The sequence below is a fragment of the Streptomyces sp. NPDC007983 genome, assembly GCF_042958345.1.
Lineage (GTDB): Bacteria > Actinomycetota > Actinomycetes > Streptomycetales > Streptomycetaceae > Streptomyces.
In genome coordinates this window covers 115343-228379 of sequence record NZ_JBIBJI010000011.1, presented here as the reverse complement: position 1 = coordinate 228379, position 113037 = coordinate 115343, and the positions used below count along the sequence as shown (strand labels likewise).

Here is a 113037-nt window from a genome sequence, read left to right as displayed (position 1 = left end):
CTCGTCGTGGGGGGCCTGGTCCTGGTGGCGCGGGCGCTGCGGGGCGCGGCGCGGGCCGCGGCGCTCGGCTGTGCGACGGCCGTCGGCTTCGCGTGCACGGCGGCCCTCATCAAGGAGTTCACCGGGCGCTTCGGCGGGGGAGCGGCCGCGGTGTTCACCGGCTGGCCGCTGTACGCGGTGTGCCTCGTGGGGCTGCTCAGCTTCCTGCTGCTCCAGGTCACCCTGCGCGCGGGCACCCTGGCCGCCTCCCAGCCCGCCCTGACCCTCGGGGACGCGCTGGTGAGCATCGCGCTGGGCTGGGTGCTGTTCGGCGAACGCGTCGAACTGGGCCTGCGCCTGCTGCCCGAGGCGGTCGGCATCGCCTTGATGGCGGCCGGGATCGTCGGCCTCGCCCGATCGCCCGCCCTGGCCGAGGGCTGGGACGCGGACACCACCGGCGCGGCGGCGTGGCCGACCGTACGCCGGGTCCCGGGCGGCGGGAGCCCGCCATGACCGCCGGACGGCGCACCGGTGTGCCGGCCCGGAACGCGGCGTTGCTGGCCGCGGCCGCGCACCTGGTCCCGGCCGGCACCTGGCTGCCGTGGCCCCGGCGCGTCCTCTTTCCCGCCCTGGCCGGGCGGGGCCGGTCCGACCACATCGCCCTCACCTTCGACGACGGCCCCGACCCGCACTCCACCCCGCGCTTCCTGGACGCCCTGGACGAGCTCGCGGTGACCGCAACGTTCTTCGTGCTGGGCGAGAGCGTGGCGCGCTATCCCCGCACGACCCGCGAGATCGCGCTCCGCGGCCATGAACTCGCCGTCCACGGCTGGACCCACGACCGCCCCTGGCTGCCGAGGCCGGTCCGGGACGTCTCCGAGGTCAGCCGCGCCGCCCGGGCGGTACGGATGACGACCGGCGCCGTACCGCTGTGGTACCGGCCCCCGTACGGCGTCCTGACCGGTGGCCGCTGGCTCGCGGCCGTACGCGCGGGGCTGCGGCCCGTCCTGTGGTCGGCCTGGGGGCGCGACTGGTCCCCGAACGCCACCCCGGCCTCGGTGCTGGCCACCCTCCGGGGCGGCCTCCGGGGCGGCGCCACGGTCCTGCTGCACGACTCCGACCGGGCGAGCGCCCCCGGCTGCTGGCGCGTCACCCTGGCGGCCCTGCCGCACCTGATCACCGCGTGCCGCGCCGCGGGGCTCGAGGTGGGCCCGCTGGCCGCCCACGGAGTGGCCCAACTCCCGGCAGCGCCGAAGTGAACCCGGGAAATACGAAGCATTAATTCCGCACCTTGAACCTAGTGAATTCCTGCTTTCTCATCGGCCCGCACAACCTCGTGCGCATTTTGTCCGTCAAACCGATCGCAGCGCCGCACACACCGACCCCGCCAGACCAATTTCCCCGGACAAGTAATTGACGTGATGCAGAAACTCGATATCGGCAGGCCCCTCCGGGAACAGGCCGCATTACCGCGACCCACCACTGTGCGGCGCCCGCGCATGCGTACCCGGGCCGCCGCCCTCGCCTCCCTCCTCACCCTGGCGGCGCTCTGCCTCGGGGACGCCGTGGCCGGGGGCTATCCGTTCGGACCGCGCACCCGTGCCGTCAACGACCTGGGCAATCAGTTCATCCCGTTCCACGCCCAGCTGCGCGACCTGCTGTACGGCCGCGGCGACGGCGGGCTGTTCCTCAACTGGCACTCCGGCTTCGGCGCCTCTCTCCTGCCCGACCTCGGCACCTACGTCAGCAGCCCGTTCGCGCTGCTCGTCGCCGTCTTCCCGCGCGACGAGATCGACCTGGCGGTGTACGTCATCACCCTGCTGAAGACGGCCACGGCGGGCGCGGTGATGGCCGTGCTGCTGCTGCGGCTCCAGCCGGGGCGCTGGTGGGCCGCGGGGGCGCTGGGGGCGTCGTACGCGCTGTGCGGCTGGTCCGTGGCGGAGGCCTCGTACAACCCGATGTGGCTGGACGGGCTCATCGCGCTGCCCCTGCTGTGCCTGGCCGGCGAACAGGTGCTGGCCGGGCGGCGGTTCGTCACGGCCACGCTGGTCGTCGCCGTCGTCTGGATCGCCAACTTCTACACCGCGTACATGGCCACCCTCGGCGCCGCGCTGATCCTGCTCACCCGGGCCCTGATCAGCCGCATACCGCTGGGGATCCGCCCCCTGGCCCGGCTGACGGCGGTCTGCGGGCTCGGTGTGGGGCTCGCCGCGCCGCTCGTCTGCGTCGTCTACTTCGGCACCCGGCACGCCTATCCGGGCCGGGAGGCGCAGTTCACGCCCAAGCCCTGGACGGACGTCTTCGCCCGGATGCTGCCCGGCACGTACGACTTCAGCAGCCCGGCCCTGTACGTCGACACCGTGGCGCTGCTGCTCGCCCTGACGCTGCCGTTCAACCCGGCGGTGCCCCGGCGGCTGCGCGCGGGCTGGACCCTGCTGGTGGCGGCGATGGCGCTGTCCATGCGGTGGGCGCCCACCCAGCTGGCTTGGCACGCCTTCGCCGTGCCCAACGGCAGCCAGTACCGGCAGGGTTTCGTGCTGTGCGGGCTGCTGGTGATCGCCGCCTGGCTCTCCTGCGCGCACGGCGTGCCGACCCCGCGGGCCCTGCTGCCCGCGGGCGGGCTGCTGGCGCTGATCGCGGTGTCGGCGCGCTCCGGCGCGCAGATCCACTGGTGGACGTATCCGCTGCTGCTCGCCGGGGTCGCCGCCGTGGCGGCCGCCGTGGCGCTGCACGGCCTCGCCGCCCGGCTCGGCCGACCGCTTCCGGCCGTGCTCGCCGTCGTCGTGCTCATCGGCGCACAAGTGGGCCAGTCCGCGGCCACCATGGCCGTCGCCGACCGGCTCCGGCTGCGCCACTTCGACGACTACGCGCCCTGGGGCGAGCGCCAGGAGCGCCAGCGGAAGGTGATCGCCGACGCGGACGGCTGGCCCCGCTACCGCACCGAACCGGGCCGCGAGCAGACCGTCAACAACGACCCGCTGATGGTCGGCGGGCAGGGTGCGGGGTACTACAGCAGCCTCACCTCCGATGTGCTCAGCCGCACGCTCACCGCCCTCGGCGGCGGCACCACCTCACGCGGCCGCGCGGTGCAGAGCCTGGACAACCCGGTCACCGACGCGATCTTCTCGGTCGGCGCGCGGGTGCGCTCCTCGGCCGACCCGCACCAGGACACGTACGCCGCCCGGCCCACCACGGTCACCGTCGACCGGGAGAAGGCGCCGCCCCTGGTCACCGTCCGGCCCGCCGCCGGGACCGCGCCTGGTTACGGCGCCTCGCCCTTCCGCAACCAGGAACTCCTGCTCGGTGCCCGGGTGTACACGCTGCCACGCGGCATCGCGGTGCGCGGTACGGACGGCAGGCCCGCCGGGCGCAGCCCCGCCCACGGCTACCGGCTGCCCGCCTCCCCGCGCGCGGCCCGGCTCACCGCCACCTGCCCGGGCGGCAGCGAGGTCTTCCTGTGGGCCCCGCACTACTGGGGCAACGCCCTGATGCGCGGCCCCCGGCGGCCCCCGTCCGGGTTCCGCGGCGACTGGCCGGTCACCAAGCTCGCGGCCATGCAGCCGCTGGGCCCGGCCCCGCGCTCCGGCCGGGTGGAGGTGTCGCTGACCGCCCGCAAGAACAGCGTGATCCCGCGCGACGCCATCGGCTGCCTGGACACCGCGAGGCTGCGCGCCGCCGTCGACCGGCTGACGGCCCGCGGCGCCACCGGCGTACGGGTCTCCGGCAGCTCCCTGAGCGCCGAACTGCCGCCCGGCTCCCGGGGCCTGGCCGTGATCGCCGCCCCGCGCATCGCGGGCTGGCGGTGCGCGGCGGGCGACGGCCCGGACCGGCCCGCCGCCACCTACCTCGGACTCGTCGCTGTGCCCCTCGACGGCGGCGCCACCTCGGTCAGCTGCACCTTCCGCCCGCCCGGGCTGCGGGTCGGAGGCGCCGTGGGAGCCGCCGCGCTGCTCGCCCTGACCACCGTCGCCACGCTTCGGGCGCTGCGCGCCCGCCGTCGCGGGGAGGCCCGCCATGTCCACCACTGACGCCCGCACTTCCACCGACGCACGCACCTTCATCCCGGGGGAATCCATGCTCATTTCCATCGTCGTTCCCTGCTACAACGAAGAAGCCGTCATCGCTCGTTTTCATGACCACGTCGTAAAAGAGGCGGCGTTACTGGGTCATGAATGCGAATTCGTCTATGTGGACGACGGAAGTGCCGACCGCACCCTTTTCCTGCTGAAAGAGCTGGCCACCACCGACCCCCGGGTCCGCTACGTCTCCTTCAGCCGCAACTTCGGCAAGGAGGCGGCCATGCTCGCCGGACTGCGCTACGCCTCGGGGGACGCCGTCGTGATCATGGACGCGGATCTCCAGCATCCGCCGGAACTCATCGGCCGCATGGTGGAACTCCACGCCCAGGGACATGACCAGGTGATCGCCAAGCGCACCCGGGACGGCGACCGGGTCACCCGCGTCCTCACCGCCCGCGCCTACTACCGCCTCATCAACCGCCTGGTCGACGTGGAACTCGTCGACGGCGTGGGCGACTTCCGGCTGCTGTCCCGGCGCGCGGCGGACGCCGTCCTGAGCCTCGCCGAGTACAACCGCTTCTCCAAGGGGCTCTTCGCCTGGGTGGGCTTCCCGAGCGTCACCTTCGAGTACGAGAACGCCGTACGCGAGGAGGGCCGCAGCAAGTGGACCTTCGGCAAGCTCCTGAACTACGGGGCCGATGGGCTGATCTCCTTCAACAACAAGCCGCTGCGGGCCGCCGTCTACCTCGGGCTGCTGCTGCTCGCGGTGGCCTCGCTGTACGCCGCGTGGATCGTGGGGAGCGCGGTGGTCAACGGGGTCGACACCCCCGGCTATGTCACCCTCATCGTGATCATCACGGCGCTGGCCGGGGTGCAGATGGTGATGGTCGGCGTCATCGGCGAGTACATCGGCCGCATCTACTACGAGGTCAAGCGGCGCCCGCACTTCCTGGTGCAGTCCACCAACGCGGTCCCGGCGGACCGGCTGGAGGAGCTGGTCCGGTGAGACACGGCCCCCTCGTCGGGCAGGTGGCCCGCTTCGGCCTGGTGGGCGTGGCCAACACCGGTACGTACTACGTCCTGTACCTGGGCCTGCTGGGCCCGCTGCCCTATCTGGCCGCCCACATCGCCGCGTTCGCCCTCAGCACGGTCGGCTCGTTCTTCCTCACCTGCCGGTTCACCTACCGGGTGCGGCCGACGTGGCGCGCCTTCTTCCTCTTCCCGCTGTCCACGGCCGCCAACTTCGTGATCACGACGGGCGGGATGTACGTCCTCGTCGACCTCGCGCACCTGGGGGACCGCACGGCCCCGCTGATCGCTGCGGCGGCGGCCGTACCAGTCACCTTCGCCGTCTCGCGGACGATCATGCTGAGGCCGCGCACTCCCTGACCGGCCCCACGGGGTCACCAGGGGGCTGTGCCGGTCACAGCCCGGTGCGCAGCCTGATCAGCGTGCCGTCCGCGTCCGTCTGCATCTGGACGACATCGCACAGCATACGGACGCCCCACAGCCCGAACCCGGTGTCCGACCCCTCCGGCGGGGTGAAGCCCCAGAGGGCGTCCGGGTACCAGTGGCCGGGTCCGGCGATCTCGCAGACCAGATCGCCGTCCTGGGCCCACACCCGCAGCTCCGCCGGGGCACTGCCATGGTGCAGGGCGGTGCTCGCCACCTCGGTGACGGCGGTGACCATGTTGCGCAGGGCCTCCTGGCCCATGCCGTGCCGTCCGGCCCGCTCGGCGATGAAGACACGTACGGCCTCGAGGTCGGCCGTGTTCACCGGCAGCCGGTCGGCCACCGCCGGAACGGGCGGCAGCGCCCGGCGGTCGCAGGTGGCGCTGAACGGGCCGGGGGCCAGGTATTCCAGGCTCTGCTCCGGCCCCTGACCGTCGATGATCTCGGGGTGGGTCCGGCGCGCGTACGTCAGGATCTCGGGGTGCAGCACCCGGCGGTCGTAACAGCAGATGGCGCGGGCACCGGAGTGGGCGAACGCCGCGTTCACGATCGACTCGTAGCGCGCCCACTCCACGACCTCCAGCGGAGTGCGGCCCTGCCACACCGGCTCGGCTATCACCCGGACCCGGCGCGGCGACTCGGCCTTCACGAACGAGTCGTACGCGGCGATGGTCTTCACCGGGTGCTGGTACCAGCTGAGCGCGTCCTCGAACTGCACCGCCGGGGCGTCCTGGCCGAGGGCGTCCCGCAGCGCCGCGATGTTCGACTTGGCTGCCACCACGGCCACCGCGTCGTCGGCCTCCAGCCCCTCCCGCAGGAACGGCACGCAGATGTCGACCACTTCCCCCTCGTCGCGGTAGAGGAACCCACGGTGCTCCATGGACTCATGTTGGTCCGCGACGGAGCTGCTCGGGCTGGTCATGGGGGCCTCCCTCGGGCCGGGCGGGGCATCACGCGGGTGTCCGTCCCCGGTCCCGTGGATCCGGACGGCACAGCGCGCAGTCTGCCATCCCCGAAGGCCACCTCGCAGCCGGATCATCGGGCGGTGAGGAAATCCCCCGATGCCGTCCGTGGACGTGTTCCTGACGGTGAATTAGCATCGCTGAGCGTGACAGAGGTCAAGAGCATCACCGCAAATGGACTCGAATTCGGCTATCTCGAAGCGGGCCCGGTGGACGCCCCGCTGGCGCTCTGCCTGCATGGCTTCCCCGACACCGCACACTCCTGGCGCCACCTGCTGCCCGCTCTCGCGGACGCGGGCTACCACGCCGTCGCCCCCTTCATGCGGGGCTACGCACCCACCCGCATACCCGCAGACGGCGCCTACCAGGCGGGCGCGATAGCCTCCGACGCCAACGCCCTGCACGAGGCATTCGGCGCCGACGGCGACGCGGTGCTCATCGGCCACGACTGGGGCGCCATCGCCGCCTACGGCGCCACCGCCCACGCCCCCGAGCGCTGGCGGCGCGCGGTGACGATGTCCGTGCCCCCGCTGGGCGGCGTGCTGGCCGACTTCTTCAATTTCGACTACGGCCAGTTCAAGCGCTCCTTCTACATCTTCCTGTTCCAGACCCCGCTGGCCGAGGCGGGCGCCGCGGCCCATGACATGGCGCTCATCGACGGTCTGTGGCGCGACTGGTCGCCCGGCTACCACGACTCCGCGCAGGACATCGCCTACGTCAAGGAGAGCCTGAAGGACCCCGCCCACCTTGCCGCCGCGCTCGGCTACTACAAGGCGCTGTTCGACCCGACCCGCCAGGTGGCGGCGTACGCGGCGGAGCAGGAGGCGATCACCGCCACCGGTGAGCGGCCGATCCTCTTCCTCCACGGGACCGACGACGGCTGCATCGGCTCCGACGTGATCCACAGCGCCAAGGACCACCTCCCGGCGGGTTCCCGGATCGAAATCGTCGACGGCGCGGGCCACTTCCTGCACCTGGAGCAGCCCGAGCGGATCAACCGCGAGGTGCTGACCTGGCTCGCCGAATGACCCGCTTCCTCGCGCCCCGGTAGACCCGGCACATCCCGTACGTCCCGCACGCCCCGGCCGGTATAGCGCGGTCGCATACCGCTTTACCGCCGCTATACCGCCGGTAATCCGCCCTCCCCGATGCTGGACGCATCGCCAAGCCCCGCCGGTAGAGATGCGTCTGGAGAGGGCCAGTGAACGTCGACCAGCAGCAGCAACCGCACACCGAGGCCGAACCCCTCTACGCCTGGAGCACCTATCAGGTCTCCGGCGGGGTGGAGGGCTCCGGCCCGAGCGGTACCTGCCGGGCGGAACGGACCGCGCGCGCCTGCCTCGAAGCGGCGCTCCATGCCGCGGTGGTCCACTCCCACGCGTATTCCTGGGGCCAGCTCAGCCGGGTGTCCGCGGATGTCGACCTGCCGTTCCACCTCTGGTCGCGGGCCCCCGTCGCCTGGGCGGAACCCGGGCCCAGTGACACGGTCACCTGGCGTCCCGGCCCGGCACCGCATCCGCGGTGACGGTGACGGACACGGCAAGCGGCAGGGCGACGCAGGCTCAAGGGCAGGGGATTCTCGGATGAACAGCAGCGGGCCCGGCATCGGGCTCACCACGGTGGAGTGGCAGCCGGCCGACCACGGTCGCCACTCCGGCCGGCAGGCCAACCCGGCGCGGGTCTACAACTACCTCGTCGGCGGCAAGGACAACTACCTCGCCGACTACGAGCAGGCCCAGAGCTTTCTGCGGATCGCGCCGGAGATCCGGGACACCGCCCTGTCCAACCGGCGTTTTCTGCAGCGGGCGATGGCCGAGCTGGCCGACGCCGGGATCAGCCAGTTCCTGGACATCGGCTCGGGCCTGCCCACGACCCCGAACGTGCACGAGATCGCCCAGGCCGTGAATCCCCGGGCCCGCGTGGTCTACGTCGACAACGACCCCATCGTGGCCAGCCACGGACAGGCCCGGCTGGCGGTCCCCGGCACCACGATGATCGATGGCGATCTGCGCGAGCCCGAGAAGATCCTGGCCCATGACGAGGTGTGCCGGCTGCTCGACCCCGGGCAGCCGGTGGGGATCGTGCTCACCTTCATCCTCGACTACCTCGAGGACAAGGACGATCCGTACGGCGTCGTCGCCCGGCTCATGGAGTGGGCCGCCCCCGGCAGCTGTCTGATCCTGTCCCATGTCACCGGCGACTTCACCGACGAGACGCCCGAGGACCGGGACTGGGCCCCGCTCAGCGTCAGCCCGGTGACCGCGGCCCCGCGCGACTACGACGGAATCAAGGGCTTCTTCCGCGGGCTCGACCTGCTCGAACCGGGCCTGGTGCAGCTGGCCGCCTGGCGCCCGGGCATCGGCGCCGAGCACGACCCGAGCCGGGTGTGGGCCTACGGCGGGGTGGCCCGCAAGCCGTAACCACCGGGCGTACGCCCCCGGCCCCGCCTCAGTGCGGGCCGGGGCCGATCTGCAGCGTCATACAGGCGGGGAAGAGCCCGCTCCAGGTGTGCCCGCGCCAGCTCTCGTACATACCCGGCCGCTGCCACACCGGCAGCGCCTCGTCCAGGTGCGCCCGGCCCTCGGGGAACTTCCCCTGCTCCATGTACGTGATGCCGATCTCGTACATCGCGAAGCCCTGATGGTGGACGTCGCCGGTCCGCCGGGCCTTCTCCAGGCTCTCCTTGAAGTACGTCAGGGCGTCCTCGGGGCGGCCGAGACCGCGGTGGGCGCGGCCGAGGTTGCCCAGGCCGATCACCTCGGCCGCCAGGTCCCCGGTGTCCCGGGCCAGGGCGAGCTGACGCCGCTGCACCTCGATGGCCTCCTCGAACCGGCCCAGTTCGGTCAGCGCGTCCGCCAGGTTGCACAGCGACCGCTGCTCGCCCCGCTGATGGCCGATGGCGCGCCAGATCTCCAGCGCCGACCCCAGGGTGGTCCGCATCTCCTCGTAACTGTGCCGCAGCCAGTGCGCGCCCGCGAGGTGGTCAAGCGCCCACGCCAGACTCTCCAGGTCGCCCAGCCGCCGGGCGGCCCCGATCGCCAGCTCGTTGACCGTCTGCAGATCCTGGGCGTGCGCCCGTGGATACAGGAACCACTGCAGGGCCTGGGCCAGCTGGATCCCGAGCCGGGCGAGCGCGTCGGACTGGGTGACGGCGTGCGCGACGGCGGCCAGCAGATTGCCCGACTCGGCTTTCAGCCACGCCTCCGCCTCGTTGCGGTCCCGCAGCGGGACCACGGCGCCCTCGACCGGATGGCGGGGCCAGGGCCGGTGCGGGTCGAGCAGGGTGACCGCCCGCTGGGTGGTGGCCACGTAAGCCGACATCGCCCGCTCCAGCGCCGCTGCGGGCTCGGCCTCCGGCTCCTCCCGCTCGGCCCGCTCCGAGGCGAACAGCCGGAGCAGATCGTGCATGTGGTACCGGACGGAGTCCGGGCTCTCCAGCAGCTGCGCGTCGACCAGCCGCTCCAGCGCGTTCTCGGTGCGGTCGGCGGGATGGTCCAGCAGCGCGGCCGCCACCGGCAGGCTCACGTCCTGCCCGGGCACCGTGCTGAGCAGCCGGAAGGCCCGTACCGCGTCCGCGTCGTCGGAGCGCCCGCCGAGCCGGAACGCGTCGTAGCTCACCTCGAAGCTGGTGCGTACGGCCAGGTCACCGAAGCGCAGCTCGTCCAGCCGGCCGCGGGCGTCGGCCAGCTTGGACACCAGGGTGCGCAGCGGCCAGGCGGGGCGGGCGGCCAGCCGGGCGCCCGCGATCCGCAGCGCCAGCGGCAGACGGCCGCACAGCCGGGTGATGGCCTCGGCCTCCTCGCGCTCGGCCCGCACCCGCTCCACCCCGACGATCCGTTCCAGCAGCGCCACGGCCTGGTCGTGCGGGAGGACGTCCAGATGCAGATGGGTGGCGCCCTCCAGGGTGGTCAGCATCTCCCGGCTGGTGACCAGCGCGGCGCAGTCGGGCCCGGCGGGCAGCAGCGGACGGACCTGGTCCACGCAGGCGGCGTTGTCGAGGATGACCAGCATCCGCCGCCCCGCCACCAGCGAGCGGAACTGGGCCGACGCCTCGTCGGTGTCGCCCGGCACGCTCGACCCGTCCACGCCCAGGGCGCGCAGGAACCGCCCGAGCACCTCGGCCGGTTCGAGGGCCGAGAGCCCGGCGGTGGTGCCGTGCAGATCGACGTAGAGCTGGCCGTCCGGGAACCGGTCGGCGAGCTGATGCGCGGCGTGGATGGCCAGCGTGGACTTGCCCACGCCGCCGGTGCCGTCGATGGCCGCGATCACCACGGGGCGCCCGGCCCCGCCGCTGTCGCCGTCCCCTTCGCTCTCCGCACCCAGATCGCTTTGATCGCGTTGGTCCAGGAGGGCCCGGATCACCGCCACCTCGCCGTGGCGGCCGGTGAAAGCCTGGCTGGCGGGCGGCAGTTGGCGAGGGCCCCGGGCGGCCGCGCGCGGCGCCGGAGTGGCGGGCCGCTCCTCCTTGCGGGGGGCCGGCGGCGCCAGCAGGGAGGCGTCGGCGGTGAGGATCCGCTGCTGGAGCCGCTGCAGCGGCGGGATCGGCTCGACCCCGAGGTCCTCGGCCAGCAGCCGGTGCAGATCGCGGTAGGCGGCCAGGGCGTCGGCCTGCCGCCCGGAGCGGTAGAGGGCCAGCATCAACCGGCCGCGCAGCCGCTCGCGGTACGGATGCTCGGCGGTCAGCGCCTCCAGCTCGCCCAGGACATCGGCGTGCCGGCCACAGCGCAGATCGGCGTCGATACGGGCGTCCACGGCCTGCAGCCGGAGTTCGCCGAGCCGGGTGGTCTCCGCCTCCACGGACGGGGTCGCGGGCACGTCAGCGAACGGCGTGCCCCGCCACAGCACCAGCGCCTCGCGCAGCCGCTCGGCGGCGTCCTCGGGGTGCTCGGCCTCCCGGTCGAGACCGCGCCGCCCCTCCTCGACCAGCTGCTCGAACCGGTGCGCGTCGAAGTCGGCCGCCTCCACCGCCAGCCGGTAGCCGTGCGCCTTGTAGCCCTGCTTGTCGGTGATCAGGGCGCCGCCGGACGCGTCGCCCAGGCTCTGCCGCAGCCGGGAGACATACGTCTGCAGCAGCTTGGCCGCGCTCTGCGGCGCCTGGCCCTCGCCCCACAGCTCGTCCAGGAGCCGTTCGGCCGGGACGGTCCGGTTGGCGTGGCACAGCAGCACCGCGAGCAGCATCCGCCACTTCGCCGGGCCGAGGGACGTCCAGCCGTCCCCGTCCCACAGCTCGAGCGCCCCAAGGACCCGGTATCGCACCCGTAACCTCCGAGGCCCCCTGCCACAGCCCGGCCTCTGTCTCATCGGCCGTGAAGACCGTCAACTCGTTGCCCCGGTAACGGTATACCTCAGCTTTGGCCATGGCCGCGCCGATATCCCCGCATCCTGATCAGTCCCGAGCAGCGGGGCATCATTCCCGGTCGGCGGGGCACACGGGCCGTTGGGCCCCGCCGACCGGAACGGCCCGGACCGGACCGGGTCAGAACGGTCGGTCGCCCTCGATGGCCACGCGCTCGGCCACCCGCGGGTGCGGCGCGTAGTCGTTCACCGCGTAGTGCTGGGTGGCGCGGTTGTCCCAGAACGCCACGTCGCCGGGCTGCCACCGGAAGCGCACCTGGTACTCCGGGACCTGCGCCTGACGGCACAGATACGCCAGCAGCCGGTCGCTCTCCTCCCGGTCCATGCCGGTGATCCGGGTGGTGAAGGAGGTGTTCACGAAGAGCATCCGCCGCCCGGTCTCCGGGTGGGTGCGCACCACCGGGTGCTCGACGGGCGGGAACACGTCCTGGAACGGAGCCAGCCGCTCCGGGCCGTAGAAGCGGGAGAAGCCGGGGATGAAGTCGTGCACGGCCGTGGCGCGGTCGATACGGTCCCGCACCTCCCGGGGCAGGTTGTCGTACGCGGCGGCCATGTCCGCCCACATGGTGTCCCCGCCGACGGGCGGGACCTCGCGCAGCTGGAGCACGGCGCCGAGCGCGGGCCGCTCCCGGAACGTGACATCGGCGTGCCACACGTTCTCGAAGGTGGGGGTGGCGCCCTCGCTCTTGTCGAAGCGGGCCACGTCCTCGCTCGATCCGGCGGCGAGCAGGGGATTGGTCTCCAGCTCCCCCCAGTTGCGGGCGAGGTCGCGCTGCTGGGCGGAGGTGAGGTGCGCGCCGCGGAAGAAGAGCACCTTCCACTCCAGCAGTGCGCGGTTCAGCTCCTCGCGCAGCCCCGCGTCCAGCGGCCTGGAGAGGTCGGCCCCGCGGATCTCGGCCCCGATGGTGCGCCCCTGGGGCACCAGCTCGAAGCGCTCGTACGGGCGCTCCCGCCATCCCTCGGGCAGCCGGCGCAGCGTACGCGGCCCCTCGTACAGACCGCCCGGGGGAATGCGCGCGTCGCGCAGCACCGGCGGGTTCGGCGGGGTGTCGATGACGGTCATGGTGTTCTCCTCATGCGTGACGCGGCGGCAGGGCAAGGCCGCTGGGACGGATGGCAGAGATGCCCTCGCGCCGCGCACGGGGAGACCCGTCGGGATGCGGTGCGGATGTCGCGGACGTGCGCTCGGTGTCGTCCGTGGTGCCCGGTTGGGTCCGGTCGAGTCCGGGAGCGATCCGGAGGATCAGGTGGCGGACCAGGCGCGGGCCTGGCGGCACGGGACGGTTGTCGCGAGGGCCGGGGAAGGCCGGCTAGAGGCCCGAGCGCTCACAGCCGGTCCGATCCGGGGCGCGAAGGGGTCCCGTCGTGTCGAACCGGTTCCTGATCATGGCGTCAATTCTGGGATCCGCCGCTGACCGCTGTCAATGGCCCGTCTCACTCTCGGAGACGGCCCGGCAGATCGCGATCCCGCCGGGCGCCGACACCGTCTCCAGGCCGGACGACGCCCCCACGGTGTGACCCGGCCCCGCCTACGGGGGCGCGGCCGGGTCGCCCACCATGCGGCGGGCGCGCTCCATCAGGGCGGGGCAGGCGCGCGCGACCAGAGCGCGCCCGGCGGGCCCGCTCGGGCCGCCCGCCCGCCAGGCGAACACCAGCCGCCCGCGCATCGCCGGCCGGGTGATCCGTACCGTCCGCAGCCGGTCCGCCCGCGCCTCGGCGAACGAACCGGGCAGGATCGCCGCGCCCAGTCCGCGCTCGGCGAGCTGGGCGAGCACCTCCGGATCGCTCGCCTCGAAGGCGATGTGCGGCGCGAATCCGGCGGCCGCGCACGCCTCGTCGAGCCGGGTGCGCAGCCCCGTACCGGGCGGCAGGCTGATCAGGGGCCGCCCGCGCAGGGTGTCCAGCGAGATGGCGGAGTGGACGGCCAGCTCATGGTCGTGACCGACCGCAGCGACGATCGGCTGGTCGGTGAGCACCTGCATCTCGATCCCGGGCGGCGTCTCCCTGCCGACGCTGACGATCGCGGCGTCGAGCCGCCCCGTGCGCAAGCCCTCGAGGAGCTGGTCCGAGTTGGCCTCGGACAAGGTGATCTCCACCGCCGGATGCGCGTCGTGGAACTCCGCCAGCAGGTCCGGCAGGTCGGCGGTGTGCGAGGTCACCGTCCCCACTGCCACCTGCCCCCGGAGCAGCCCGGTCAGTTCGTCCACGGCCTGCCGCGCACCCTCCACCGCGGCGAGCGCCGCCCGCGCGTACGGCAGGACGGCCTCGCCCGCCTCGGTCAGCCGCACCGAGCGGCCCGAGCGGTCCAGCAGTTCCTGGCCCAGTTCCCGCTCCAGCCGCCGGATCTGGGCGCTCACCCCGGGCTGGGCCACATGCTCCCGCTCCGCGGCCCGGGTGAAGTTCCGCTCCTCGGCCACCGCGACGAAGTAGGCGAGCTGACGCAATTCCATAAGCGTTCATTCTAGCGGCCAGACTCACCATCTCTTGGACTTCTGGACCGGGCGGCCGGAGAGTGGAGGCAGGAAGACAGAGCACGGAAGACCGGACACAGGAGGATCCGACATGACCGGGACGACCCGCGAACGCGCCACCACCCCCGAGGACCTGACCCGGCTGTTCGTCGAGCGCGCCAACGCGAACGATGCCGAGGGCATGGCCGAGCTGTACGCACCCGACGCGGTACTCGCGTACCCGCCGGGATCCGTGACCGTCGGCCGGGAGGCCATCCGCGCGGTGTGCCAGGCCCTGCTCGACCACACGACCGAGCCCTTCCGGCCGGAGGAGCCGCTGCCCACCGTTCGCTACGGCGACCTCGCCCTGACCTCGACCCCGTCCTCCGACAACACCGGCGGCCGGGTGCAGGTGGTCCGCCGCGAGCCCGACGGCACCTGGCTGCGCGTCATCGACCGCCCCGAGGTCCGCCCCGCGGCCCGCCCCGCGTCATGAGCGTCCTCATCGCCGGTGCGGGCATCGGCGGGCTGACCGCCGCGCTCAGCCTGCACGCCGCGGGGATCGAGGCCACCGTCGTCGAGAGCGCCCGGGAGATCCGCCCGCTCGGCGTCGGCATCAACCTGCTGCCCCACGCCGTACGGGAGCTGACCGAACTCGGCCTCGGCGACGGCCTCGCCGGCCTCGGCGTGGCCACCGCCGAGAACGTGTATGCCGACCACCACGGCCGCCGGATCTTCAGCGAGCCGCGCGGTGTGGCCCAGGGCTACCGCTGGCCGCAGTACTCGATCCACCGCGGGGAGCTGCAACTGCTGCTCCTCGCGGCGGTCAGGGAGCGGCTGGGCCCCGGCGCGGTCCGCACCGGAGCCCGCGTGACGGGCTTCGCACACGGCCCCGGGGAGGCGGACGGCGTCCGCGCGCGGGTGCTCGACCGGGCCACCGGCACGGTCGCGGAACACCAGGCCGACGCGCTGATCGGCGCCGACGGGCTGCACTCGGCGGTGCGCGCCGAACTCCATCCGGACGAGGGGCCGCTGCTGTGGTCGGGCATCCGGATGTGGCGCGGCACGACAAAGGCCGCGCCGTTCCTCACCGGCCGCTCCATGGCCATCGTGCGCGACGGGGAGGCCGAGCTGGTCGCGTACCCGATCGGCCGCGACCGGATCAACTGGGTGTGCCAGGTGAGGGTGGCCGAACCGGGCCCGCTCACCGGGGACGCGGGCTGGAACCGCCCCGGGCGGGCGGCCGATGTGCTGCCGCACTACGCGCACTGGGCGCTCGGCTGGCTCGACGTACCCGCCCTGCTGGCCGGCAGCGGGGAGATCCTGGAGTACCCGATGGCCGACCGGGACCCGCTGCCGTCCTGGGGGAGCGGCCGCGTCACCCTGCTCGGCGACGCCGCGCATCCGATGTACCCGGTGGGTGCCAACGGCGCCTCCCAGGCCATCGTCGACGCCCGGGTCCTGGCGTACGAGCTCTCCGCGCCGGGCGGGGTACGGGCCGGGCTGGCCCGCTACGAGGCCGCCCGCCGCGACGCGACGGCGGCCGTCGTACGGGCGAACCGGGCCATGCACCGGGACGGCGGGCGCGGCCCGCGGGAACTGGCCCGGGTCACCGACACCTATCGTCGCGCCACCGGAAGCGAGGTGGAGTCGCTGAACACCCGCCCGTCCCTGACCCGCCCGTCCTTGATCCGCCACTGAGCGCCCACGGCCCTCGGGCGCGCAGCGCCGCCCGGCATGGCAGGGGCGTGCGATGGCGGGCGGGTGAACTCGCGCATAGCGTGGGGAAAGGCAGCGAATTCGCGGACGGTTCGGTGCGGCGTCGCGCGGAACCCCGGCGCGGGAGGTCCGGATGGGGTCCGTCTCCTTCCTGCTCATCGTAGTGATCATCACGGCGCTGGCCTTCGACTTCACCAATGGCTTCCACGACACGGCCAACTCCATGGCCACCTCCATCGCCACCGGGGCGCTGTCCCCGCGGATCGCCGTCACCGTCGCCGGAGTGCTGAACCTGGCCGGTGCGTTTCTGTCCACCGAAGTGGCCAAGACGATCTCCAACGGCATCGTGGACGATGCCCGGGTCTCGCTGGCGATGATCTTCGCGGGGCTGGTGGGGGCGATTCTGTGGAATCTCATCACCTGGTTCGTCGGGCTGCCCTCCAGCTCGTCGCACGCCCTCTTCGGCGGGCTGATCGGGGCGGTGTGGGTGGGCGCCGGGGGATCGGCGGTGCGGTTCGCCGAGATCCTGGAGAAGATCGTGATCCCGGCGGTCGCCTCCCCGCTGGTGGCCTGCGTGGTGGCCACGTTCGCCACGTATCTGGCCTACATGATCACCCGCCGCGTGGCGAGCGGGGCCGTCCGTAAGGGGTTCCGCGCGGGCCAGGTCGGCTCGGCCTCCCTGGTGGCCCTGGCCCACGGCACCAATGACGCGCAGAAGACGATGGGCGTCATCACCCTCTCCCTCATCTCCGCCGGGGTGCTCGGCCATGGCACCGGACCGCCGTGGTGGGTGGTGCTGACCGCGGGCCTGGCGATCTCCCTGGGGACGTACGCCGGGGGGTGGCGGATCATCCGGACCATGGGCCGCGGGCTGACCGACATCCAGACCCCGCAGGGGTTCGCGGCCGAGACGAGCGCCACCGCGGTCATCCTGGCCTCGTCCCACATGGGCTTCGCGCTGTCCACCACCCAGGTCTGCACCGGCAGCATCCTGGGCGCCGGTCTCGGCCGCAAGCTGGCCCAGGTGCGCTGGGGGATCGCCGGGCGGATCGCGGTGTCCTGGCTGCTCACCCTGCCCGCGGCGGCGGCCGTGGGAGGCGTCGCGGCCTGGGTCGCCGACCGGGGCGACGCGGGCGTGGCCCTGGTGGCGAGCGTCGCGGTGGTGGCCGCCGCGGGCTTCTACGCGCTCTCCCGCCGCCGACCGGTCACCTCCGGCAACGTCAACGAGCTGCCCGCCGCCGAGCGCCGGGAGGAGACCGTCCGCCCGGTGGCCTGACCCCGTAACCGGCCTGGCGTGAGGAGGTGGGCGCGATGGACGTGGAGTGGGGCATCCTCGGAGGGGTCTTCGGAGTCAGCCTGGGGATCACCATCGTGGTGGTCGTGATGTTCTCGCTGGGCATCGCCGCCTGGGCCCGCGCCGCGGGCGAGCCCCGCCTCGGCGGGTCCGCGCACCGGGGCCGCCGGGGCCGGGAGAAGCCGGCCTTGGCCGTCGCGGTGGTGTGCATCGCCGCCTGCCTGGCGGTCGCCGGGTACGGCATCGATCTGATCGTCCCCGGCTGACGGGACCGCCGCGGGCCTGGGACCATGGGAGTTCGCAAGAGCACCGCCGGGACCAGGGCGGTGCCCGTCCCCTGGGAGAACACACGGTGTCATCCGGAGCCGAGGCCCCCATATCCGATGCGGTCCGCCCCGATCTGCGGGCCGACTGCGGCAGCTGTTCCGGGCTGTGCTGCGTCGCCCTGCCCTTCGCGGCCTCGGCCGACTTCGCCGTCGACAAGGCGGCCGGGCAGCCCTGCCGCAACCTGGAGACCGACTTCCGCTGCGGCATCCACTCCCGGCTGCGCGAGAAGGGCTTCGCGGGCTGCACCGTCTTCGACTGCTTCGGCGCCGGTCAGAAGGTCTCCCGGAGCACCTTCGAGGGCCGCGACTGGCGGACGCACCCGGGCACCGCGTCCCGCATGTTCGCCGTCTTCCCCGTGATGCGGCAGCTCCACGAACTCCTCTGGTACCTCACCGAGGCCCTCACCCTCCCCCCGGCCCGCGCCCTCCACGACGAGCTGCGCCGGGCGCTCCGTACCACCGAGCGGCTGACCGAGGGCAGCGCGGAAGAACTCCTCGCGCTGGACGTGGCCGCCCACCGGGACGAGGTCAACGCCCTGCTGCTGCGGACGAGCGAACTGGCCCGGGCCGGGGTCCGGCCCAAGGGCCGGGGCAGGCGGAAGAACCACCGGGGAGCCGATCTCATCGGGGCCCGCCTCCGGGGCGCCGATCTGCGCGGCGCCGGCCTCCGCGGGGCTCTCCTCATCGCGGCCGACCTCACCGGCGCCGACCTGAGCGCCGCCGACCTCATCGGGGCCGACCTCCGCGACGCCGATCTGAGCGGTGCCGATCTGACCGGTGCCATCTTCCTCACCCAGGCCCAGCTGAACGCCGCCCGGGGCGACGCCGCCACCCGGCTGCCGTCCGCCCTCACGCGCCCCGCGCACTGGTAACCGTCCCCCGGCGCGGTGTGAAACCCTGGCTGCCATGTCCGAACCCGCCGACGCGCCCGTGATCCTCGGCGACGAGCCCGGATCGTTCGCCCGGAGTGTGCTGGCCGAGCGGCATCCGGCGCTCATCGAGAAGGTACGGGACGCCTTCCCGTACGGCCCCGAACAGCACCGGGCGCTCGACGCCCTGCGCCACGACCACGCCGAGGGCGTCATCGCCCCGCTCGACCCGGGCGCGCACGACCACGACCGATGGCAAGCCTGGGGGCGGGAGTACTTCGGCCGCTCGTGGTTCGAGGTGCCCTTCCTCTGGATCGAGAGCTACTTCTACCGCCGCCTCCTCGGGGCCGTCGGCTACTTCGCCCCCGGCCCCTGGCAGGGCATCGACCCGTTCCGGCCCTTCAAACAGGCCGAGCTGGACACCCCCGAGGCCGCCCGCGAGCTGACCGCTCTCGACCACCTCCTGGACCGGCCCGCCGACGAGGCCGGGGACGCGCTGCTGCACGGCTCGCTCTGGGGCAACCGCGCCGACCTCGGCTTCCGTATCTCCTCCGGCGGAGCCGCGTCGTCCGCGGGGGCACCGCTGGTGGCCGACGACTCGGACGTTCTGTGGCGGCTGCTGCCCGCCGGGGCCCCGGCCACGCTGTGCCTGGTCGCCGACAACGCGGGCCGCGAGCTCCTCCCCGACCTCGTCCTCATCGACCATCTGCTCCGCCACCGGCGCGCCGAGCGGGTCGTCCTGCAGGTGAAGCCGTATCCGTACTACGTCTCCGACGCCACCACCTCCGACGTCGTCGACTGTCTGCGCCGTCTGACGCGCGCCGAGGGCGCCGCGGGCGAGGCCGGAGGGCGGCTGTGGGCGGCCATGGCCGACGGGCGGCTCACCGTCCGGGCGCACGACTTCTTCTGCGCACCGCTGCCGTATGCCGACATGCCGGACGATCTGCGGCGGGAGTTCGCGGACGCCACCCTGACCGTGCTGAAGGGCGATCTGAACTACCGCCGCCTGGTCGGCGACCGGATGTGGTCCCCGACCACGCCCTTCGCCGACCGCACCGCGTACTTCCCCGGGCCGGTGGCCGCCCTGCGCACCCTGAAGTCGGACGTCATCACCGGCCTCGACACGGACACCGAGGCCGCGCTGGACGCGCGGGAGCGCCACTGGCGTACCAGTGGCACCCATGCGCTGATCCAGGTGCGGCCCTGACCCTTTCCGGCATTCAGCTGCGCCCGGACCCCCGGTACAGCTCCAGCTCGCCGTCCAGCTCCACGGCGAGCACGGTCGCGTGGTCGTCCAGGTCGGCGGCCGCGGGCGGGTCGATCCACAGCACACCCGGCACCTCGTGGAGGCCTCCGATGACCCGGTGGTCCAGCGGGGTGCCGGTGCCCAGCACCCGCACCCGGCGGACCGGGGTGCGCAGGCCCCGCACGCCGATGGGGCCGCGCGGGATGTCGAAGACGGTCAGATAGAGGGTGCGGCGGTCGGAGCCGAGGGTGCTGGGGCCGTAGTGGTGCCCGGCGGGCAGGCCGCGCACGGTGCCGTACACGGCCTCCGCGTGGCGGGCGATCCAGTCGCCCATGCCCTCCAGCCGCTCGACCTGCTCGGCCGGGATCGTGCCGTCCTCCCTCGGGCCGACCGACAGCAGCAGATTGCCACCGGCGCCGATGGTCTCGGTGAAGTAGCGGATCAGCTGTCCGGTCGACTTGTAGTTGTGGTCGTGGTGCTGGAAACCCCAGGAGTCGTTGAAAGTCAGGCACAGCTCCCAGGGCCCGGCTGGTGGCTCGATCGGCACGCCCTGTTCCGGTGTCGCGTAGTCGCCCTCGCTGAGCATGCGCGCGTTCAGTACGCAGTCCGGCACCTCCGCGCGGATCAGCGCGGCCAGCTCCCGGATCCGCCACTGCTCCTCGGTGCGCTCCCACTCCCCGTCGAACCAGAGCAGATCGGGGCGGAAGCGGGTGGTCAACTCGTGCACCTGGGCGTCGCGGTAGGCGAGGTAGCGGGCCCAGGCCGCCAGGTCCTCCTCTTCCTCGGGGACCTCGGCGTATGGATTGTCCTCCTGCTCCGGGGGCCTGCCCGTGTAGCGGGTGGTGGCGTAGTCGGGGTGGTTCCAGTCGTTGTGCGCGTAGTACAGCCCGACCTTCAGCCCCTCCGCGCGCAGCGCGTCCACGTACGGGGCGACCAGATCGCGCCCGGCCGGGGTGTGCGTTGCGACGTTCAGCTCGCCCTGGGCGGTGTCCCACAGGGCGACGCCGTCGTGGTGGCGGCTGGTGAGCACCGCGTAACGGGCCCCCGCGCGGGCGAACAGCCGCGCCCACGCGGTGGGGTCGTAAGCCGCGGCGGTGAACCGGCCGAGCTGCGCCATGTACTGGTCGTGCGGGACGTCGCCCTCGAAGAAGGACCACGACTCCTGCACACCGTCGACGGCGTAGATGCCCCAGTGGATGAAGATGCCGAACTTGGCGTCCGGGAACCATGGCTGCATGGTCATGCGGGTCGGCTCCTCGTGAACCGGAGGGTGAGGATCTGGAAGGGCCGCAAGGTCACGGTGACGCTGCCGTCCTCGTGCCCGGTGACCGGCTGGGCGTCGTCGACCGGCCGTTCCAGGAGGTCCACGACCGTGGCCCCGGTGTGCGCGAAGCCCGGACGGAGGGTGGTGCGGGTGCGGCCGCCGAGCGATTCGTAGAGCCGCACGACGACATCGCCGGAGCGGTCGTCCGCCACCTTGACCGCCTCGACGGCGGCGGCCGGGCCGTCCGTGGTGACCAGCGGGGCGGGCGCGGTCCGGGCCTCGGCCACCCGCAGCGGGAGGTTGAGCGCGTACCCCTCCGCGATCGCGTCCTGGACGGTGGCGCCCGGGAGCAGGGCGTAGGTGAAGCAGTGCCGGCCCTGGTCCGCCTCGGGGTCGGGGACGCGCGGGGCGCGCACCAGGCTGAGCCGCACCGTGGTCGTCGTGCCGCCGTCCTCGCGGGTGGTGCGGGACACGTCGTGCCCGTACGTCGCGTCGTTGATCACCGCGACCCCGTAGCCGGGCTCGCCCACATGCACCCACCGGTGGCCGTACACCTCGAACCGGGCCGCCTCCCAGCTGGTGTTGGTGTGCGTCGGGCGGTGGACGTGGCCGAACTGGATCTCGGCGGTGGAGCGGTCGGCGTGGACGTCCACGGGGAACGCCGCCTTGAGGAGCTTCTCGCTCTCGTGCCAGTCGATGTCGGTGTCGATGTCGATACGGCGGCTGCCCGCCCGGACCGTGATCGTCTGGACGATCCGCGAGCCCTTGCCGAAGGCGCGCTCGACGCGCAGCGCACCGAGCAGCGGGCCCTTTTCGGTGACGGTGACCGACTCGGCGTCGAGCAGGTCGGCGTAGCGCTGCTGGTAGTGCTTGTCGACGTCCCAGGCGTCCCAGCAGTTGGGGAGGTCGGTGTGGAGCCGCAGCAGATTGCCGGGGGCGCCCGGGGCGAAGACCTCGCGGTCCGCGGTGAGATCGCGCAAGGAGGCGAGGGTGCCGTTCTCGGCCAGTTCGAGACGGATGAGGCCGTTGTCGAGCACCCGGTCGCCGACGACCACGTGGCCGATCGCGCGCCCCTTCGGCTCACTCGCCGGGTCCGCGCCGGTGGCGAGCGGGGCGCTGCCGGACGCCGGGGCCTCGGCGTGGACGGCGACCCGGCCGTCGGACAGCGGCTGCCCGTCGGCGAGGCCCGCGGGCACGGCGATGACCTCGGCGCGCGGACGGGGGCTGGTGTTGTACACATGCGGCCGGGCGGGGTCTTCTCCGCCGCCCGGCGTGGCCAGCGCCTCCAGGGCCGAGGAGATGACCTCCGTCAGCTCCGCCGCGACCCGCGCGTACTCCGCCTCCGCCTCCCGGTGCACCCAGGCGATGGACGAGCCCGGCAGGATGTCGTGGAACTGGTGCAGCAGCACCGTCTTCCACAGATGGTCGAGACGCTCGTACGGATACGCGTAGCCGGGAGCGCGCAGCGCGGCCGCCGTCGCCCACAGCTCCGCCTCGCGCAGCAGATGCTCGCTGCGCCGGTTTCCCTGCTTGGTGCGGGCCTGGGAGGTGTACGTGGCGCGGTGCAGCTCCAGATACAGCTCCCCGGACCACACGGGGGCGTCCTGGTACTCGGTGCGCGCGGCGGCGAAGAAGTCGTCCGGGTGCTCGATGACGACCTTCGCCGAGCCCTCCAGATCGGCCAGCCGGCGCGCCCGCTCCAGCATCTCGCGGGTGGGGCCGCCGCCCCCGTCGCCGTGTCCGAAGGGGGCCAGCGAGCGCGTACCGCGCCCCTTGTCGGCGTAGTTGCGGACCGCGTGCGCCATCTCCTGGCCGGAGAACTCGGCGTTGTAGGTGTCCACCGGCGGGAAGTGGGTGAAGATCCGGGACCCGTCGAGCCCTTCCCACCAGAAGGTGTGGTGGGGCAGCTTGTTGGTCTGGTTCCAGGAGAGCTTCTGGGTCAGGAACCACTCGTTCCCGGCGAGCCGCGCCAGCTGCGGGAAGCAGGCGTTGTAGCCGAAGGAGTCCGGCAGCCACACCCCCTTGGTCTCGATGCCGAACTCGTCCAGGAAGAAGCGCTTGCCGTGCACGAGCTGGCGGGCCATGGCCTCGCCGCCGGGCAGGTTGCCGTCCGCCTCGACCCACATGCCGCCGACCGGCGCCCACTGCCCGGCCCGTACCGCCTGGTGGATCCGCTCCCAGACCTGCGGATAGCCCTCCTTGACCCACGCGTACTGCTGCGCCTGCGAGCAGGCGAAGATGAACTCGGGGTACTCGGCGGCCAGCGCCGTGACGTTGGAGAAGGTGCGCGAGGTCTTGCGCTTGGTCTCGCGGATCGGCCACAGCCACGCGGAGTCGATGTGGGCGTGGCCGACGGCCGACATGGTGTGGGCGGAGGCGTGCGCGGGGCGCTCCAGCACACCGCGCAGCGCGTCGCGTACGGCGCCGGCGGTGCCGGACACGTTCTCCAGGTCGAGCCGCCCCAGCGCCCGGTCGATGGCGTGCGCGATCTCGTGGCGGCGCGGCTGGTGCTCGTCCAGCTCCAGCATCAGTTCGCGCAGCACTGCGAGGTCCAGGGCGAGATGCCACACGTTCTCGTCCAGCACCGCGAGATCGGCGCGGGCGAAGGTGTACAGCGGGGCGCGGCCCGCGGTGAGCTTGTCGCCCAGCGGGGTCGGGGCGGCGAAGTCGTTCGCGAGGATGTCGGGGTTGGAGGCGGCCTCGATGAGATACGCGATCTGTTCGCCACCCTCGGCCGGATTCGCCACGGCCACGTACTGGTTCTGCGGGTTGACGGCCTTCAGCGGGCTGCCGTCCAGGGTGTGGACCAGCGCCTCGGCCTGGTTGCCCGGCCAGTCGCCGACGAAGCCCAGGTCGAAGACGGCCTCGACCCGCCGCCCCGCCCACGTCGCCGGCACCTCGCCCCGGACCCGGAACCAGGTGGTGCCCCACGGCGGCCCCCACGGGGTGCCGAGGGCGAACGGCTCGTACGGGGCGGCCGCGGCCTCCGCGAACGGCACCGGCTCGTCCGGCACCTGCCACGCCTCGATGGTGAGGGGCACGGACGCGGCGTGGACGGCCGGCTGTATGCGCTGGGTCAGGACGCGCTCGACGCGCTCCTCGATACGACGGCGTTCATCGTGCATGACGGGGGTTCCTACTTCCGGTTCAGATACGCGAGGCCGGGGTGCCCGCTGGCGTAGTCGTCGACGAGACGGCGGGCGACGGCCACCGAGTCCACGAGCGGATGGAGGGCGAACGCCTTGGCCGCGGTGGTGCGCGAACCGCTCTCGGCGGCGGCCATGACCTCGCGTTCGACGGCCTTGACGGAGCACACCAGCCCGGTGGCGTGATGGGGGAGGGGAGCGACGGAGACGGGGCGGGCGCCGCATCCGTCGACCAGGCAGGGCACCTCGATGACCGCGTCCGCGTCCAGGACGCCCAGGGTGGCGCCGTTGCGCACGTTGAGGATCAGCGTGGCGCGCTCGTCGCGGGCGATGGCGCGCATCAGGGCGAGCGCCACCTGCTCGTAGCCGCCGGACTCCGCGTCCTGGGTGTCGCGCTCACCGGCGCCCGCCGCCTCGCGGTTCTCGGCCATGTAGGTGGCCTCGCGCTCGGCGCGGGTGCGGTCCCAGGTGGCCAGCGGCGGGGCGGCGGGGTCGCGCATCGCCTCGTAGAACGCCGCCTGCTGGTCGCGGAGGAACGCGCCGCGGGTCTGCTCGGCCTCCTGGTAGGCGCGCACAGCCTCGCGGTTGAAGTAGTAGTAGTGCAGGTATTCGTTGGGGATCGCGCCGAGGGAGCGCAGCCACGCGTGGCCGAACAGCCTGCCCTCCTCGAACGAGTCGAGGGCGGTGTCGTCGGCGAGCAGCCGCGGCAGCTCGTCGCGCCCGTCGACGCGCAAGCCCCGCAGCCAGCCGAGGTGGTTGAGCCCGACGTAGTCGATCCACACCCGGTCCGGATCGGCGCCGAGGACGCGGGCGACGCGGCGGCCGAGACCCACCGGGGTGTCGCAGATGCCCATGACCCGGTCGCCGAGGTGGCGGGACATGGCCTCGGTGACGAGCCCCGCCGGGTTGGTGAAGTTGATGACCCAGGCGTCGGGCGCGAACCGGGCGACGCGCCGCGCGATGTCCACGGCGACGGGCACGGTGCGCAGCCCGTACGCGATGCCACCGGCGCCGACCGTCTCCTGACCGAGAACGCCCTGGTCGAGGGCGATCCGCTCATCGGTGGCCCGGCCCTCCAGACCGCCGACGCGGATCGCGGAGAACACGAACGCGGCCCCGCGCAGCGCCTCGTCCAGGTCGGTGGTGACGGTCACGGCCGGGGCGTCCGGTATGCCGTCGGCCTGCTCGCCGAGCACCCGGGCGACGGCCGCGAGCCGGGCGGGGTCCAGGTCGTGCAGGGTGACCTCGGTGACGCGGCCCTCCGCGTGATCGCCGAGCAGCGCCCCGTACACCAGCGGGACGCGGAATCCGCCGCCGCCGAGGATCGTGAGTTTCATATCCGCACCACTTCCACTCCGGCCTCCTCGAACGCGGCACAGGCCGGCAGGGTCGAGGGGACATTGGTCACGACGGCGTCGAGGTCGCCGGGGTCGCACACCTTGGCCATCCCGGTGCCGGGGAACTTGGCCGCGTCGGCGAGGAGCACCACCCGGTCACAGGCCGCGATCATGGCACGCTTGACCGGGACCTCGACGACCGTGGTGTCCATGACCTGGCCGCTGGGGCGGACGCCGCTGGTGCCCAGGAAGAGCCAGTCGGCGTGCAGCTGGCGCAGGTTGTCCTCGGTGAGGAAGCCGACCAGCGAGCGGTACTCGCGCCGGAGCACCCCGCCGAGCAGCACCAGCTCGATGGCGGTGTCGTCGGCCAGCTCCTCGTAGACCACCAGATTGCTGGTGATCACGGTCAGTCTGCGGCCGTGCAGCTGCCGGGCGAGGCGGTAGGCGGTGGTGCCGATGTCCAGCAGCACGGTCTGCCCGTCCTCGACCATGTCGGCGGCCCGCAGCGCTATGGCGTCCTTCTCCGCCACCCGTACCTCGGCGACCTCGGCGAAGGGCTGATCGCCGCTCTCCACGACCGCGCCGCCGTGCACGCGGGTGAGCAGCCCCTCCTCCTCCAGCTTCAGCAGATCGCGGCGGATTGTCGCGGCGCTCACGTTCAGCTGGGCGGACAGGTCCGCCACAGCGGCCGGTCCACCGGAACGCAGCGCTCGCAAGATCATCTGATGTCGTCGCTCAGCCAGCACGCCGTGCACAGTACTCGTCATTCTCAATCATTTCTATGCTTGCTTCTGCTCAACTATTGCTCTTTCTGATCGGGAGGCGCACGATCCTGTGCCACACCTTGCACACTTTTGAAGGGCGGTGGGAGCGGTGCACCTCTCCCGGAGAGGGCTGCTGCGCGCGGGACTGGCCACCACGGCGGTCGCGACGCTCGGTGGCACCACGGCGGGCTGCTCGGTACCGAGCGGTTCCACGGGCCGCGACATGACCCTCTGGTACTGGACCGGCGGGCTCAGCGACAAAGTCGTCGCCGACGCCAGGAGGCGCTTCACGGGCGTCTCGCTGAAGCCGGCCCAGATCGGCGGATACTTCAAGTCCAAGCTGCTGACCACGATGGCCGGCCGGTCGTACGTCCCCGACATCACCGGCCTCAAGGGCGAGGACATGGCCTCGTACCTCCCGAACGCCGGACAGTTCGTCGATCTGCGCACCCTCGGTGCGGACCGGCTCAAGAGCCAGTACCTGCCCTGGAAATGGGCGGAGGGCTGCACCCCCGACGGCCGCATGGTCGGCTTCCCCATCGACACCGGCCCGGTCGCCCACTACTACATGCCCGCCGTGTTCGACCGGGCCGGACTGCCCACGGACCCCGCCGACGTCGCCCGGGAGATGAACACCTGGGACGCCTACTTCGCGGCGGGCGAGCGACTGAAGCGGAAGGTCCACGGCGCGTATCTGCTCATCGACGCGCTCACCGTCTACCAGTACATGCTCGCGCAGAGCACCCTGCGCTACGTCGACAAGGAGCGGCGCTTCATCGGCGACCACGAGCATGTGCGCCGCGCCTGGGGCAAGTCGATCGAGGCGTACCGGCGCGGCCTGTGCTCGAAGTACCAGTCCGGTACGCCGGACTCCAACGCGGCGATCGAGAAGGGCCTGCTGCCCAGCCAGCTCGGGGCCTCCTGGGCGGCCGGGGACCTCAAGCTGAGCGTGCCGAAGACCAGTGGCAAGTGGCGGGTGGCGGCCATGCCCGGCGGCGCCGCCAACAACGGCGGATCGTTCCTCGCCATCACCAAGTACTGCCGGGAACCCGAGCAGGCCTATCAGATCATCACCTGGCTGCTGGACCCCGCCAACCAGGCCCGTGGCTTCACGGACGCCACCCTCTTCCCGTCCACCCCCGCCTCGTACCGGCGGAAGGCGATGCGCGCGCCGGACCCGTTCTTCGGGGGCCAGGTCACCATCGACGTCTTCGGCCCGGCGGCCGAGAAGGTCCCGGTCGCCTACCACAGCCCCTATGACTACGCCCTGGACCAGGTGGTCAACGACGAACTGCGCAACGTGAACATGCTCGACAAGAACCCCGCCCGGGCCTGGAAGGACGCCATGAGCAAATGCCGACGCATAGCGGAGCACATGGGGGTGCAGGTATGACCGCCGTGCCCGGGCTCGGTGCCCCGCCCGCCGCCCGGAGCGGCGCGAAGGCCGCTTCCGTGCCCCACAAACCCCGCTCCATCTTCGGATACTGGCGGCTCTACCTCGCGATCTCCCCGTTCTACCTGCTCTTCCTCGGCTTCGGCCTCATCCCGGTGGGGTACTCCCTGTACCTCTCGTTCCACCGCTGGGACGGCCTGGGACCGATGGAATACGCGGGGCTGTCGCAGTACCGCTATCTGCTCGGCGACGCCCAGTTCTGGCACGCCCTCACCAACACCCTGACCATCTGGGTCATGTCCACCCTGCCGATGCTCTTCATCGCGCTGGTGACCGCCGTGATGCTCAACTCCGCGGTGCGCTTCAAGCAGTTCTACCGCTTCGCCTACTTCCTGCCGAACGTCACCTCCGTCGTCGCCGTCGCGATCATCTTCTCCTCGGTGTTCTCCACCAACTTCGGCCTCGCCAACGCCGTGCTGCAGGGGCTCGGACTGGACCAGGTGGCCTGGCTGAACTCCGCCTGGGGCATCAAGGTCGCCATCGCCGTGCTGATGACCTGGCAGTGGACCGGCTACAACGCGCTGATCTTCCTGGCCGGGCTGCAGACCATCCCCGGCGAGCTGTACGAGGCCGCCCGCGTGGACGGCGCGGGACCGGTGCAGACCTTCTTCCGGATCACCGTGCCGATGATGCGCCCGATCATCCTCTTCACCCTCGTCGTCTCGACCGTCACCGGCCTGCAGAGCTTCACCGAACCCCAGGTGCTGCTCTCCAACACCAACAACACCTCGACCTTCGCGGGCGGCCCCGGCAACTCCGGCCAGACGATGGTCCTCTACTTCTTCCAGCAGAGCTTCGACAACAACGACTTCGGCTACGGCGCCGCGATCGCCTGGGGCATCTTCCTCGTCGTCGCGCTCTTCTCGATCATCAACTGGCGCTTGGTGCAGCGCAAGGACAACGCGTAGGGAGACCGTCATGCAGCGTATAAAAGGTGTGAGGGGCATGAAGGGCACACGCGCCCGAGGGCTGAGCCTCCATATCTCGCTCATCGCCGGGGTGCTGGTCTCGCTCTTCCCCTTCTACTGGACCATCGTGATGTCGACCCGCACGTCGACCGAGATCTTCCAGTTCCCGCCGAAGCTGCTGCCGGGCTCGCACTTCCTGGAGAACGTCCGCCATCTCTTCCAGAACATCGACTTCTTCGGCTCGATGGCCAACACCCTGATCGTCGCGGTCTCCGTGACCTTCCTGGTGCTCTTCTTCGACTCGCTCGCGGCCTTCGTCTTCGCCAAGTACGAATTCCCCGGCCGCCGGGTGCTGTTCGTCGTGATGATGGGCATCTTCATGGTGCCCGCCCAGCTCCAGGCCATCCCGCAGTTCGTCATCATGGCGAAGCTGGGCTGGATCGGCTCCCTCACCGCCCTGGTGGTACCGGCCGCGGCCAACGCCTTCGGCATCTTCTGGATGCGCCAGTACATGAAGGGCGCCATCCACGACGAGCTGATGGATTCCTCCCGGCTCGACGGCTGCGGCTTCCTGCGGCAGTACTGGCACGTGGCACTGCCCGTGGTCCGGCCGGGCCTCGCCTTCCTCGGCATCTTCACCTTCATGGGCCAGTGGAACGACTACGCCTGGCCGCTGATCGCACTGATCAACCCCGACCATGTGACGCTCCAGGTCGCGCTGTCCCAGCTCAACAGCGTCCACGGCACCACCGACTACGGCATGGTGATGGCCGGGGCGCTGCTCGCGCTGCTCCCGCTGCTCGTGGTGTTCTTCATCGGCGCCCGCCAGATCATGGCGGACCTCGGCAAGGGGGCCATCCGCTGATGGCCGCGCACCCGAAGATGTGGGCAGAGCTGCGGCCATGGGAGTCCCCCGAGCTGACGTCCTGGCGGCGGCTGCCGATGCACGCGGTCGACCGCGTGCCGGGCAGCCTCTCCCTGGACGGCCCGTGGCGCTTCCAGTTGCTGCCCGCGCCCACCACCGAGCCCACCGGCACCTGGACCCGGCTGGAGGTCCCCGGCCCCTGGACCACCCAGGACACCGGCGACGTCCCCTGGTACACCAACGCGCGGATGCCCTGGCCGCAGTACCCGCCGCACACCCCGGCCGACAATCCCGCCGGAGTGCACGAGCGGGAGTTCACCGTCCCGGCCGCGTGGGCGGGACGCCGCATCGTCCTGCAGGTCGGCGCCGCGGAGAGCGTGCTGCTCGCCGAGGTGGACGGCCGTCCGGTGGGGATCGCCAAGGACTCCCACCTCGCGAGCGAGTTCGATATCAGCCACGCGGTACGCCCCGGGGCGACGGGCACCGTACGGCTGACCGTGGTGAAGTGGTCCGACGCCTCGCACATCGAGGACCAGGACCAGTGGTGGCACGGCGGCATCACCCGGCCGGTCCTCCTCTACGCCACCGACCCGCTGCATCTGGCCGATGTGCGGATCACCGCCCCGGCGGACGGCCGGCTGCGGGTCGACGTCCAGGTGCGCTCGGCCGACGGCGCGCTGCCCGCCGGATGGCGGGTCTCGGCACACCTCGACGGGGTCGGGGAGCTGGCCGTGGACGAGGAGTACGCCGCTTGGTGCGCCGAGGAGGCCAGGGTCTCGGACTTCCTCGGCGAGGCGCGTCTGCGCGCGGCCGTACCCGGGGTCCGCACCTGGTCCGCGGAGACGCCCGAGCTGTACGGGCTCACCGTGACGCTGCACCGCCCCGACGGGACGACCGCCGACACCTCGCACCACCGTGTGGGGTTCCGCACCGTCGCGGTCGTGGGCCGGGATCTGCTGATCAACGGCGAGCGGGTGTTCATCCGCGGCGTCAACCGGCACGACTTTCACCCGCTCACCGGACGCACGGTCACGCCGGCGGAGATGCGCGCCGACCTGGAGACCATCAAGCGCTTCGGCTTCAACGCCGTCCGCACCTCGCACTACCCCAACGACCCCGCGCTCCTCGACCTCGCCGACGAGCTCGGCCTCTACCTCGTGGACGAGGCGAACATCGAGAGCCATGACCACGCCCATGAGATCGCGGACGATCCGCGCTACCTGGCCGCCTTCACCGACCGGGTCGCGCGCATGGCACTCCGGGACAAGAACCACCCGAGCGTCGTGATCTGGTCGCTGGGCAACGAGAGCGACTACGGCGCCAACCACGACGCCGCCGCCGGCTGGCTGCGCCGCTACGACCCGACCCGTCCGCTCCAGTACGAGGGCGCGGCCAAGACCGGCTGGACCTCGCGCGACGTCGCGAGCGACATCCTCTGTCCGATGTACGCCTCACTGGAGGAGATCACCGCGCACGCCACCTCCGGCGAGCAGACCAAACCGCTCATCCTGTGCGAGTACTCGCACGCCATGGGCAACAGCAACGGCACCCTCGCCGACCACTGGGCCGCCATCGAGACCACCCCCGGGCTCCAGGGCGGCTTCATCTGGGAATTCTGGGACCACGGACTGCTCCAGCACACCACCGGACCGGCCGCGGGCCGCCCGGCGGGACGGGGCGGCGAGGGCGCGTACGCCCACGGGGCGGCCGCCGAGGGCCACCGCTGGGCGTACGGCGGCGACTTCGGCGACACCCCGAACGACGGCGTGTTCTGCGCGGACGGAGTGGTCTTCCCCGACCGCACCCCGAAACCCGCGCTGTACGAACACCGTGAACTCGCCGCGCCCGTGCGGCTGTCGCGCGAACCGGACGGCTCGGTGCGCCTCACCAACGCCCAGCACTTCCGCGACCTGTCCTGGCTGACGGCCGAGTGGCGGCTGTCCCCGGAGGACGCGGGCACCCGTACCGCCCCGGCCACCCTGCCCGCCGCGCTCCCGCCGGGGGAGTCGGCCCGCGTCGCCCTTCCGGCCGAGCTGGTGGACCGGCTGCCGGCGGACGGCGGCGAGGCATGGCTCACGCTGCGGGTCACCACCCGCGGCGACGAACCCTGGGCGCCGCGCGGCACCGAGGTGTGCACCCCGCAGATCCGGCTCCGTGAGCGGCCCGCGCCCCCGGCCGCGACCGCCCCCGGCCCGGCCGTCCGGGCCGCCACGGTCGATGCCCAGGGACTGTTGCGCCATCCGCTGCTGACCTCCCCGCCCGTGCTCAGCCTGTGGCGCGCGCCCACCGACAACGACGTGCTGGGCGGCGCGGCCGCCCACTGGCGCGCGCTGGGCCTGGACCGGCTGACCCGGGAACCGCGCTCGGTCGACCGCGACGGCGCCCGGACCCTGGTGCGCAGCGCGTATCCGACCGCCGCGGGCACCGTCGAACACCTGCAGGTCTTCAGCCCGCTGCCCGACGGCGGCCTGCTGGTGGAGGAGACGGCCGGCCTTCCCGAGGGCCTGACCGACGCGGCGCGCGTGGGCACGGTCTTCGAGACGGTGTGCGGCCTCGACCACATGGAGTGGTACGGCCAGGGCCCCTGGGAGACGTATCCGGACCGGTGCGCGGGCGGGCCGGTCGGGCACCACAGCGTCCGGGTCGACCGGCTGTTCACCCCGTACCTCCGGCCACAGGAGAGCGGCGGGCGGCACGGGGTGCGCGGCTTCTCGCTGCTGTCGGCCGACGCGGGCGGCGGGCTGGCGGTACGGCTGGACCTGCCGCGGCAGGTGTCGGTCACCCGCTACCGGGCGGCCGATCTGACCGCCGCCACCCACCACGACGAGCTGGTGCCCCGGCCGCGGTGCGTGGTGCACCTGGACGCCGCGCACCGCGGTCTGGGCACGGCGTCCTGCGGGCCGGACACCCTGCCCCGCTACCGGCTGGGGGCGGGGACGTACCGCTGGGCCTGGACCCTCCACCGGCGGTGACGCCGGTGGAGGTCAGGACTTGACGCTTCCGGCGGTGAGTCCGCCCACGATGAACCGCTGGAGCATCGCGAAGACGCACACCACCGGCACGCTGACGATCGTGGCGGCCGCCATCAAGGGGCCCCAGGCGGTGCCGGTCTGGCCGACGAACGTGTTCAGCAGCACCGTGACCGGCTGCACCTCGGGGTCGCTGTTCACGGTGATGCCGAACACGAACTCGCCCCAGCCGAGCAGGAAGGAGAAGGCGCCCACCGCGATCAGCCCCGGCCGCATCACCGGCAGCACGATCCGCCACAGCACCCCCGGCAGTCCGCAGCCGTCCACCAGCGCCGCCTCCTCGATCTCGGCGGGCATGGCGCGCACCAGCGGCCGCAGCACGATCACCGCGAAGGGCAGGGTGAGGGTGGTGTCCGCGATCACCAGACCCAGCAGCGTGTTGTTCAGCCCGGCGTCCCGGAGCACGATGAACAGCGGGGCGGCCAGCACGATGCTCGGCAGCAGCTGCGCCACCAGCAGCGACAGCACCATCGCCGCCGAACCGCGCATCCGGATGCGCGCCACGGCGTAGGTGAGCGGCACCGCGAGCACCAGGGTCAGCGCCACCACGCCCAGCGAGATGGCCACGCTGTTGAGCAGCGCCTGCCCGAGCATCGGCTTGTCCAGCGCCCGGGCATAGCTCTCACCGCTCGGCGGGGAGGGGAACCACTGCGGTGGCGAGCTGAGCACCTCGTCGGGACGCTTCAGCGAGGTGGCGATCATCCAGTACAGCGGCAGCAGGAAGAAGGCGGTGATGACGCCCGCGACCAGGGTGAGCAGCCAGGGGTGGCGGGGGCGGGTCATGCGGCGGCTCCTTCCTTGCGCAGCCGGCGTACGTACGCCACGGCCACCAGCAGCGGCACCAGCAGCAACAGGGTGCCCGCCGCGGCGCCCCGGCCGAGCTGGAAGAGCTTGAACGCCGACTGGTAGACGTAGAGGGGGAGGACGGTCGTGGAGTCGACGGGGCCGCCGCCGGTCAGCACGAAGACCAGGTCGAAGACCTTGAAGGTGTACACCAGGCCGAGCAGCAGCACCGCGGCCGCCACCGGCCGCATCAGCGGCAGGGTGAGGTGGCGCAGGCGCTGCCAGGGCCCCGCGCCGTCGATGGCCGCCGCCTCGTAGAGGGCTGGGTCGATGGACTGGAGCCCGACCAGGAGCAGCAGCATGTTGAAGGGCACGCCCACCCACACGTTGGCGGCGATGACACCGGGCAGCGCGGTGTGCGGATCGGTCAGCCAGTTGTGCGCCAGCGCGTCCAGCCCGATCGTGTTCAGCAGTTCGTTGTACGCGCCCGAGTCGGCGTCCAGCATCCAGCGGAACAGGGTGCCGCTGACGATGGGCGGCAGCAGCCACGCCACCAGCATCAGCCCCCGGAACAGCCCGGCCAGCGGGAACCGCCGTACGAACAGCAGCGCCAGCGCGAAGCCGATGGTGAACTGGAAGACCAGCGAACCGGCCGTGAACAGCAGGGAGATCCGGGCGGCGTGCCAGAAGGCGCCCTCGGAGACCACCGCGTCGTAATTGCCGGCGCCGTTGAACTCCCAGTCACCGGTGACCAGATCACCGATCTCGACCTGGTGGACCGAGGTCCAGAGATTGTAGAGAAGCGGGAACAGCATGGTCGCGCCGAGGAAGAGCAGCGCGGGCGCCGACATGCCGTATCCGGCCCGGGTGCGGCGCGTGGCGAGGGAGCCGCCGCGCCGCCGTCCACCGCCCGCCGCCGGGCCGGTGAACACCACCGGCTCCCGGACCTTCACCTGTGTGCCGGGTGTGCTGTGCGTGGTCATCGCGGCCCCGCTACTTCGACAGCTTCGGCGTGATGGCGTCCGCCGCCTTCTTCGCGGCGGCCCCGGGGGAGGAGCTGCCGGTCAGGGTGGCCTGCAACGCCTCGGCCATGGCCTGGGACATCTGCGGGTAGTGCTCCCCGTACGAACGCGGCCGGGCGTTGCCGAACTCCCGCACGAACACCTTCAGGGTGGGGTCGGTGGCCCAGTCGCCGCTGTCCGCCATGTCGCTGCGCGCGGGCAGCAGCCCCACCGACCCCAGATAGGCCGCCAGGGGCTTCTTCCGCTGGCTGTACTCGATGGCCCGCCACGCCTGGTCGGCCTTGCCGCTGGTCTTGAGGATCACCCAGTTCTCCCCGCCCAGGCAGCTCGCGGGCTCCTTGTCCACCGGGATGGGCACCACGCCCCACTTCACCTTGGACTGCTGCTTGAGGCCGGGCAGTTGCCACGGCCCGTTGATCTGCATGGCCGCGCGGCCGGAGGTGAACTGGGTGTTGACGTCCTGCTGGGTCCAGCCCACGCACTGCCTGGACAGCGCGCCCGCCTTCACCAGATCCCCCAGATAGCCGAGCGCGGAGGCGCCGCCGGTGGCGAAGGTGTCCAGATCGCCGCCCGCCGACCACAGGAAGGGCAGGAACTGGAAGACCCCCTCCTCGGTCTTGATCGCGCTCATCGCCAGCCCGAAGGTGCTGCCCCGGGTCAGCTTGCGCGCCGCCGCCGACAGCTCGTCCCAGGTCTTCGGCGGTGTGACGCCCGCCTTCTCCAGCAGCTCGGTGTTGTAGTAGAGGGCCAGGCAGTTGGCGTTGTTGGGGACCGAGTAGGTCTTGCCGTCGACGACCCCGCTGCTCCACGGGCCCTTGTAGTACGCGTCGGCCTGCCCCCACTCCTTCACCCGGTCGGTGAGGTCGGTGAGCAGCCCTTGCGGGGCGAGGGAGTTCATCGAGGTGTTGTCGATGATCGCCAGGTCCGGCAGATCGCCGGAGGCGGCCCCCTTGATGATCGCGGGCTCCAGCTCGGCGTACGGAAAGGTCCGCCGGGTGATCTTCAGCCCGGGGACGCTCTTCTCGATGCCGGCGATCAGGGCCTTGATGCCCGGCTGGCGGGCGTCCTCGACGAGGTAGTCCCACCAGACGAGGTTCTTGGCCGAAGATCCGCCGCCCCCGCCGCCGCAGGCGGTGAGGGGGCCGGCCAGCCCCGCGGCGAGCAGCCCGGAGCCCGATATCCGCAGGAAGGAGCGGCGGCCGAGAGGACTTCTCTCCGCGGTAGCCGGGGGCCTGTTGGCGCGGTTGGCCATGTGCGTCTCCGAGGGGTGAGTCGGTCAGTTGCGGTGCGGTGCCGGTCCCGTGCTGGCGCGCGGGGTGAGCGGAGGGGCGAGCAGGTGCTGCCGGGGTGCAGCGGCCGGGGCGTCCAGCCGCTCCAGCAGCAGATCGACGGCGAGCCGGCCCATCAGGTCGGAGGGCACGTCGGCGCCGGTCATCATCGGGGTGACGGCCTCCGCCCAGCGGGCCGCCGCCACTCCGGTCACCGAGAAGTCGCCGGGTACGGAACGGCCCGCGAGGCCGAGCCCCCGGTACAGGCCCACCAGCGCCGCCTCGTTGAGCGTCACGATCGCGGTGGTGCGCGGGTCCCGGTCGAGGAGCCGCGCCACCACGGCCTGGCCGGAGGCGGCGTCGTCCCCGCAGTGGTGGACCTCGCCGGTGAGCCCGAGTTCACGGGCGGCCCGAAGAAAGCCGGTCCGCCCCCGGTGCGCGGGCACGTATCCGGCGTCGAACAGCTCCCGGGGCCGCCCCACCAGCGCGATATGGCGATGGCCGAGCCGCCCCAGATGGCGCACGCAGGCGGCGGTCAGCTCCGCGAAGTCCAGATCGACCCAGGACAGCTGGTCCGTGTGCTCGGTGTGCCCCATGGACACGAACGGGAAGCCCGAGCGGACCAGCCGCTCCACCCGCGAGTCCGGCGACCGGATCTCCATCAGCAGCGCGCCGTCGACCCGCCGTTCCCCGACCAGCCGGCGGAAGGAATCGTCGCCGTCGCCGTCGCTGCGCGAGAGCAGGATGTCGTGGTCGTGCGCGGCGGCGGCGTCGACGACGCTGTTGATGAAGTCCAGCTGCATATCGGTGTAGCGGCGGCTGACGGTCGGAAAGACCAGCCCGAGGGTGCGGGTGCGGCCATGGGCCAGCGCGCGGGCGCTGGCGTTCGGCTGGAAGCCCCGGTCCTCGATGACCTGCTGGATGCGCTGCCGGGTGCGGTCGGAGATCGGCCGCTTGCCGCTGAGCGCGTAACTGACCGTGCTGCGCGACACCCCGGCGAGACGGGCGATCTCGCCGATGTTGACGGGCGGGGGCTGCTGGTCGAACCGGTTCGACACCACTGACGCATACCTCTCGGGAGATCCACGCGTTCGAAATATCGAAGGAATGCCGGAGACCCGAACCGGCTTGCCTGAACGTAGGAGTGGCCCACACCACATGTCAACGGTCGGGAACGCAGAAGTTGATGGCACCATCGATCTCGCCCACCGCGCGCCCGGGCCGGTGGTGCCCCGGAAGTGAGGATTCGCCATGTCAGCCCCGCGTCAGCTCGACGACCTGCCGTACGCGAGCCATCTGCGCCCGTTCGACGGCACTTTGACCGCGGAGGGGGACTACGACACCGTCCACTTCGACGGCGGGGAGTTCGAGGGGGCCGAGGCCGGTCAGGCCCGCTTCCTCGAATCCGCGTTCTCCGCGGTGACCTTCACCGGCGGCCGCTATCGCGGGGCCCGCTTCAACGATGTCTGGCTGGACGGAGTGCGCTGGGTCGGCTCCGACCTGGCGGACGGCGACTGGCTGGACGGTGAGCTGATCGGCTGCGTACTCGCCGGACTGGAGATGTTCGGCACGGTGATGCACCGCGTGACCTTCCACCGCTGCAAGTTCGAATCGGTCAATCTGCGCGGCACCGAGCTGCGGGAGGTCACCTTCGCGGACTGCCTCCTGCGGGACACCGACCTCGGCGGAGCGAAGCTGACGGACGTCTCCTTCCCCGGATCGACGCTGGACGGTGTGCGCTGCGGCGACGCGCGCATGACCCGGGTCGATCTGCGCGACGCCGCCGGGCTGGGCATCACCGAAGGGATCGACGCGCTGCGCGGGGCCGCCATCACCGGCAGTCAACTCCTCGAATTGGCACCGCGCTTCGCCCAGGCCCTCGGCGTCACGGTGCAAGAGAGCGGTACCGCCCTGACGCCCGGCACCGCCAAGCGGCGACGCCGGGGCGCGTGATGGCGGGCGCGACTGAGGAGGCCGCCGCGAAACCGGCCCCGTTATGGGCCAACCGCGACTTCACCGTCTTCTGGTGCGGGCAGACCCTGTCCGAGCTGGGCAACGCCTTCGCCCTGGTGGCCCTGCCGCTGCTGGTGCTGAACGCCACCGGGTCCATCGCCCGGATGGGGCTGCTGACGGCCGTCGCGGGCGCCGCGTCGATCGTCACCGGCCTGTTCGCGGGCATCCTCGTCGACCGGCTGCCCCGGCGGCAGCTGATGATCGTGTGCGATGTGGTCCGGGTGGCGCTCTTCGCCCTCATCCCCGTCAGCTGGGCCGTGGCCGGGCCGCAGGTCTGGCTGCTCTACGTGGTGATGGCGGCCGCCGCGGTCTTCGACATGGTCTTCAAGGTCACGTACGTCGCCGCCGTACCCAATCTGGTGGACCCCGAGCGGATCATCGAGGCCAACGGGCGGCTGCAGACGACGAACGCGATCGCCTTCATCGTGGGGCCGATGCTGGCGGGCGGGCTGTCCGGGCTGCTCGGGCCGACCGCGGCCATCGCGGTCGACGCGGCGGGCTTCGCCGCCTCGGCCCTCGCGCTCTCGCTGATCCGATTCCGGGCGGCGGCGCCACGACAGGCCACACCGTCCGCCGCGGCCACCGGGTGGCGAGGAGCGAAGCGGGAGTTCCTGGCCGGGTTCGTCTTCCTGTGGCGGTCGCCGGTGCTGCGCTGGCTCACCGTGCTGCTCACCGGCGTCTCGCTGCTCAGCCTGGGCATGACCGACGTCTTCATCTACCAGATACGGGAGGGGCTGGACGCGGGCGACCGGACGGTCGGCGTCGTGATGGGCGTGGCGGGCGCCGGGACCGTGCTGGCCGCGGTGCTCATCCCGGTGCTGCGGCGGACCTGGGGCTTCGGCGTGTGCTGGCTGGGCTCGTACACGCTGTGCGGGCTGGCCCTGGCGATGCTCTCCCGGTCCACCACCGTTCGGGCTACGGCGGTGACGGTGCTGTGCTACCAGTTCGGCATGGCACTCGCGGGAATCTCCTCGATGTCCCTGCGCCAGGCGGTGACCCCGGACCATCTGCTCGGCCGGGTCACCTCCGCCTTCTGGACGCTGCACAACTCGCTCGCCCCGCTCGGCGCCGCCGCACTCACCGCGCTGGTGGCGCGGTTCGGGGTGCGCGCGCCGCTGCTCGGCTCAGCCGCCCTGTTTCTGCTCATCGTGGCGGTCGGGGCGTGCACCCCGATCCGGCAGCGCGCCCCCGGGGCGGCCGCCGGATGACGGCCGCCCCCGGGCGGTCCTCGCTCAGCTCCCCACCCGCCAGGGCTCGCGCGGCAGCGGGCTTCCGGTCTCCAGCAGGGACTTGAGGTTGGACAGCACCGCCGCCCAGCCACCGGCCGCCTGCCGGCGCTCGGCCTCGTCGGCCAGGTTCTCGTGGGTCACGGTGAGCCGGACGATCTCCTCGTGCGGCTCGATCTCGAAGGTGACCCGGGACGGGCCGCTCGCCGGCTCCGCGTCGGGGGCCGCCCAGGTGGTCACCAGGCGCTCGGGCGGCACGCTCTCCACCACGGTGCCCACGACATCGGCGATGCCGCTGCCGTCCGTGCGCCGGTGCTCCCAGGGTGATCCGGGCTGCCAGTCGGACACATTGCTGTGGCCCCAGTACGCGGCCGTGAGGTCGGCGTCGGTCAGCGCGTGCCAGACCTTCTCCGGGGTGCTCTCGATGTAGATGACGTAGCTGTACGTCGGCCTCTCGGCCATGGCGTCCTCCGCTTGTCGTTTCACCGCGCCGAGCGCTCTCAGCCGGGGGCGCTCGAACTTGTCGATCCACCGCTCCTGCACCTCTTGAAGGGGGACAGGGTTGAGGTAATGCAGTTTTTCCCGCCCCCGGCGCACGACGCTGACCAGGTTGGCGGCCTCCAGGACCCCCAGGTGCTGCGTCGCCGACTGCCGCGTCATCGCCAGGCGCTCGCACAGCTCCCCGAGCGTCTGACCGCCCCGCTCATGCAGGCGGTCCAGCAGAAACCGGCGGGTCTGGTCGGCCAGCGCCTTGAAGACCTTGTCCATCTCCGAACTCACGCTTCACGTTATGCAGGCAAACACCTGCATGTCAATGCCCGCCGAACCCGGTCGCGGGGTTCGCGGGGTTTGCGTTGCTCAGCGCCTGGCGAGCGCGCCCCGGACGAACGCCGCCTGCCCCGCGTGCTGCAGGTCGTCCTCGATGACGCTGATCAGCCGCACCCCGAGGGTCACCGGTGGGGTCCACGCCTCGTCCACGACCTGGTCGAGATCGGCGTTGCGCAGCCCGCGTACGTACTCGTCCGTCCGCTCGTGCACGGCGTCGTGGTAGCCGATGAGCAGATCGGCCGGTGCCAGGACCTTGGCCACGTCCCGGCCCCGGTGGCCGTAGCCGGTGGCCGCAGGGGGGAACGGCAGCCCGAACCGCTCGTACCAGCCGTCGGTGGTCCAGGCCTGTTCGGTGCCGGCGACCTCGGAGACGTGGTCGTCCTGGACGCGGGTCAGATGCCACACCAGCCAGGCGATGGAATTCGCGCCGTCGTCGAGACGCACGGCCAGTTCGTCGGTGGTGAGCCCGCCGGCCGCCTCGTGCACGGCCTCCCGCACCCGGCCGAAGGCGTCCGCCAGCAGATCTGCGCTCTTCATGCGCGGCTCCCTCGCTCGTCGTCCCCGCCCGCTCATGGTGGCATCCGCACACCGCCCCGGCGGGGACGCGACCCGGCGGCGGCGCCCGGGAACCCGGCGGTCGTCACCTGGATGGACCGCCTTCTATGCTCGGGTGTGTGACGACAACAGGGAACCCGGTACTCGCCGACATACTCGACCGCCAGGCCGCCCGGACCGAAGGGGAACAACTGCTCAACGCCATCGTCGACTTCGGGGTGCTCGTGCCCGTGGACGCGAACGGCTCGGTGATGTTCGTCGGCATGGAGGGGAGCGGCCCGAGCCTGCCCGGATACACCAGCGAACAGTGCTGCCGGGAGCGGCTTCCGCAGGCCGCCGGGGCGGTGCACTGCGATGTGGCGCGGCTGCTGGACATCGAGCGGCAGACCAAGGTGGCGACCCTGTCGGTGTTCTCTCCCGGGGGCTATGCCGGGATCCCGATGTCCCTGCTGCACCAGGTCCTCCAGCAGCGCGGCCAGCGGCTCCCGGAGGACCGTACGCTCACCCTCGGCCGGTCCACCCATCCGCGCGCGGTGGCCCTGCGGGACGCGCTGCGCGACCGGCTGCTGGACTTCCCCGAGGTGCACGCGGTGTGGATCGCGCACGCCCGGTGGAACGAGAGCGGTATGGAGCAGCTGATGCTGCACATGGCCGTCGGTTCGCAGGCGCCCGAGGGCACCGCGGACCGGCTGATGAAGGCGCTGCTCGAGAACCAGCCCGCGATCGGTGACGAGGAACCGGCCATCGCCCTGCGGGTGCTGGACCCGGTGGCGGAGGCGGACGAGATCAGCCGGCTCGACACCCTGGGGCTCGACACGGTGCGCGTCGACCCCGCCACCCGGCGGACCGAGGTCATCTCCCAGGAGTACGACCAGCGGCCGGAGTGACCCGGGCGGTCACACCGGCGGTCGCGCGGGCGGTTCCCCGGGAGGTCACACCGGCGGGACGAGGGTGAAGTAGCGGTCGGTCATCGCCGGGTCGCCCCGCACCTCGTCCAGCCGGTCGGCGGGGAGCCGCTGCCAGAGGAAGAGCATCAGGTCCGAGGCGGTCCCGGTCAGTTCGAGATCGCACGGCCCGCCACTCGCGCCGGAGTCCCCGTCGAGCCGTACCTCGTCGCCCTCGAAGGACACCGCCCAGACGCCCGGCCCGTCCGTCTGCCGCAGCCGGAACCGCTCGCCCGCGCCGGGTGGTGCCTCCTTCCAGGCGCGCCGGGCCGGGGCCATGACCTCGAACGTCTGGGCGATGGCGTCCGCCGCGAGTGCGGTCTCGACGGGCCCGGGCGCCCCGAGCGCGCTCTCGGCGTCCCAGCGGTGCAGCGCCGCCTCGATGGTCTGCATCCGCCACCAGAATCCGGCGGTCCGCTCGTGGGACCAGGTCCACACCCGCTGCTCCGGATCGCCGTCGCGGAGATGCGCCTCCAGCGTCCGGGCCCCGTCGGCGAACCAGTCGACGAGGCCCGGTGGCACCGGTCCGATGTGCGGTCCGCCCTCCGGCGACGGCCAGCCCGAGCGGTCCTCGGGGAGGGCGAAGACGGCCACGTCCGTGACGTCCGGCGGCTCCGTCAGCCCGCCCTCGACGATCCGGTTGACGAAGCGGTGCACCCCGCCCAGATGCAGCACCAGATCGGCCATCGACCAGTCGGGGCACGACGGCACCAGCGGCGCCGGGCCCCCGTCGGCGGCCCGGCGGGCGGCGGCCTCGAAGGTCACGATCTCGCGGTGGAAGGCGGTGGCGAGGTCCATGTGATCACTGTGCCATCGGCGGCCGGTCCCGGACACCGGTGGAAACGAGCCGTTCGGCGCGCGGCAGGCGCGGGTGCCCTCAGCCCCGCCCGGCCAGGAAGGGCAGCACCACGGCGGCCACTTCGTCCGGCACCTCCTCCGCGAGGTCGTGTCCGGCGTCGAGGACATGACCGGTCACATCGTGGGCCATCAGCCGCATCCGGGCCTCGTTCCGGTCGCCGATGAACGCCGAACCGCCGAGCGCCAGCACCGGGATGTCCAGCTTCTTCCGCGCCGCCTCCCGGTTCTGCTCGGCGTCGACGAGCATGGCGCGGTAGATGGAGAGCATCGCGCGGATGCCGCCGGGCAGGGAGTAGCAGCGCACGTATTCCTCGATGGCGTCGGGGGTGGCGGTGTCGGGGTGGCTGCGCTCGTTCTTGATCATGTAGGTGATCAGTTCGCGCTCGTGCCCGGCGATCAGCATCTCGGGTACGTCCGGCTGGAAATAGAAGCCCAGATGCCATAGGTGCATCCCCGTCGAGACGTTCTCCTCGGTGAGCGCGGTGTGGTCCTCGAAGCCGAAGCCGGGGAACAGCGCCTCGGCGAACACCAGCGCGTTGACCTGATCCCGGTGCCGGGCGGCGAGCTGGTAGCCGATCACCGCTCCCCAGTCCTCGCCCATCACGCTGTAGGACGCGTGCCCGAGGTGTGCCATGAGCGCCGCGATGTCGTCGGCCATCGTCGCGGAGTCGTAGCCGCCCGCGGGACGGGCGGAGTCGCCCAGGCCCCGCAGGTCGGGGACGACGACGGTGTGCCGCGGCGTCAGCTTCGGCACGAGGTGGCGCCAGTGGTAGCCCGTCTTGGGCACGCCGTGCAGCAGCACCAGCGCCGGACCGGACCCGCCCGTCCGATAGTGCAGGCTCGTTCCGTTGACGGTGGCACGGTTCGTGCGGACGGAGTCTCCGTCATGGTCGAAAATCATCGCTGAAACACCTTTCCTGGCCGGGAGCGGCCCTCGCTCATGACGACAGTCCACCTCCGGCGCCAGGGCGTTATCCACGGCCATATCTCATGACCGGCCCGCCGATATCTCCTCGATATGATCGCCCGGTGGAAGCACGACACATGCGGTACGCCCTGGCCCTGGCCGACCACCAGCACTTCGGGCGGGCGGCCGCCTCCCTCGGGATCGCCCAGCCCCCGCTGTCCCAGCAGATCGCCGCGCTGGAACGGGAACTGGGCGCGCGGCTCTTCGACCGTACGGCGCGCGGGGTGTTCCCGACGGCCGCGGGCGAGGCGTTCCTGGCCAGGGCGCGCCGGGCGCTGGCCGAGATGTCGGCCGCCGCGTCCGACGCGGGCCGGGCCGCCCGGGGCGAGACCGGCCGTCTGCGGCTCGGCTTCATCGGCTCGGCGCTGCTGGAGCTGCTGCCGTCCCTGCTCGGCCGGTTCATCCGCGAACGCCCCGAGGTGCGATTGGGCCTGCACGAGATGTCGACCTGCCAGTCGGCGGCGGCCCTGCTCGACGGTGAGCTGGACATCGCCATCGGGCGTGGCGCGCCCCGGGGCGCCGGTGCGGAGGACCTGGTGTCGGTCACGGTCGGCCGGGACCGTCTGGTCGCGGTCGTCGGATCCGGCCATCCCCTCGCCGGGCAGCCGAAGGTGGGCGTCGAGCAGTTGAGGGGGCAGCATCTGATCGTGGCACCCCAGGACGAGGAGCCGGTGGTCGCCGGATGGCTCGACGCGCTGCTGGGCGACGGAGCCGGGGCCGCCGCGCCGGGCGGCGGGGTCACCGAAGCCCGCGATGTGCACACCATCATCGGGCTGGCCTCGTGCGGGGTCGGGGTGGGGCTCGGCCCGGCGTGCCTGCGGGTGGCGGCGCGGCCCGGCACCTGGGTGTGCGAGGTGAGTCCGCGCGTGGAACTGCCGGATCTGGTGATGTCCTTCCGCGCCCAGGACCGCTCTCCGGTCCTGGCGGCCTTCCTGGACACGGCCCGGGAGCTGTGCCCCGGGGTGAACGAGCGGCTGGAGCGCCTCGACCGCCGTTGAACGGCCGAGACGCTCCGGCTCCGACGGAACGCCGGTCTCAGTCGCGCACGGTCAGCCAGTCCACCGCGGCCACCTTCCGCGCACCCGACGCGACGAGGTACACATCATGGGTGCCCGTCACCGCGCGCGCCGGCCGCACCGATTGCTCCCGCCACTGGTCCGCGCCGCCCGTGTCCCGCACCGGCAGCGTCGCCACCACGCGGCCCTCGGGGCCGTCCAGCCGCAGTCGCAGCACACAGCCGCCGCCGCAGCCCGCCGACGCCATCCGCACCGTCAGCCGGTCGGGGGCGTCCGCGCCGAACGAGACCTGACGGAAGCCGATCAGACCGCCGGAGCCCAGCACACCGGTGGCCGCGTCACCGCGCTCGCCACCGCGCACCACCTGAGCCCGTTCGGCCTGCAGCGTAGCGGCGGCGTCCGGCCCGTCCGCGTACAGCCGGATCTCGTTCACCGCCCACGGCACATCACCGGCCGCGGTCAGCTCGATCCGCACATAGCGGGCCGTGCGCTGCGCGAAGACCGCGTCCTGGGTGAAGGAGCGGCCCGCGACGCGGGCGACGGGGGAGCCCCAGTCGTGGCCGTCGCGGCTGACGGACACCGTGAAGCCGTGGGGGTGGCCCGTGGCGTCCAGTCCGGCGTCGATCGCCAGCCGGGAGAAGGTCTTCGCCGCGCCCAGGTCGAGGGTCAGCGACTGCCCGGCGGCCTGGGCGGTGTCCGCCTTCCACTGGGTGGTCTGCACCCCGTCGACGGCGGTGGAGGCGTCACCGCCGCCGGAGAACGTGGCCTTCCAGCCGTCGTTGCGCACCCGCGACTCACACCCCGGCAGATCGCATCCGGCCGACCAGATGGGCGCCCCGTACTCGTACGCGCCCTGATCGGGACCGGCGCCCCGCACCCCGGTGGTCACCCCGTCCACCGTCTCGCCCGCGTCGATGGCCGGGGACCCGGCGCGGGGCCACAGCTCGCCGTTGCGGGTGTCGGTGTACCGCGGATCGGTCGGTGGCAGCAGGTTGTTGCGGACGACGGGGGCCGGATCGCCCGGTCCGGAGATCTCCATCGGGGCGAGTGCCACGACGTTGCTGACGTACGTGCCGGTGGCGTCCGTTGCGCCGCTCAGCCGCACGGCGGTGGAAACCCCCGCCCCGTACGTCGAGTTGTGGTCGCGGTTGCCGAGGCTGACCCCGCTGTGGCCGTTGAAGAAGGTGGCACGGGCGCCGGTGTTGTAGGCCACGTTGTGGTGCAGCAGGAACTGGCTGGAGGAGTTGTCGATGTAGTAGCCGACCTGGCCGTCGGCGTCATGGACGGTGTTGTGGTCGACGCTCGTACCGGTCGCGTCCAGGTTGCAGCAGACGTAGAAGGGGCTGCCGTCGCGCGAGGTGCGCATGGCCTCGGACAGGTCGTTGTAGGCGATGCGGTTGTCGTGGAACGGCACGCCGTTCAGCTGCCAGGCGGTGTCGATGCTCGCCCGGCCGGTGCGCCGGACGGTGTTGCGGGTGACGGTCTGCCCGCTGCCGTTGATCTCGATGCCGGGGGTGTAGCTGCCCATCCAGCCCACGTCGTGGATGTAGTTGTTGGTGACGGTGTTGCCACTGCCGCGCAGCAGCACCCCGGTCCCCGCGGAGTAGCCGATGTCGCTGTCCCGCAGCGTGTTGCCGGTGCCGAGGATCTGGACGCCGGAGTCGAGCACCCGGGAGGCGACGATGTGGCCCTCGCCCGGCGGGATGGCCAGCTCGTCGTCGCGCGGCATGGGCAGGGTCGAGAACTCGGAGATGTAGCGGGCCCGCAACCCCTCGACCAGCACACCGGTGCTCTTCGCCCCGGTGCGCAGCGAGGTGCCCCACACGCCGAGCCCGCGGACGGTGACATGGGAGCTTTCGGAGAGGTCCAGGCCCCATTTCTCGTATTTCGCGGTCACCGTGTGGCCCGCCATACCGCCCTTGGGCGGCACCAGATACAGCCGTTTCTCGCCCGTGTCGTAATACCACTCACCGGGCTGGTCGAGGGTGGCTTTCGCGCCCACCAGGTAATAGTTGCGGTAGTTCTGGTCGCCCATGCACAGCGGGGTGCAGCGGTAATTGCCGCCCTTGAAATCGAGGGCACCGTCCGAGGTGGCGGTCACGGTGCCGGTCTGCTGGCTCCACGGGTTGGACCCGGCCCACAGATGGATGGTGGCGCCGGTGAAGTCGCCGCCCGGCAGGTCGGGGTCGTCGATGTGCTGGTCGGTGGAGGTGCGCTCGGCGACCGCCCAGGACGGATTGAGCGGATCGGGGCCGGAGTTGGGCCAGCGGCCCTCCATGGCGCGGCCGCCGTCGAGGAACAGCGCGTTCTCGTCGCGGGCGAGCGGAAGGCCGACATCGGCGGCCACCAGACCGCCGCCCGCGTCCTTCCAGCCGGTCACGGTCCGCGTCCCGTCGACGGTGACCGGTCCGTCCCCGTACGCCGCGAGGGTGATCGGGGCGCCCGCGCGGCCCGAGGGCGGGGCGACCCGCTCGCGGTAGTCGCCGCGGTGGATCAGGCAGGTGTCCCCGGGCCGGACGAGGTCGGTGCAGCGGCCGATGGTGCGCAGGGGATGGCGCTCGCTGCCGCTGCCCCGGTCGGAGCCCCAGGTGGCGACGAGGTACGTACGCCCCTGCTGCCCCTGCCCTCCCTGCGCCGTCGCGGTGCCCGGCAGCGCCGCGGTGAGGACGGCCATGGCCGCGACGGCGGCCATGGAAATGCGCCTGAGCGTGGATCTCATCTACCGCCTCCAGAGTTCAGGGTCGACCGAAACCTAGGAGAAACATCGGATGAGGTCAACGGAAAGAGGCGAATTCTAGGCAGGTGGCGCGGAAATCCCCCATGACAGATCCGATGTCTCTTGCCGTCTCTTGCTGCCTCTTTCGGTAAATCGATTTATTGACAAAGAGGCATTCACTCGCCGAATATGGCCCGGATATCTACTGACATCACAGACATCACTCGAAACGGCGGGCGCTGATCTCCGCCGCGGTGTCGGCCACCAGCCGCCCCCAGCGGTCCACCTCGTTCGGGTCGTAGCGGGAGTCGGGCATGGAGATGGCGACGGTGGCCACCGGGGCTCCGCTCACCGCGACGATCGGCGCGGCGATGGCGCAGACGTCGGGCAGGTACTGATTGCGGTTGACGGCGTAGCCGTCCCGCCGGACCCGCTCCAGTTCCTCGCGCAGCTCGTGCGGATCGGTGATGGTGGCATCCCCGTAGCGGGCCAGGCCGTCCGCGATGACCTCGTCGACCTCGTCGGCGGGGAGAAGGGCGAGGACCGCGTGGCCGGTGGCCGTGGCGTGCATCGGCGAGGTGTCGCCGACCTGATGGTAGGTGCGCACCGCCTGGGTGCAGTCGACCCGGTCGACCATGACCATGCAGCGCAGCCCGTCCGGGACGGACAGATGGATGGTCTCGTCGACCGCGTCGCGCAGCCGGCACATCGGTTCGCGCGCCGCGGCGAACAGGCTCGACCCCTGGTGCGCCGCCGGGCGGACCGCGAGCACCCGGGCGCCGACCTCCCAGCGCGTGGTGTCGCCCCGGCTGGCGCGCAGCCAGCCCGCCTCGTTGAGCGTCACCAGTGTGCGCTGCACGGTCGACTTGGGTAGTCCGAAGATCTTCGTCAGCTCGCCGACGGTCACCGGCTGGTGCTGGGCGACCGCTTCGAGGATCCGAAGGCTGCGGATCACGCTCTTCATTTCCATCGGGTTTCCCCCACCGGGTTCTGGATTTTTCCGCTGCGCGAGCCCTTGACCGGTCCCTGGAGCGCTGCGACATTGATGCTGCAATCTAGCACGGCATGCCACATTGTGGAACAGGCCGTCTGGGAAACCTCTTCTCCCACCCCAGGAGGCATCCGTGGCAACGAGGAAGCGGGTAGCGGTCGTCGGCACCGGAACCATGGGCAGTCAGGCCATGTGGCGGCTGGCCTCCCGGGGCGCGGAGGTGACCGGCTTCGACCGGTACGCCCCCGGCCACGACCGGAGCGCGGCGGGCGGCGAGACCCGGATCTTCCGCAGCGCCCACTTCGAGGACTCCCGCTACGTACCGCTGCTGCGCCACGCCGACGCCCTGTGGCAGGAACTGCAGCGGGAGACCGGCCGCGAGCTGCGCCGGCTCACCGGATGTCTGCTCATGGGCCCGACCGACCACCAGCAGATGAGCACGGTCCTGGAATCCATCGCGGAACACGGCCTCGACCACGAGGTGCTGGACGCGGACGCGCTGGCCGAGCGCTTCCCCCAGTTCCGCGTCGAGGACGGCGACGCCGCCGTACTGGACCGCAACGCGGGCCTGCTGCGCCCCGAGCTGACCGTGCACACCGCGGCCGCCCGCGCCGAGCGGCTGGGCGCCCGGCTGCACCGCTACACACCGGTGCGGGAAGTGGCCCCCGCGCGCAGCGGAGTGGCCGTGACCACCGACCAGGGCACCGAGCGCTTCGACGCCGCCGTGGTCACCGTCGGCCCCTGGGTCAACGAACTGCTGCCGGACCTGGAGTGGGAGGTGGACATCCGGCGGCTGATCAACGCCTGGTTCCTGCCCACCGCCCACGACCGGCACGGCGCCGAGGCGCCCGGCTTCATCCGCACCGCGCCCACCCACTGCTACGGGCTGCCCTCACCCGACGGCATCTCGGTCAAGCTCGGCCTGTCCCGCGCCCTGCACCGCGCCGTGCCCGACCCGCAGCGGCTGGACCGCACCGTGGCACCCGAGGAACTGGCCGTCCACCGCCGTGACCCGCGCCCGGGACGGCTCCTTCCTGGTGGAGACGTTGCACGGCACCGTCCGCGCGAAGCAGGTGATGGCCGCCACCGACGCGTACACCGACCGGTCGCTGCCGTGGTTCCGCAAGCGGCTGGTGTCCGTCGGCAGCTTCGTCATCGTCACCGAGCCGCTGGGCGAGGAACTGGCCCGGGAGGTCATCCCGAAGGCCCGGCTGGTGGTCGACTCCAAGAACATCGGCCACTACATCCGGCTCACCCCCGACAACCGCCTCGCCTTCGGCGGCCGCGCCCGCTTCGCCCCCTCCGACCCGGCCTCGGACCGCCGCAGCGGCGCGGTGCTCCAGCGCGAAATGGCCGAGATATTCCCGCAGCTGAGCCGGGTGGGCATCGACTATGTGTGGGGCGGGAGCGTCGGGTTCTCCTACGACCGCATCCCGCACGCGGGCCAGGCCGGGGGCGTGTACTACTCCATGGGCTACTGCGGCCACGGCGTCCAGATGGCCACGTACATGGGGCGCGCCATGGCCGAGGTGATGGACGGCCACCCGGAGGCCAACCCGCTGCGCGGCATCGGCTTCCCAAAGATCCCGGTGCCCTTCTACAACGGGACGGCCTGGTTTCTGCCCTTCGCCGGGGCGTACTACAAGGCCAAGGACCGGCTCATGTGATCCCCGGACCTCCCGGAACCCCGGACACCCCTGGCCCCCGGCCCCCGGACATCCCTGGCCCCCCGGGCACCCCGCCGCGCCGCGCGCCCGGCGGGGTCAGCCGTCTTCGGGGAGGTACGGACCGGCGAGGGCGACTTCGGCCCGCTCCAGCGCGCGGGCCAGCTCATCGCCCGGCGGCCGCTCGCTGACCAGCACGTCGATGCGGCTGAGCGGGCAGATCAGGGCCAGCGCCCGGCGCTCGAACTTCGCCGAGTCCGCCAGCACCACGACCCGGGATGCGGACTCCATCATCTCCTGGATCATCTGGGCCTCCGGGATGTTGGACACCGAAAGCCCCGAGGCGCTGACCCCGCCCACCGCGATGAGGGCGGTGTCCGCGCTCACCCCGGCGGTGTCGGGGAAGCGGATCGGGCCGATGGTCACCAGCGCGGTGGTCCGGCAGCCGCCGCCGAGGACGAACAGATCGCGCAGCGCCTGAACCGGGACCATGCCCGGGACCCGCAGATTGTTGGTGACGATCGTCAGCCCGCGGTGGCCGCCGAGCGCGGCGACCGCCGAGAGCACCGTGGTGCCGCCGTTGACGAGCAGCGTCTCGTCGTCCCGCACCAGACGGGCGGCGGCGGCCCCGATGGCCTCCTTGGCCTCCCGGCGCTCGTTCATCCGGTCCGCCACCGGGCTGTCCGCCGTGGCCAGCTCGCCGCCCGGCACCGCCCCGCCGTGGGTGCGCGCCACCAGGCCGCGCGCCGCGAGATGGTCCAGGTCACGCCGCACGGTGTCCACCGAGACGGCGAACTCCTTCGCCAGCTCCCCGATGGTGGCCTGGCCACGCTGCTGGATGAAGGCGGTGAGGTCGGCCCGGCGGCGCGCGGGCAGGTTCGCCGCCCGGGTCCCCTCTGCTGACGTCATCGTGTGCTCCCCCTTCTCGGCACTGCGCAACACTGCAGATTCTCGCACCTTACCGCAAGAAGCTGCAGCACGACTCTTGACCGGTGGATGCTGCCGCCGTAGCTTGCAGCAAAGAGCCGCATAAACCAGCGCTTCTTTGTACGTCTTTCTGCGTACCTCTCTGCATAGCTTTTGCGTCGCGTCACTGGAGTCGCCGTGGAGCCGCACCCACCCAACCGTCCCGAGCCACCGTGGACCCGCCGCCGGGCACTTTCCACCGGCGCCCTCACCCTCGGCACCCTCGCCGCCGCGCCCCTGCTCACCGCGTGCGGGGGTGGTGACGAACCGGCGCGGCGGGTGGGCGGCGGTGGCGGCCGGCGCACCGAACTCACCTTCGCCTGCGCGGCGTTCACCGGTGGCGCGGCCGGCATGCAGTCGTTCGCCGACCGGTACAACGCCGCCCAGAGCCGCTTCCGGGTGACCGTCCGCAATCTGCCGCCGCCCAGCTCCAGCACCGAATGCCACCAGCAGCTCACCCAGCTGCTGGCCCGCAAGGACGGCACGGTCGACGTCTTCGCCCAGGACGTGGTGTGGATCGCCGAGCTGGCCGACGCGGGCTGGGTGCACCCCCTGGACCAGGACATCTCCGCCTCGCTGCGGCGCTCCTTCTTCCCCGGTGTGGTCGAGGCGTGCACCTATCAGGGCCGTCTCGTCGCCCTGCCCTGGTACGTGGACGCGGGCGGCCTCTACTACCGCACCGACCTCATGCGGGCGCTGGGCCGCAAGCCGCCGACCGGCTGGCACGAACTGGCCGACATCGCCGCCGAGATGCAGCACCGGCGGGTGCCCATGGGCTATCTGTGGCAGGCCAAGCAGGCCGAGATCCTGCTCTGCGACCTGGTCGAGTTCATCGCCTCCAACCGGGGCCACATCATCGACCCCTCGGGCGCGGTCCGCGTGGACAGCCCCGAGTGTGTCGAGGCGGTGCAGTTCATGCGTGACCTGGTGTACCGCTACAAGGTCAGCCCCTCCGAGGTGTTCTCGTGGGACGAGGAACCCAGCCGCCGCCCCTTCACCGCGGGCCGGGTCGGGATGATGCGGCACTGGAGCTATGTCTACGGCGTCTCCCAGAACCCGGACCAGTCCAAGGTCGTCGGCAAGGTCGACGTCGCCCCGCTGCCCAGTTTCCCCGGCGGCACGTCCTCCTCCTGCCTCGGCGGCTATCAGCTCGGCGTCGCGGCGGGATCCCGCAACAAGGAAGGTGCCATGGACTTCCTGCACTGGCTCGCCGGCACCGAGGCACAGCTCGCCTTCGCGCTCGACTTCGGCAACGCCCCCTCCCGCGTCTCGGTCTACGAGGAGAAGAAGCTCGCCAAGGGCCAGCCCGCGATGGTCAAGCTGAAGGAGGCGTTCGGCAACGGCGTGCCCCGCCCGGTCACCCCGCACTACTCCCGGGTCAGCCTCGCCCTCCAGTCCGCGGTCTCCCGCGCCCTGGTCTACGGCGACGTGCGCGGCACCCTCCGCTCCGCCCGGCGCGACCTGGAGGCGATCGTCTGATGGGCCACCTCGCCTTCTTCCACAGAACCCCCGGACACACCTCGCTGCGCGGCAAGCACCGCGCCCCCTCCCTGGAACAGCCGCAGCTCACGCCGGGCCCCGACGCCCCGCGCCGAAGCGCACCCGGGCGCGAGTCCTCGTCCGCGGGCCCGCGCCTGACGGGCATCGTGCTGCTCGCGCCCGCGCTCGCCGCCGTCCTCGCCGTCTCCCTCTACCCGGTGCTGCGCACCCTGTGGCTGTCCCTGCACGACGCCGGGTTCTCCAGCGGATCGCACTTCACCGGCACCGCCAATCTGTCCCGGCTGCTCGGCGACGACCTGTTCTGGAACGCCTGGTGGCGCACGGTGGCCTTCGCCTTCGGCACCACCCTGGTGGAGACCGCGCTCGGCATCGGCTTCGCCCTCGTGCTGCACCAGTCCTTCCGCGGCCGCGGCTGGGCCCGCGCCGCCGTCCTCATCCCATGGGCCATCCCCACCGTCGTCACCTCGCGGATGTTCGGCTGGATCTTCGACGGCCAGTCCGGGGTCGCCAACTACCTGCTGACCCGCCTCCATCTGACCGACGGCTACATCAACTTCCTCGGCGATCCGCACACCGCCCTGCCCACCATCGGGCTCGCCGACGTCTGGAAGACCACGCCGTTCATGGCGCTGCTGGTGCTCGCCGCGCTGCAGACCGTGCCGAAGGAACTGGGCGAGTCCGCGAAGATCGACGGCGCCTCGCCCTGGCGCGCCTTCCGCTCCCTCACCCTGCCGGTGATCGCGCCCGCCCTGCTGATCGCCGCCCTCATCCGGGTCCTCGACGCCTTCCGGGTCTTCGACCTGCCGTACGTCCTCACCGGCGGCGGACCGGCAGACTCCACCGAGACGCTGTCCACCTTCGGCTACAAGACCCTCTTCTCCGGCCTCGAACTGGGCTACGGCTCGATGATCGCCACCGCCGCCTTCCTCACCGAAGTGCTCATCGCCGCGGGCTTCGCGTATTACCTGAGCCGGCGCTACCGCGCCCTGGAGGGCTGAGCCATGACCGCCATCCCCGCGCCCGTCCCCGCCGCGCCCGCCGCCATCCGGGCCCGCCGCCGGGCCCTGACCCGCCGGACGCTGTTCCGGCTGGCCGTCGCCGCCGTCGTGCTCTGGTCCGTCGCACCGTTCCTGTGGCAGCTCAGCACCTCCTTCCAGCGGGACCGCGACCTGTCCTCGGTGACCCCGCACTGGCTGCCCGTCCCGGGCACCCTGGAGCACTACCGGGCCGTCTTCACCGACTACGAGTTCGGCAAGTACCTGGTCAACAGCGTCATCGTCACGGTCACCGCGACCGCGATCGGACTGCTGCTGGCGGCCCTGGCCACCTATGCGCTCGCCCGGCTGCCGGTACCCGGCAAGGGCGTGGTGCTCGCCGTCGTCCTCGGCCTGTCGATGTTCCCGCAGATCTCGATCGTCGTTCCGCTCTATCTGGTGCTCAACGCCCTCGGGCTGCTCGACACCTATACGGGGCTGTCCGGTTCGTACGTGGGACTCGCCCTGCCCCTGATGATCTTCGTGCTGTACGCGCACTTCCGCTCCCTGCCCACCCAGCTGGACGAGGCCGCGGCCATCGACGGCGCGGGACTGCTGCGCACCCTGCGCAGCGTCATCCTGCCGCTCGCGCTGCCCGGGATCGCTGCCGCCGGAATGCTCGGCTTCATCACCAATTGGAACGAGTTCATGCTCGCGCTGGCCTTCACCTCCTCGCCCGAGCACCAGACCGTGCCGGTCGGCATCGCGGGCTTCCAGTCCCAGTACTTCGTCCCCTGGGGCGACATGGCCGCCGCGTCCGTCGTGGTCACCCTGCCGCTGGTGCTGATCGTCATGGTGTTCCAGCGCCGCATCGTCGCGGGCATCACCTCCGGGGCGGTGAAGCAGTGACCTCCCGCACCGGCCTGTCCGTCCCGCGCGTCGTCGCCCGCGACGAGCTGTGGGCCGAGCGGTACCGCGCGCTGGCCGACCGGGTCCGCTCCCGGGCCCGGCAGGCCGCCCCCGTACTGGCCGGGTTCAGCGCCTGCGTCGACCACGTCCGCCGGATGGGCCCGGAGCGGATCGCCGCCCTCGCCGCCCAGGCCACCGCGCCCGGACCCGCCGGTGAGGTCGCCGCCGAGGTCATCGGCCGCATCCGCCACGGCCGCGGCGGCGAGATCGCCATGCCGTGGCCCGGCGGCAGCGACTGGGCGGCCACGCTGCTCGGCGCGCCCGACCGGGTGCAGCTCGGCGGCACCGGACCGCAGGCCGCCTGGGCGCTCGCCGTGCTCGGTGCGCCCAGCGTCGTCCCGCTGGCCGACCGCAGCGCCGAGCAGCTCGCGGTGCTCCATCCCGACGTGACGCTGTGCACGGCCGCGGGCACCGCCCCCGCCGGGCGGCTGACCGGCGCCGACGCGCCCACCGGTGGGGTGCCCAAACAGCCGCACAGCGTCCTGGAGTTCGCCGCGGGCACCCCAGCGCCCGGACTGCCCGGCGGGCTGCCCCGCTCCTCCCGGATCATCCTGCGGTTCATGGACGACGGGATCGAGCGCGACGAATGGTTCGCCGCCCGCTCCCGCGAACTGGCCCGCACCGCTGTGGCGGGGCTGCTGTCCGGCATGAACGGGCTGCCCGAGGACGGCACCGGGCCCGCCGACCGGGCCTGGCTCACCGAGGTCGCGCGCACCTGGCGGGACGCCGGACTGCCGCTGATCCATCTCGAACTCGCCGAGTTCACCAGCGTCCGCGCCCTGCGCGCGGGATGCGACGAGTACGCCCCGCTGGCCGACTCCGTCGGCATGAGCCTGTCCGAACTCGCCGTGCTCGCGGGCCCCTCGGCCCGCGCCACGCCCGTCGCCGCCGCGGCCCACTTCGCCACCGCGTACCACCTGGACCGGGTGTGTGTGCACGCGGACGGCTGGGTGCTCGCCGTCCACCGCGGCGACCCCACCGAACAGCGGACCGCGCTGATGACGGGCAGCCTGCTCGCCGCCGCGCGGGCCGCGCGCGGCGTCCCCGCCGCCGACCCGGAGCCGCCGCCGGCGGCCGGCTACACCGAGGACCGCCCGGCCGACGGGCCGGTGGGGGAGGGGCTGCGCGCGGACTGCGTCCCCGCGCCCCACCTCAGCCGCCCCGCGGCCACCATCGGCCTCGGTGACACGTTCGTGGGCGGGCTGCTGCTCGCCCGCTCGCTCCACGACAGGGCCGACCACAACGGCCCGTATCCGAAAGGACCCCGATGACCACGCCTGACCTGACCACCGACCCGGGCAAACTGCGCGGACTGACCCGTGTGACCAGCGAGGACGGCTTCTTCCTGATCTGCGCCCTCGACCATCTCTCGGACTTCGCCGAACTGCTCGCCCCGGACCCCTCCACGGTGGGCTTCGCTGACGTGGTCCGGGCGAAGGACGCCGTCATCCGCGCGGTCGCGCCCAGCGTGACCGCCGTGCTCCTCGACGCCCACTACGGCATCGGCCACCTCACCGCGAGCGGCGCCGTGCCGCGCGACGTCGGCCTGATGGCCAGCATCGAGGACGAGGACTACACCATCCCCGAGGGGCCGCGTCGCACCCGCCACCGCGAGGGCTGGTCCACCCGGCAGATCAAGCTGTCCGGCGCCGATGTGGCCAAACTGCTGTGGTGGTACCGCCCGGACGGCGACCCGGCCACCGCCGAACACCAGCGCCAGGTGGTACGCGACCTGGTGGCCGAGTGCGCGGAGCTGAGCCTGCCGCTGGTCGTCGAGCCCATCTGGTACCCGCTGCCCGGCGAGGACCCGTCGTCGGCGGAGTGGAAGGAGCGCCGGGTCGCGGGCATCATCCGGTCGGCCGTCGACGCCGACCGGCTCGGCGTCGACATGCTCAAGGTCGAGTTCCCCGGCTACGTCGACACCGAGCAGGGCCGCGAGGCGGCCGCCGCGGCGTGCAAGGAGCTGGACTCCTCGGTGCACGTCCCCTGGGTGATCCTTTCCGCGGGCGTCGGCTACGAGGACTTCCGTACCCAGGTGCGGATCTCCGCCCAGGCCGGGGCGTGCGGCTATCTGGCGGGCCGGTCCATCTGGCGCGACGCCGTCTCCACCCACGACCCGGCCGAGCGCGCCAAGGGCATCGAGCAGGCCCGGGGGCGGCTGGACGAGCTGAACGCGGTCATCCGCGAGCACGGCCGCCCGTTCCTGCCGGGCCGCTCCCTCGACCAGGCGCTGGACCGCCAGCCCGAGGGCTGGTTCCACGACTGGCATCCCGCCGTCTGACGACCCGTGGACCGGCGGGGAGCGGCGGGCGCCCCTGACCCGCCCGCCGCTCCCCGCCCCAGACTCCTCCGTACGGCCGTATCCGACCGGCAGAAGCCCGTATGACCGCCGAGCCCGCCGCCGCGCCCATCCCGCTGACACCGAATCAGCCGCGCTCCTTCTACCGCGACTCCGGCGCCATCGCCCGCTTCCGGCGCACCGCGCCGACCGGCGACGGCTATCGCCCCGAGGACTGGGTCGCCTCGACCACCTCCCGCTTCGCCCGGTCCCCGGCCGGGCTGACCACGCTGCCCGGCGGCGTCCGGCTGGCCGACGCCGTGGCCGCCGACCCGGCCGCCTGGCTGGGGCCGGAGCACACGGCGGCGTACGGGGCCGACACCGGGCTGCTGGTCAAGCTGCTGGACGCCGGGCAGCGGCTGCCCCTGCACACCCACCCCGACCGCGCGTTCGCCCGTGCCCACCTGGGCAGCGCGCACGGCAAGACCGAGGCGTGGTACGTCCTGGACCCGGGCGCCGAGGTCCGGCTCGGTTTCGTCCGCGACGTCACCGCCGGCGAGCTGGCCGGCTGGGTCGCGGCCGGTGACACGGGCGCCATGCTGGACGCCGTCCACCGGGTGCCGGTCGCCCCCGGCGACGCGCTGCTGTGCCCGGCGGGGATGCCGCACGCGATCGGCGCGGGGGTGCTGCTGGTGGAACTCCAGGAGCCCACCGACTTCTCGGTGCTGCTGGAGTGGGAGGGTTCGCGATCGACGGTGCCGCCGAGGGCCATCTCGGCCTCGGCTTCGGCCTGGCCCTCGGCGGAGTCGACCGCCGGGGCCTGTCCGCTGCCGCGCTGGACCGGCTGCGCGGACCGGGCGCGGCGGCCGGGACCGGGAGCGTGCTCCCGCCGGACGCCGACCCCTGCTTCCGCGCCGAGCTGTGCCGGGGCGAACCGGCGGCCACGCTGGACGCGGGCTTCTCGGTGCTGGTCTGCCTCACCGGCGCCGGGACGCTGACCTGCGGCTCCGGGCCCTCGCTCGACGTGGCGGAGGGGCAGACCGTGCTCCTTCCGTACGCGGCGGGGCCCGCCCGGCTGTCCGGCCCGGTGACCGCCCTGCGCTGCCGCCCGCCCGCGCCCGGGCACTGATCCCCGCAGCGGGGAATCCGGAAAACTCCTTAAATCATTTGCTTTATTTAATTCACGTGTTTTAACGTGGCTCCACAAGCTCAGTACGACCGAGTGAGGAGGCCACGATGGCCGGTGCCCAGGGCGGAACCGCGCACACCGATCGCGCCGCCGACACCCGCGAGGCCATCATGGCCGCGGCCGAGCGGCTCTACGCCGAACACGGGCTGGTCGCGGTGTCCAACCGGCAGATCAGCGAGGCGGCCGGACAGGGCAATGTCGCCGCGGTCGGCTACCACTTCGGCACCCGGGCGGATCTGGTGCGCGCCATCATGCGCAAGCACTCGGCGGCCATCGACGGCATCCGGCAGCGCATGCTGGACGAGACCCGCGGCAGCCGGGAGGTCCGGGACTGGGTCGCCTGCCTGGTCCGGCCCGCCCCCGAGCACCTGGCCACCCTGGGCGTGCCCTCCTGGCACGCCCGGTTCGCCGTCCAGGTGATGACCGACCCCGTCCTGCGCGCGATCGTCACCGACGAGGCCATGACCCGGCAGCCCCTGTGGGAGATCCTCCAGGGCCTGGGCGGCTGCCTCGGCTTCCTGTCCGCCGAGACCCGGGCCCAACGCGGCGACATGGCCCGCCAGTTGATCACCCACACCTGCGCCGAACGCGAGCGCGCCCTCGCCGACGGGACCAGTACGCGACAGCAGTCCTGGGAGGACACCGCCGCCGCGCTCACCGACGCCATCACCGGGCTGCTCCTCGCTCCCGTCACATCCTGAACCACCCCGCACCGCCCCGAGCGTGCTGGCTGCCGAGCCGCCCGCGGCGGCGCCCGCCGCCCACGCCTGACCGGCACCCCCGAAACGCCCACCGGAGGAAGACCATGACCACCGCACCCGTGTCCGACGACGCGTCGGCCGAGATCCCCCGGTTTCCCCAGCCGCGGGCCTCCGCCTGCCCCTTCGACCCGTCCCCGGAGCTGCGCGGCCTGGCCCAGTGGGGCCCGCTGACCCGGGTCCGGTCCTGGGGCGACAGCACCCCGTGGGTGGTGACCAGCCACGCCGAGCAGAAGGCGCTGCTCTCCGACCCCCGGCTCAGCGCGGACTTCTCCCACCCCGGCTTCCCGAGCCCCGTCGACCACTCGGGCGGCGAACACGGAGCCACCGACCTGAGCTTCGTCGGGATGGACGACCCGGAACACGCCCGGCTGCGCCGCATGGTCAGCGGCGCCTTCACCATCAAACGCGTCGAGGCGATGCGCCCGGTCGTACAGGGGATGGTGGACGACTTCATCACGCGCATGCTGGCCGGGCCGAAACCCGCCGACCTGGTCCAGGCCCTCGCGCTGCCGGTCCCGTCCCTGGTGATCTCCGAACTGCTCGGCGTCCCCTACGAGGACCACGAGTTCTTCCAGACCAACAGCAAGGTCCTCGTCTCCGCCGTGGCCACGCCCCAGGAGCGGCAGGCCGCGCACGGCAATCTCGACGCGTACCTGGACCAGCTCCTGGACGCCAAGCTCACCGAGCCCGGCGACGACCTGCTCTCCAGCCTCGGCAAGCGGATCGACGCCGGTGAGCTGACCCGCCGCCAAGCGGTCGCGATGGGCGTGCTGCTGCTCCTCGGCGGGCACGAGACCACCGCGAACATGATCACCCTGGGGACGCTGCTCCTGCTCGAACACCCCGAACAGCTCGCCCGGGTCCGCGACGCCGACGACCCGAAGGTGATCGTCGCCGCGGTGGAGGAACTGCTGCGCTACCTCAGCGTGGTCCACCTCGGGCGCCGCCGGACGGCCCTGGAGGACATCGAGATCGCCGGGCGCACCATCCGGGCCGGTGAGGGCGTGATCCTGCTCGGCGAACTGGCCAACCGGGACCCCTCCGTCTTCCCCGACCCGGACCGGCTGGACATCGCCCGCGACGCCCGGGGTCACCAGGCCTTCGGAGTGGGCACCCACCACTGCCTCGGCCAGCCGCTGGCCCGCATGGAACTCCAGGTGGTCTACCCGTCCCTGCTGCGCCGCATCCCCACGCTGCGCCTGGCGACCGAGCTGGAGAAGGTGCCCTTCAAGTACGACGCGGTGATCTACGGAGTCCACGCACTCCCCGTCACCTGGTAGCCCGGTCAGCCCGTGGCCGCCCGCAGCGGCGGCACGGCGGGCACCTCCGGCGCGGCGGCGATGTCCTCGGGCGTCATCATGAACTCCTCGGGGTAGGCGTCGCGCCGGGTGCGGCGGGCGGGTTCGCTGGTGCGCCACATGTAGAGGCACCGCCCGCACCGCAGCACCTCCCAGACCCCGGGGACGGGCGAGCTGAAGATGTGCTCGATCGTCTCGTGGGCGCAACGCGGGCACAGTGAAGGGGTGTCGGACATCTCGGTCCTTTCCGTGGAGTGGGTGACGGCGGTGGTTCAGCGGGCGGCGGCGAGCTTCTGCAGCCGGGTCAGCCACTCGGCCGCCTCCGGCACATCGCGCACCTGGGTGCCGTAGTTGCCGCGATTGTCGGGGGAGACGGGGGTGGTGGCGTCGATGACGAGCTTGTCGGTGATGCCGGGCGTACGGGCCTGCGGGGCCAGTTCGAGCACCGGGAGCCCCGGGACCTGGACCAGGTCGCCGTCCGGGTTCATCTTGGTGGACAGCGCCCACATCACCTGCGGCAGGTTGAACGGGTCGACGTCCTCGTCCACCACGATCACGGTGGCGGCGTAGCCGAGCCCGTGGGGGGTGGTCAGCACCCGCATGCCGACGGCCTTGGCGAAACCGCCGTACCGCTTCTTGGTGGAGACGATGACGACCAGCCCGTGGGTGTACATCGCGTTGACCGCCCGGACCTCCGGGAAGTCCCGGGTGAGCTGCTTGTACAGCGGCACACAGGTGTTGGCGGCGATCAGGTAGTCGACCTCGGTCCACGGCATGCCGAGGTAGAGGTGTTCGAAGACCGGGTTCGTGCGGTACGAGATGCGGTCGATGCGGATGACCGGCATGGTGCGGCCGCCGGAGTAGTGTCCGGTGAACTCGCCGAACGGGCCCTCGATCTCCCGCTTGCGGCCCTCGATGACACCTTCGATGACCACTTCGCTGCCCCACGGCACGGGCAGCCCGGTGAGCGGCGCCTTCGCGACCGGGGCGGGCGCGCCGCGCAGGGCCCCGGCCAGCTCGTACTCGTTCTGGTCGTACTCCATGGGGGTGGAGGCGACGATGGAGATCACCGGTTCGTTGCCGAGCGTGATGGCCACCGGCAGGTCCTCGCCCCGCTCCTCGGCGGTGTGCAGATGCTGCGCGATGTCGTGCATCGGCACCGGCTGGATCGCGAGCCGCCGCTTGCCCTTGACCTCGATGCGGTAGACGCCGACGTTCTGCTTGCCGCTGTGCTCGGGGTCGGCGGGGTCCTTGGAGACGACCGCGGCCTTGTCGATGTAGAAGCCGCCGTCGCCGTCGTTGAGCCGGATCAGCGGCAGCACCCGGAAGATGTCGGCGTCCTCGCCCTCCAGGGTGTTCTCGGCCCACAGCGGGTTCTCGCGCCACTCCGGCGCGACCGGGAAGGTGTCCCAGCGGCGGATGAACTCCTCCACCTGCTCCCTGGTGCCGGTCTCCTTGGGCAGGCCGAGGGCGAGCGCGTGATTGGCCCAGGAGCCGTGCACATTGAGCGCGATGCGGGCGTCGGTGAAGCCCTTGACGTTGTCGAAGTACAGCGCGGGGGCGTGGTCGCCCAGCCGCGGGGCGGCGTTGGCGGCGGCGGCGATGTCCGGCTCCGGCATCACCTCGTCGGGGACGCGCAGCAACTGGCCCTCCTTTTCGAGGGCGTCGAGGAAGCCGCGGAGGTCGTCGTAGGCCATGGGAACTCCTTCTCTACACAGAGGGGCGCGCGGCGCGCATGCCTGCCCAGCGCTTGGCGGTGGGTGCGGGCAGGTCGAACTGGTCGAGCAGCCGGGCCGTGATGTGGTCGACGATGTCGTCCACCGACTCGGGGTGGTTGTAGAAGGCGGGCATGGGCGGCACCATCCGCACCCCCATCCGGGACAGCGCGAGCATGTTCTCCAGGTGGATGTCGCTCAGCGGGGTCTCCCGGGGCAGCAGGACCAGCCTGCGCCGTTCCTTGAGGACCACGTCGGCGGCCCGGGCGACCAGCCCTTCGGCGTATCCGGCGCGGATCCCGGCGAGGGTCTTCATCGAGCACGGCGCGATGATCATCCCGTCGGTCCGGAAGGAGCCGGAGGAGATCGTGGCGCCCTGGTTCTCGGGGGAGTGCGTCTCGTCGGCGAGTGCGGCCACCTCGCGGGCGGACCGGCCGGTTTCCAGCTCGATCGTGGTACGGGCCCAGCGGCTGAGCACCAGATGGGTTTCCACGTCGGGCAGTTCGGCCAGCGCCTCCAGCAGCCGGATGCCGAACACGGCACCCGTCGCTCCTGTCATGCCCACGATCAATCGCACGGCGGTACGCTCCCCTCGGCTCTCTCACGGGAATGGCGGGCGCCGACTCTTTCGGTCACCGCGTCCTCGGCTCGCCCTCCACGCTAGAAGCCACCTGAAGGCTCGCAGCCGTACACTGAGGACGCGCTATGGACAGAAACGGACACACTGAGGTCACGGAGGTTCCGTTCCGGCCCTCCGTGGGAGCCCCGCCGGGAGCGGCGGTCCTCGACTTCGCCGGGCTGCTCGCCCGCGCCCGCGGCCATGACCTCGACGCCTACGCCCCGATGCGTCTCGCCTTCCACCAGCTGATCACCGTGCGTTCCGGGGTGCTGCGCTGCTCGGTGGACTTCACCGATCACGAACTGACCGAGGGCAGCTGGATGTGGGTGCGCCCCGGCCAGATCCACCAGTTCCGCTCCGGCCTCGCCACCGCCGAGGGCACCGTCGTGCTCTTCCCGGCCGGCTACCTGGACGCCGCCACCGCGGAGGCCGCCCGGCTGCACGGCTACGCGTGGCAGTCCCCACTGAGCCCCGAGGGGGAGGCCGCGGAGGCGGTACGGGCCGCCCGGGACCTGCTGGAGAGCGAGTACCGGGCGATGGCCGGGCCACTGGAGGCGCATATCGAGGTGGTGCGCCACCTGGTGGCCGTGCTCGTGCTGCGGCTGGCCCATCTGCCGGGCGCGGAGGGCGGCCGCGACGCGGGCAGCGAGGCGTTCCGGCGGTTCCGTCATGCGGTGGAGCGCGACTTCGCCCGTACGCACCGGGTGGAGGATTACGCCACACGGCTGGGTTACAGCGTGCGCACCCTGACCCGGGCCACCCGCGCGGCGGCCGGGTGCGGCGCCAAGCGGTTCATCGACGACCGGGTGCTGCTGGAGGCGAAGCGGCTGCTGGTGCACACCGAACTGTCCGCCACCGCAGTCGGGGAGCGGCTCGGTTTCCCCGACGCCACCGTCTTCACCAAGTTCTTCCGCCGCCGGGCGGGCGAGACCCCGGCGGGCTTCCGGGCCCGCACCTCCGGGGCCGGAGGCCCGGAGACCTGACCCCGATGGTGGTCTGGGTCGTCGTCTTCTGCGTCGTGACGAACCTGATCCGGACGCTGCCCTGATCCGGTGGACCCCCGGGCCCATGGCGTGGGCCCGGGGGCGGGGTGGCTCAGCCGGTGGCGAGCCCGGGGTCGCTCAAGCCCGCGCGGCCCGTTTCGACATGGCCCGCGAGCCGCCGCACGAAGGTGCTGTCGTGATCGGACACCACCGTCACGTCGTACCACTGGTGGCTGCGGCGCAGATCCGCGGTGTGCGTCACCCGCGCGCCCGGGCGCAGCCGGTAGGTGTCCGACTGCCCGTCCAGGTGGCCGTCCTTGACGGTGAGCCGCACCGTGGTGCGGCCCGGGTTGCCGAGCGTCAGCCTGAGCTGCCCGGTCCTGGCGTCGTGGCGCGCGCTCACCTGCGGGCCGTCACCGGTGAGGGCCCCCGCGAACCGCCGCTGGAAGCCGTCCGGACCGTGCACCTCGATGTCGTAGCCGGCCCGGCCGGGCGCCGCGCTCCACTCGCCGGACAGCTGCTTGCCCGCCTCGACGGTGTACCCCCACGGGCCGCCCGGGTGGCTCCGGGAGGTGACGTGGAAGTGGGCGCCCGCGCGGCCGTGGCCGGCGAAGTCGACGCGGAGGGTGCCGTCGCCCGCGGTGGCGTCGGCGGACAGGTCGTACGGCAGCGGCCTGGTGGGGCGCCGGCCGGACTCCTGCCGGGGCAGGGTGGGCTCGGCGGGGACCGTGGGCACGTAATCGGGGTGCCGGTCGCGGTCCTTGGGGAGGTAGCCGCTGGTGTCCGGCATGGCGGGCATGCCCGGGTCGGGGCGTCCGAAGTCGAACGCCGTGGTCAGATCGCCGCACACCGCGCGCCGCCACGGCGAGATGTGGGGCTCCTCGACGCCGAACCGCCGTTCGATGAACCGCAGGATCGAGGTGTGGTCGAGGGTCTGCGAGCACACGTAGCCGCCCTTGCTCCACGGCGACACGACGAGCATCGGGACCCGCTGTCCCAGCCCGTACGCGCCGGGGGCTTGCGAGGAGGAGCCGGGGAACAGCTCGCCGGAGGTGGTCACGGTCGACGCGCCGCGCCCGGGGGAGGGGGCGTACGGCGGCACGATGTGGTCGAAGAAGCCGTCGTTCTCGTCGTACGTGATGAGCAGCGCGGTCCTGCTCCACACCTCGGGGTTCGAGGTCAGCGCGTCCAGCACCTGGGCCAGGTACCAGGCGCCGTAGTTGGCGGGCCAGTTGGGGTGTTCGGTGAACGCCTCGGGGGCCGCGATCCAAGACACCTGGGGCAGCGTCCCGGCCTTCACGTCCGCCTTCAGCAGGTCGAAGTAGCCGTCGCCCTTCCGGGCGTCGGTGCCGGTGCGGGCCTTGTCGTAGAGCGGGCTGCCGGGCGAGGCGTCGCGGTACTGGTTGAAGTACAGCAGCGAGTTGTCGCCGTAGTTGCCCCGGAAGGCGTCGTCGATCCAGCCCCAGCCGCCCTTGGCGTCCAGCCCGTCGCCGATGTCCTGGTAGATCTTCCAGGACACCCCGGCCTTCTCCAGCCGCTCCGGATACGTCGTCCAGCCGTATCCGGCCTCCGCGTTGTCGAGCACCGGGCCGCCGCCCGTCCCGTCGTTGCCGGTGTATCCGGTCCACATGTAGTAGCGGTTGGGGTCGGTGGAGCCCATGAACGAGCAGTGGTAGGCGTCGCAGATGGTGAACGCGTCGGCCAGCGCATAGTGGAACGGGATGTCCTCACGGGTCAGGTACGCCATCGTCGTGGCCGTCTTCGCCGGCACCCACTTGTCGTACGCGCCGCCGTTGACCGCGGTGTGGGTGTCGCCCCAGCCGTGCGGAAGGTCCCGGAGGAACTGCAGGCCCAAGTCGTCGGCGTCGGGCCGGAACGGCAGGATGTCCCTCGTACCGTCGGACTGGTGCCACACCGTCTTGCCGCTGGGCAGGCTCACCGGCCGCGGATCGCCGAATCCCCGCACCCCGCGCAGGGTGCCGAAGTAGTGGTCGAAGGAGCGGTTCTCCTGCATCAGGACCACGATGTGCTCCACGTCCCGCAGGCTGCCGGTGCGGCGGTTTGCCGGTATCTCCGCGGCGCGCGCGATGCTCGTGGACAGCAGGGACATGGCGCTGGTGGCACCGGCCAGTTGCATGAATCTTCGACGGTCCATTGATGTCATGAGAATCCGGTCTCCTGTGGCGTCCGAAATGGAGCGGGGAACCGGGGAAGTGTCTTCCGCCCGGTCGACGGGCACAACGGCGCGTGGAAGAAACGGCGGAAAAGCCTAGTTGAACCTTGGTCGCGGCATTCACGCCGGGGACCGCATTAACGTGGAGGTATGCGCGGCGATGCTGTGACGCTGTTCCTCTGCGGCGATGTGATGCTCGGCCGCGGCGTCGACCAGATCCTGCCCCACCCCGGCGATCCGGCGCTGCGGGAGCCGTATATCCGCGACTCCCGGGCGTACGTCGAGCTGGTGGAGGAGGTGAGCGGTCCGATCCCGCGGCCGGTCGGCTTCTCCTGGCCGTGGGGAGAGGCGCTGCCGGTGCTGGACCGGGCGGCACCCGATGTCCGGGTGATGAATCTGGAGACGAGCATCACCGGCGGCGGCGTCTTCGCGCCCGGCAAGGAGATCCACTACCGGATGAGCCCCGCCAACCTCCCCGGCCTGGCCGTGGCCCGGCCCGATGTCTGCGTCCTGGCGAACAACCACGTACTGGACCGCGGACGGCCCGGCCTCGAGGACACGCTCGACACCCTGGCCGCCGCGGGCATCCAGGTGGCGGGCGCGGGCCGGGACAGGAGGTCGGCACGCCGCCCCGCGGCCGTCCCGGTCGGTGACCACCGGCGCGTCCTGGTCTTCGGCTGCGGGACCGCCTCCAGCGGCATCCCGCCCGGCTGGTCGGCGGCCGGTGAGCGATCCGGCGTCGACGTGGTGTCCGAGCGCGCGGCCGGTGACGCCACCGCGCTCGCCCAGCGCGTACGGCAGCTCAAGCGGCCCGGCGACATCGCCGTGGTCTCGATCCACTGGGGCGGCAACTGGGGATACGACGTGCCCGAGGACCAGATCCGCTTCGCCCACGCCCTGATCGACGGCGGTGTGGACCTCGTCCACGGCCACTCCTCCCACCACCCCCGCCCCCTGGAGATCTACCGCGACAAGCTGGTCCTCTACGGCTGCGGCGACCTCATCGACGACTACGAGGGCATCGGGGGCTACGAGCGGTACCGCGACGATCTGCGGCTGCTGTACTTCGCCACACTGCGGCCGGACACCGGTGCGCTCCTGGACTTGCGGATGGTGGTCTTCCGGGCCCGGCGGATGCGGCTGTGCCGCGCCCCGCACGAGGACGCCGCATGGCTCGCCCGCACCCTCGGCCGCACCGGCTCCGCCCTCGGCACCCGTATCGCCCTCGGCCGCGACGACGTGCTCACCGCCCACCGCGCCGAGCCCTGAGCTGTGGTCCCGCAGCGGTCAGAGGATCTTGGAACGGACCAGGGCGCCCAGCACCAGCGCACCCGGGACCAGCGGAAGCCATAGCGTGATGAAGCGGTAGGCGAGCACCGTGGACGTGGCGGCCTCGACCGGGGCACCCGCCGCGACCAGCGCGATCACCAGCGCCGCGTCGACCGAGCCGATGCCGCCGGGGGAGGGGACCACGGCGGCCACCGCCGAGGCGGCCAGGTAGGCGAGCATCACATGCGGCGGCCAGACGTCCAGCTCCAGCGCGAGGGCCACCGCCACCAGGCCGGACGCCTGCAGCAGCGGGAACGCCAGCGATCCGCCCCACAGGGCCAGCGCCCGGGACGGCCTCAGATGCAGGGAGCGGGCGTCGGCCAGCGCGGTGCGCAGGAAGTCACGGATCACCCGGCGCACCCGGCGGATCAGCAGCAGCCCGGCCACCAGGACGACCGCCCCCGCCACCGCCGCCCACACCACCAGCCCGGCGGTCCGCTCCGGCAGCAGCGGGCCGACGCGCAGCGCCTCCGGGAAGGCGGCGAGCAGCACGAGCAGCAGCACGATCCGGGTGACGGCCTCCGCCAGGAAGTACAGGGCGAGCGCGGCCGAGGAGCGGGCGGCGGGAAGCCCGCAGCCCGTCATGAAGCGGATGTTGACCGCGCTCGCCCCGATCCCCGACGGCAGCACATGGTTGGCGGCGCCCGCGGCGAACTGGGTGGCGAACAGCCGCCTGGCCGGAAGCCGTTCCAGCACGGTGCCCTGCCGGGCGAACGACACCGCGACCCAGCCGAGACCCGTCGTCGCGACCGCCGTCAGCAGCCACCACGGATCGGCGGTGAGCATCTGACGGGCCCCGGAACCGATCAGCGCGCGGTGCTGGACCACCCAGACGGCGACCGCGACCAGCGGTGCGAGACACAGGACCTGGCGCAGCGGCAGCCGCCGGTACAGGGGGCGGGGCGCCGGTTCCCGCTGCAGGGGCACCGTGTGCCGCACGGGTGCTGTCAGCCGCATCGAATCGCCCCTATCCCGTCGCCGCGCGGCCGGTCGGGGCCGACCGCGGTGCCGGGGCGCGCGCCGGGGCCGTACCCGGCGCCGCCTCCCGCAGCGGCAGCGCCAGCAGCAGCCCGAGGCAGATCCACACATACGCGTTGCTGCCGAGGAAGCCGGTCACCCCGGTGGCGTCGAACCGCCACAGCCACACCAGGCTGCTGCACAGGATCACATAGACCACCGCGGCGACCCGCAGCAGCGTCCGCCGCCGCCGCGGTGGCGTATCCGGCCGCAGCCCGGACTCGGCGAGCACGATGAGCGCCGGGATCAGCCACACCAGATGGTGCACCCAGGTGATCGGGCTGACCAGGCAGGCGGCGATGCCGGTGAGGGCGTAGCCCGCCGGTTCGTCGCCCGCGGCGGCCGCCTGCCGCACCCGGTACGCCCACACCGCCAGCAGGGCCAGCACCCCGGCCGCCCAGACGGCACCGCTGGGCTCCACGGGGGCCACGAGCCGCGCCAGCACGCCTTCCCACGACTGGTTGGAGACGTAGGACAGCACCCCGATGCGGTCGGTGTCCCACAGCGCCTCGGTCCAGTAGACCCGGGAGGCGGTGGGCGCCGCGCACACGGCCAGCAGCGTGGTGCCCACCGCCGTGGCCGTGGCGGCGGTGGCGGCCCGCCACCGCCGGGTGACCACGAGATAGACGATGAAGATCGCCGGGGTGAGCTTGATGGCCGCGGCCAGCCCGGTCCCGTACCCGGCGAAGCGGCCGTGCCCGGTGGCCAGCAGCCGGGCGTCCAGCAGCACCAGGACCAGCAGCAGCAGATTGACCTGCCCGAAGCTGAAGGTGTCCCGGACCGGCTCCAGCAGCGAGAACAGACAGCCCGCCACGGTGAAGGCGAACCACGGGTTCCAGCCCTGGCGGCGCACGACCGGCCCGATCAGCCAGGTCAGGACGACCGCCGAGGCGGCCACGTTGAGCAGCATGCTGACGCCGACCGCCTCCGGCCAGCTCAGCAGCGTCATCGGCAGCATGCACAGGGCCGCGAACGGCGGATAGGTGAAGCCGTAGTCCGCCCCGTCCGCACCCGGCGTGGTGAAGTCGTAGATGTGGCCGTCGTGCAGCCACTGGCCGACGGCCCCGTAGTAGACGCCCAGGTCGAACCAGTCCCGGTGCAGCGGGACGAAGGCCAGGAAGAGGGCCGCGGCCGTGGTGAGCCCGGCCGCCAGCAGCAGCTGTCCGCGGGGCGTGGTGGGCCCCGTCATGCCGAACGCTCCGGCCGGCGCGCGCCCTTCGCCGGTGACAGCCCCGGCCCGGCGGCGAACCCCGGGGCCCACCGCGCACACCACAGTACGCACAGCGCCAGCCCGCCACCGCACACCGCGAAGGTGAGCTGCCGGGAATCCGGGGCGAAGCCGCTGGGCAGTACGGCCAGCGCGAGCACCCCGCTCACCCCGGCCACCGCGCGGCGCACCGCGCCGCTCGGCGCGGCCGCGGCGATCAGGAACAGCCCCCACAGCAGATACCAGGGCCGGATCGCCGGGCCGAGCACCGCCACCGCGGTCAGGCTCAGCCCCAGCGCGTACAGCGGTCCGCGGCGTGGTGGCCACAGCCAGACGACCACCACGGCGACCGCGGTCGCGAGCAGCCCCAGCGCGTGCCACGCCGGGGTGGCCAGCGGCGCCAGCCCGCTGCCGACGGCCTGCAGCAGGGCGCCGGTGGCCCGGCCGAGGGCGCTGGTCAGCGCCCAGTTGCCGGCGGAGGCGGGGGTGGACAGCGCCCCGATCCAGCCGTAGCCGGTGCCGGTGACGGCCGTGGCCACGCCCGTGGTGACGAGCGCCAGCGCGGCCGTGGCGAGGAAGGCGCCGACGCGCCGTCTGCGGTCCGGTGCCCGGCGCGCCCAGAGCGAGGCCACCGCCAGCAGCCCCAGCGCGGCGGGCGCCTTGACCAGCGCGGCGAGCGTGACCAGGACGGCGCCGCAGGCGGGCCACCGGCCGGTCGCGGCCACCAGCCCGGCGCCGAGCAGCCCCAGCATGACCGCGTCGTTGTGTGCCCCGCCGACCAGGTGCAGCAGCAACAGCGGGTTGAGCCCGCCCAGCCACAGCGCGGCGCCCGGGTCGGTGCCGCAGCGGCGGGCCAGCACGGGCAGGGCGAGCACCATCAGCACCACCCCGAGCAGCGCCATCAGCCGCAAACCGAAGACGCCCAGGGGCAGTTCGGCGCGCGAGGCGTGCGCGATCGCGCTCTCGAAGGCCAGCGAGACCGGGCCGTACGGGGTGGGCGTGTGCTGCCACACCGGTGCCACCTCGGCCGCGATCGGCCCGCCGAGCCGTACCGGGCCATGGGTGTAGACGTCGATGCGCGCGTGCACCATCGCGCCTTGGGCGAGGTAGCTGTACACGTCCCGGCTGAACAGCGGGGGAGTGGGCAGCAGCGGGGCAGCCCAGGCGGCGAGCGTCATCAGCAGGCTGCGGACGCCGGGCGGGCGCGGCCCGCGCACCTCGCGCCCCAGCCACCACCAGGCCGCCACCAGCAACACCAGTCCGAAGTAGGTGCTGACCAGGCCGAGCGCGGCTCTTCCGGAGTCCGGGGTGAGGGCGTCCCCCACGGGCAGCGCTCCGGCCGTCGCGCCACCCGCGGCGAGGGCGACCGAGCCCGCGAACCCGAGAAGCCGGCAGTGGTGCGGAGCGATGGCGACACCTTGGACGAGAACACGACGGACCAGCACCCGCCCCACACTCGCCGTGACGTATGGCCGAAACGTGACGCCGTGGTCACCGATGGCTGACCGGGAGGTGTCGGCCCCGTCACCCGCCCGGGCCGGCGACTCCGGCGAGCGCTCCGGCCAGGGGCGCGCTGCCCTCGATCGACGACCAGGCCGCCTTGTCGGTCACCAGCCGGCGCAGTTCCAGCACTTCACGCGGGCTGTTCCAGCCCAGCACCCCCACCACCCGCCCCCGGTGGCCGTAGCCGACCACGAAGTGGCGGTCGTCCAGCGCGCCGTGGAGCACGGCGAGTTCCGCGTCGGCCGGAAAGATGCCGTACGCCTGGATGTGGGCGTCGTACTGGTCGGTCCAGAAGTACGGTACGGGGGCGAACGGCCGGTCGTCGCCGAGCAGGTTACGGGCGACGGCCTGGGCCTGCTCGGTCGCGTTCAGCCGGTGCTCCAGCCGCATGCGGGCGCCGAAGTGTTCGTTGTACCAGGAGGCGACGTCACCGGCCGCGTAGATGCCCGGCGCCGCCCGGCAGGCGGCGTCGCACTCCACGCCGTTGCTCAAGGCCAGACCGGACCCGGCCAGCCAGCCGGTCGACGGGACCGCGCCGATGGCGACCACGACGAGATCGGCGCGCAGCACCGTCCCGTCGGTCAGTTCGAGCCCGGTGACATGGCCGCCGGCCGAGAGGAACCGGGTCACCCCGGTGCCGCAGCGCATGGACACGCCGTTGTCCCGGTGCAGCTGCCCGACGAGCCCCGCGATCCGGTCGCCGAACTGGCGGCGCATCGGCACCGGGCGCGGATCGATCATGGTGACGTCCAGCCCCATCCGGCGCGCGGCCGCGGCGGCCTCGGCGCCCAGGAACCCCGCGCCGACCACCGCCACCGTGGGCCTGCGCTGGAGATCGGCGCGCAGGGCGAGCGCGTCGTCGAGGGTGCGCAGCAGATGCACCCCGGCCAGGTGGTGGGCGTCGGGCAGGCCGCGCGGGGTGACGCCGGTGGCGATGACCAGGGTGTCGTACGGGACGCTGCCGCCGCCGTCCAGCAGCACCCGCTCGGCGAGGGTGTCGAGCCCGGTGGCGGACCTGCCGAACAGCAGCTCCGCGTCGAGCGCGTCCAGTTCCTCGTCCGTACGGAGCTTGATCCTGTCGTGCTCCCAGGTGCCCGCCAGGATCTGCTTGGACAGCGGCGGCCGGTTGTACGGGGTGTGCGGCTCGTCGCCGATCAGGGTGAGCCGCCCGCCGTAGCCCAGCGAGCGCAGCGTGACGGCGGTGGTGAGCCCCGCCACCGAGGCGCCCACGACGACCACGTTGACCGGGCTGCTCACGACGCGGCCAGGGCGGTCGCCGGGCCGGGACGGACGGCGGCGGCCCGGCGCAGACCCGAGGCCGCGCATCTGTCCTGATCTAACGTCACGTGCACGGAGTTCTCCACGCTTGGGGTGTCGGGCCGGGCGATGCGGGGCTACCGGAGCAAGGGGCAACGAGCTCACCAGGTGAGCCGGTTGGTAAACGACCGTTCTGCAGGCGCGACACGGAGGCTAGTTGGCCTTGTGTGCACAGCACAACACGCTGAGTTCAAAGATGGCCAATGAGGGTCACATATGAGCCTGGCATGTGCACGAGCTGGTCGGCGTGGCGAATAAACTCGGTCAAAATTCAAAAGTGGCAGCTCATCGACGTACATGGGCGGCATGGGCGGTTGTCAACCACCCCTGGGTCACATGGCGGAAACGCGCAGGTTACGGAAGCTCCTTTCGGCTCACGTACCGTCGAAGGGGTCGATGCGATGCCACGTCGGCCACACCCACCCCGCGGTACTCGGAACACGGAGGATCCTTGCGCGCGCTCCCCGCCCTGCCCCACTGGCTGACGCACCCCCTGCGCGGGGTGCGGACGCTGCGTGGCCCGGTGCCCTGGCCGGCGGTGCTGCGCGGAGCGCTCGGCGTGGGCCCGGCGGTGGCGGCGGGAGTGGCCACCGGCAACACCCCCGCCGGGGTGACCGCGGGCCTCGGCGCGATGTTCGCGCACATCAACGACCGCCCGGCCACCCGCCGCACCCGCACCGTACGCATCGGGCTCCCGGCCCTCGCGGGATCCCTCGGCCTCTTCATCGGGGCCTCGTTCGCCACGCTCGGGCTCGGCCCGTGGATCGCCCTCGCGCTGGCCACCGTCGGGCTCGTCTCCGGTGCCCTCAGCGCCGTCGGACCGGTCTGCTCGAACGCCGGGGTGCAGCTGATGGTGCTCGCCGTGGTGGGCGCCGGAATGCCGCTGCCCGAAGCCCCGCCGGTGCGCGCGGGAATGCTGCTCGTCGGCGCCACCTGGGTCGTCGTGATGGCCTCGCTGCTGCCCATGGTCCACCGCTTCCGCCCGGCGGCCGCCCCCGGGCCCGACGAACGGAGCGCGGTGGCCGCCGTGTACGACGCCCTCGGCGATCTGATGACGGTCGTCGGCACCGAGGGCGCCCAGGCCGCGCGGCGCCGGCTGACCTCCGCGTACGACACCGCGTACGAAGCCCTCTACGCCCACCGCATCCCCTGGCAGCGCCCCGACGAGGAGGAACGGCGGCTGCGCGACCGGCTCGCGGTGGCCGGAGGGCTGAGCGAGGCGGTGCTGACCCTGCTGTGGGAGAACGAACCCCTGCCCGCCCGGGTCGCCCGCACCCCCGCCCAGCTCGCCCGCTCCGTACGCACCGGACTGCCCCCGGGGCGGCTCCCCGCCCCCGTACCCGGCACCGCGGGCAGCATCGCCGTGCACCGGGCCGTCCTGCTCGCCGCCCGCGTCTTCGACGGCGAACCCGCGCCCCCGGTCGGCGCCGTAGGCCCCGACCACCGGCAGCGGCTGCGCCGGATGCTCGGCCCGGCCGGACGGGAGTACGCGGCCCGGGTCGCCCTGTGCGTCGGCGTGTCCACCGTGCTCGCGCGCTCACTGCCGGGCGACCACTGGTACTGGCTCCCGGCCACCGCCACCTTCCTGGTCAAGCCCGACATGGGCCCGCTGGTCTCGCGCGCCCTCTCCCGGGCCTTCGGCACCGCGGTGGGCGTGGCCGTCTTCGGCGTGCTCGCCACCCTGCTCGGCCCGATGACCGGCCTGCCCGGGCTGTGGCCGGTCGCGGTGGCGTCGGTGTGCGCGGCGGCCATCCCCGTCTCCGTGCGCCACTTCGCGCTGCAGACGGCGGTGCTCACCCCGCTGCTGCTGTCCCTCGTCTACCTCGGCGGCGACACCGACCCCGGCTACACCCGGCTCAGGGACACCCTGCTCGCCTGCGTGGTCGTGCTCGCCGCGGGCGCCCTGCCCGGCCTCGGCGGCCCGCGCGCCCAGGTGTCCGTCCGCCTCTCCCTCGCCGTCCGCGCCACCCGCGACCACCTGGACCGGGTGCTGACCGCCGAGGCGCCCTACGCGGAGCGGCTGCGGCTGCGCCGCGAGGCCTACCGCGCACTGGCCGACGCCCGCCGCGCGGTGGAGGTGGCGAGCGCCGAACACCCGCCGTTCGGGCGGGACCTGGCGGCCTGGGCGCCGGTGGTCTCCGCGCTGGAGGAGATCGTGGACGCCGCCACAGCGTGCGGCGTCCGGCTCGACCAGGGCGCGCCGTACCCCGACGCGGAACTGGCCGCCCGGCTGCGCGCCGGACTGTCCGACCTGGCCGACGCCGTCGCCACCCGCCGGCCCCCGACGGACCTGGTCCTGCCCGCCGGGGCGGCGGTGACGGACTGCGCGACCCTCGCGGATGTCACCGCCGGGCTGCGCAGGGCCCGCCGGCTCGCCTCGCGCTAGCAGCCTCACCGGCGGGGCGATCAGGGCGCCCGTCAGCCGCCGATCGCGACGCCCTCCAGGTGCAGCAGCCGCTCCTTGCGGTCCAGGCCGCCCGCGTACCCCGCCAGCGAGCCGTTCGCACCGATGACACGGTGGCAGGGGCGCACGACCAGCAGGGGGTTCCGGCCGATCGCGGTGCCCACGGCGCGGACCGCGGCCCGCGAGGCACCGGCCCGCTCCGCGATCTGGCCGTAACTGACGGTCGTACCGTACGGAATGTCCTCCAGCGCCTGCCACACCCGCTGCTGGAACGCCGTCCCACCGGAGACGAATTCGAGGTCGAAGCGGGTGAGCTCGCCCGCGAAGTACGACCCCAGCTGGTCCACGATCTCGGCGAACGCCGCGTCGTCGCGCCGCCAGCCGTCCTGCACCGTGACCCCGCGGGTCTGCTGGGGCACCGAGAGGGAGGCCAGCGCGGTGCCGCCCTTGGCGGTGGCGGACGGCGCGCCCGCCAGCAGCAGTTCGCCCAGAGGGCTGTCGATCGTCGTGTAGAGGGCCATGGCCCCGTCCTTTCCTTGCGTGTTCACGATGGTCCGTCCGATGCCCTCGGGAATCGGACACCGCGCCGAGGGGTCATGCGAGGGGAGCCGGGGCGGTCTTCGGGGCGTTCCAGAGGTGGTGCATGGCGTACGAACGCCACGGCCGCCAGCCCTCGGAGTCCTCCAGGAACGCCCCGGCGCGGCGCGCCCCGGCCCGTACCGCGACGTCCCCTTCCAGCAGGACGTCCGGGTCGCCCAGCGCCCGCATCCGGATGTAACCGGCCGTCCACGGGCCGATGCCGCGCAGCGCCAGCAGCTCCTTCTCGGTCCGGTCGCGGTCGACGCCGGTGTCCAGACGTACCGCGCCGGTGGCGAGCGCGGTGGCCAGCGTGCGCAGGGTCGCGCGCCTGCTCTCCGGCATGCCGAGGTCCGTGAGCGGGCGGTCGGCGAGGTCGCCGGCGCCCGGGAAGAGATGGGTGAGCCCGCCGCTGGGCTCCGCGAGAGGTGTGCCGTACGCGGCGACCAGGGCGTTGCCCAGCCGTTGCCCCGCGGCGACCGACACCTGCTGGCCGAGCACGGCGCGCACGGCCAGCTCATGCGCGTCGGCCGAACCCGGCGAGCGCAGTCCGGGCCGCGCCGCCACCAGCGGCGCCAGCGCGGGGTCGGTGCCCAGCCGCTCGGCAACCGCGTACGGATCGGCGTCCAGGTCGAACAGGCGGCGGATCCGCTGGGTGGCGGTGGTCAGATCGCGCAACTCGGTCAGATGCAGCCGGCACTCCAGCCAGCCGTCACCGGGGCGCTCGTCGATCTCCACGACACCGTAGCCGTGCGGCAGCCGCAGCGTACGGCGATAGGTGCGGTCACCCCGGTCGCCCACGACCTCCTCCACGCCGGTGAGGGCGCGGCGGGCGAGATAGCCGAACACCTCCGCGGTGGCGTACGGCCCCCGGTAGGCGAGCCGCAGCGGCACCCCGGCCGACGCCGAGGCGGCCGCCGGCGTCCGCCGCCCCACCGGGCCGAACCGGGAGGCCCGGCCCGGGCGGGCGGAGCGCAGCTCGGTCGGGGTGGCGGCGTAGATCTCCCGGATGGTGTCGTTGAACTGCCGCACACTGGCGAACCCCGCCGCGAACGCGATCTCCGCGGCCTGCAACCCGGTCGTCTGCAGCAGTATCCGCGCGGTGTGGGCGCGCTGCGCGCGGGCCAGCGCGACGGGCCCGGCCCCCAGCTCCGCGCCCAGCTGCCGCTGCACCTGGCGGGCGCTGTACCCCAGCCGTGCCGCCAGCCCGGCCACCCCCTCCCGGTCGACCACCCCGTCGCCGATCATCCGCATCGCCCGCCCGACGGCGTCCGCCCGCGCGTTCCACTCGGCGGAGCCGGGCACCGCGTCGGGACGGCAGCGCCGGCAGGCCCGGAACCCCCCGCCCTGCGCGGCGGCCGCGGTCGGAAAGAAGCGCACGTTCTTGCGATGGGGCGTGGTCGCCGGGCAGCTCGGGCGGCAGTAGATCCCGGTGGTGGCGACGGCGAAGAAGAATTCACCGTCGAAGCGCGCGTCACGGCTGCACACCGCCTCGTACATGCTGTCTTCGCTCATCACACCCTTACTGTGCGCCATCCCGGGCCGATGCGCTGGCGGAAAACGGACATGGCGCTCACGGCGGGCCGCGGGTCAGGGGCTCCGCTCTGCCTCCGGCTCCCACTCCGCCTCGTCCGGCGCGCCGTCGAAGGCGTCCGGGGACGGGACTGACGTGGCGGGGGTGACCGGAGTGACGGGAGTATCGAAGCGTGCGAGCAGTTCTTCCCCGGCCTCCGGTGAGGCGTAGGACGCCGCGGTGTGGGCCATCTGCCGGGCGAACAGGGCGCGTTGGGGGTCGTCCTCGGCGAGTCCCATGGCCTCCAGCAGGGCCGCGAAGTGGTCCGCGGCCGACGCGGGGGCCTCCGGGCGGGGCGCGGGCGCGTGGCCGTTGTGCTCGTAGGGCGCCGGCTGCGGGAGCGGATACGGGACCAGGTGCCGCAACTGCGAGGGGACGTCCGTGTTGTTCGCGGCGGAGGTGAGCTGGGCGAGCAGGCCCAGGTCCTTCACGGTCTTCTCCACCTGGTCGTCGTTCCGGGCGAGCCACCAGACGACGGCGCTTCCGGTGTCCCGCAGCACGTCGGTGCCCAGATACGCGCGCCGGTTCTGCTCGTACTTCCTCTCGTGCTCCCACACCGCCTCGTCCTTGCGGACCGCGGCGAGCTTGTCCAGCCGCGCCTGGTCGATGTCGGAGAGCATGAGGGTGACGTTCTCCGCCATGGCCATCACCTGGCCCCCGGCGGCGGGCCGCATGGTGCCCAGGGCGCCGTTCAACTCGTGCTGGACGAGGGTGCTTCTCGCGGGCGAGGCGACCTCGGTGATGCGGCGGGCCCGCTCCAGGACCGCCTCGATGGCCAGGGCGCCGGGGTTGATGACCGGGGCGTCCGGCGCGGTGTCGGCCGGATGCCAGCGCACCATCGCGGAGAACAGGAAGTCGTAGTCCGCCTCCTTGCTCGGCAGCGCGACCTGGCTGACCAGGTGCTCCCGCCGCTCCAGCGGGGGAATGGGCAGATCGGGCTCGTGCAGGAGTGCGCGCGGCAGCGGATCCGGACGGCGGCCCGCGAGCTTGGCCAGGAGCAGGGGGACGGCGATGAGCGCGGCGACCACCACGGGCCAGACCCACAGCGGCCAGTCGGCGCACAGGCCCAGGATCACGAGCAGCAGCCCGCAGATGATGGTGAGGAAGGCCGTCACGGTCTTGCGGCCAGAACTCATGGTGCGATCTCCCCGTTCCGGATGGCTTGAGCAGTGTTGATCTTGTCGAAAAGGAGGTCGACGAGCGGCGTCCGGCGATCCGGGCCCTCCGGCGGCGCATGGGCCCAGTCCCGGGCCAGCACATACAGCCGGCCCAGGACATCCCCGCGTCCGCCGCCGCCCTCGACCAGGACATCGAGCAGCGCGTCGCGGTGCCGCTCGTGCTCCCAGGCCGCGACCAGCCAGCCGCGCACCGGCTCGGCCCAGTCCTGATGGGCGCGGCGGCGGAACACGGCGCCCCAGCCGGTGACGAGCTGGCTCCGTACGCCGGTCTCCGCGAGCAGCGGACGTACCCGGGCCCCGGGATCGAGGAGCGGGCCGGGCTCGGTGAGTGCGAGGAACAGCTCGGCGTCCGCGGACCAGTCATGCTCCGCAAGACCGTGGGCGAGACGGAACAGCATGAGGCGGTGCAGCCGGTGATCGGCCCGGACGAGCTGCAGCAGCGCCTCGCGGGCCGTGGTGCCCCGTACCTGCCGTCTGGCCAGATGGTGGAGCCGGACCATGGCCTCGTCCGGGTGGCGCACCGCCATCACCTCGGCGCAGACCCCGACGAGCACATCGGCGAGGCCCGTGGACAGCGTCTGCTTCGACCAGTCGTAGATCTTCCTCCGGAAGGCCCGGCCGTGCGCCTGATCGTGCAGACCGCGTTCGAGCGCGTGGGCGGCCGACCGCAGCCGCGGGTCGCCGCGCGGGGCGGTGGCCCACTGCGCCACGAGCGACAGCAGCTCATCGGTGTGCCCCGTCCGCAGACACTCTTCCGCGAACCGTCTTGCCAGGTCGTCGCGGTCGTCCTGGTCGAGCCGGGGCAGCAGGACCGTGTCGGCCACCCAGGCGCGCAGCGGGCCGCGCAGCTCGGGCAGGTGGTTCCAGAAGTGGGCGCGGATCGCCGTGTCGTACCCCAGCTCGGTGAAGCGGACCCTGGCCCCGGCGTCGGTCTCGGCTCCGATCTCCTTGAACCGCTCCGCGAGGTCCGCGCGTTCCAGCAGCGGACTGGTGTCCTCCGGGTAGCGCGCGGCCTTCAGCAGGGACGCGGTGGCCTGGTGGACGGCGTCGGCGTGGGCCCCGTGCAGCATGGCCGTCGTGAGCAGCAGGGCCCGCTGCGGCCCTTCGCGCAGCGTGGTGACCAGCTGGGTGACGTCCTCGTCCCGGGCCGTCACCGCGGTGAGCGCGGCGGCGCACCACTCGGGGAAGCCGCCTGCGCCGCGCGCGGCGTTCCGGGCGCGCTGGATGAGGGCGGCGAGTGCGGCGATCTCCCGGATGGGCGGCCGTCCGGCCAGGTATTCGGTGAGCCGCGCGGGTGGCCGTGCGACCTCGGTGATGCCGTCGTGCCGCAGATAGGCGCGGAGCAGTCTCATCTCCTGCGGGCGCGCCGTCTCCACGAGGAACTGCTGGAACTTCGTGCGGGACTGGTTGCCCTGATGGTGGGGGAGCACTACGACCAGATGGGCCCGCTGGGCCCGCACCTCGCTGCGGAAGGACGACAGTTCGCCCTGGATCTCGTGCCACACCTGTTCGTCGGTGGTGGACAGATCGAGCAGGAGCTTGTCACCGTCCCCGATATGGGCGGGGTTGAGGCGGGGACTCTTGTCCAGGTCCGGCAGCACCTCGTGGAACCGGCCCGGCCCGCCCAGTTCGCGCAGCAGCATCCGCGCGGCGGCGTTGCGCCCGCTGCCCGGTTCACCGTCCAGCAGCACGGTGCCGGTGTCCTCCAGGCGCTCACGCGCCTCGCCGAACCCCGGGGGGTGGACGAAGCGCGCGTGGAGCCAGGCGAGTTCGTCCTCGGCGACCCGCAGCGGTGTCCGGCCGCGGGAGTCGACCAGCAGCGCACTGGGATCGCTGATGCTGATCAGATTGCCGGAGCCGGTGTGGACCGGACCGTACGGCCGGTCCACCCGGGTGTGGAACGGGTCGCTCACCGCTCCTCGCCCCCGGCCTCGCGCCGCCGGGAACCGCCGAAGCTGTTGCTGATACCGCCGTGGTTGTTCCCGGCGACATAGGCGACGCCGTCGCCGGAGATGGTCGGGGAGTGGGTGTTGATGTCGCCCCTGCCGGTGTGCACCGGGCCCCGGGAGTCCTTGATGACGGTGCCGACGTCGCCGGTGATGTCGCGCGCCTGGTTGGCGGCGCCGGTCACATCCCCCACCGCGTTGTGGACGGCACCGCCCTCGTCCGGCCGCGGGGCGGGTCGGTCGGCCGCCTTCAGCTCGGGCACCAGCTCGGCCAGGGCGTCGCCGATGTGCGCGAGGTCGGCCGGGGCGTTGTGGTGGTCGAGCCGCAGCGACTGGCAGTCGGCCAGCCAGGCCAGCTCCTCGGGCAGGTCGGCGGCGCGCAGCCGCTCGGTCCGCCGCCCGTCCAGCAGCGGGACGACCGGTATCCCGCACTCGTACGCCTCCAGGATCTCCCGGCGGACCCAGTCGTCCTCCTCGTGGAGCCGCGGGTGCCCGGCCCATCCCGGGCCGATGACGGCGAGCAGGGCCCCGCTGCGCCGCACGCCATTGAGGAGCGCCCGGGGGAAGGCCTCGCCCGGCGCGATGGACTTCGAGGCACGGTAGATCCGCTCGTCGCCGAAGCGGTGGGACAGCGCCGTGTCCAGGGTGAGCGCGGTCTTGTCACCGTCTCCGGTGCGGTAGTTGATGAAGACGTCGGTCATGGCGGCCTTTCTCGGTGGCGGACGGCGGTCAGCTGTACGGATCAGAGGGCGTCGGGGCGGAGGGCCGCGGTGAGCCGCGGGGTCAGGGCACGGACCGAGGGGTTCTTGGGGTGCCGGGCCAGCGTGTGCGCCAGGCGCCGCAGGTCGGCGGTGATGGTGGCGGAGGCCACCGTGACGGCGGTACCGAGCAGCTCCTGGGCCAGCTCGCAGGCGTGGTCGATGTCCCCCGCCACCGCGTGGGCGAGCGCCCGGCGCATGCCGTAGCGGGCCTGGGTGCGCAGGGCCTCCGGCGGCACCTGGGCCATCTGCCGGTCGATGGTCTCGGCGGCTTCGCGCGGACGTCCCAGGTCGAGCAGGCACCACCCGGTCACCATGGCCACGGGGTCGGTCAGATGGGTGGTGCCGATGACGGGCGCGTCGGAGTCCGGGGTGTGCCGGGCGAGGAGCGTCCGCGCCCGGTCCAGGCTGCGCATGCACGCGTCGTAGTCGCCGTCCAGCGCGTGGCCCTGCGCCTCCCGCTGGGCGGCCAGGCCGTGGATCCGGGGCGGGAGCGCGCCGCCCTGTGCCTGCTGGGCCAGGCCGACGGTCTGCGCGGCGTCCTGGCGGTACAGCGTGATCAGCGCGCGCCGCACCAGGGCGTACGCCGCCAGGTCCTCGTCGCCGCCCGCGGCGGCCAGTGCGACGGCGCGCCGGGTCCACCACAGGGCGGCCTGTTCGTCGCCCGACTCCTGCATGAGCCAGCCGATGTACTCCGCGTACCGGGAGGCGAGCCTCAGCAGGCCCTGCCGGGTGTGGTTACCGGCGCCGCGCGACAGTTCGCGCAGGGTGTGGGTCTGGGCGATCAGCGAGGGCAGCACGAAGGACGGGCCCACGGTCTGCCCGAGCCGCCGGTACTGGTCGAACAGCGACCGGGACACCTCCAGCAGCGATGTTCCCTCGGCGCCGGACGGCACCGGGGAGGGGCCGAGGCCCAGGCGCATCATCGAGGCGGCTCCCGCCGCCATCACCTGCCGCCGGTCCATGGGCTGGAACCAGCTCGGCCCGTCTGCCGACAGGTGCATCAGCCACACCTCCTCGTCACCGTGGATCTCCTCTGTGGTGTCCGCTTCCGAAGGCCGCAACGGGACCAGGGCGGCCAGCTCGCCCCCGGCGCCGAGCGCGGCGTCGCAGAGGCGGGCCAGCTCCGGGTTCGGGGGCTTCAGCCCGCGCTCCACCTTGCTGAGCTGGCCCTTGCTGTAGTGGACCAGTCCGGCCAGCCGGTCGAGCGTGACCCCGCCGGCCAGCCGCAGCCTCCGGAGTTCAGAACCGAAGCGGTGACGTTGCTCGAGCACATGCACCTCCGTAATGCCCTGCCGAGCAGCTGTGTGTCACCGCAAGTCAGCGTGGTGCAGCCGTCGGGAGCGGGCAAGGCGAACCGTGTTGTTTCCTGTTTCCACTTCGAAAGGCAACCGGAAGCGGATACGTGTGTCGAGATGGCGCACACCCGTGTCGCACACGCGTACCGCACACTGGTGTGTCATGGAGCTCCAGATCACCGCCACCTCGCCCGAGCACCCGGCGTCACTCCTCGACCTGCCGTGGAACATGCCGCTGGAGGAGTGGCCGGAGGCGCATCTGGTCGCCCTGCCGCGCGGCATCTCCCGCCACGTCGTGCGGTTCGCGCAGGCGGGTGGCGAGGTGGTCGCCGTCAAGGAGGTCGGGGAGTGGGCGGCGGTGCGGGAGTACGGGCTGCTGCGCGACCTGGACCGGCTCGCCATTCCGGCCGTGGACGCGCTCGCGGTGGTCACGGGGCGGACCGACGGGGACGGTGAGCCGCTGGAGCCGGTGCTGGTCACCCGCCATCTGGTGGGGTCGCTGCCGTACCGGTCGATGTTCGAGACGACCATGCGGCCCAGCACCATCAAGCGGCTGCTCGACGCGCTGGCCGTGCTGCTGGTGCGGCTGCATCTGGCCGGGTTCGCCTGGGGGGACTGCTCGCTGTCGAACACCCTCTTCCGGCGTGACGCGGGCGCGTACGCCGCGTATCTGGTGGACGCCGAGACCGGGCAGATCCAGCCGAAGCTGACCAGCGGGCAGCGGGAGTACGACGTGGAGGTGGCCCGGGTGAACATCGCCGGGGAGCTGATGGACCTGGAGGCCAGCGGCTCGCTGCACCCCTCGGTCGACCCGGTGCTGTTCGGCCAGGCCATCGAGGAGCGGTACACCGCGCTGTGGCACGAGCTGACCCGGCAGTCCGTCTATCCGGTGGCCAAGCGCCGCTACATCGACCGGCGGGTGCGGCGCCTGAACGACCTGGGCTTCGACGTGGCCGAAATGCAGATCGAGCGCTCACCGGACGGGGACACGGTCACCTTCCTGCCGAAGGTGGTCGACGCGGGCCACCACCAGCGCCAGCTGCTGCGGCTGACCGGTCTCGACGCCGAGGAGAACCAGGCCCGCAGCCTGCTGAACGACCTGGAGGCGTGGATGGCCACCCAGGACGACTACGCCCCCGGCGATCCGCTCGGCGCCCGCCCCGAGGTGCTGGCCCACCGCTGGGTGCGCGACAAGTTCCGGCCGACGGTGCGGGCCGTCCCCCTGGAGCTGCGCGGCTCCGCCGACACCGCGCAGATCTACTACGAGGTGCTGGAACACCGCTGGCTGCTGGCGGAACGGTGCCAGGGCGACGTGGGCCTGCAAGCTGCCGCCGAGGACTACACCCGCAACGTCCTGGGCGCCCGCCCGCCGGAGTGACCGACGGGCGGACGGCCGGGCGCGCGGACCGGCGCCGGCCGACGCGGTTCGGCGCGGGTCAGGGCCGCAGCGCGGACAGCGTCCGCGAGATGGACGCGATGACGGCCGGTGCCTCGTTGTTGAGGTAGAAGTGGCCACCGGGGTACGTGTGCAGCTCGAACCCGCCGCTGGTGTGCTCGCTCCACTTGCGGGCCTCGTCGACCGTCGCCTTGGGGTCGTTGTCGCCCACGTGGACGTGGATGGGGGCGGTGAGCGGGGGGCCCGGCGTGTACCGGTAGGTCTCCGCGGCCTTGTAGTCGCTGCGGATCGCGGGCAGCACCATCCGCAGCAGCTCCTCGTCCCCGAGGACCTGCGAGTCGGTGCCGCTGAGCGCCTGCATCTCGGCGATGAGGCCGTCGTCGTCGCGCAGGTGGACCGACTCGTCGCGGCTCGTGGACGGCGCGCGCCGCCCCGAGGCGAACAGCACCGCCGGCACCACGCCCTTCTGCTCCAGACGCAGCGCCACCTCGAAGCCGAGGGTCGCACCCATGCTGTGCCCGAAGAGCGCCAGCGGCTTGTCCGTGTACGGCAGCAGCTCGGGCACGAGCGCGTCGGCCAGCTCGCCGATGGTGCTGACGCACTCCTCGTTACGGCGGTCCTGGCGGCCCGGGTACTGGATGGCGAGTACGTCCACCCCCGGCGAGAGCGCCTTCGACACGGGGAAGTAGTAGGAGGCCGATCCGCCGGCGTGCGGCAGGCAGACGAGCCGCGTCGTCGCGTCCGGCGCGGGATGGAACTGCCTGATCCACAGACTGGTGCCGGTGGGGTTTGCGGTCACCTGACGTCCTTTCGAGCCACTGGTCGACGGCGTACGCTCGCGCGCACACACGGAATACAAGCCTGCCGGTTCGCCCCGAACGGCTACAACCCCTATTTTTCGGACGCGTTGTCACTAGGGGCTCGGCGGGGGTTGGGTGGGGGACACCCAACGGGCTTCGCGGTCACGCCCGGACGGCGGGCCGGGGACCGGCGGCGCGCACCGTCAGGGCCGCCAGCGCCTCCGGCGCGCCCGCCTGGCCCCGGACCCCCGGGAACGCGTTGATGTCCACGATCACCGGCCCGTCCGGACCGCGCAGCACATCCACCCCGTACACCTCCAGCGCGAACACCGAACCGACCCGGCGCACCAGATCCAGCCACCCGGGCGGCAGATCGTCCAGGGGGAGCGGCAGCGTCAGACGGCCCTCCCGGCCCACGGCCAGCTCGGAGGTCCGCAGCGCGGCGAACACGGTGTCCGCGACGACCCACAGCTTGTGGTCCCAGCCGTCGTTGGGGGTGAAGTCCTGGACCACTACGGGCTCGTCGGGCCACGCGGCGGCGAGCTCCGCCAGGCGTACGGGGTCGTCCACCCGGGCCACGAGATCGTGGCGGCGGCTGTGGCGGCTCTTGACGACGACCGGGCAGGCGAGCCGCGCCGCGTCGAGCCGTGCGAGCGCGGACACCGTACGGGTTTCCGCGAACGGCAGGCCCGCCTGCCGCGCCAGCGTCGCCATCGCCGTCCGGTCCTGGCAGAGTTCCGTGGCCGCGGCGGAGTTCACCACCGCCGCGCCGCGCTCCTCCAGGGACCGGGCCAGCGCCAGCGCCCTCGGCGTACGGGCCTTCAGCAGATAGACGTCGGCCGGCTCGCCGGGGACGGCGGCGGCCTCCGGATCGACCGCGAACACTTCGTGGCGGGGCGTCAGCAGGGCCGCCGTATCGGCGAGGAGCTGATGGTCCGGGTCGGCGGTGATGAGACCGACCCTCATCCGGCACCCCCCACCGTCGCGGGCATCTGTACGGCCATCGGCACCGGTGCCGGTCCGGACAGGGTGCCGAGCACCGTGCCGGGGCCGGTCCCGCCCTGGCGGGCCAGGTCCAGCACCGCGCGCCCCACCCGCGCCGCCGCGTCCGGCACCTCCTTGAAGCTGGGGAAGTCGTTCACGTCGACCACCACCGGTCCGTCCGGCCCCAGCAGAATGTCGACCCCGTACAGGTCGAGTCCGTACACCGCGCCGACCTCGGCGGCGATCGCGGCCACTTCGGGGGACAGCGCGACCCGGCGCCCGCGTACGCCCTGGTCCGGGCCGAGCGGTGAGCTGCGCTCGGTCGCGTACAACTCGCCACCGACGCAGTACACCTTGAGGTCGATGCCCGAGTTCGGCACATAGGGCTGGGCGATCAGCATGCCCTCCCGGGCCAGTTCGGGACCGAGCGCCGCGAGCCGGCCCGGCGACGGCACCAGCCGCACCGCCCGTCCCGAGCTGCCGTCCGCGGGCTTGACCACCAGCGGGAACTCCGATTCCGGTATCTCCGCCAGCGCCTCGGGGCGGGCCGCCGCGTAGGTGGCCGGCACGGGCAGGCCACGGCTGTGGCCGATCGCCGCCGCCAGCGCCTTGTCCCGCACCCCGCGGATGGACCGCGCGTCGTTGACGGTGGTGAGTCCGACCGCGGCCGCGGCCTCCAGCAGCGTCAGACCGGGCCCGCCGGACACGGTCTTGAGCACCCAGGCGTCATGGCTTCCGGCCCGGATCGCGTCGGATATCCGCATCAGCGAGCGGCCGGGCCGCAGGACGTCCACCTGATGGCCCCAGGCGGTGAGCTGACGGATCACCTCTTGCGGCATCCCGTCGTGGCGATAGCGCTCCTCCACCAGAAAGCAGAGTCTCATCGGTCTTCTTCCTCATCACCGGATACATCGTCCGGGCTGCCGCCGAGCGGATCCGGCAAGCCGTGGACCCTCAGGATGTCATCATGTGTTCTCCCGTCATTTCCTGCCCCACCCGGTTGGTCCGGTCCCGGCGCCACGGGCCGGGTGCGCGGAGGACGGCGAGGGCCATGACGAGCGTCCACAGCTGCGGTCCGAAGGCCGCGACCCGCTCCAGGCCGCCCAGTCCGATACCGGGATCGTGCTGGGTGAAGAACATCCATGCCGTGGTCACCGCGGCGGCGCCGATGCCGTAGGCCGCGACGCGCGCTCTGCCGAAGAGGGAATGCCGGGGCGCGCATCCGGCGAGGAGAAGCCCGATGTTGCCCACGCCCATGATGAGGAGCGCGCCCAGGACGTGCAGGTCCTCGTCGACGTCGGCGGGCACCAGCCCCACCAGGATCCAGGCGCCGGAGTTGACGGCGAACAGGATCCGGGCAGCGCGCGTCATCCGGCCCCGCCCCCAGTGGACGGCGGTCAGCAGCGTCCCGAGAAGCAGCAGCACACCCTGGACGGCGAACGACGTGTTCATGAGGCCGTGCAGCGGTGAACAGACGTACCGCGGACGCGAGTCGTCCCACATCCCGCAGTGGACATTGCCCAGGTCGCTGATGTTGTTGTCGCGCCAGCTGTAGGGCGTACGCCAGCGGGACCCGGCGATCAGCTGGACGGCCAGGAACTGTGCGGCGCCGACGATCCACGCGGCGGCGCCGATCCTGGCCGCCGGCAGCCCGCGGGCACCGGGAGGGGCTACGGAGGTCGAGTTCATGATCACCTTTCAGCGCTGAAGGGGTCGGCGGGGCATGCGCAACGCTCGCAGTCGGTGATCGGTCCGCGCATCACGGTGATGAGCGAAATGCGGGTCCCTCTTCCTCGGGACCCTGACCGGCACTTTCGGGGGAGACACCGGGAGTCTGTTTATTGGACTAAGTTTCCTTTACTGTCCTGAACATGATGCTGACCCGACGGGAGCGGGAAGTACTCGCGCTGCTGCGCCGGGACCCGCTGGCCGGAGCCCAGGCGATCGCCGACGCCCTCGGCACCACCCGGGCGGCGGTCAACGTCCATCTGTCCAACCTGGGCAAGAAGGGCGCCATCCTCGGGCGCGGCTACATCCTCCGCCAGGAGCACGCGGTGGTGGTCATCGGCGGCGCCAACGTCGACGTCAAGGTGCGCAGCCTGGCGCCGCTCGCGTACCGCACCAGCAACCCGGGCCACGCCCACACCAGCCCCGGCGGGGTGGCCCGCAACGTGGCGGAGAACCTGGCCCGGCTGGGCACCCCGACCCATCTCATCGCCGCCGTCGGCCGGGACCCCGCGGGGGAGCGGCTGCTGAGCGAGACCCGGGCCACCGGGGTACGGATCGACCACGTCCACCGAGGCGCGCACCCCACCGGCACCTATACGGCGGTGCTGGACGCCGACGGCGAACTCGTCGTGGCCGTCGCCGACATGGCCGCGACCGACGGGCTCGGCCCCGAGCATCTGCAGCCCGCGCGCGAACTCATCGGCAACGCGAGCATGCTGGTGCTCGACGGCAACCTCGCCGCCCCGGCGCTGGCCTACGCGCTGGACATCGCGAGCGCCGCCGGGGTCCATGCGGTGATCGACCCGGTGAGCGTGCCCAAGGCGGCGCTGCTCGCCCCGCTGCTCGACGCCGGGCGCCCGGTCTTCGCCGTCACCCCGAACGTGGCCGAGCTGGGCGCCCTCACCGGCCGCGCCACCGTCGACACCACCGGTGACGACGGGGAGCTGACCGCGGCCGTGGCCGTGCTGCACGAGCGCGGCGTCCAGTACGTATGGGTGCGGCTCGGCGAGCGCGGCTCCCTGCTGAGCGGCGCCGGGGAGGGCGCCACCTTCCTGGCCGCGCCACCGGCCGAGGTACAGGACGTGACCGGCGCCGGTGACGCGATGCTCGGCGCGTTCGTCCACGCCCTGCTCACCGGCGAGAACCCCGTGGCCGCCGCCCGCTACGGCCACGCCGCCGCCGCGCTGACCGTGGCGACCACCGCCACCGTACGGCCCGATCTGACCCCGCGCCTCGTCGAGGACGCGGCGACCGCCCCACCGCGGAGGACGACATGACCACCCCCCACCCCCGGCTGACCCTGAACCAGGAAGTCCGGGAGGCCCTGCGCGACGGACGGCCCGTGGTCGCGCTGGAGTCCACGATCATCAGCCACGGCATGCCGTATCCGCAGAACGTCGAGATGGCCACCGAGGTCGAGGCCATCATCCGCGCCGAGGGCGCGGTCCCGGCCACCATCGCCGTCCTCCACGGCACACCGCGCATCGGACTGGACCGCGCCGATCTGGAACTGCTCGCCACCGACCCGGAGGTCGGCAAGGTCAGCGTGCGGGACCTGGCCCATGTCATGGCGCGCGGCGGCCACGGCGCGACCACCGTCGCGAGCACCATGCGGCTCGCCGCGCTCGCCGGGATCAGGGTCTTCGTCACCGGCGGCATCGGCGGGGTGCACCGCGGGGCGCAGCAGTCCTTCGACGTCAGCGCCGACCTCACGGAGCTGTCCACCACCGGGGTGGCGGTCATCAGCGCCGGAGTGAAGAGCATCCTCGACATCGGTCTCACCCTGGAGACCCTGGAAACCCTCGGCGTGCCGGTGCTCACCTACGGCACCGACGACTTCCCCGCGTTCTACTCCCGGGTGAGCGGCTTCGCCTCCCCCCTGCGGGCCGACTCCCCGGAGGAGATCGCCGCCGTGATGCGCGCCCAGTGGGACCTGGGCCTGCCCGCCGGGCTGAGCATCGCCAACCCGGTCCCGGAGGCGGACGAGATCCCCGCCGAGCGGATCGACGGCATCATCGAGCAGGCCCTCGCCGAAATGGCGGAGGCGGGCATCGGCGGCAAGGACGCGACGCCCTATCTGCTGGGCCGCATCGTGGAGCTGACGAAGGGTGAGAGCCTGCGCACCAATATCGCGCTCGTCAAGAACAACGCCCGGCTCGGCGCGCGGATCGCGATCAGCTACGCGGCGGGGACGTCGGCCTGACCGCCACCGTACTCGGTGGGGACGCGGTCGTTCCGGGTGCGGGGTGCGGCGGCGCGCCGCTACGCTGCGGTCGGGCCGACGGCGCAGGGGGCGCCGCACGCCCGGGGGGTGTGCCATGGCCGCGACGAGCCACCGGGCGGCACCGGCGCCTTTCGCCACCGGTCCGGTCCTCGGCATCGCCGCCGCCGTCGCCGCGGCGCTCACCGCGCTCTCCGGACGCTACGGCTACCACCGCGACGAGCTGTACTTCCTGGCCGCCGGAGACCACCCGGCCTGGGGGTACGTGGACCAGCCCCCGCTGACCCCGCTGCTCGCCCGGGCGGCCACCGCCGTCTTCGGGAACAGCCCGGCGGGCCTGCGGGTACCGGCCACGCTCGCCTGCGCCGCCGTCGTCGTCCTGGTCGCCGCCCTGGCCCGGGAGCTGGGCGGGGGCCGCGCGGCGCAGCTGCTGGCGGCGTGCTGCGCGGCCGCCTCGGGCATCGTCCTGGGCACCGGGCACATGGTCTCCACGACCACCTTCGACCTGCTCGCCTGGGTGCTGATCTGCCTCCTGGCCCTGCGGGCGCTGCGCACCGGTGACGGCCGCTGGTGGTTGGCGGCCGGAGCGGCCGCCGGGATCGGGCTGCTCAACAAATATCTGGTGGTGCTGCTGCTCGTCGTCCTGGTGGCGGCCGTCCTCGCGGTCGGGCCTCGGCGTACGTCGCGTGGCGGATGGTGGGTGGCGGGCGCCGCCGTCGCGGCGGCCGTCGCCCTGCCGAACGTATGGTGGCAGGCCGCTCACGGCTGGCCGCAGCTGACGGTGGCCGGCGGGATCAGCTCGGACGACGGCGCCGAGAACCGGCTGATGTTCGTCCCGCAGCAGATCGTCTATCTGTCCCCGCTGTTCGTACCCGTCTGGATCGCGGGCTGGCGGCGGCTGTGGCGCGACCCCGCGCTGCGCCGGGCCCGCGCCATGGCCCTCGCGTATCCGCTGCTGTGCGCGCTGGTGCTGCTGACCGGGGGCAAACCGTATTACGCGCTTCCGCTGCTCCTCGTCCTCCTGGCGGCGGGCTGCGAGCCGGTCGCCGGATGGATGACCCGGACCGCCCGCACCGCCCGGACCGTGGCGGTGGCGGCGGCCGTGGCCGTCTCCGCCGCGATGAGCGCCCTGTTTTCCCTTCCGCTGCTGCCGCCCGGCGGACTGTCCGTGGTGAACGCCGTCAATCCGGAGCAGGGCGAACAGATCGGCTGGCCCGCCCTGGTGGACGCGGTCGGGACCGGCTGGTCCCGGATCCCCGCCGAGCGGCGCGCCCACGCCGTGATCTTCGCCGAGAACTACGGCGAGGCGGGCGCCCTCACCCGCTACGGCCCGCGCCACGGGCTGCCCCGCCCCTACTCCGGCCATATGAGCTACGCCGACTGGGGCCCGCCTCCCACCTCCGCCGACGGCCCGGTGCTGCTGGTCCACCAGGACGGAAGCGACCGCGTCACCCGCCACTTCACCGGCTGCCGCCAGGTGGCCCGGGTCGACAACCGCCACGGCGTGGACAACGAGGAACAGCACGCCGCGGTCGTGCTGTGTACGGGAACGGCCCGGCCCTGGCCGGAACTATGGCCCGCGCTGCGCCACTTCTACTGAGGCAGGGGCGGTGTGTGGCGCTCTCGGGTGGTCACAGCGAGCGGACCTCGGCGAGGGCGACCCGGCCGCCGATCTCGATGGAGCCGTCCGGCTGGGGGCTGGTGAGGATCTGGGAGCCCTCGCCCTGCGTGATGTTGAGTGCGCGCCCCAGCTCACCGGAGAGAACCAGGGCGGCGGCGCCGGTGGCCTCGTCCTCCACGATCCCGTCGCCGCGGCGCGGGAAGGCGCGGGCGCGCACCCGGCCCGCCGGTTCGTCCTGCCAGGCCCACGCGTACAACCAGCCCTCGCCCTCCGGAGGCGAGGGAAGGGCGTCGACCTCGGCGGGGGAGGCGTACCGCTCGGTGCGCCGACCGGGCGCCCATGCGGGGTGGCCGCCGATCCAGGTGAACTCGCCGTCCTGGCGGGCCGGAACCTCGCCGACGGGCGGAAGCAGCTCGGGGAGGTCCAGCAGCCAGGCGACGCCCACCAGCGGATGACCGGCGAAGGGCAGCCGGACGCTCGGGGTGTAGATGTCGACGACACCGCGCTCCGGATCGTCGACGAAGACGGTCTCGCTGAAGCCCAGCCGGGCGGCCAGCTCCTGCCGTTCCCGCTCACCGGTCACGGCGCGGCCGTCGCGCACCACGCCGAGTTCATTGCCGCCGTGGCCGCGGGGACCGCAGAACACCCTGAGTACGTCGAGGTCGGTCATGGTTCAGGGGATCAGACGGCCAGCTCGTTCTCGATGCGCTTCAGCCCGTGGCGGGCGAGCGCCAGGTTGGCCCGGGAGCGGTCCAGGGCCAGGTAGAGGAAGAGTGACCCATGGCTGCCGGAGATCAGGCGGATGAGGTGGTACTGCGTCCCCAGCGTGATCAGGATGTCCTCGATGGCGTCCGTGATGCCGAGGGTGGCGAGCGTGCGGACCTTGGCCCGGACGACCTCGGTGTTGCCCGCCGCGGCGATTTCGAGGTCGAGTTCCTGACCCCCGCCGATCGACCCGAGCGACATGCCGCTTTCGTAGTCCACGAGCGCGGCCCCCAGGGCCCCGTCGATGGCCATCGCTTCTTTGAGGGCGCTCTCGATGTTCATGTGCTTCCTTCGCATGGCTGACGCATGGCTGCTAGCCGGGGCCCGTTGTCCCGTTGGTACCAAAGCTGTCACCAGACGATAGCTCGGGAACCATAACTAGTAGCCGAGTGGTCCAAGTTGTGCAAGATGATGCTTAAACTAACGTGCCGGATGGTACGCAGCGAAAGGTCACAGGTGAACGCAGCCGAAGCGGCGCTCTCCGGAGCGCTCGCGTCTCCGGGAGTGGTGGGCGTCCGTCTCGTGGACGCGGTCACCGGGCTCCACTACGCCACGGTGGGGGACGCCGACGCCGTCGGCCGGAGCGACGAACTCGCGGAAACGGTCAACCTGATCAGCGACCGGCTGAACCAGGCGGGCGCGGCGGGGGAATTGGAGAGCGTGGTCGTCACCAGTTCGCGCTTCCACCACATCACCCAGGTGGTGCCGCGGGGCCAGGACCCGCTGCTGCTGTGCGCCTCGGCCGACCGCGACCGCACCAATCTCGCCCTCGCCATGCGGCACATGGCCGATCAGGCCAAGGCCGTGCTGACATGAGCGACGGCACCGAGCGCCATCGCACGTCGCCGCGCAACGTCCCCGGCCTGCTGCTCTCGCTCCAGCAGGATCGTTTCAGCGGGGCCGTGGTCGTCTCCGGGTCGATCGGCGGGACGATTCATCTGCACCACGGGGCGATCCGCGCGATCGAGACCCCCGGGGCGCCCACCGTGGAGGCGCTGCTGCTGAAGTCCCGTCGGATCGGCGAGGTGGAGTGGGACGCCGCCTGCACCGCGGCAGGCCCCGGCGGACGGCTCGACGCGACGCTTGTCGAACAGGGCCACATCGGCGCCGCCGAACTCGAAGTCCTGTGCGTGGGCGCCCTCTACGACGCCGCCTTCGCCATGGCGCTCAGCACCCCCGACAGCTGGCAGGTCGACCGGGAGACCCCCGGCCCCCGGCTGAGCCACCAAGAGGGCACCGACCCCAGGCGGCTCACCGAGGAGACCAGCCGCCGGGTGCGGCAGCTGGCCAAGTCCCTTGGCTCCGTGCGGGAGTTCGGCCAGGAGCGGATCCGGCCGTCCGCCCGGGCCACCGCCGGGATCGGACGGCTCTCCGCCCGCTACCGCGACATCCTCCTCAGCGCCGACGGACGCCGGACACCCCGGGACATCGCCTTCGCGCTGGGCCGCGGCGTCTACGCGGTGATGCTCGACATCTCCCGTATGAAGGCGCTTCAGCTCATCCAGCCGGAGCCCCCGCAGGCTCCGGCCACCGCGCCCCGCGTCGCGCCCCGCGACCCCGGTGCGGAGCCCCCGCGCGCCGTGGCCCCCACCGGTGGCGGACTGCCCAGACGCACCCCGGCCGACCGGCGGCCGGAGAGCGCCGGCTGATCCCGGCGCGGACAGCAACTTCCACGGGCACCGGGTGTCCGTGGGTCGTGTTCCCCCGTGGAATCACCGCGGGTTTCAGGAGTTCCACCGGCTCGCATCACAGCCGCAGCTCATGGCCGCAGCTCATGGCCGCAGTCCGGAGCCGCAGCCCACAGCCGCGGCGACGGCGAGCCCCGACGGAGTCCGAGGAGGACCCCCATGACCAACCCCCCACCCGCCGCCGGCGCGTCGTCCGGTGACCTCGTCAAGGAACTGACCGGTCTGCGCGGGCAGGTCCTGGGCATCTCCGAGAGCATCATCGCCACCACCGACGGGCTGCTGGTGGCCGCCGATACCGCCAATGTGCAGCCGGAGTCCCTGGCCGCCCTCTCCGCGGCCTCGCTCGCGCTGGGCAAGCGTTCCGCCGCCGAAGTGGGGCTGGGCAGCCTGCGCGAAGTGGTCACCCGGTGCAACGGCGGCTACAGCGTCGTCCTGGCCGTCGGCGAACAGGCCCTGCTGGTGATCCTCGGCGACGAGGGCCTGGACCTGGCCGCGCTGCGCCGGGAAGCCCCGGCCGCCGTGGAACGGCTCGGCGGCCTGCTGGCCTGACCGTACGGCCGGCCCCGGCCGGTCAAGTGGCCCCGCCGATAAACCGGTTGCGGGTGCGAACCCCCGGTGCTGGAGTGACCGGATGGACCTTGACGAAGTACGGGAGCTGTTCGACCGGCAGCTGAGACAGGGGGCGCGGGCCGACGAACCCGGGACCCGGGTCGAGCGCGTGGACGGGGTGGTGCGGCAGACCGGCGCCGCGGACGACTGGAACGGCGTCCGCTGGTCGGATCTGGACGCCTTCACGGCGGACGTGGCGATCGCGGCGCAGATCCGGTACTTCGCCGCCCGGGGGCACGCCTTCGAGTGGAAGCTGTACGCCCATGACCGGCCCGCTGACCTCGGCGGGCGGCTCGCGGAGGCCGGTTTCGCCGCCGAGCCCGAGGAGACGGTGATGGTCGCACCCGTGCGGGACCTGCCCACCGCCGTCGAACTCCCCGAAGGCCTACGGCTGCTCCGTGTCACCGACGCCGCGGGGGTGGACCTCATGGTGGACGTCCACGCTCGGGCGTTCGGCACCGACAGCGGCCATCTCAGGCACCGGCTGCTCACCCGGCTGCGCGAGGCGCCGGACACGGTCGTCCCGGTCGTGGCCATGGCCGGTGACCGGCCGGTGAGCGCCGCCCGGATGGAACTGCCCCCGGGAGCGGACTTCGCCGGGCTGTGGGGCGGCGGCACCGTGGCGGAGTGGCGCGGCCGGGGCCTGTACCGGGCCCTGATCGCCTTCCGCGCCCGGATCGCCGCCGAGCGCGGCTACCGCTATCTGCAGGTCGACGCGTCCGACCAGAGCCGCCCGATCCTGGAGCGGCTCGGCTTCGTGCCGCTGACCACCACCACGCCGTACGTGTACGACAGCTAGGATCCCGCCTGGCGTTCCCGGTGGCGTTGTCGGTGGTGTGCTCTACGGTCATGCCATGATCACGCCTGACGATGTCCGCCGGATCGCGCTGTCGCTGCCGCAGACCACCGAGAAGATCGCCTGGTCGATGCCCACCTTCCGGGTCGCCGGGAAGATGTTCGCCACGCTCCCCGAGGACGAGACCTCGATGGCCGTCCGGTGTCCCAAGGTGGAGCGGGACGAACTCGCGCTCGCCGAGCCGGAGAAGTTCTGGATCGCCGACCACGAGGCGGGCTTCGCCTGGGTGCGGGTGCGGCTCGCCGCCCTGGAGGACCGCGACGAGCTGCGGGACATCCTCGTCGACTCCTGGCGGCAGGCCGCGCCGACCGCGCTGCTCGACGCGCTGCCGGACCCCGGCGCCACGACCTCGGACTGACGCCCTCCCGGCACGCGCCTCCTCGAAACGCGCGGGTATGCGCGTTCGAGGAGGTAACCGACACGGGTGAAATGCCCGACTCTTTCGGGCTATCGGAGTGCTTGCTTCCGCTCTTCGCGGTTCTCTGGAAGGAGACCAGCGAGGGAGGCCGCATGGTGCACGGCCGTGAGACGAACCGCCGCGCTGCCCCCGGCCGGCCGTGCACCGTCCTGATGGTCGCGCTGCTGGCGATCACCCTGCTGCACGGCCTGCTCACCCTCGGCGCCGTCCATCCGCCGCCGCCCTCCGCGAACCGCTGCGGGCCCGGCGTCCTGGCACCGGCCGCGGCGTCGGAGGAGGACGATCCGCCCGCCCCGCGCCCGGCCGCCCGCGCCGCCCACGAGCTGGGCCGCCACCCGGCCGGTCATCCCGGGAACGCCTGCGCCACCGCGGTCGGCTCCCACCGGTCCCTCCCCACGGCGCCCCTGCACCTCGCCGTCGCCGTCGACCGCGCTCGCGCCACGGACCGTACGGCGGCCACTGCCGTGTCCGGCTCCGCCGCCGACGCCGCGTCCCGCCGGCTCCCCGCACGGGACGTCGTTCTGCGCTGCTGAGCGGGCCCCGGGCCGTTCCGTAACCCCCACCCCTCCCGCATCTCCCGTATGCGCCGCCGCCGCACGGGCGGAGCGCGGGTGCGGTACGGCCTGCCCCGGATCAGCCAACCGCCGTCCGACACCGCAGGAGCCCCCGCATGCCCATCGACGTCTACGCCGCCATGGGTGCACTGGTACGCGCCGAAGCCGCACGCCGGTCCACCGTCCCCGCCCAGTCCGACGCCGCCGCACCCCCGATCGAGCCGGCCGAGGCCCTCCCCGTGTCCACGCCGCCCGCGAGCTCGCCGCCCCGTACCGCCGCGTCGCCCCCTGCCGCCCGGCCGCCCCGTACGGCCGTGCCCGCCCCGGTGCCGCGCCGCAGCGGGTTCCTGCGGTCCCTGCGCACGGCATGGCGCGATGTGTGGGGTATGTGTCGTTGACGCCATGACGGGCGGGAACGCAGCCTGGAGGGGTGAACGAGCGACGCATCGTTTTCGTGATCTTCGACGGGTTCCAGTCCCTCGATCTCACCGGCCCGCATGAGGTGTTCCAGTACGCCGGCACCCTCGCGGGCGGCTACCGCCGCCAGATCGTGGCGCCCCGCCCGGGGCCCGTGGCGTCGTCCAGCGGACTGCCGGTGCACGCCGCGCACGGAGTGGCCGACCTCGACCCCGGCGGCGTCGACACCCTGGTGGTGGCGGGCGGCACCGGGGTCGACCGGGCGTGCCACGATCCGGCGCTGACCGGGTGGATCGCCGAGGCCGCGGCCGGTGCCCGCCGGATCACCTCGGTGTGCAGCGGGGTGTTCCTGCTCGCCGCCGCCGGACTCCTCGACGGGCTCCGGGTGACCACCCACTGGGGGCGCGCGGAGCAGCTCGCCCGGGAACACCCCGGCCTGCGGGTCGACCCCGACCCCATCTTCATCCGGGACGGCCGGGTGTGGACCTCGGCCGGGGTGACCGCCGGGATGGATCTCGCGCTCGCCCTGGTGGAGGCGGATCTGGGGCGGGAAGTGGCCCACGCCGTCGCCCGCGAGATGGTGCTGTTCCTGCGTCGCCCCGGCGGCCAGTCCCAGTTCAGCGTGGGGCTGCGGTCGGCGCAGCCCGCCACCGACTCCCTGCGCGCCGTGGTGTCCGCGATCCACGCCGACCCCGGCGCCCGGCACGGCATCGCCGAACTGGCCGCGTGCGCCGGGCTGAGCCCCCGCCATCTGCAGCGCAGGTTCACCGCCGAACTCGGCACCCCGCCCGCGGCCTATGTGGAGCGCGTGCGCGTGGAGGCGGCGCAGCGTGCGCTCGCCGGGGGCGACGACCCCGTCGAGACCATCGCCCGGCGATACGGCTTCGGCACCGCCGAGACCCTGCGCCGCGCGTTCCACCGGCATGTCGGCGTCGCGCCGTCCGACTACCGGGACCGATTCCGGTCCACCGAGGAGCAGATATGACGACGTACGGACTGCTGGTCTTCGAGGGCGCCGAGGAACTCGACTTCACCGGCCCCTGGGAGGTGTTCACCGTCTCCTCGATGCTGCGCGACCACGCCGACACCGCCGTCCTCATCGCCGAACGGCCCGGGGCCGTCCGCTGCAACAAGGGCATGCGGGTGCTGCCGGACCACACGCTGGACGATCACCCGCCCCTGGACGTCCTGCTGGTGCCGGGTGGCAACGGCACCCGCCGCGAGGTGTCCAACCCGGCGGTCACCGACTGGATCCGCCGCACCTCCGCGGCCGCCACCTGGACCACCAGCGTCTGCACCGGGGCGCTGCTCCTGCACGAGGCGGGCCCGGCGCGCGGCCGCAGGGTCGCCACCCACCATCTCTTCGAGGACACCCTGGAGGCGCGCGGCGACATCACGGTGGTGCGCGACGCGCGGTACGTCGTGGACGGCACCCTGCTCACCAGTCAGGGCGTCTCGGCCGGGATCGACATGGCGCTGTGGCTCGTCGGCCGCCTCCACGGTGTCGACCACGCCCGCGCCGTACGCCGCTACATCCAGTACGAGCCCGCACCGCCGTACCTCGCCGACGAGCCGTCACCGGCCGTGGGAGACATCGGTGCGGCGGTCTAGTCCCTCGCTCGTCAGGATCGCGCTCGCGACCACGTCGAAGAGGTGACCGGCGCGCGGCGCGAGCGAGGGCTGATCGCCGAGCCATGCGAGCGCCGCGATCAGCGCGAACAGATCGGTGCCATCGATGTCCGTCCGCGCCGAGCCCGCGGCCTGAGCGCGGGTGAGAAGCCGCGTGCCGGCCGCGCGCAAGGTGACGCACGAAGCGTGGAGTGCGGACTCGGTGTCCTCGATGGCGGCCGCCATCAGCACGGTCACGCCCCGGTACTCGGTTGTCCACGCGACGCAGTCGCGCAGCCAGGAGACGAGAGCGTCTTCGGGGGAGCCCGACGTCTCGAGCTCGTCCGCCTTCGCCGTCAGCTCGTCGAAGCTGGTGTGGAGCAGGGCCTCGAGCAGCGCCTCGCGCGTCGGGAAGTGACGGAGCAGCGTCGCGAGCCCCACACCGGCCCTGCGTGCGATGTCGCGCAGCGATACGTCGACGCCTTGCTCGGTGATGGCGGCGCCCGCGACGGCGAGTAGGTGGTCCCGGTTCTTCCTGGCGTCGGCCCGCATCTGCCCCTCTTGACTATTTGACTATCCGGATCAGTGGTCCATATATTCGGATCAGTGGTCCGGGTAACCGGATCGCTGATCCGATCAGCGTATCCCCTGGTAGGGGTAGGAGAAAATGATGCCGACACACACGATGAGGGCGATCCGGCTGCACGAGTTCGGCGGCCCCGAGGTGCTGCGTTACGAGGAGGCGCCGGTCCCCGAACCCGGGCCGGGTGAGGTGCTCGTCCGCGTGTGCGCGGTCGGCCTCAACCCGCCCGACTGGTACGCGCGCGAGGGAATGCCCGACGTACCTCCCGAGCTCAAGCCCCCCTTCGATCTCCCCCTGATTCCGGGGACCGACGTCTCGGGCGTCGTGGCAGCCGTCGCCGCCGACGTCAGCGGCTTCGCGGTCGGAGACGAGGTGATCGGCCTTGTGCGCTTCCCCACCGTTCTCCAGGGCAGCGCGTACGCCGAGTTCGTCACCGCGCCGGCGTCCGACCTCGCCCGCAAGCCGGCCGCCATCGACCATGTGCACGCAGCCGGGCTGCCCATGTCGGGGCTGACGGCGTGGCAGTTCCTGATCGAGCTCGGCCATGACCATCCCTCGCCGTTCCAGGAGGCCCGGCACCGCCCGATGGCTCTCGGCGACGGGACCACGGTGCTCATCAACGGCGCCGCCGGTGGCGTGGGACACCTCGCCCTCCAGCTGGCCAAGTGGAAGGGGGCCCGGGTCATCGCCGTGGCCTCCGGCGCCCACGAAACGTTCCTGCGCGAGCTCGGCGCCGACGAGTTCATCGACTACACCAAGGAGCCGCCCGAGGAATCCGTCCGCGACGTCGATCTCGTCCTGGACACCGTCGGGGGCCCCGGCAGCAGGCGCTTCCTGCGCACCCTCAAGCGCGGCGGGTCCCTCTACCCGGTGTACTTCGGCGAGTTCGACGACGAGGAGAACGCGGAGCTGGGTGTCACGGTCACGGCCACCCAGGTCCGCTCGAACGGCACGCAACTCGCCGAACTGGGGCGCCTGCTCGACGCGGGCACCGTTCGCGTCGAGGTGGACAGCACGTTCGCGCTCGCGGACGCCCGGGCGGCGCACGAGCGCGCCGCCCGAGGGCACATCCGAGGCAAGATCGTGCTCACGGTGGCCCAGGGCTGAGCCGTTTCCCCTCCGCGCCGATGCGCGCACTCGCGCGATCCGCCCCCTCCCGCGCCCTGAGCCGGCCTGGCGGGCCGTCACGGCCTGCCAGGCCGTGACGGCCGGTTGATCGCGCCGGGGGCTTATTGCGTACGATCTGCAGGTGCATGAATTCAGCATCAGGACCGCGACAGCCGACGACCTCGACGCCGCCCGCGGCGTGATGCTCGACACCGTCTACCGCGACTTCGGGACGGGATACGTGCCGCGCTGGCACGCCGACATCATCGATCCCGGCGCCGCCTATCTGTGGTCGCCGCGGCACACGCTGCTGGTCGCGGTGGACGAGCGGGACGGGACGGTCGCCGGGACCGCGGCCCTCGACTCCCGGGGTCCGGCCCATCCTCCCAACCCCGCGTGGCTGGCGGAGCGGTACCCGTCGGGGGAGACCGCCCAGCTCCGCCGGGTGTACGTACGGCCCGAGTACCGCCGCCAGGGGCTGGCCCGTCGGCTGGTGCGCGCGCTGCTCGACTTCGCCGCGGCCGACGGAGGGTACCGCGCCGTCTATCTGCACACCGACCCGGCCGTGCCCGGCGCCGAGCCGTTCTGGCGGGCGCTGGGGAAGGCCGTGTGTGACGAGCGGGAGGAGCCGGGGGAGGGCCGGGTCCTGCACTTCGAGGTCCCGATGGCCTGACCGCCTGGCCGAACCCCGTGAGGTTGATGGAAATGATTATCATGTAGCCTCGGTCTTCCCGCTCCGCGCAGCATCTGGAGAACCTGACCCATGCCCCCTGTCCGCCGCCGGACGGCCGCCGCTCTGCTGCTCGCCCCGCTGCTCTCCGGCTGCTTCGCCTCCCCGGACGGCACGGCGTACGACGCGACGGGGGGCTCCGGCATGGGAGGCGGCGACCGGCTGCGGGTCGCGATGGCGTTCCCGCCCGCCGAGCGCTTCTCCCCGTACGGCGCCGACGCCACCCTGCTCAGCCGGCTCGGTGTCACCGAAGGGCTGACCCGCCTGGACGGCAACGGCTCCGCGTCGCCCGCGCTCGCCGAGTCCTGGACCCGGGAGGGCCGCCGCGGCTGGCTGTTCACCCTGCGCGAGGCCCGGTTCCAGGACGGCACCGCCGTCACCTCGAAGGCCGTCGCGGGCGCCCTGAACAGCGCGGCGCACGCCGACCCGGTGCCCGCCGCGCTCTCCGGGGTCGAGCTCACCGCCAGGCCCGCGGGGAAGCAGCGGGTCCGGCTCACCACCGAGGCCGAGTACCCCGCGCTGCCGCTCACGCTCTCCAGCCCGAGCCTGGCCATCCTCTCCCCGAAGGCGTACGGCTCCCCGAAGGCGCACGGCAGGACGGCCGCCCCCGACCCGGTCGGCACCGCCACCGGGCCCTTCGAACTCGGCCGGTCCGCCGGTGCCACCCGGGCCACCCTCAACCGCTTCGACGACTACTGGGGCGGCCTCGCCCACGCCTCCGGCATCGACGTCCGCTTCATCGCCGACGGCACCGCCCGCACCAACGCCCTGCGCACCGGCGAGGCGGACATCGCCGAGGCCGTGCCGGTCTCCCAGGCGGCGACCCTCGACAAGCCCACCGTCCGGGAAGTCCCCACCGCCCGTACCACCGCCCTCTTCCTCAACACCCGGTCCGGCCCCTTCGCCGACCCGAAGGTCCGCGCCGCCGCCCGCGAGGCCGCCAAGCCCGGCGTGCTCGCGCGGGGCGTGTACGAAGGCCACGCCGACCCCGGCCAAGGCGTGTTCGGCCCCGCCCTCTCCTGGGCCACGGGCGAACACCCCGCGCCATCGGGACGCCCCGCGGCCGCGCGGGCCGAGAACACCTCCATCACCCTGGGCACCTACGACAACCGGCCCGAGCTGCCCGAGGCCGCCCAGGTGCTGCAACAGCAGCTGGAGAAGGCCGGATTCACGGTGAAGCTGGAGGTCCGGGAGTACTCCCGGCTGGAGAGCGACGCGCTCGCGGGCAAGTTCGACGCCGTCGTCGCCGCGCGCAACACCATGCTCGACACCGGCGACCCCGTGTCCTACCTCGCCAGCGACTTCACCTGCCACGGCAGCTACAACCTGGCCGGGCTGTGCGACAAGGCCGTGGACCGGGCCGTCGCCGAGGCCGACTCCCGCGCCGACACCGACGAGCGGCACAGCGCCTCGCTCGACGCCCAGACCGCCATCCTCCGCACCGACGCCGTCGTACCGCTGGTGCATCAGCGCATCATCCACGGCGTCGGCAGCTCGGTACGGGGAGTGCAGCTCGACCCGTACGAGCGCACCCTCATCGGCCCCGGTACGCACCGTTGACCGGCATACGCCGCACCGCGGCCACCACCACCGGCGGACCGTCCACCGCGGCGAGCGCGCTGTGGCGCGCCGCGCTCGCCCTCCTGCTGCTGTGCGGCATCGGACTGCTGCCCTGGCTGTCCCGCACCGACCCCGCCCGCACCGTGCTCAAGGCCCGCGCGGCCGACCGCGATCCCACCCCCGAGGTACTGGACGCCATCCGCCGCGACCTCGACCTGGACGCCGGGCCGTTGCACCTCCTGGGTCATTGGCTCGGCGGGCTGGCCCACGGCGACGCGGGCACGTCCTGGCTCTCCGGCACGGCCGTGGCCCCCATGGTCGCCCAGGCCCTCGGCTGCTCCCTGCTGCTGATGGCCGGGGCGCTGACGGTGGCGGTCGCCACGGCCGGCGCGGTGTGCGCGCGCACCCTGTGGCGCGGCGCCCGGCGACGGCCACTGCCGCGCGGCGCGGGCAGCGGCGGCGCGCTCCTCGCCGCGCTGCCGGAGTTCCTGATCGCCTCCGTCCTGGCCGCCGTCATCGGGGTGCGGCTCGGCTGGCTGCCCGCCGTCGGCTGGTACGGCTGGCCCTGGATGCCGCTGCCCGCGCTCGCGCTCGGCCTGCCCGTCGGCGCGGCGCTCGGCCGCATTTTGGACGACGTCCTGCCCGGCGCCTTCGCGGAGCCCTGGGTGCGGGCCGCCGCCGCGCGCGGCCTCCCCGCCCGGCGCATCGCCCGGCAGGCGCTGCGCCGGGCCGTCCCCGGGGTGCTGCCCAACCTGGGCCTGTTCGTGGTCGGCTTCACCGGCGGCGCGGTCGCCGTCGAGCAGGTCTTCGACATCCCCGGCCTCGGCCGGCTCACCCTCCAGGCGGCCCTGGCCCAGGACCTGCCGGTCCTCCAGACCGGAACCCTCGTACTCATCGTGTTCGCCACCGCCGCCGGTGGCCTCGCCCGCCTCGCGGCCCGGCTGCTGCTCGGCCCGGCGTTGCGCGACGGTGAACTGCCCACCCTCCACCACCCGTCCGGGCCGCCCGCCCGCGCGCTGCCCCTGCTGTACGGGGCCGTCCTGCTGGCCGTCGTCGCCCTCGGCGCGCTCCGCGACCCTATGGCCCTGGACACCACCGCCCGCCTCGACGGCCCGTCCTGGCAGCACCCGTTCGGTACGGACGCGCTCGGCCGCGATCTGCTGGCCCGGGTGGGGCACGGCGCCCTCGCCACCCTCGCCCTCGCCCTCGCGGTGAGCGCCTGCGCTCTGGCCGTGGGGCTGCTGCTCGGCATGGTGCCCCGGCTGGCGGGCGGGCTCGTGGAGACCACCAACGCCGTACCGCCCGTGCTCGCCGGGCTGCTGGTCGCGGGCACGGCCGGGGCCGGTCCGTACACGCCCGCCCTCGCCGTCGCCGCTGTCGCCTGGGCGCCCCTGGCCGCGCACACCGCCGCCCTGCTGAACCAGGAGCGCGCCGCCACCCACCTCGCCGCGACGCGCGCCCTCGGCGCGGGCCGCCGCCATCTGTTCCGCCGCCATCTGCTGCCCGCCGTGCTGCCGCCGGTGGCGCGCCACGCGCTGCTGCGGCTGCCCGCCGTGGCGCTGGCCCTGGCCTCCCTCGGCTTCCTGGGCCTCGGCGCCCAGCCGCCGTCCCCCGAGTGGGGGCGGCTCCTCGCCGAAAACCACCCCTACGCCGAGCGGGCGCCCTGGGCCGTGCTCACCCCCGCCGCCGCGCTCGCCCTGCTGGGGGTGGTGGCGGTCACCTCGGCCGGGGGAGTGCGATGGCCGGGGCGGCGGGCGCGGCGGTCGGCCGCCCTCGTTGACACGGCTCTCGATTGACACATCTCGAAACGGCGACGGAGACTGGCGCGCACATCCGCGGTGAACCCAAGTTCACTGCGCGCACAGGCTGTTCGGCACGCGATAGCGAAGGACACCGGAATGACCATCACCCGCGACCTGCTGATCGGCGGCAAGGACACTCCGGCCGCCTCGGGCCGCACCGCCGACGACCTCGACCCGTACACCGGCGAGGTGTACGCCACCGTGGCGGCCGGCGGGCCCGAGGACGTGGCGCGCGCGGTGGCCGCGGCCGACGCGGCCTTCCCGGACTGGGCCGCGATGGCCCCCTTCGCCCGCCGGAAGATCTTCCTCACGGCGGCTGACCTGCTGGAGTCCCGTGCCGCGCAGGCCGCGGAGATCATGCGGCACGAGGCGGGCGGCACCGCGCCCTGGGCCCACTTCAACGTGGCGCTGGCCGCCAACATCCTGCGCGAGGCCGCCGCCGCCATCACCGCGCCGCGCGGCGATGTGCTCAGCGCCCAGGAGGCCGGGGCGCTGGGCCTCGCCGTGCGCGAACCGATGGGTGTCGTCGCCGCCTTCGCCCCGTGGAACGCGCCGGTCATCCTCGGTGTCCGCTCGGTCGCGGCCCCGCTCGCGGCGGGCAACACCGTGGTGCTGAAGCCGAGCGAGGACGCGCCGCTGGCCTGCGGGCTCTTCGTCGCCGATGTCCTGCGCGACGCCGGGATGCCCGACGGTGTGCTCAACGTGGTCACCAACGCCCCCGATGACGCCGCCGAGGTGGCCGAGGCCCTGATCGCGGATGAGCGGGTGCGGATGGTGAACTTCACCGGATCCACCGGTGTCGGCCGCGTCATCGGCGCCCACGCCGCGCGCCATCTCAAGCCCGCCGTCCTGGAGCTGGGAGGCAAGAACGCCATCATCGTGCTGGACGACGCCGATGTGGACTACGCGGTGGACGCCGCCGCCTTCGGCGTATTCATGAACTCCGGCCAGATCTGCATGTCGGGCGACCGCGTCCTCGTCCACGAAAGTCTCGCGGAAGAGTTCACCGCGAAGTTCACCGCCAAGGTCGCGGCGCTGCCCTGCGGCGACCCCGCCGACCCCTCGACCGTGGTCGGCCCGCTGGTGCGCGCCGAAGCGGCGCAGCGGGTGGCGGCGCTCGTACGGGACGCGGCGGCCAAGGGCGCGACCGTGCTCACCGGCGGCGGGGACCCCGAGGGCTCGGTCCACCCGGCCACGGTGCTGAGCGGGGTCACCGAGGACATGGACCTCTACCACGCCGAGGCGTTCGGCCCGGTGTGCGTGGTCGCCACCTTCGCCGACGACGCCGAGGCCATCGCCCTGGCCAACGCCACCGACCACGGGCTGACCTGCGGCATCATCACCGAGAACGGCACACATGGGCTGCGGGTCGCACGCCGCGTCCGCACCGGCATCGTGCACATCAACGACCAGTCGGTGGCGGACGAACCCCAGGCCCCGTTCGGCGGCATCAAGCAGTCGGGATACGGGCGCTTCGGCGGCCGCTGGGGCATCGAGGCGTTCACCGACACCCGCTGGATCACCCTGGCCACCGAGCAGGCCCACTACCCCTTCTGACCGCCTCAGCGATCACGCCGTCTCCAGGCGCCGGATCAGATGGTTGAGGAAGGCGGAGACGGCGGCGGGCAGGGTGCGGCGGGCCATGGACTGGATCTGGACGCTGCGCCGTGACAGCTCGGGGTTGACCAGCGGCACCGCGGCCAGTCCGTCGGCGTCCAGTCTGCCCCGGTAGGTCAGATATCCGGCCAGCGTGACCCCGCCGTTCTTGCGGACAAAACCATCCAGCGCCCCGGAGTAATTACTGATGAAGGCGGGCTCGAATTCCAGGCCTTCCGCGGCGACGCAGATATCGAAGAGCTGCCGTACCGTCGTGCCCTGTTCCATGAGCGCCAGCGGATAGGGCAGCAGATCGGCGAGCGAAATCTCGTCCCGTTCCGCCAGCGGATGTCCTGCGGGCATCAGGGCGTGGATCGGATGCGTTTGCGCGTACTCCACCCTTATGCCCTCTTCGGGGCCCAGTGAATAGGTGAGCGCGAGATCGGCGGCCCCGTCCCGGACCTCCTGGGTGGCGCCCGTCGGCGAGGTGACCCGGAGCCGGAACCGTACCCCGGGATGGCTTTCGCGGAACGTGACGACCGCCTCCGGCAGGACGTCCCGGCCGAAGCCCTCGGAACCGGCCAGCCGGATGGTGCTGCGGTAAGGCCCGCCCAGTCCGCGCAGGTCGGCAACGATCTGCTCGGACTCCAGCCGACTGCGCCGGGCGTACGCGGCGAGCAGTTCACCGGCCTCGCTGAGGACCATGCCCCGGGGCTGCCGCTCGAACAGCGGGACCCCGATGTCGTGCTCCAGCCGGGCGATCCGGCGGCTGATGGCGGAGGCCGCCACATGCAGTCGCGCCGACGCCTGGCTGATGGAACCGGTGTGCGCGACCTCCAGGAAGCAGCGCAGCGAGGTCCCGGACAGATGCATGCCGGGTGACCCTACCCGCCCGGCCGTCCACCCACGAGACCAGGGCCGCCTTGCCGCACGGGCAATGCTGCCTTCTCGGACCGACAATTGTGCGCCCGAAGACCGCTCACTAGCCTTCTGTCGTCATACCGGCGTCATGCCGCCGTCCTATCGGAATTCATTTTCCCGAAGGACGAACCCGCGATAAGGAAGGCCCTCGGTGACGCGTTCCGCAGCAATCCAGCATGCCTGCGACTACTTCGACTCCGGCGCGTTTCTCGCGGATGTGTCACGACGGGTCGCCCTCCCCACCGAGAGCGGTGATCCGGCATCGCTCCGCCCCTTGCGTACGTATCTCGAAGAGGAAATCGTCCCGGCCGTCGAACGACTGGGCGCCACCGCCCGCATCGTGGACAACCCTGCCCCCGGCCACGGCCCCTTCCTGGTGGCCGAACGCCACGAGGGCGAGGGCCTGCCGACCGTCCTCACCTACGGACACGCCGACGTCGTCCCCGCCGAGGCGGACCGGTGGCGCACCGGCCTCCACCCCTGGCGCCTGGTGGTGGAGGACGAGCGCTGGTACGGCCGCGGCGCCGCCGACAACAAGGGTCAGCACACCGTCAACCTCGCGGCCCTGGAGCACGTACTGCGCGCCCGCGGCGGCCGGCTGGGCTTCAACCTCAAGGTGCTCATCGAAACCGGCGAGGAGTGCGGCTCCCCGGGGCTGCGCGCCCTGTGCGCCGACCTGCGCGACGACCTCGCCGCCGATCTGCTGATCGCCTCCGACGGCCCCCGCGTCCACGCGGAGCGCCCCACCCTGTTCCTCGGCTCACGCGGCGGCGCCAACCTCACCCTGCGCGTGAACCTGCGCGAGGGCGCCCACCACTCCGGCAACTGGGGCGGGCTGCTGCGCAACCCCGCCACCGTCCTCGCGGGCGCGCTGGCCACCATCGTCGACGGCCGCGGCCGCATCCTGGTCCCCGCGCTGCTGCCGCCCGCGATCCCGGACGCCGTGCGGCGGGCGCTGGCCGGCCTCCCGGTCGGCGGCGGCGCAGAGGATCCGGACATCGACGAGAACTGGGGCGAGCCCGGGCTGACCCCGGCCGAGCGGCTGGTCGGCTGGAACACCTTCGAGGTGCTCGCCCTCGGCGCCGGAAACCCGGACAAGCCCGTGGGCGCCATCCCCGGGACCGCCGTCGCCCACTGCCAGCTGCGGTTCGTGGTCGGCACCGACGTGGCGAACCTCGGCAAGGCCCTGCGCGACCACCTCGACCAGCACGGCTACCCCATGGTCGACGTCGAGGTGGGCCGCACCATGCCCGCCACCCGCACCGACCCCGAACACCCCTGGGTGCGCTGGGCCGCGGGCTCGGTGGAGCGCACCACCGGCGCCCCGCCCGCCATCCTGCCCAACCTCGGCGGCACCATCCCGAACGACGCGTTCGCCGACGAGCTGGGCCTGTGCACCGTATGGGTGCCGCACTCCTACCCCGCCTGCGCCCAGCACGCGCCCGACGAGCACCTGCTCGCGCCGCTCGCCCGCGAAGCGCTCCAGATCATGGCCGGCCTGTTCTGGGACCTCGGGGACACCACCGGGGACCTGACACCCCACGCCTGACCTCACACGGACCCGCACACCCCTGGAGCCCGCCGTGGACGCGACGAACCCCGGAACCACCACAGCCTCCGAGGCGACCGGCCCCGCCGGCCCCGACACCCCGGTCAAGCCGCATCGCGTCATCATCGCCGCATCGGTCGGCAACGCCCTCGAATGGTTCGACGTCGCGATCTACGGCTTCTTCGCCGCCACCATCGCCAAGCTGTTCTTCCCCTCCACCGACGACACCGTCTCGCTGCTGCTGGCGTTCGGCACCTTCGGCATCTCGTACCTGGTACGCCCGCTCGGCGCCGTCGTCCTCGGCCGCTACGCGGACCGGGTCGGCCGCAAGGCCGCGCTGATGCTGTCGATCAAGCTGATGATGCTCGGCACCCTGCTCATCGCGGTCATGCCCACGTACGCGGCCATCGGCCTGACCGCACCGTTCGGCATCCTGCTGGCACGGCTCATCCAGGGCTTCTCGGCGGGCGGCGAATTCGGCAGCGCCACCGCGTTCCTGGTCGAGCACGCGCCCCGGATGCGCGGCTTCATGTCCAGCTGGCAATTCGCCAGCCAGGGCATCAGCACCCTGCTGGCCGCCTCCTTCGGCACCGTGCTCTCCAGCACGCTCAGCACCGGACAGATGGAGTCCTGGGGCTGGCGGGTGCCGTTCTTCTTCGGCCTGCTCATCGGGCCCGTCGGCTACGTCATCCGGCGCTACGTGGACGAGGTCCCGGTCTCCGCGGAGGACACCGGACCCGAGCACGGCCCGGTGGCGGAGGTGCTGCGCCACCACAAGGGGCGCGTCCTGCTGGCTATCGCCGCCCTCGCCGTCTCCACCGCCATCACCTACCTGATCACCTACATGCCGGTCTTCGCCGTCAAGGAACTCGACCTGCCCGCCTCCACCGGATTCGCCGCGACCATGGTCACCGGCGCCGTCCTCACGGTCGTGACACCCCTGGTCGGGCACCTCTCCGACAAAACCGGCCGGATCCGCGTCATGGCCACCTCCGCCGCGCTGATCCTGCTGCTGATCCGCCCCGTGTTCGCCTTCCTCGTGGCACACCCCGGATTCGGGGTGATGCTCACCGTGATGTTCCTGATCGGCCTGCTGAAGGCCGGATACTTCGGGGCGCTGCCCGCCCTGCTGTCCGACCTGTTCCCGCGCTCCAGCCGCGCCACCGGGATGTCGATCAGCTACAACATCGGTGTGATGCTCTTCGGCGGAACCACCCCCGTCGTGATCGTCTGGCTCGTCGACCTCACCGGCGACAAACTCGCCGTCACCTGGTACTTGACCGCTCTCGCCGCCGTCAGCCTGGCCGCCGTGGCGATCGCACGCCGCCGGTTCGGCATCCGCTGACCCGGCGGGCTGTGACGAAACGGGGGTGGCGCAGGAGGCAGGGAGAGGCGTAAGTAGTAGATGTGGATATTCGGCAGGGTGCCCCGGAACTCGGCCGGCCAGGGCAACAGGGGAGACGGGCCCTGGTCGCGATCCCCCTGGCACTCATCGTCCTGATCGTGCTCGGCGATGTGTTCACTCCGGCGAGTGTCCGCCTCAGCCCTCTGCTCATCGCCGCCCCCGCCATGACCGCGTCCTTCGCCGGACCGCTGCTCACGGGCAGTATCGGACTGGTGGCGATAGGCGCCCAGATCGGTATCAACGCCGGGCAGGACCGGCTGACCGCGCCCAACCGGATGGCCGAGCTCTTCACCCTGATCTCGGTGTCCGCCCTCATCGTGCTGTTCCGCGCCGTGCTCGACCGGCACGCCCGCGAGCTGAGCCGGGTCCGGGCGGTGGCCGACGTGGCGCAGAAGGTCCTGTTGCGCCCGCTGCCCGAGCGCGTCGGCCCGCTGCGGATCGCCTCCGTGTACCTTGCCGCCGAGCCGGGCGCGGAGATAGGCGGCGACCTGTACGCGGCGGCCCGCACCTCGTACGGCACCCGCCTGATCATCGGCGATGTGCGCGGCAGCGGCCTCACCGCCGTCGCGGACGCCTCACTGGTCCTCGGCGCCTTCCGCGCCATCGCCCACTGGCCCGTACCGCTGCCCGAACTCGTCTCGCACCTGGACGCCGCCCTGTCCGCGGAACGCACCGAACCCACCGACCGGGCGCCGGGGGCGGGGGAGTCGTTCGTCACCGCCGCCGTGCTGGAGATCCCCGACGACCAGCCGGTGGTACGGATGGTCAACTGCGGACACCCGCCGCCGTTCCTGCTGCGCGACTCCACCATCAAGGCCCTCGAAGGGCGAGCCCCCGCACTGCCCCTCGGCCTCGGCCACCTGGGGGTCGGCCGCTACCGGGTCGAGGACTACCCGTTCGAACCCGGCGATCTGCTGCTCCTGTACACCGACGGGGTGATCGAGGCGCGCGACGCCGACGGCACCTTCTACCCGCTCACCGAACGGCTCCACACCTGGGACGGGAAGGGGCCCCGGGGGTTCGTGGACCATCTGCGCCGTGACCTGCTCGCCCACATCGGCGGCCACCAGGGCGACGACGCCGCCCTGGTCGTCCTCGAACGCCGCCACCCGGAAAGCTGACCGTAGCGCGAACCACCGCTAAAGTGGTGATATGGGCAGCGGGAACGACGGCCCTGACGACTTCGGGCCAGACCCACTCGGCGACTTCCTCGCACGCTTCCTCGGAACCGGGCCCGGCGGGCAGCGGTCCGATCGCCATGTCGACTTCGGCCGGCTGATGAGCGAGACCGCACGCCATCTCGTCTCCTCCGCCGCGTCATACGCGGCGGAACACGGCAGCACCGACCTCGACACCGAACATCTGCTGCGGGCGGCGCTCAGCGCCGAGCCCACCCGCACCATGGTCTCCCGCGCCGGGGCCGACCCCGACCAGCTTGCCGCCGAAATCGACCGGCAGGCCGGGGACGGCCCACCACGCGGCTCGGTCGCCGTCACGCCCGCCGTCAAGCGGGCGCTGCTCGACGCCCATGAGATCGCCCGGGCCCGCGGCTCCTCGTACATCGGCCCCGAACACGTACTTATCGCCCTCGCCGCCAACCGGGACTCCACCGCCGGGCAGATCCTCCACGCCGCCCACTTCGAACCCCGCGGCGCACCCCCGGCCGGCCGCCCCGCCCCGGGCCCCGGCACCGACCAGCGGCCCGTGCCGGACCGCCGCGGCACCCCCACCCTCGACCGGTACGGCCGCGATCTGACCGACCTGGCCCGGGAGGGCCGCGTCGACCCGGTTATCGGCCGCGACGAGGAGATCGAGCAGAGCATCGAGGTGCTGGCCCGGCGCGGTAAGAACAACCCCGTCCTGATCGGCGAGGCGGGCGTCGGCAAGACCGCCGTCGTCGAGGGACTGGCCCAGCGCATCGCCGACGCCGACGTCCCCGACATCCTGCTCGGCCGCCGCGTCATCCAGCTCGACTTCGCGGGCATCGTGGCCGGGACCCGCTACCGCGGCGACTTCGAACAGCGCCTCACCGCCATCATCGACGAGATCCGCGACCACTCCGACGAACTCATCATCTTCATCGACGAACTGCACACCGTCGTCGGCGCGGGCGGCGGCTCCGAGGGCGGCACGATGGACGCCAGCAATCTGCTCAAACCCGCCCTCGCCCGCGGCGAGCTGCACGTCATGGGCGCCAGCACACTCCAGGAGTACCGCCAGTACATCGAGAAGGACGCCGCGCTCGCCCGCCGCTTCCAGCCCATCATGGTCCCCGAACCCACCCCCGCGGCCGCCGTCTCCATCCTGCACGGGCTCCGCGACCGCCACGAGGCACACCACCAGGTCCGCTACACCGACGAGGCACTGTTCGCGGCCGTCGAACTCGCCGACCGCTACCTCGCCGACCGCTTCCTCCCGGACAAGGCCATCGACCTGATGGACCAGGCCGGCGCCCGGGTACGGCTGCGCTCCAGCGCCCGCGGCACCGATCTGCGCGCCCTGGAACGCGAGCTCGAACAGCTGACCCGCGACAAGGACCAGGCCGTCGCCTCCGAGCAGTACGAGCGCGCCACCGCCCTGCGCGACCGCATCGCCGAACTCGGCGCCCGTATCACCGAGGGCTCCGGCACCCAGTTCCACGGCTCCCGGGTCTCCGAAGTCACTGTCGAGGACATCGCCGACATCGTCTCCCGGCAGACCGGCATCCCCGTCAGCAGCCTCACCCAGGAGGAGCGCGAACGGCTGCTCGGCCTCGAGGAACACCTCCACAAGCGGGTCATCGGCCAGGAGGAGGCCGTCGCCGCGGTCGCCGACGCCGTGCTGCGCTCCCGGGCCGGACTCGCCGACCCCCACCGCCCCAGCGGCAGCTTCTTCTTCCTCGGTCCCACCGGCGTCGGCAAGACCGAACTCGCCCGCGCCCTCGCCGAGGCGCTCTTCGGCAGCGAGGACCGGATGGTCCGCCTCGACATGAGCGAATACCAGGAGAAGCACACCGTCAGCAGACTCGTCGGCGCGCCACCCGGATACGTCGGCCACGAGGAGGCCGGACAGCTGACCGAGGCGGTGCGCAGACAGCCGTACGCGCTGCTGCTCATGGACGAGGTGGAAAAGGCCCACGCGGACGTGTTCAACATCCTGCTCCAGGTGCTCGACGACGGCAGGCTGACCGACGCCCAGGGCCGCACCATCGACTTCAAGAACACCGTCATCGTCATGACCAGCAACCTCGGCTCCGAGGCCATCACCGGGCGCGGCGCCGTCCTCGGCTTCGGCGGCGGCGACGCCGAGGCCGACGAGGCGTCCCGTCGCGAACGGGTGCTGCGCCCGCTGCGCGAACACTTCCGGCCCGAATTCCTCAACCGCATCGACGAGATCGTGATCTTCCGCAGGCTCGCCGACGAACAACTGCGCCAGATCACCGATGTGCTGCTGGAGGAGACCCGCCGCCGGATGCGCGCCCAGGACATCCCGGTCGACTTCACCCCCGCCGCGGTCGACTGGCTGGCCCGCCACGGCCACCAGCCGGAGTACGGCGCCCGCCCGCTGCGCCGTACGATCCAGCGTGAGGTCGACAATCCGCTCTCCCGGATGCTGCTCGGCGGTGAGCTGCGGCCGCACAGCCCGGTCGAAGTCGACGTGGAGAACGACACGTTGGCGTTCCACATCGAGCAGGAGCCCGCGGCCACCTGACCGTCAGCGCCCCATGGTCAGGCCGTCCTTCTTCGCGCCCCGGCTGAGGACCGCTTCCTGGATGGTGGACAGGGCGTGGGTGTAGCGGCTGTTGCCGGGGCTCTTCTCCAGCGCCCGGGGGAGGTTGACCACGGTGATCGGGTCGTTGTCCACGGCGTGCGGGATGAACTCCGCCTTCTCCACCTCCCACGGCTTGCCCTGCGCGGTGGGCGGGGCGAAGGTGAAGCGGGCCGCCGAGCCCATCTGCCCGCGCTCGTCCGGCATCACGCCCGCGACCTGGTCGCCCATGCCGTAGACCACCCAGGTGCCGTTGACCTTCTCGTACGCCTGGGGGACATGGGCATGGGTGCCGATGATGAGGTCGATGTCGCGGCGGCCGTGGCTCCGGGACGCGGTGAGCTTCTTGGCAAGGGACAGCTGAAGCTTGTCCGGCGCCTCCTGCCACTCGGTGCCCCAGTGCGTGGACACCACGACCACATCGGCCCCGGCGCGGCGGGCGGCCCGGGCGTCCTTGATGATGCGATCGGCGTCGATGAGGTTGACGATCCAGGGCTTCCCCTCGGGCACCGGGATGCCGTTGGTGCCGTACGCGTAGGCCAGCTGGGCCACCTTGGCGCCACCGGCCTCCATGAGGGCCGGGGCGGTGCTCTCCCGGGCGGACCGGGCCGATCCGGTGTGCCGGACACCGGCCTTGTCGAGGGCGTCGAGGGTGCGGGTCACGCCCTCCGTCCCGGCGTCCAGCGTGTGGTTGGAGGCCGTGGAGCAGGAGTCGTAGCCGAGCTTGCTGATCGCCTCGGCGATCTGGGGCGGGGTCTTGAACGTGGGATATCCGGTGAACGGCCCGCCCGCCGCCCCGTACACCGTCTCCATGTGGCAGATCGCCAGGTCGGCCTTGGCGACCACGGGCGCGGCGCCGACGAGCATGCGGTGGAAGTCGTAGCCCTCGCCGCTGGAGTCCGCGCGCGCCTGACGGATGACGGAGGCGTGGGCGAGGAGATCGCCGGTCGCCACCAGGGTGAACTTCTTCCCGGGCTCGGCGCGTTCCACGCCCGCTGTCTCGGAGGGCTTCTGCTCGGCGCGGCCGGTGGCGGGCCCGCCGCCACTGCCGCACGCGGTGGCCGTTGCGGTGGCGAGCAGAGCGGCCACGAATATCGCCGTTCGGTGACGTCGGTGAGGGAACACGTTTCACTCCGCACTCACGAGGGGCAAATGGGTGGATTGTCGTATTTATACGTACGACAGAAGATCACCCAGCGGTGCGGTGCCGAGCTTCACCGGAACGGCAGACCGGAAACACTCAATGAGCTCACAGCGTGAGCAGGATCTTGCCGTGGACGGGGCGTCCGGCCTGCAGTGCCACGGCGTCGCGGATGTGCTCCATCGGGAGCGTCGGCGGTCGGACCGGTCACCGGAAGCGTGCCCGCCACCTCAGCGTCTCGCAGCTCCAGTACGCGGTGATCGGGATCGCGGAGCGCGCGGGACTGACGAAGAGCGCCTTCTTCCGGCACTTCCAGGACAAGCGGGAAGTGCTCGTCGCTCATCCGCGCCGCGCGGCCACCGGCACGGTGACGCGGCTGGCCGTCAGATCGACGGTCACCTTGGCCCCGGTG

The 113037-nt window shown here is 72.7% G+C and carries 100 protein-coding genes and 2 pseudogenes (2 of these 102 only partly in view); 59 read left to right on the top strand and 43 right to left on the bottom strand.

The features are described 5' to 3' along the window. From ACFZCY_RS30115 to ACFZCY_RS30095, 5 genes are all read left to right on the top strand, one after another. Positions 1-492: the 3' portion of a DMT family transporter gene (locus ACFZCY_RS30115; protein ID WP_391180116.1), read on the top strand. 453 nt of this gene lie to the left of the window's left edge; the window shows 492 of its 945 coding nt (coding positions 454-945); its start codon lies off the left edge, out of view; its stop codon occupies positions 490-492. After that, on the top strand, positions 489-1238 hold the full coding sequence (locus tag ACFZCY_RS30110) for a polysaccharide deacetylase family protein (RefSeq protein ID WP_391180114.1): 750 nt from the start codon (positions 489-491) through the stop codon (positions 1236-1238). The genes ACFZCY_RS30115 and ACFZCY_RS30110 overlap by 4 nt, the downstream gene beginning before the upstream one ends. Positions 1239-1478: 240 nt before the next feature. Further along, positions 1479-4007, top strand: a complete 2529-nt coding sequence (locus ACFZCY_RS30105) for a YfhO family protein (protein ID WP_391180112.1) — start codon at positions 1479-1481, stop codon at positions 4005-4007. A 46-nt stretch (positions 4008-4053) separates the two neighbouring features. Further along, a complete protein-coding gene (locus tag ACFZCY_RS30100; protein WP_391180211.1) occupies positions 4054-5004 on the top strand; it encodes a glycosyltransferase in 951 nt (316 codons plus the stop codon). Further along, positions 5001-5387: a GtrA family protein gene (locus ACFZCY_RS30095; RefSeq protein WP_391180110.1), complete on the top strand. Its 387-nt coding sequence runs from the start codon at positions 5001-5003 to the stop codon at positions 5385-5387. Before ACFZCY_RS30100 ends, ACFZCY_RS30095 begins: the two co-directional genes overlap by 4 nt. A 34-nt stretch (positions 5388-5421) precedes the next feature. Here ACFZCY_RS30095 and ACFZCY_RS30090 read toward each other — a convergent pair whose 3' ends face one another. Further along, positions 5422-6372, bottom strand: coding sequence for an anti-sigma factor RsbA family regulatory protein (locus ACFZCY_RS30090; protein WP_391180108.1), 951 nt, complete (start codon positions 6370-6372; stop codon positions 5422-5424). A gap of 186 nt (positions 6373-6558) precedes the next feature. Between ACFZCY_RS30090 and ACFZCY_RS30085 the strand changes: the two genes are divergently transcribed. The 3 genes from ACFZCY_RS30085 (at position 6559) to ACFZCY_RS30075 (ending at position 8832) form a co-directional block, all read left to right on the top strand. After that, positions 6559-7440, top strand: coding sequence for an alpha/beta fold hydrolase (locus tag ACFZCY_RS30085; RefSeq protein WP_391180103.1), 882 nt, complete (start codon positions 6559-6561; stop codon positions 7438-7440). A 173-nt stretch (positions 7441-7613) separates the two neighbouring features. After that, on the top strand, positions 7614-7937 hold the full coding sequence (locus ACFZCY_RS30080) for a hypothetical protein (protein WP_361488860.1): 324 nt from the start codon (positions 7614-7616) through the stop codon (positions 7935-7937). Between the two features lie 58 nt (positions 7938-7995). After that, entirely contained in the window at positions 7996-8832 is an 837-nt protein-coding gene (locus tag ACFZCY_RS30075; protein ID WP_391180100.1) for an SAM-dependent methyltransferase, read from the top strand. 28 nt (positions 8833-8860) lie between these two features. On the opposite strand, the gene ACFZCY_RS30070 is transcribed toward ACFZCY_RS30075, so the two are convergent. The 3 genes from ACFZCY_RS30070 to ACFZCY_RS30060 all read right to left on the bottom strand — a co-directional run bounded on the left by ACFZCY_RS30070 (position 8861) and on the right by ACFZCY_RS30060 (position 14217). Continuing rightward, positions 8861-11668 (bottom strand): BTAD domain-containing putative transcriptional regulator, encoded by a 2808-nt coding sequence (locus tag ACFZCY_RS30070; protein WP_391180096.1) that lies wholly within the window; start codon positions 11666-11668, stop codon positions 8861-8863. 220 nt (positions 11669-11888) lie between these two features. After that, on the bottom strand, positions 11889-12830 hold the full coding sequence (locus tag ACFZCY_RS30065; protein WP_391180092.1) for a TauD/TfdA family dioxygenase: 942 nt from the start codon (positions 12828-12830) through the stop codon (positions 11889-11891). Between the two features lie 466 nt (positions 12831-13296). Then, the gene (locus ACFZCY_RS30060) at positions 13297-14217 is read right to left on the bottom strand and encodes a LysR substrate-binding domain-containing protein (RefSeq protein WP_391180089.1); all 921 of its coding nucleotides are present in this window, start codon (positions 14215-14217) and stop codon (positions 13297-13299) included. 112 nt (positions 14218-14329) lie between these two features. Here ACFZCY_RS30060 and ACFZCY_RS30055 point away from each other — a divergent pair, with 112 nt between their 5' ends. From ACFZCY_RS30055 to ACFZCY_RS30030, 6 genes are all read left to right on the top strand, one after another. Next, a complete protein-coding gene (locus ACFZCY_RS30055) occupies positions 14330-14713 on the top strand; it encodes an SgcJ/EcaC family oxidoreductase (RefSeq protein WP_391180086.1) in 384 nt (127 codons plus the stop codon). Beyond that, positions 14710-15918 (top strand): FAD-dependent monooxygenase, encoded by a 1209-nt coding sequence (locus tag ACFZCY_RS30050; RefSeq protein WP_391180083.1) that lies wholly within the window; start codon positions 14710-14712, stop codon positions 15916-15918. Before ACFZCY_RS30055 ends, ACFZCY_RS30050 begins: the two co-directional genes overlap by 4 nt. A gap of 151 nt (positions 15919-16069) precedes the next feature. Beyond that, positions 16070-17212, top strand: coding sequence for an inorganic phosphate transporter (locus ACFZCY_RS30045; protein WP_391180080.1), 1143 nt, complete (start codon positions 16070-16072; stop codon positions 17210-17212). A gap of 35 nt (positions 17213-17247) precedes the next feature. Further along, entirely contained in the window at positions 17248-17496 is a 249-nt protein-coding gene (locus ACFZCY_RS30040; protein ID WP_391180077.1) for a hypothetical protein, read from the top strand. Between the two features lie 86 nt (positions 17497-17582). Beyond that, on the top strand, positions 17583-18428 hold the full coding sequence (locus ACFZCY_RS30035; protein ID WP_391180074.1) for a pentapeptide repeat-containing protein: 846 nt from the start codon (positions 17583-17585) through the stop codon (positions 18426-18428). Between the two features lie 34 nt (positions 18429-18462). Then, positions 18463-19632 (top strand): ARMT1-like domain-containing protein, encoded by a 1170-nt coding sequence (locus ACFZCY_RS30030; RefSeq protein ID WP_391180072.1) that lies wholly within the window; start codon positions 18463-18465, stop codon positions 19630-19632. Positions 19633-19645: 13 nt separating this feature from the next. Here the strand turns inward: ACFZCY_RS30030 and ACFZCY_RS30025 are convergent, their stop codons facing one another. Genes ACFZCY_RS30025 through ACFZCY_RS30010 form a run of 4 tightly spaced genes read right to left on the bottom strand, consistent with a single transcriptional unit; the run spans position 19646 to position 26164 of the window. Further along, positions 19646-20914, bottom strand: a complete 1269-nt coding sequence (locus ACFZCY_RS30025) for an alpha-L-fucosidase (RefSeq protein ID WP_391180068.1) — start codon at positions 20912-20914, stop codon at positions 19646-19648. Then, positions 20911-24060 (bottom strand): glycoside hydrolase family 38 C-terminal domain-containing protein, encoded by a 3150-nt coding sequence (locus tag ACFZCY_RS30020; RefSeq protein ID WP_391180066.1) that lies wholly within the window; start codon positions 24058-24060, stop codon positions 20911-20913. Before ACFZCY_RS30020 ends, ACFZCY_RS30025 begins: the two co-directional genes overlap by 4 nt. Positions 24061-24071: 11 nt before the next feature. Next, on the bottom strand, positions 24072-25418 hold the full coding sequence (locus ACFZCY_RS30015; RefSeq protein WP_391180064.1) for a 6-phospho-beta-glucosidase: 1347 nt from the start codon (positions 25416-25418) through the stop codon (positions 24072-24074). Next, complete coding sequence (locus ACFZCY_RS30010) at positions 25415-26164, bottom strand: DeoR family transcriptional regulator (protein WP_391180208.1); 750 nt, start codon at positions 26162-26164, stop codon at positions 25415-25417. The genes ACFZCY_RS30015 and ACFZCY_RS30010 overlap by 4 nt, the downstream gene beginning before the upstream one ends. Positions 26165-26291: 127 nt before the next feature. Here ACFZCY_RS30010 and ACFZCY_RS30005 point away from each other — a divergent pair, with 127 nt between their 5' ends. Genes ACFZCY_RS30005 through ACFZCY_RS29990 form a run of 4 tightly spaced genes read left to right on the top strand, consistent with a single transcriptional unit; the run spans position 26292 to position 32380 of the window. Then, positions 26292-27575 (top strand): extracellular solute-binding protein, encoded by a 1284-nt coding sequence (locus ACFZCY_RS30005; RefSeq protein ID WP_391180062.1) that lies wholly within the window; start codon positions 26292-26294, stop codon positions 27573-27575. Next, entirely contained in the window at positions 27572-28543 is a 972-nt protein-coding gene (locus tag ACFZCY_RS30000) for an ABC transporter permease subunit (protein ID WP_391180059.1), read from the top strand. The genes ACFZCY_RS30005 and ACFZCY_RS30000 overlap by 4 nt, the downstream gene beginning before the upstream one ends. A 10-nt stretch (positions 28544-28553) precedes the next feature. Further along, on the top strand, positions 28554-29408 hold the full coding sequence (locus ACFZCY_RS29995; RefSeq protein WP_391180056.1) for an ABC transporter permease subunit: 855 nt from the start codon (positions 28554-28556) through the stop codon (positions 29406-29408). Further along, the gene (locus ACFZCY_RS29990) at positions 29408-32380 is read left to right on the top strand and encodes a glycoside hydrolase family 2 TIM barrel-domain containing protein (RefSeq protein ID WP_391180054.1); all 2973 of its coding nucleotides are present in this window, start codon (positions 29408-29410) and stop codon (positions 32378-32380) included. The genes ACFZCY_RS29995 and ACFZCY_RS29990 overlap by 1 nt, the downstream gene beginning before the upstream one ends. 12 nt (positions 32381-32392) lie before the next feature. On the opposite strand, the gene ACFZCY_RS29985 is transcribed toward ACFZCY_RS29990, so the two are convergent. Genes ACFZCY_RS29985 through ACFZCY_RS29970 form a run of 4 tightly spaced genes read right to left on the bottom strand, consistent with a single transcriptional unit; the run spans position 32393 to position 36571 of the window. Continuing rightward, positions 32393-33220, bottom strand: coding sequence for an ABC transporter permease subunit (locus ACFZCY_RS29985; RefSeq protein WP_391180052.1), 828 nt, complete (start codon positions 33218-33220; stop codon positions 32393-32395). After that, positions 33217-34203 carry an ABC transporter permease subunit gene (locus ACFZCY_RS29980; protein ID WP_391180048.1) on the bottom strand — a complete coding sequence of 329 codons (987 nt, stop codon included), beginning with the start codon at positions 34201-34203 and terminating at the stop codon, positions 33217-33219. Before ACFZCY_RS29980 ends, ACFZCY_RS29985 begins: the two co-directional genes overlap by 4 nt. A 10-nt stretch (positions 34204-34213) precedes the next feature. Continuing rightward, positions 34214-35494: an extracellular solute-binding protein gene (locus ACFZCY_RS29975; protein ID WP_391180044.1), complete on the bottom strand. Its 1281-nt coding sequence runs from the start codon at positions 35492-35494 to the stop codon at positions 34214-34216. A gap of 24 nt (positions 35495-35518) precedes the next feature. Continuing rightward, positions 35519-36571 carry a substrate-binding domain-containing protein gene (locus tag ACFZCY_RS29970; RefSeq protein WP_391180041.1) on the bottom strand — a complete coding sequence of 351 codons (1053 nt, stop codon included), beginning with the start codon at positions 36569-36571 and terminating at the stop codon, positions 35519-35521. 190 nt (positions 36572-36761) lie between these two features. On the opposite strand from ACFZCY_RS29970, the gene ACFZCY_RS29965 reads away from it, so the two are divergent. Together ACFZCY_RS29965 and ACFZCY_RS29960 are read left to right on the top strand one after the other, a co-directional pair. Next, positions 36762-37463 carry a pentapeptide repeat-containing protein gene (locus tag ACFZCY_RS29965; RefSeq protein WP_391180037.1) on the top strand — a complete coding sequence of 234 codons (702 nt, stop codon included), beginning with the start codon at positions 36762-36764 and terminating at the stop codon, positions 37461-37463. Continuing rightward, the gene (locus tag ACFZCY_RS29960) at positions 37463-38731 is read left to right on the top strand and encodes an MFS transporter (RefSeq protein ID WP_391180034.1); all 1269 of its coding nucleotides are present in this window, start codon (positions 37463-37465) and stop codon (positions 38729-38731) included. The genes ACFZCY_RS29965 and ACFZCY_RS29960 overlap by 1 nt, the downstream gene beginning before the upstream one ends. A gap of 24 nt (positions 38732-38755) precedes the next feature. Here ACFZCY_RS29960 and ACFZCY_RS29955 read toward each other — a convergent pair whose 3' ends face one another. Both ACFZCY_RS29955 and ACFZCY_RS29950 read right to left on the bottom strand, forming a co-directional pair. Next, complete coding sequence (locus tag ACFZCY_RS29955) at positions 38756-39517, bottom strand: metalloregulator ArsR/SmtB family transcription factor (protein WP_361486478.1); 762 nt, start codon at positions 39515-39517, stop codon at positions 38756-38758. 90 nt (positions 39518-39607) lie between these two features. After that, entirely contained in the window at positions 39608-40114 is a 507-nt protein-coding gene (locus ACFZCY_RS29950) for a DUF664 domain-containing protein (RefSeq protein ID WP_391180031.1), read from the bottom strand. A 137-nt stretch (positions 40115-40251) separates the two neighbouring features. Here ACFZCY_RS29950 and ACFZCY_RS29945 point away from each other — a divergent pair, with 137 nt between their 5' ends. Continuing rightward, positions 40252-41019: a hypothetical protein gene (locus tag ACFZCY_RS29945; RefSeq protein WP_391180028.1), complete on the top strand. Its 768-nt coding sequence runs from the start codon at positions 40252-40254 to the stop codon at positions 41017-41019. Between the two features lie 45 nt (positions 41020-41064). On the opposite strand, the gene ACFZCY_RS29940 is transcribed toward ACFZCY_RS29945, so the two are convergent. Beyond that, the gene (locus ACFZCY_RS29940; RefSeq protein WP_391180026.1) at positions 41065-41874 is read right to left on the bottom strand and encodes a maleylpyruvate isomerase family mycothiol-dependent enzyme; all 810 of its coding nucleotides are present in this window, start codon (positions 41872-41874) and stop codon (positions 41065-41067) included. Between the two features lie 79 nt (positions 41875-41953). After that, positions 41954-42835, bottom strand: coding sequence for an alpha/beta fold hydrolase (locus ACFZCY_RS29935; protein WP_391180023.1), 882 nt, complete (start codon positions 42833-42835; stop codon positions 41954-41956). Between the two features lie 128 nt (positions 42836-42963). On the opposite strand from ACFZCY_RS29935, the gene ACFZCY_RS29930 reads away from it, so the two are divergent. After that, a complete protein-coding gene (locus ACFZCY_RS29930) occupies positions 42964-43899 on the top strand; it encodes a LysR substrate-binding domain-containing protein (RefSeq protein ID WP_391180021.1) in 936 nt (311 codons plus the stop codon). Between the two features lie 37 nt (positions 43900-43936). On the opposite strand, the gene ACFZCY_RS29925 is transcribed toward ACFZCY_RS29930, so the two are convergent. Continuing rightward, positions 43937-46636 carry a carbohydrate-binding protein gene (locus tag ACFZCY_RS29925; protein WP_391180018.1) on the bottom strand — a complete coding sequence of 900 codons (2700 nt, stop codon included), beginning with the start codon at positions 46634-46636 and terminating at the stop codon, positions 43937-43939. Between the two features lie 217 nt (positions 46637-46853). Then, positions 46854-47597 carry an IclR family transcriptional regulator C-terminal domain-containing protein gene (locus ACFZCY_RS29920; protein ID WP_391180205.1) on the bottom strand — a complete coding sequence of 248 codons (744 nt, stop codon included), beginning with the start codon at positions 47595-47597 and terminating at the stop codon, positions 46854-46856. 160 nt (positions 47598-47757) lie between these two features. Here ACFZCY_RS29920 and ACFZCY_RS29915 point away from each other — a divergent pair. Next, positions 47758-48624: pseudogene (locus ACFZCY_RS29915) on the top strand (FAD-dependent oxidoreductase); the annotation flags it as partial. A 7-nt stretch (positions 48625-48631) separates the two neighbouring features. Next, positions 48632-49291 carry an FAD-dependent oxidoreductase gene (locus tag ACFZCY_RS29910; protein WP_391180015.1) on the top strand — a complete coding sequence of 220 codons (660 nt, stop codon included), beginning with the start codon at positions 48632-48634 and terminating at the stop codon, positions 49289-49291. Positions 49292-49387: 96 nt separating this feature from the next. Here ACFZCY_RS29910 and ACFZCY_RS29905 read toward each other — a convergent pair whose 3' ends face one another. Continuing rightward, positions 49388-50197 (bottom strand): DeoR family transcriptional regulator, encoded by an 810-nt coding sequence (locus tag ACFZCY_RS29905; RefSeq protein WP_391180012.1) that lies wholly within the window; start codon positions 50195-50197, stop codon positions 49388-49390. A gap of 195 nt (positions 50198-50392) precedes the next feature. Here ACFZCY_RS29905 and ACFZCY_RS29900 point away from each other — a divergent pair, with 195 nt between their 5' ends. From ACFZCY_RS29900 to ACFZCY_RS29860, 9 genes are all read left to right on the top strand, one after another. Continuing rightward, positions 50393-51733, top strand: a complete 1341-nt coding sequence (locus ACFZCY_RS29900; RefSeq protein WP_391180010.1) for an extracellular solute-binding protein — start codon at positions 50393-50395, stop codon at positions 51731-51733. Continuing rightward, positions 51733-52752 (top strand): ABC transporter permease subunit, encoded by a 1020-nt coding sequence (locus tag ACFZCY_RS29895; RefSeq protein WP_391180008.1) that lies wholly within the window; start codon positions 51733-51735, stop codon positions 52750-52752. Before ACFZCY_RS29900 ends, ACFZCY_RS29895 begins: the two co-directional genes overlap by 1 nt. Before the next feature lie 3 nt (positions 52753-52755). Then, positions 52756-53637, top strand: coding sequence for an ABC transporter permease subunit (locus ACFZCY_RS29890; protein WP_391180005.1), 882 nt, complete (start codon positions 52756-52758; stop codon positions 53635-53637). Continuing rightward, entirely contained in the window at positions 53634-54968 is a 1335-nt protein-coding gene (locus ACFZCY_RS29885; RefSeq protein ID WP_391180003.1) for an ADP-dependent glucokinase/phosphofructokinase, read from the top strand. The genes ACFZCY_RS29890 and ACFZCY_RS29885 overlap by 4 nt, the downstream gene beginning before the upstream one ends. Then, positions 54965-55978 carry a tagatose 1,6-diphosphate aldolase gene (locus tag ACFZCY_RS29880; RefSeq protein ID WP_391180000.1) on the top strand — a complete coding sequence of 338 codons (1014 nt, stop codon included), beginning with the start codon at positions 54965-54967 and terminating at the stop codon, positions 55976-55978. Before ACFZCY_RS29885 ends, ACFZCY_RS29880 begins: the two co-directional genes overlap by 4 nt. A gap of 101 nt (positions 55979-56079) precedes the next feature. Next, entirely contained in the window at positions 56080-56973 is an 894-nt protein-coding gene (locus ACFZCY_RS29875) for a class I mannose-6-phosphate isomerase (protein ID WP_391179998.1), read from the top strand. After that, positions 56940-57104, top strand: a complete 165-nt coding sequence (locus ACFZCY_RS29870) for a hypothetical protein (RefSeq protein ID WP_391179995.1) — start codon at positions 56940-56942, stop codon at positions 57102-57104. The genes ACFZCY_RS29875 and ACFZCY_RS29870 overlap by 34 nt, the downstream gene beginning before the upstream one ends. Positions 57105-57211: 107 nt before the next feature. Continuing rightward, positions 57212-57865, top strand: coding sequence for a TetR family transcriptional regulator (locus ACFZCY_RS29865; RefSeq protein WP_391179992.1), 654 nt, complete (start codon positions 57212-57214; stop codon positions 57863-57865). Between the two features lie 104 nt (positions 57866-57969). Then, on the top strand, positions 57970-59205 hold the full coding sequence (locus ACFZCY_RS29860; RefSeq protein WP_391179989.1) for a cytochrome P450: 1236 nt from the start codon (positions 57970-57972) through the stop codon (positions 59203-59205). A 5-nt stretch (positions 59206-59210) separates the two neighbouring features. On the opposite strand, the gene ACFZCY_RS29855 is transcribed toward ACFZCY_RS29860, so the two are convergent. From ACFZCY_RS29855 to ACFZCY_RS29845, 3 genes are read right to left on the bottom strand one after another with little or no spacing between them, the layout of a single operon-like run. Next, a complete protein-coding gene (locus tag ACFZCY_RS29855; protein ID WP_391179987.1) occupies positions 59211-59459 on the bottom strand; it encodes a non-oxidative hydroxyarylic acid decarboxylases subunit D in 249 nt (82 codons plus the stop codon). Between the two features lie 36 nt (positions 59460-59495). Continuing rightward, the gene (locus ACFZCY_RS29850; protein WP_391179984.1) at positions 59496-60920 is read right to left on the bottom strand and encodes a non-oxidative hydroxyarylic acid decarboxylases subunit C; all 1425 of its coding nucleotides are present in this window, start codon (positions 60918-60920) and stop codon (positions 59496-59498) included. A 13-nt stretch (positions 60921-60933) separates the two neighbouring features. Next, complete coding sequence (locus ACFZCY_RS29845; protein ID WP_391179982.1) at positions 60934-61515, bottom strand: non-oxidative hydroxyarylic acid decarboxylases subunit B; 582 nt, start codon at positions 61513-61515, stop codon at positions 60934-60936. 128 nt (positions 61516-61643) lie between these two features. Here ACFZCY_RS29845 and ACFZCY_RS29840 point away from each other — a divergent pair, with 128 nt between their 5' ends. Beyond that, the gene (locus tag ACFZCY_RS29840; protein WP_391179979.1) at positions 61644-62540 is read left to right on the top strand and encodes a helix-turn-helix domain-containing protein; all 897 of its coding nucleotides are present in this window, start codon (positions 61644-61646) and stop codon (positions 62538-62540) included. 112 nt (positions 62541-62652) lie between these two features. Here the strand turns inward: ACFZCY_RS29840 and ACFZCY_RS29835 are convergent, their stop codons facing one another. Then, complete coding sequence (locus ACFZCY_RS29835; protein ID WP_391179976.1) at positions 62653-64704, bottom strand: phosphocholine-specific phospholipase C; 2052 nt, start codon at positions 64702-64704, stop codon at positions 62653-62655. A gap of 159 nt (positions 64705-64863) precedes the next feature. Between ACFZCY_RS29835 and ACFZCY_RS29830 the strand changes: the two genes are divergently transcribed. Continuing rightward, complete coding sequence (locus ACFZCY_RS29830; RefSeq protein WP_391179973.1) at positions 64864-65982, top strand: CapA family protein; 1119 nt, start codon at positions 64864-64866, stop codon at positions 65980-65982. Positions 65983-66000: 18 nt separating this feature from the next. Here the strand turns inward: ACFZCY_RS29830 and ACFZCY_RS29825 are convergent, their stop codons facing one another. The 4 genes from ACFZCY_RS29825 to ACFZCY_RS29810 all read right to left on the bottom strand — a co-directional run bounded on the left by ACFZCY_RS29825 (position 66001) and on the right by ACFZCY_RS29810 (position 71026). Continuing rightward, positions 66001-66999, bottom strand: coding sequence for a lysylphosphatidylglycerol synthase domain-containing protein (locus tag ACFZCY_RS29825; protein WP_391179971.1), 999 nt, complete (start codon positions 66997-66999; stop codon positions 66001-66003). 10 nt (positions 67000-67009) lie between these two features. Then, on the bottom strand, positions 67010-68248 hold the full coding sequence (locus ACFZCY_RS29820) for a glycosyltransferase 87 family protein (protein WP_391179968.1): 1239 nt from the start codon (positions 68246-68248) through the stop codon (positions 67010-67012). Beyond that, the gene (gene mptB / locus ACFZCY_RS29815) at positions 68245-69711 is read right to left on the bottom strand and encodes a polyprenol phosphomannose-dependent alpha 1,6 mannosyltransferase MptB (protein WP_391179966.1); all 1467 of its coding nucleotides are present in this window, start codon (positions 69709-69711) and stop codon (positions 68245-68247) included. The genes ACFZCY_RS29820 and mptB overlap by 4 nt, the downstream gene beginning before the upstream one ends. 79 nt (positions 69712-69790) lie before the next feature. After that, complete coding sequence (locus tag ACFZCY_RS29810) at positions 69791-71026, bottom strand: FAD-dependent oxidoreductase (protein WP_391179963.1); 1236 nt, start codon at positions 71024-71026, stop codon at positions 69791-69793. A gap of 511 nt (positions 71027-71537) precedes the next feature. Here ACFZCY_RS29810 and ACFZCY_RS29805 point away from each other — a divergent pair. Continuing rightward, positions 71538-73472 carry an FUSC family protein gene (locus ACFZCY_RS29805; RefSeq protein WP_391179960.1) on the top strand — a complete coding sequence of 645 codons (1935 nt, stop codon included), beginning with the start codon at positions 71538-71540 and terminating at the stop codon, positions 73470-73472. Positions 73473-73504: 32 nt separating this feature from the next. Here the strand turns inward: ACFZCY_RS29805 and ACFZCY_RS29800 are convergent, their stop codons facing one another. The 6 genes from ACFZCY_RS29800 to ACFZCY_RS29775 all read right to left on the bottom strand — a co-directional run bounded on the left by ACFZCY_RS29800 (position 73505) and on the right by ACFZCY_RS29775 (position 80795). Then, the gene (locus ACFZCY_RS29800) at positions 73505-74011 is read right to left on the bottom strand and encodes a methylated-DNA--[protein]-cysteine S-methyltransferase (RefSeq protein WP_391180200.1); all 507 of its coding nucleotides are present in this window, start codon (positions 74009-74011) and stop codon (positions 73505-73507) included. Between the two features lie 73 nt (positions 74012-74084). Further along, positions 74085-75581: an AlkA N-terminal domain-containing protein gene (locus ACFZCY_RS29795; protein WP_391179957.1), complete on the bottom strand. Its 1497-nt coding sequence runs from the start codon at positions 75579-75581 to the stop codon at positions 74085-74087. Between the two features lie 75 nt (positions 75582-75656). Then, positions 75657-76775 (bottom strand): hypothetical protein, encoded by a 1119-nt coding sequence (locus ACFZCY_RS29790; RefSeq protein ID WP_391179954.1) that lies wholly within the window; start codon positions 76773-76775, stop codon positions 75657-75659. Further along, a complete protein-coding gene (locus ACFZCY_RS29785; RefSeq protein WP_391179951.1) occupies positions 76772-78730 on the bottom strand; it encodes a hypothetical protein in 1959 nt (652 codons plus the stop codon). Before ACFZCY_RS29785 ends, ACFZCY_RS29790 begins: the two co-directional genes overlap by 4 nt. After that, positions 78727-79464 (bottom strand): toll/interleukin-1 receptor domain-containing protein, encoded by a 738-nt coding sequence (locus ACFZCY_RS29780; RefSeq protein ID WP_391179948.1) that lies wholly within the window; start codon positions 79462-79464, stop codon positions 78727-78729. The genes ACFZCY_RS29785 and ACFZCY_RS29780 overlap by 4 nt, the downstream gene beginning before the upstream one ends. A 41-nt stretch (positions 79465-79505) precedes the next feature. Then, positions 79506-80795, bottom strand: coding sequence for a helix-turn-helix domain-containing protein (locus tag ACFZCY_RS29775; RefSeq protein ID WP_391179945.1), 1290 nt, complete (start codon positions 80793-80795; stop codon positions 79506-79508). A gap of 187 nt (positions 80796-80982) precedes the next feature. Here ACFZCY_RS29775 and ACFZCY_RS29770 point away from each other — a divergent pair, with 187 nt between their 5' ends. Next, the gene (locus ACFZCY_RS29770; protein ID WP_391179942.1) at positions 80983-82197 is read left to right on the top strand and encodes a DUF4032 domain-containing protein; all 1215 of its coding nucleotides are present in this window, start codon (positions 80983-80985) and stop codon (positions 82195-82197) included. 58 nt (positions 82198-82255) lie between these two features. Here the strand turns inward: ACFZCY_RS29770 and ACFZCY_RS29765 are convergent, their stop codons facing one another. The 4 genes from ACFZCY_RS29765 to ACFZCY_RS29750 all read right to left on the bottom strand — a co-directional run bounded on the left by ACFZCY_RS29765 (position 82256) and on the right by ACFZCY_RS29750 (position 85688). Beyond that, positions 82256-83014: an alpha/beta fold hydrolase gene (locus tag ACFZCY_RS29765; RefSeq protein ID WP_391179939.1), complete on the bottom strand. Its 759-nt coding sequence runs from the start codon at positions 83012-83014 to the stop codon at positions 82256-82258. A 163-nt stretch (positions 83015-83177) separates the two neighbouring features. Further along, on the bottom strand, positions 83178-83981 hold the full coding sequence (locus ACFZCY_RS29760) for a RimK family alpha-L-glutamate ligase (RefSeq protein ID WP_391179937.1): 804 nt from the start codon (positions 83979-83981) through the stop codon (positions 83178-83180). Further along, positions 83978-84883, bottom strand: a complete 906-nt coding sequence (locus tag ACFZCY_RS29755) for a RimK family alpha-L-glutamate ligase (protein ID WP_391179934.1) — start codon at positions 84881-84883, stop codon at positions 83978-83980. The genes ACFZCY_RS29760 and ACFZCY_RS29755 overlap by 4 nt, the downstream gene beginning before the upstream one ends. A gap of 70 nt (positions 84884-84953) precedes the next feature. Further along, on the bottom strand, positions 84954-85688 hold the full coding sequence (locus ACFZCY_RS29750) for a DUF998 domain-containing protein (RefSeq protein WP_391179931.1): 735 nt from the start codon (positions 85686-85688) through the stop codon (positions 84954-84956). Positions 85689-85870: 182 nt separating this feature from the next. Here ACFZCY_RS29750 and ACFZCY_RS29745 point away from each other — a divergent pair, with 182 nt between their 5' ends. From ACFZCY_RS29745 to ACFZCY_RS29735, 3 genes are all read left to right on the top strand, one after another. Further along, positions 85871-87004, top strand: a complete 1134-nt coding sequence (locus tag ACFZCY_RS29745) for a PfkB family carbohydrate kinase (RefSeq protein ID WP_391179929.1) — start codon at positions 85871-85873, stop codon at positions 87002-87004. Then, positions 87001-87930, top strand: a complete 930-nt coding sequence (locus ACFZCY_RS29740) for a pseudouridine-5'-phosphate glycosidase (protein WP_391179926.1) — start codon at positions 87001-87003, stop codon at positions 87928-87930. Before ACFZCY_RS29745 ends, ACFZCY_RS29740 begins: the two co-directional genes overlap by 4 nt. Before the next feature lie 115 nt (positions 87931-88045). Continuing rightward, a complete protein-coding gene (locus ACFZCY_RS29735) occupies positions 88046-89548 on the top strand; it encodes a glycosyltransferase family 39 protein (protein ID WP_391179923.1) in 1503 nt (500 codons plus the stop codon). Positions 89549-89579: 31 nt separating this feature from the next. Here ACFZCY_RS29735 and ACFZCY_RS29730 read toward each other — a convergent pair whose 3' ends face one another. Both ACFZCY_RS29730 and ACFZCY_RS29725 read right to left on the bottom strand, forming a co-directional pair. Then, a complete protein-coding gene (locus ACFZCY_RS29730; RefSeq protein WP_391179921.1) occupies positions 89580-90239 on the bottom strand; it encodes a PhzF family phenazine biosynthesis protein in 660 nt (219 codons plus the stop codon). 11 nt (positions 90240-90250) lie between these two features. Continuing rightward, positions 90251-90616 (bottom strand): hypothetical protein, encoded by a 366-nt coding sequence (locus tag ACFZCY_RS29725; RefSeq protein ID WP_391179918.1) that lies wholly within the window; start codon positions 90614-90616, stop codon positions 90251-90253. 174 nt (positions 90617-90790) lie between these two features. On the opposite strand from ACFZCY_RS29725, the gene ACFZCY_RS29720 reads away from it, so the two are divergent. From ACFZCY_RS29720 to ACFZCY_RS29680, 9 genes are all read left to right on the top strand, one after another. Beyond that, positions 90791-91150 (top strand): hypothetical protein, encoded by a 360-nt coding sequence (locus ACFZCY_RS29720; RefSeq protein ID WP_391179915.1) that lies wholly within the window; start codon positions 90791-90793, stop codon positions 91148-91150. After that, positions 91147-91983, top strand: a complete 837-nt coding sequence (locus ACFZCY_RS29715; RefSeq protein WP_391179912.1) for a hypothetical protein — start codon at positions 91147-91149, stop codon at positions 91981-91983. The genes ACFZCY_RS29720 and ACFZCY_RS29715 overlap by 4 nt, the downstream gene beginning before the upstream one ends. 198 nt (positions 91984-92181) lie before the next feature. Then, positions 92182-92571 carry a roadblock/LC7 domain-containing protein gene (locus ACFZCY_RS29710; RefSeq protein WP_391179910.1) on the top strand — a complete coding sequence of 130 codons (390 nt, stop codon included), beginning with the start codon at positions 92182-92184 and terminating at the stop codon, positions 92569-92571. A gap of 82 nt (positions 92572-92653) precedes the next feature. Beyond that, positions 92654-93430: a GNAT family N-acetyltransferase gene (locus ACFZCY_RS29705; protein WP_391179907.1), complete on the top strand. Its 777-nt coding sequence runs from the start codon at positions 92654-92656 to the stop codon at positions 93428-93430. Positions 93431-93485: 55 nt separating this feature from the next. Further along, positions 93486-93845: an MmcQ/YjbR family DNA-binding protein gene (locus tag ACFZCY_RS29700; RefSeq protein ID WP_391179904.1), complete on the top strand. Its 360-nt coding sequence runs from the start codon at positions 93486-93488 to the stop codon at positions 93843-93845. A 152-nt stretch (positions 93846-93997) separates the two neighbouring features. Then, positions 93998-94438 carry a hypothetical protein gene (locus ACFZCY_RS29695; protein WP_391179901.1) on the top strand — a complete coding sequence of 147 codons (441 nt, stop codon included), beginning with the start codon at positions 93998-94000 and terminating at the stop codon, positions 94436-94438. A gap of 137 nt (positions 94439-94575) precedes the next feature. Then, on the top strand, positions 94576-94857 hold the full coding sequence (locus ACFZCY_RS29690) for a hypothetical protein (RefSeq protein ID WP_391179898.1): 282 nt from the start codon (positions 94576-94578) through the stop codon (positions 94855-94857). 32 nt (positions 94858-94889) lie between these two features. Then, on the top strand, positions 94890-95861 hold the full coding sequence (locus tag ACFZCY_RS29685) for a DJ-1/PfpI family protein (RefSeq protein WP_391179896.1): 972 nt from the start codon (positions 94890-94892) through the stop codon (positions 95859-95861). Next, positions 95858-96487, top strand: coding sequence for a DJ-1/PfpI family protein (locus tag ACFZCY_RS29680; protein WP_391179893.1), 630 nt, complete (start codon positions 95858-95860; stop codon positions 96485-96487). Before ACFZCY_RS29685 ends, ACFZCY_RS29680 begins: the two co-directional genes overlap by 4 nt. Here ACFZCY_RS29680 and ACFZCY_RS29675 read toward each other — a convergent pair. Continuing rightward, positions 96452-97036 carry a TetR family transcriptional regulator gene (locus tag ACFZCY_RS29675; protein WP_391179890.1) on the bottom strand — a complete coding sequence of 195 codons (585 nt, stop codon included), beginning with the start codon at positions 97034-97036 and terminating at the stop codon, positions 96452-96454. The two genes, ACFZCY_RS29680 and ACFZCY_RS29675, sit on opposite strands and share 36 nt — an antisense overlap. A 118-nt stretch (positions 97037-97154) precedes the next feature. Here ACFZCY_RS29675 and ACFZCY_RS29670 point away from each other — a divergent pair, with 118 nt between their 5' ends. The 5 genes from ACFZCY_RS29670 (at position 97155) to ACFZCY_RS29650 (ending at position 103823) form a co-directional block, all read left to right on the top strand. Continuing rightward, positions 97155-98174, top strand: coding sequence for a zinc-binding dehydrogenase (locus ACFZCY_RS29670; RefSeq protein WP_391179887.1), 1020 nt, complete (start codon positions 97155-97157; stop codon positions 98172-98174). A 142-nt stretch (positions 98175-98316) separates the two neighbouring features. After that, positions 98317-98847, top strand: coding sequence for a GNAT family N-acetyltransferase (locus tag ACFZCY_RS29665; RefSeq protein WP_391179885.1), 531 nt, complete (start codon positions 98317-98319; stop codon positions 98845-98847). 90 nt (positions 98848-98937) lie between these two features. Beyond that, a complete protein-coding gene (locus tag ACFZCY_RS29660; protein WP_391179882.1) occupies positions 98938-100464 on the top strand; it encodes an ABC transporter substrate-binding protein in 1527 nt (508 codons plus the stop codon). Further along, positions 100461-102260: an ABC transporter permease subunit gene (locus ACFZCY_RS29655; protein WP_391179879.1), complete on the top strand. Its 1800-nt coding sequence runs from the start codon at positions 100461-100463 to the stop codon at positions 102258-102260. Before ACFZCY_RS29660 ends, ACFZCY_RS29655 begins: the two co-directional genes overlap by 4 nt. A 102-nt stretch (positions 102261-102362) precedes the next feature. Further along, positions 102363-103823: an aldehyde dehydrogenase family protein gene (locus tag ACFZCY_RS29650; protein WP_391179876.1), complete on the top strand. Its 1461-nt coding sequence runs from the start codon at positions 102363-102365 to the stop codon at positions 103821-103823. Between the two features lie 12 nt (positions 103824-103835). Here the strand turns inward: ACFZCY_RS29650 and ACFZCY_RS29645 are convergent, their stop codons facing one another. Further along, entirely contained in the window at positions 103836-104735 is a 900-nt protein-coding gene (locus ACFZCY_RS29645; protein ID WP_391179873.1) for a LysR substrate-binding domain-containing protein, read from the bottom strand. Between the two features lie 199 nt (positions 104736-104934). Here ACFZCY_RS29645 and ACFZCY_RS29640 point away from each other — a divergent pair, with 199 nt between their 5' ends. The 4 genes from ACFZCY_RS29640 to ACFZCY_RS29625 all read left to right on the top strand — a co-directional run bounded on the left by ACFZCY_RS29640 (position 104935) and on the right by ACFZCY_RS29625 (position 111427). Then, the gene (locus tag ACFZCY_RS29640) at positions 104935-106332 is read left to right on the top strand and encodes a M20/M25/M40 family metallo-hydrolase (RefSeq protein WP_391179871.1); all 1398 of its coding nucleotides are present in this window, start codon (positions 104935-104937) and stop codon (positions 106330-106332) included. Between the two features lie 34 nt (positions 106333-106366). Then, positions 106367-107677, top strand: a complete 1311-nt coding sequence (locus ACFZCY_RS29635) for an MFS transporter (protein ID WP_391179869.1) — start codon at positions 106367-106369, stop codon at positions 107675-107677. Between the two features lie 62 nt (positions 107678-107739). After that, a complete protein-coding gene (locus tag ACFZCY_RS29630) occupies positions 107740-108858 on the top strand; it encodes a SpoIIE family protein phosphatase (RefSeq protein ID WP_391179866.1) in 1119 nt (372 codons plus the stop codon). A 31-nt stretch (positions 108859-108889) separates the two neighbouring features. Further along, the gene (locus ACFZCY_RS29625; RefSeq protein ID WP_391179863.1) at positions 108890-111427 is read left to right on the top strand and encodes an AAA family ATPase; all 2538 of its coding nucleotides are present in this window, start codon (positions 108890-108892) and stop codon (positions 111425-111427) included. Between the two features lie 3 nt (positions 111428-111430). Here the strand turns inward: ACFZCY_RS29625 and ACFZCY_RS29620 are convergent, their stop codons facing one another. Further along, the gene (locus tag ACFZCY_RS29620; RefSeq protein WP_391179860.1) at positions 111431-112609 is read right to left on the bottom strand and encodes a CapA family protein; all 1179 of its coding nucleotides are present in this window, start codon (positions 112607-112609) and stop codon (positions 111431-111433) included. 272 nt (positions 112610-112881) lie between these two features. Here ACFZCY_RS29620 and ACFZCY_RS29615 point away from each other — a divergent pair. Then, positions 112882-112965: pseudogene (locus ACFZCY_RS29615) on the top strand (TetR family transcriptional regulator); the annotation flags it as partial. Here the strand turns inward: ACFZCY_RS29615 and ACFZCY_RS29610 are convergent. After that, positions 112965-113037 carry the final stretch of a Xaa-Pro dipeptidyl-peptidase gene (locus ACFZCY_RS29610; protein WP_391179858.1) on the bottom strand. The gene runs 1811 nt beyond the window's last position, so 73 of the gene's 1884 nt are visible here — the last part of the coding sequence; its start codon lies off the right edge, out of view; it ends in the stop codon at positions 112965-112967. The pseudogene ACFZCY_RS29615 and the gene ACFZCY_RS29610 sit on opposite strands and share 1 nt — an antisense overlap.

Bases quoted from the DNA above. Each gene is read 5' to 3' on its own strand.
- ACFZCY_RS30110 (WP_391180114.1), top strand. From the start codon at position 489: ATGACCGCCGGACGGCGCACCGGTGTGCCGGCCCGGAACGCGGCGTTG.
- ACFZCY_RS30105 (WP_391180112.1), top strand. From the start codon at position 1,479: ATGCGTACCCGGGCCGCCGCCCTCGCCTCCCTCCTCACCCTGGCGGCG.
- ACFZCY_RS30100 (WP_391180211.1), top strand. From the start codon at position 4,054: ATGCTCATTTCCATCGTCGTTCCCTGCTACAACGAAGAAGCCGTCATC.
- ACFZCY_RS30090 (WP_391180108.1), bottom strand. From the start codon at position 6,372: ATGACCAGCCCGAGCAGCTCCGTCGCGGACCAACATGAGTCCATGGAG.
- ACFZCY_RS30075 (WP_391180100.1), top strand. From the start codon at position 7,996: ATGAACAGCAGCGGGCCCGGCATCGGGCTCACCACGGTGGAGTGGCAG.
- ACFZCY_RS30065 (WP_391180092.1), bottom strand. From the start codon at position 12,830: ATGACCGTCATCGACACCCCGCCGAACCCGCCGGTGCTGCGCGACGCG.
- ACFZCY_RS30060 (WP_391180089.1), bottom strand. From the start codon at position 14,217: ATGGAATTGCGTCAGCTCGCCTACTTCGTCGCGGTGGCCGAGGAGCGG.
- ACFZCY_RS30055 (WP_391180086.1), top strand. From the start codon at position 14,330: ATGACCGGGACGACCCGCGAACGCGCCACCACCCCCGAGGACCTGACC.
- ACFZCY_RS30050 (WP_391180083.1), top strand. From the start codon at position 14,710: ATGAGCGTCCTCATCGCCGGTGCGGGCATCGGCGGGCTGACCGCCGCG.
- ACFZCY_RS30045 (WP_391180080.1), top strand. From the start codon at position 16,070: ATGGGGTCCGTCTCCTTCCTGCTCATCGTAGTGATCATCACGGCGCTG.
- ACFZCY_RS30040 (WP_391180077.1), top strand. From the start codon at position 17,248: ATGGACGTGGAGTGGGGCATCCTCGGAGGGGTCTTCGGAGTCAGCCTG.
- ACFZCY_RS30030 (WP_391180072.1), top strand. From the start codon at position 18,463: ATGTCCGAACCCGCCGACGCGCCCGTGATCCTCGGCGACGAGCCCGGA.
- ACFZCY_RS30025 (WP_391180068.1), bottom strand. From the start codon at position 20,914: ATGACCATGCAGCCATGGTTCCCGGACGCCAAGTTCGGCATCTTCATC.
- ACFZCY_RS30020 (WP_391180066.1), bottom strand. From the start codon at position 24,060: ATGCACGATGAACGCCGTCGTATCGAGGAGCGCGTCGAGCGCGTCCTG.
- ACFZCY_RS30015 (WP_391180064.1), bottom strand. From the start codon at position 25,418: ATGAAACTCACGATCCTCGGCGGCGGCGGATTCCGCGTCCCGCTGGTG.
- ACFZCY_RS30000 (WP_391180059.1), top strand. From the start codon at position 27,572: ATGACCGCCGTGCCCGGGCTCGGTGCCCCGCCCGCCGCCCGGAGCGGC.
- ACFZCY_RS29995 (WP_391180056.1), top strand. From the start codon at position 28,554: ATGCAGCGTATAAAAGGTGTGAGGGGCATGAAGGGCACACGCGCCCGA.
- ACFZCY_RS29990 (WP_391180054.1), top strand. From the start codon at position 29,408: ATGGCCGCGCACCCGAAGATGTGGGCAGAGCTGCGGCCATGGGAGTCC.
- ACFZCY_RS29985 (WP_391180052.1), bottom strand. From the start codon at position 33,220: ATGACCCGCCCCCGCCACCCCTGGCTGCTCACCCTGGTCGCGGGCGTC.
- ACFZCY_RS29980 (WP_391180048.1), bottom strand. From the start codon at position 34,203: ATGACCACGCACAGCACACCCGGCACACAGGTGAAGGTCCGGGAGCCG.
- ACFZCY_RS29975 (WP_391180044.1), bottom strand. From the start codon at position 35,494: ATGGCCAACCGCGCCAACAGGCCCCCGGCTACCGCGGAGAGAAGTCCT.
- ACFZCY_RS29965 (WP_391180037.1), top strand. From the start codon at position 36,762: ATGTCAGCCCCGCGTCAGCTCGACGACCTGCCGTACGCGAGCCATCTG.
- ACFZCY_RS29960 (WP_391180034.1), top strand. From the start codon at position 37,463: ATGGCGGGCGCGACTGAGGAGGCCGCCGCGAAACCGGCCCCGTTATGG.
- ACFZCY_RS29955 (WP_361486478.1), bottom strand. From the start codon at position 39,517: ATGGACAAGGTCTTCAAGGCGCTGGCCGACCAGACCCGCCGGTTTCTG.
- ACFZCY_RS29950 (WP_391180031.1), bottom strand. From the start codon at position 40,114: ATGAAGAGCGCAGATCTGCTGGCGGACGCCTTCGGCCGGGTGCGGGAG.
- ACFZCY_RS29940 (WP_391180026.1), bottom strand. From the start codon at position 41,874: ATGGACCTCGCCACCGCCTTCCACCGCGAGATCGTGACCTTCGAGGCC.
- ACFZCY_RS29935 (WP_391180023.1), bottom strand. From the start codon at position 42,835: ATGATTTTCGACCATGACGGAGACTCCGTCCGCACGAACCGTGCCACC.
- ACFZCY_RS29925 (WP_391180018.1), bottom strand. From the start codon at position 46,636: ATGAGATCCACGCTCAGGCGCATTTCCATGGCCGCCGTCGCGGCCATG.
- ACFZCY_RS29920 (WP_391180205.1), bottom strand. From the start codon at position 47,597: ATGAAGAGCGTGATCCGCAGCCTTCGGATCCTCGAAGCGGTCGCCCAG.
- ACFZCY_RS29905 (WP_391180012.1), bottom strand. From the start codon at position 50,197: ATGACGTCAGCAGAGGGGACCCGGGCGGCGAACCTGCCCGCGCGCCGC.
- ACFZCY_RS29895 (WP_391180008.1), top strand. From the start codon at position 51,733: ATGGGCCACCTCGCCTTCTTCCACAGAACCCCCGGACACACCTCGCTG.
- ACFZCY_RS29890 (WP_391180005.1), top strand. From the start codon at position 52,756: ATGACCGCCATCCCCGCGCCCGTCCCCGCCGCGCCCGCCGCCATCCGG.
- ACFZCY_RS29880 (WP_391180000.1), top strand. From the start codon at position 54,965: ATGACCACGCCTGACCTGACCACCGACCCGGGCAAACTGCGCGGACTG.
- ACFZCY_RS29875 (WP_391179998.1), top strand. From the start codon at position 56,080: ATGACCGCCGAGCCCGCCGCCGCGCCCATCCCGCTGACACCGAATCAG.
- ACFZCY_RS29865 (WP_391179992.1), top strand. From the start codon at position 57,212: ATGGCCGGTGCCCAGGGCGGAACCGCGCACACCGATCGCGCCGCCGAC.
- ACFZCY_RS29860 (WP_391179989.1), top strand. From the start codon at position 57,970: ATGACCACCGCACCCGTGTCCGACGACGCGTCGGCCGAGATCCCCCGG.
- ACFZCY_RS29855 (WP_391179987.1), bottom strand. From the start codon at position 59,459: ATGTCCGACACCCCTTCACTGTGCCCGCGTTGCGCCCACGAGACGATC.
- ACFZCY_RS29850 (WP_391179984.1), bottom strand. From the start codon at position 60,920: ATGGCCTACGACGACCTCCGCGGCTTCCTCGACGCCCTCGAAAAGGAG.
- ACFZCY_RS29840 (WP_391179979.1), top strand. From the start codon at position 61,644: ATGGACAGAAACGGACACACTGAGGTCACGGAGGTTCCGTTCCGGCCC.
- ACFZCY_RS29835 (WP_391179976.1), bottom strand. From the start codon at position 64,704: ATGACATCAATGGACCGTCGAAGATTCATGCAACTGGCCGGTGCCACC.
- ACFZCY_RS29830 (WP_391179973.1), top strand. From the start codon at position 64,864: ATGCGCGGCGATGCTGTGACGCTGTTCCTCTGCGGCGATGTGATGCTC.
- ACFZCY_RS29825 (WP_391179971.1), bottom strand. From the start codon at position 66,999: ATGCGGCTGACAGCACCCGTGCGGCACACGGTGCCCCTGCAGCGGGAA.
- ACFZCY_RS29820 (WP_391179968.1), bottom strand. From the start codon at position 68,248: ATGACGGGGCCCACCACGCCCCGCGGACAGCTGCTGCTGGCGGCCGGG.
- ACFZCY_RS29800 (WP_391180200.1), bottom strand. From the start codon at position 74,011: ATGGCCCTCTACACGACGATCGACAGCCCTCTGGGCGAACTGCTGCTG.
- ACFZCY_RS29795 (WP_391179957.1), bottom strand. From the start codon at position 75,581: ATGAGCGAAGACAGCATGTACGAGGCGGTGTGCAGCCGTGACGCGCGC.
- ACFZCY_RS29790 (WP_391179954.1), bottom strand. From the start codon at position 76,775: ATGAGTTCTGGCCGCAAGACCGTGACGGCCTTCCTCACCATCATCTGC.
- ACFZCY_RS29780 (WP_391179948.1), bottom strand. From the start codon at position 79,464: ATGACCGACGTCTTCATCAACTACCGCACCGGAGACGGTGACAAGACC.
- ACFZCY_RS29770 (WP_391179942.1), top strand. From the start codon at position 80,983: ATGGAGCTCCAGATCACCGCCACCTCGCCCGAGCACCCGGCGTCACTC.
- ACFZCY_RS29760 (WP_391179937.1), bottom strand. From the start codon at position 83,981: ATGAGGGTCGGTCTCATCACCGCCGACCCGGACCATCAGCTCCTCGCC.
- ACFZCY_RS29755 (WP_391179934.1), bottom strand. From the start codon at position 84,883: ATGAGACTCTGCTTTCTGGTGGAGGAGCGCTATCGCCACGACGGGATG.
- ACFZCY_RS29750 (WP_391179931.1), bottom strand. From the start codon at position 85,688: ATGAACTCGACCTCCGTAGCCCCTCCCGGTGCCCGCGGGCTGCCGGCG.
- ACFZCY_RS29745 (WP_391179929.1), top strand. From the start codon at position 85,871: ATGATGCTGACCCGACGGGAGCGGGAAGTACTCGCGCTGCTGCGCCGG.
- ACFZCY_RS29740 (WP_391179926.1), top strand. From the start codon at position 87,001: ATGACCACCCCCCACCCCCGGCTGACCCTGAACCAGGAAGTCCGGGAG.
- ACFZCY_RS29735 (WP_391179923.1), top strand. From the start codon at position 88,046: ATGGCCGCGACGAGCCACCGGGCGGCACCGGCGCCTTTCGCCACCGGT.
- ACFZCY_RS29730 (WP_391179921.1), bottom strand. From the start codon at position 90,239: ATGACCGACCTCGACGTACTCAGGGTGTTCTGCGGTCCCCGCGGCCAC.
- ACFZCY_RS29725 (WP_391179918.1), bottom strand. From the start codon at position 90,616: ATGAACATCGAGAGCGCCCTCAAAGAAGCGATGGCCATCGACGGGGCC.
- ACFZCY_RS29715 (WP_391179912.1), top strand. From the start codon at position 91,147: ATGAGCGACGGCACCGAGCGCCATCGCACGTCGCCGCGCAACGTCCCC.
- ACFZCY_RS29710 (WP_391179910.1), top strand. From the start codon at position 92,182: ATGACCAACCCCCCACCCGCCGCCGGCGCGTCGTCCGGTGACCTCGTC.
- ACFZCY_RS29705 (WP_391179907.1), top strand. From the start codon at position 92,654: ATGGACCTTGACGAAGTACGGGAGCTGTTCGACCGGCAGCTGAGACAG.
- ACFZCY_RS29700 (WP_391179904.1), top strand. From the start codon at position 93,486: ATGATCACGCCTGACGATGTCCGCCGGATCGCGCTGTCGCTGCCGCAG.
- ACFZCY_RS29695 (WP_391179901.1), top strand. From the start codon at position 93,998: ATGGTGCACGGCCGTGAGACGAACCGCCGCGCTGCCCCCGGCCGGCCG.
- ACFZCY_RS29690 (WP_391179898.1), top strand. From the start codon at position 94,576: ATGCCCATCGACGTCTACGCCGCCATGGGTGCACTGGTACGCGCCGAA.
- ACFZCY_RS29680 (WP_391179893.1), top strand. From the start codon at position 95,858: ATGACGACGTACGGACTGCTGGTCTTCGAGGGCGCCGAGGAACTCGAC.
- ACFZCY_RS29675 (WP_391179890.1), bottom strand. From the start codon at position 97,036: ATGCGGGCCGACGCCAGGAAGAACCGGGACCACCTACTCGCCGTCGCG.
- ACFZCY_RS29670 (WP_391179887.1), top strand. From the start codon at position 97,155: ATGCCGACACACACGATGAGGGCGATCCGGCTGCACGAGTTCGGCGGC.
- ACFZCY_RS29660 (WP_391179882.1), top strand. From the start codon at position 98,938: ATGCCCCCTGTCCGCCGCCGGACGGCCGCCGCTCTGCTGCTCGCCCCG.
- ACFZCY_RS29650 (WP_391179876.1), top strand. From the start codon at position 102,363: ATGACCATCACCCGCGACCTGCTGATCGGCGGCAAGGACACTCCGGCC.
- ACFZCY_RS29645 (WP_391179873.1), bottom strand. From the start codon at position 104,735: ATGCATCTGTCCGGGACCTCGCTGCGCTGCTTCCTGGAGGTCGCGCAC.
- ACFZCY_RS29625 (WP_391179863.1), top strand. From the start codon at position 108,890: ATGGGCAGCGGGAACGACGGCCCTGACGACTTCGGGCCAGACCCACTC.